The 113129-nt window shown below is 67.1% G+C and carries 104 protein-coding genes and 1 pseudogene (2 of these 105 only partly in view); 43 read left to right on the forward strand and 62 right to left on the reverse strand.

Annotation, left to right across the window (positions count from 1 at the left end):
- Nucleotides 1–1010, forward strand: partial view of an ATP-binding protein gene (locus tag WAF18_RS01035; protein ID WP_337243466.1) — the 3' portion only. 343 nt of this gene lie to the left of the window's left edge; 1010 of the gene's 1353 nt are visible here — the last part of the coding sequence; its start codon lies beyond the left edge, outside the window; the stop codon is at nt 1008–1010.
- Here WAF18_RS01035 and WAF18_RS01040 read toward each other — a convergent pair.
- From WAF18_RS01040 to WAF18_RS01075, 8 genes are all read right to left on the reverse strand, one after another.
- Nucleotides 994–1698: a response regulator transcription factor gene (locus WAF18_RS01040; RefSeq protein ID WP_337243467.1), complete on the reverse strand. Its 705-nt coding sequence runs from the start codon at nt 1696–1698 to the stop codon at nt 994–996. The two genes, WAF18_RS01035 and WAF18_RS01040, sit on opposite strands and share 17 nt — an antisense overlap.
- A gap of 129 nt (nt 1699–1827) precedes the next feature.
- Nucleotides 1828–3171 (reverse strand): ammonium transporter, encoded by a 1344-nt coding sequence (gene amt / locus WAF18_RS01045; RefSeq protein ID WP_337243468.1) that lies wholly within the window; start codon nt 3169–3171, stop codon nt 1828–1830.
- Nucleotides 3172–3190: 19 nt separating this feature from the next.
- A complete protein-coding gene (locus WAF18_RS01050) occupies nt 3191–3529 on the reverse strand; it encodes a P-II family nitrogen regulator (protein ID WP_337243469.1) in 339 nt (112 codons plus the stop codon).
- Between the two features lie 28 nt (nt 3530–3557).
- Nucleotides 3558–4262 (reverse strand): TorF family putative porin, encoded by a 705-nt coding sequence (locus WAF18_RS01055; protein WP_337243470.1) that lies wholly within the window; start codon nt 4260–4262, stop codon nt 3558–3560.
- Nucleotides 4263–4491: 229 nt separating this feature from the next.
- Nucleotides 4492–4758 (reverse strand): hypothetical protein, encoded by a 267-nt coding sequence (locus WAF18_RS01060; RefSeq protein ID WP_337243471.1) that lies wholly within the window; start codon nt 4756–4758, stop codon nt 4492–4494.
- Nucleotides 4758–4907, reverse strand: a complete 150-nt coding sequence (locus tag WAF18_RS01065; protein WP_337243472.1) for a hypothetical protein — start codon at nt 4905–4907, stop codon at nt 4758–4760. Before WAF18_RS01065 ends, WAF18_RS01060 begins: the two co-directional genes overlap by 1 nt.
- Nucleotides 4907–6316, reverse strand: coding sequence for a type I glutamate--ammonia ligase (gene glnA, locus WAF18_RS01070; RefSeq protein ID WP_337243473.1), 1410 nt, complete (start codon nt 6314–6316; stop codon nt 4907–4909). Before glnA ends, WAF18_RS01065 begins: the two co-directional genes overlap by 1 nt.
- A gap of 169 nt (nt 6317–6485) precedes the next feature.
- Nucleotides 6486–6959 carry an Lrp/AsnC family transcriptional regulator gene (locus WAF18_RS01075; protein ID WP_337243931.1) on the reverse strand — a complete coding sequence of 158 codons (474 nt, stop codon included), beginning with the start codon at nt 6957–6959 and terminating at the stop codon, nt 6486–6488.
- 129 nt (nt 6960–7088) lie between these two features.
- Here WAF18_RS01075 and phhA point away from each other — a divergent pair, with 129 nt between their 5' ends.
- Nucleotides 7089–7991: a phenylalanine 4-monooxygenase gene (gene phhA, locus WAF18_RS01080; RefSeq protein ID WP_337243474.1), complete on the forward strand. Its 903-nt coding sequence runs from the start codon at nt 7089–7091 to the stop codon at nt 7989–7991.
- A 34-nt stretch (nt 7992–8025) separates the two neighbouring features.
- Here phhA and WAF18_RS01085 read toward each other — a convergent pair whose 3' ends face one another.
- The 4 genes from WAF18_RS01085 to WAF18_RS01100 form a co-directional block, all read right to left on the reverse strand.
- On the reverse strand, nt 8026–10173 hold the full coding sequence (locus WAF18_RS01085; RefSeq protein WP_337243475.1) for a TonB-dependent receptor: 2148 nt from the start codon (nt 10171–10173) through the stop codon (nt 8026–8028).
- Between the two features lie 96 nt (nt 10174–10269).
- The gene (gene adhP / locus WAF18_RS01090) at nt 10270–11298 is read right to left on the reverse strand and encodes an alcohol dehydrogenase AdhP (protein WP_337243476.1); all 1029 of its coding nucleotides are present in this window, start codon (nt 11296–11298) and stop codon (nt 10270–10272) included.
- 99 nt (nt 11299–11397) lie between these two features.
- Entirely contained in the window at nt 11398–12036 is a 639-nt protein-coding gene (locus WAF18_RS01095; protein ID WP_337243477.1) for a response regulator transcription factor, read from the reverse strand.
- The gene (locus WAF18_RS01100; RefSeq protein WP_337243478.1) at nt 12033–13235 is read right to left on the reverse strand and encodes a histidine kinase; all 1203 of its coding nucleotides are present in this window, start codon (nt 13233–13235) and stop codon (nt 12033–12035) included. The genes WAF18_RS01095 and WAF18_RS01100 overlap by 4 nt, the downstream gene beginning before the upstream one ends.
- A 49-nt stretch (nt 13236–13284) precedes the next feature.
- Between WAF18_RS01100 and WAF18_RS01105 the strand changes: the two genes are divergently transcribed.
- Complete coding sequence (locus WAF18_RS01105; RefSeq protein ID WP_337243479.1) at nt 13285–13716, forward strand: DUF2141 domain-containing protein; 432 nt, start codon at nt 13285–13287, stop codon at nt 13714–13716.
- 22 nt (nt 13717–13738) lie between these two features.
- A complete protein-coding gene (locus WAF18_RS01110) occupies nt 13739–15256 on the forward strand; it encodes a carotenoid oxygenase family protein (protein WP_337243480.1) in 1518 nt (505 codons plus the stop codon).
- 76 nt (nt 15257–15332) lie between these two features.
- Here the strand turns inward: WAF18_RS01110 and WAF18_RS01115 are convergent, their stop codons facing one another.
- Nucleotides 15333–16379, reverse strand: a complete 1047-nt coding sequence (locus tag WAF18_RS01115) for a hypothetical protein (RefSeq protein WP_337243481.1) — start codon at nt 16377–16379, stop codon at nt 15333–15335.
- Nucleotides 16380–16386: 7 nt separating this feature from the next.
- Nucleotides 16387–17589: an amino acid aminotransferase gene (locus WAF18_RS01120; protein ID WP_337243482.1), complete on the reverse strand. Its 1203-nt coding sequence runs from the start codon at nt 17587–17589 to the stop codon at nt 16387–16389.
- Nucleotides 17590–17746: 157 nt separating this feature from the next.
- Here WAF18_RS01120 and WAF18_RS01125 point away from each other — a divergent pair, with 157 nt between their 5' ends.
- Together WAF18_RS01125 and WAF18_RS01130 are read left to right on the forward strand one after the other, a co-directional pair.
- Nucleotides 17747–18775: a class 1 fructose-bisphosphatase gene (locus WAF18_RS01125; protein WP_337243483.1), complete on the forward strand. Its 1029-nt coding sequence runs from the start codon at nt 17747–17749 to the stop codon at nt 18773–18775.
- Entirely contained in the window at nt 18772–19473 is a 702-nt protein-coding gene (locus WAF18_RS01130) for a 2OG-Fe(II) oxygenase (RefSeq protein ID WP_337243484.1), read from the forward strand. The genes WAF18_RS01125 and WAF18_RS01130 overlap by 4 nt, the downstream gene beginning before the upstream one ends.
- A 94-nt stretch (nt 19474–19567) precedes the next feature.
- On the opposite strand, the gene WAF18_RS01135 is transcribed toward WAF18_RS01130, so the two are convergent.
- The 3 genes from WAF18_RS01135 to WAF18_RS01145 form a co-directional block, all read right to left on the reverse strand.
- A complete protein-coding gene (locus WAF18_RS01135) occupies nt 19568–20002 on the reverse strand; it encodes a response regulator (protein ID WP_183425123.1) in 435 nt (144 codons plus the stop codon).
- A complete protein-coding gene (locus WAF18_RS01140) occupies nt 19999–21075 on the reverse strand; it encodes an ATP-binding protein (RefSeq protein WP_337243485.1) in 1077 nt (358 codons plus the stop codon). The genes WAF18_RS01135 and WAF18_RS01140 overlap by 4 nt, the downstream gene beginning before the upstream one ends.
- A gap of 80 nt (nt 21076–21155) precedes the next feature.
- Nucleotides 21156–22253 (reverse strand): PA0069 family radical SAM protein, encoded by a 1098-nt coding sequence (locus WAF18_RS01145; RefSeq protein WP_337243486.1) that lies wholly within the window; start codon nt 22251–22253, stop codon nt 21156–21158.
- Between the two features lie 117 nt (nt 22254–22370).
- Here WAF18_RS01145 and cls point away from each other — a divergent pair, with 117 nt between their 5' ends.
- The 4 genes from cls to WAF18_RS01165 all read left to right on the forward strand — a co-directional run bounded on the left by cls (nt 22371) and on the right by WAF18_RS01165 (nt 25417).
- Nucleotides 22371–23801 (forward strand): cardiolipin synthase, encoded by a 1431-nt coding sequence (gene cls, locus WAF18_RS01150; RefSeq protein WP_337243487.1) that lies wholly within the window; start codon nt 22371–22373, stop codon nt 23799–23801.
- Between the two features lie 58 nt (nt 23802–23859).
- A complete protein-coding gene (locus tag WAF18_RS01155) occupies nt 23860–24237 on the forward strand; it encodes a hypothetical protein (RefSeq protein ID WP_337243488.1) in 378 nt (125 codons plus the stop codon).
- 125 nt (nt 24238–24362) lie between these two features.
- A complete protein-coding gene (locus WAF18_RS01160; RefSeq protein WP_337243489.1) occupies nt 24363–24635 on the forward strand; it encodes a hypothetical protein in 273 nt (90 codons plus the stop codon).
- Nucleotides 24632–25417, forward strand: a complete 786-nt coding sequence (locus tag WAF18_RS01165) for a pyridoxine 5'-phosphate synthase (protein ID WP_337243490.1) — start codon at nt 24632–24634, stop codon at nt 25415–25417. The genes WAF18_RS01160 and WAF18_RS01165 overlap by 4 nt, the downstream gene beginning before the upstream one ends.
- A 625-nt stretch (nt 25418–26042) precedes the next feature.
- Here the strand turns inward: WAF18_RS01165 and WAF18_RS01170 are convergent.
- The 10 genes from WAF18_RS01170 to dnaA form a co-directional block, all read right to left on the reverse strand.
- Complete coding sequence (locus WAF18_RS01170; RefSeq protein ID WP_183425117.1) at nt 26043–26453, reverse strand: biopolymer transporter ExbD; 411 nt, start codon at nt 26451–26453, stop codon at nt 26043–26045.
- Nucleotides 26454–26468: 15 nt separating this feature from the next.
- Nucleotides 26469–26894, reverse strand: coding sequence for a biopolymer transporter ExbD (locus tag WAF18_RS01175; protein WP_241944749.1), 426 nt, complete (start codon nt 26892–26894; stop codon nt 26469–26471).
- 34 nt (nt 26895–26928) lie between these two features.
- Nucleotides 26929–27684 (reverse strand): MotA/TolQ/ExbB proton channel family protein, encoded by a 756-nt coding sequence (locus tag WAF18_RS01180; protein ID WP_337243491.1) that lies wholly within the window; start codon nt 27682–27684, stop codon nt 26929–26931.
- A gap of 108 nt (nt 27685–27792) precedes the next feature.
- Nucleotides 27793–28452, reverse strand: a complete 660-nt coding sequence (locus WAF18_RS01185) for an energy transducer TonB (protein ID WP_241944751.1) — start codon at nt 28450–28452, stop codon at nt 27793–27795.
- A 135-nt stretch (nt 28453–28587) separates the two neighbouring features.
- Nucleotides 28588–29787 (reverse strand): tetratricopeptide repeat protein, encoded by a 1200-nt coding sequence (locus WAF18_RS01190; RefSeq protein WP_337243932.1) that lies wholly within the window; start codon nt 29785–29787, stop codon nt 28588–28590.
- Between the two features lie 137 nt (nt 29788–29924).
- Complete coding sequence (locus WAF18_RS01195) at nt 29925–30731, reverse strand: M48 family metallopeptidase (RefSeq protein ID WP_183425113.1); 807 nt, start codon at nt 30729–30731, stop codon at nt 29925–29927.
- A 120-nt stretch (nt 30732–30851) separates the two neighbouring features.
- The gene (gyrB, locus tag WAF18_RS01200; RefSeq protein ID WP_183425112.1) at nt 30852–33287 is read right to left on the reverse strand and encodes a DNA topoisomerase (ATP-hydrolyzing) subunit B; all 2436 of its coding nucleotides are present in this window, start codon (nt 33285–33287) and stop codon (nt 30852–30854) included.
- An 893-nt stretch (nt 33288–34180) separates the two neighbouring features.
- A complete protein-coding gene (gene recF / locus WAF18_RS01205) occupies nt 34181–35281 on the reverse strand; it encodes a DNA replication/repair protein RecF (RefSeq protein ID WP_337243492.1) in 1101 nt (366 codons plus the stop codon).
- Nucleotides 35282–35383: 102 nt separating this feature from the next.
- Complete coding sequence (gene dnaN / locus WAF18_RS01210; protein ID WP_337243493.1) at nt 35384–36484, reverse strand: DNA polymerase III subunit beta; 1101 nt, start codon at nt 36482–36484, stop codon at nt 35384–35386.
- A gap of 253 nt (nt 36485–36737) precedes the next feature.
- The gene (gene dnaA, locus WAF18_RS01215) at nt 36738–38084 is read right to left on the reverse strand and encodes a chromosomal replication initiator protein DnaA (protein WP_183425109.1); all 1347 of its coding nucleotides are present in this window, start codon (nt 38082–38084) and stop codon (nt 36738–36740) included.
- 221 nt (nt 38085–38305) lie between these two features.
- Between dnaA and rpmH the strand changes: the two genes are divergently transcribed.
- The 5 genes from rpmH to WAF18_RS01240 all read left to right on the forward strand — a co-directional run bounded on the left by rpmH (nt 38306) and on the right by WAF18_RS01240 (nt 43449).
- Nucleotides 38306–38446: a 50S ribosomal protein L34 gene (gene rpmH / locus WAF18_RS01220; protein WP_047138036.1), complete on the forward strand. Its 141-nt coding sequence runs from the start codon at nt 38306–38308 to the stop codon at nt 38444–38446.
- Nucleotides 38447–38522: 76 nt separating this feature from the next.
- Nucleotides 38523–38939 (forward strand): ribonuclease P protein component, encoded by a 417-nt coding sequence (rnpA, locus tag WAF18_RS01225; RefSeq protein WP_337243494.1) that lies wholly within the window; start codon nt 38523–38525, stop codon nt 38937–38939.
- 13 nt (nt 38940–38952) lie between these two features.
- On the forward strand, nt 38953–40662 hold the full coding sequence (gene yidC, locus WAF18_RS01230; protein WP_337243495.1) for a membrane protein insertase YidC: 1710 nt from the start codon (nt 38953–38955) through the stop codon (nt 40660–40662).
- Nucleotides 40663–40728: 66 nt separating this feature from the next.
- Nucleotides 40729–42060 (forward strand): tRNA uridine-5-carboxymethylaminomethyl(34) synthesis GTPase MnmE, encoded by a 1332-nt coding sequence (mnmE, locus tag WAF18_RS01235; RefSeq protein ID WP_337243496.1) that lies wholly within the window; start codon nt 40729–40731, stop codon nt 42058–42060.
- A 183-nt stretch (nt 42061–42243) separates the two neighbouring features.
- On the forward strand, nt 42244–43449 hold the full coding sequence (locus tag WAF18_RS01240; RefSeq protein WP_337243497.1) for an integrase arm-type DNA-binding domain-containing protein: 1206 nt from the start codon (nt 42244–42246) through the stop codon (nt 43447–43449).
- A gap of 179 nt (nt 43450–43628) precedes the next feature.
- Here WAF18_RS01240 and brxL read toward each other — a convergent pair whose 3' ends face one another.
- The 15 genes from brxL to WAF18_RS01315 all read right to left on the reverse strand — a co-directional run bounded on the left by brxL (nt 43629) and on the right by WAF18_RS01315 (nt 62535).
- Nucleotides 43629–45707, reverse strand: coding sequence for a BREX system Lon protease-like protein BrxL (brxL, locus tag WAF18_RS01245; protein WP_337243498.1), 2079 nt, complete (start codon nt 45705–45707; stop codon nt 43629–43631).
- A 12-nt stretch (nt 45708–45719) separates the two neighbouring features.
- On the reverse strand, nt 45720–48227 hold the full coding sequence (pglZ, locus tag WAF18_RS01250) for a BREX-1 system phosphatase PglZ type A (protein ID WP_337243499.1): 2508 nt from the start codon (nt 48225–48227) through the stop codon (nt 45720–45722).
- A 1-nt stretch (nt 48228) separates the two neighbouring features.
- Nucleotides 48229–50010 carry a BREX-1 system adenine-specific DNA-methyltransferase PglX gene (gene pglX, locus WAF18_RS01255; protein WP_337243500.1) on the reverse strand — a complete coding sequence of 594 codons (1782 nt, stop codon included), beginning with the start codon at nt 50008–50010 and terminating at the stop codon, nt 48229–48231.
- Nucleotides 50010–50231 carry a hypothetical protein gene (locus WAF18_RS01260; protein ID WP_337243501.1) on the reverse strand — a complete coding sequence of 74 codons (222 nt, stop codon included), beginning with the start codon at nt 50229–50231 and terminating at the stop codon, nt 50010–50012. The genes pglX (WAF18_RS01255) and WAF18_RS01260 overlap by 1 nt, the downstream gene beginning before the upstream one ends.
- Nucleotides 50228–50770 (reverse strand): hypothetical protein, encoded by a 543-nt coding sequence (locus WAF18_RS01265; RefSeq protein ID WP_279993487.1) that lies wholly within the window; start codon nt 50768–50770, stop codon nt 50228–50230. The genes WAF18_RS01260 and WAF18_RS01265 overlap by 4 nt, the downstream gene beginning before the upstream one ends.
- Nucleotides 50767–51912, reverse strand: coding sequence for an AAA family ATPase (locus tag WAF18_RS01270; RefSeq protein ID WP_337243502.1), 1146 nt, complete (start codon nt 51910–51912; stop codon nt 50767–50769). Before WAF18_RS01270 ends, WAF18_RS01265 begins: the two co-directional genes overlap by 4 nt.
- A complete protein-coding gene (gene pglX / locus WAF18_RS01275; RefSeq protein ID WP_337243503.1) occupies nt 51909–53573 on the reverse strand; it encodes a BREX-1 system adenine-specific DNA-methyltransferase PglX in 1665 nt (554 codons plus the stop codon). Before pglX (WAF18_RS01275) ends, WAF18_RS01270 begins: the two co-directional genes overlap by 4 nt.
- Nucleotides 53574–53720: 147 nt before the next feature.
- Nucleotides 53721–54581, reverse strand: coding sequence for a DNA damage-inducible protein D (dinD, locus tag WAF18_RS01280; RefSeq protein WP_279993483.1), 861 nt, complete (start codon nt 54579–54581; stop codon nt 53721–53723).
- A gap of 19 nt (nt 54582–54600) precedes the next feature.
- Nucleotides 54601–58152 (reverse strand): BREX system P-loop protein BrxC, encoded by a 3552-nt coding sequence (gene brxC / locus WAF18_RS01285; protein WP_337243504.1) that lies wholly within the window; start codon nt 58150–58152, stop codon nt 54601–54603.
- An 11-nt stretch (nt 58153–58163) separates the two neighbouring features.
- A complete protein-coding gene (locus tag WAF18_RS01290) occupies nt 58164–58820 on the reverse strand; it encodes a DUF1788 domain-containing protein (RefSeq protein WP_337243505.1) in 657 nt (218 codons plus the stop codon).
- The gene (locus WAF18_RS01295) at nt 58817–59428 is read right to left on the reverse strand and encodes a DUF1819 family protein (protein ID WP_337243506.1); all 612 of its coding nucleotides are present in this window, start codon (nt 59426–59428) and stop codon (nt 58817–58819) included. Before WAF18_RS01295 ends, WAF18_RS01290 begins: the two co-directional genes overlap by 4 nt.
- Complete coding sequence (locus tag WAF18_RS01300; RefSeq protein ID WP_279993479.1) at nt 59421–59630, reverse strand: helix-turn-helix domain-containing protein; 210 nt, start codon at nt 59628–59630, stop codon at nt 59421–59423. Before WAF18_RS01300 ends, WAF18_RS01295 begins: the two co-directional genes overlap by 8 nt.
- Before the next feature lie 80 nt (nt 59631–59710).
- On the reverse strand, nt 59711–60571 hold the full coding sequence (locus WAF18_RS01305) for a phage integrase N-terminal domain-containing protein (protein WP_337243507.1): 861 nt from the start codon (nt 60569–60571) through the stop codon (nt 59711–59713).
- Between the two features lie 587 nt (nt 60572–61158).
- Nucleotides 61159–62328, reverse strand: coding sequence for an STY4528 family pathogenicity island replication protein (locus WAF18_RS01310; protein WP_337243508.1), 1170 nt, complete (start codon nt 62326–62328; stop codon nt 61159–61161).
- Nucleotides 62329–62376: 48 nt separating this feature from the next.
- Entirely contained in the window at nt 62377–62535 is a 159-nt protein-coding gene (locus tag WAF18_RS01315; RefSeq protein ID WP_337243509.1) for a hypothetical protein, read from the reverse strand.
- A 396-nt stretch (nt 62536–62931) separates the two neighbouring features.
- Between WAF18_RS01315 and WAF18_RS01320 the strand changes: the two genes are divergently transcribed.
- Nucleotides 62932–63972 carry an energy transducer TonB gene (locus tag WAF18_RS01320; RefSeq protein ID WP_337243510.1) on the forward strand — a complete coding sequence of 347 codons (1041 nt, stop codon included), beginning with the start codon at nt 62932–62934 and terminating at the stop codon, nt 63970–63972.
- Nucleotides 63973–64052: 80 nt separating this feature from the next.
- Here the strand turns inward: WAF18_RS01320 and WAF18_RS01325 are convergent, their stop codons facing one another.
- The 7 genes from WAF18_RS01325 to WAF18_RS01355 form a co-directional block, all read right to left on the reverse strand.
- Nucleotides 64053–65234: an ABC transporter permease gene (locus WAF18_RS01325; RefSeq protein WP_337243511.1), complete on the reverse strand. Its 1182-nt coding sequence runs from the start codon at nt 65232–65234 to the stop codon at nt 64053–64055.
- On the reverse strand, nt 65231–65977 hold the full coding sequence (locus WAF18_RS01330; protein WP_337243512.1) for an ATP-binding cassette domain-containing protein: 747 nt from the start codon (nt 65975–65977) through the stop codon (nt 65231–65233). Before WAF18_RS01330 ends, WAF18_RS01325 begins: the two co-directional genes overlap by 4 nt.
- A 46-nt stretch (nt 65978–66023) precedes the next feature.
- Nucleotides 66024–67550 (reverse strand): alpha/beta hydrolase, encoded by a 1527-nt coding sequence (locus tag WAF18_RS01335; RefSeq protein ID WP_337243513.1) that lies wholly within the window; start codon nt 67548–67550, stop codon nt 66024–66026.
- On the reverse strand, nt 67547–67747 hold the full coding sequence (locus WAF18_RS01340) for a helix-turn-helix transcriptional regulator (protein ID WP_055250723.1): 201 nt from the start codon (nt 67745–67747) through the stop codon (nt 67547–67549). The genes WAF18_RS01335 and WAF18_RS01340 overlap by 4 nt, the downstream gene beginning before the upstream one ends.
- A 9-nt stretch (nt 67748–67756) precedes the next feature.
- Nucleotides 67757–68332 carry a hypothetical protein gene (locus tag WAF18_RS01345; RefSeq protein WP_337243514.1) on the reverse strand — a complete coding sequence of 192 codons (576 nt, stop codon included), beginning with the start codon at nt 68330–68332 and terminating at the stop codon, nt 67757–67759.
- 70 nt (nt 68333–68402) lie between these two features.
- The gene (locus WAF18_RS01350; protein ID WP_337243515.1) at nt 68403–69491 is read right to left on the reverse strand and encodes a site-2 protease family protein; all 1089 of its coding nucleotides are present in this window, start codon (nt 69489–69491) and stop codon (nt 68403–68405) included.
- 120 nt (nt 69492–69611) lie between these two features.
- Entirely contained in the window at nt 69612–70373 is a 762-nt protein-coding gene (locus WAF18_RS01355) for a ferredoxin--NADP reductase (protein WP_337243516.1), read from the reverse strand.
- 137 nt (nt 70374–70510) lie between these two features.
- On the opposite strand from WAF18_RS01355, the gene WAF18_RS01360 reads away from it, so the two are divergent.
- From WAF18_RS01360 to WAF18_RS01380, 5 genes and pseudogenes are all read left to right on the forward strand, one after another.
- Complete coding sequence (locus WAF18_RS01360) at nt 70511–71479, forward strand: ABC transporter ATP-binding protein (protein ID WP_183425098.1); 969 nt, start codon at nt 70511–70513, stop codon at nt 71477–71479.
- Between the two features lie 54 nt (nt 71480–71533).
- Entirely contained in the window at nt 71534–72322 is a 789-nt protein-coding gene (locus WAF18_RS01365; protein WP_337243517.1) for an ABC transporter permease, read from the forward strand.
- The gene (locus WAF18_RS01370; protein ID WP_337243518.1) at nt 72322–73074 is read left to right on the forward strand and encodes a DUF3800 domain-containing protein; all 753 of its coding nucleotides are present in this window, start codon (nt 72322–72324) and stop codon (nt 73072–73074) included. The genes WAF18_RS01365 and WAF18_RS01370 overlap by 1 nt, the downstream gene beginning before the upstream one ends.
- A 123-nt stretch (nt 73075–73197) precedes the next feature.
- Nucleotides 73198–74154: pseudogene (gene panE, locus WAF18_RS01375) on the forward strand (2-dehydropantoate 2-reductase).
- An 81-nt stretch (nt 74155–74235) separates the two neighbouring features.
- Nucleotides 74236–74730 carry a hypothetical protein gene (locus tag WAF18_RS01380; RefSeq protein WP_337243519.1) on the forward strand — a complete coding sequence of 165 codons (495 nt, stop codon included), beginning with the start codon at nt 74236–74238 and terminating at the stop codon, nt 74728–74730.
- A gap of 21 nt (nt 74731–74751) precedes the next feature.
- Here WAF18_RS01380 and WAF18_RS01385 read toward each other — a convergent pair whose 3' ends face one another.
- Nucleotides 74752–77487 carry a pitrilysin family protein gene (locus WAF18_RS01385; RefSeq protein ID WP_337243520.1) on the reverse strand — a complete coding sequence of 912 codons (2736 nt, stop codon included), beginning with the start codon at nt 77485–77487 and terminating at the stop codon, nt 74752–74754.
- A gap of 87 nt (nt 77488–77574) precedes the next feature.
- On the opposite strand from WAF18_RS01385, the gene WAF18_RS01390 reads away from it, so the two are divergent.
- The 8 genes from WAF18_RS01390 to WAF18_RS01425 all read left to right on the forward strand — a co-directional run bounded on the left by WAF18_RS01390 (nt 77575) and on the right by WAF18_RS01425 (nt 85226).
- The gene (locus WAF18_RS01390) at nt 77575–78267 is read left to right on the forward strand and encodes a pseudouridine synthase (protein ID WP_337243521.1); all 693 of its coding nucleotides are present in this window, start codon (nt 77575–77577) and stop codon (nt 78265–78267) included.
- Between the two features lie 117 nt (nt 78268–78384).
- On the forward strand, nt 78385–78795 hold the full coding sequence (gene arfB, locus WAF18_RS01395; protein ID WP_337243522.1) for an alternative ribosome rescue aminoacyl-tRNA hydrolase ArfB: 411 nt from the start codon (nt 78385–78387) through the stop codon (nt 78793–78795).
- 34 nt (nt 78796–78829) lie between these two features.
- Entirely contained in the window at nt 78830–79438 is a 609-nt protein-coding gene (locus WAF18_RS01400) for a lysophospholipid acyltransferase family protein (RefSeq protein WP_183425090.1), read from the forward strand.
- 355 nt (nt 79439–79793) lie between these two features.
- Nucleotides 79794–81947 carry a peptidyl-dipeptidase Dcp gene (gene dcp / locus WAF18_RS01405; RefSeq protein ID WP_337243523.1) on the forward strand — a complete coding sequence of 718 codons (2154 nt, stop codon included), beginning with the start codon at nt 79794–79796 and terminating at the stop codon, nt 81945–81947.
- A gap of 374 nt (nt 81948–82321) precedes the next feature.
- A complete protein-coding gene (locus WAF18_RS01410) occupies nt 82322–82735 on the forward strand; it encodes a nuclear transport factor 2 family protein (RefSeq protein ID WP_337243524.1) in 414 nt (137 codons plus the stop codon).
- Nucleotides 82736–82841: 106 nt separating this feature from the next.
- Nucleotides 82842–83294, forward strand: coding sequence for a putative quinol monooxygenase (locus tag WAF18_RS01415; protein ID WP_337243525.1), 453 nt, complete (start codon nt 82842–82844; stop codon nt 83292–83294).
- Between the two features lie 1101 nt (nt 83295–84395).
- The gene (locus tag WAF18_RS01420) at nt 84396–84656 is read left to right on the forward strand and encodes a hypothetical protein (protein WP_337243526.1); all 261 of its coding nucleotides are present in this window, start codon (nt 84396–84398) and stop codon (nt 84654–84656) included.
- A 69-nt stretch (nt 84657–84725) separates the two neighbouring features.
- Nucleotides 84726–85226 carry a hypothetical protein gene (locus tag WAF18_RS01425; RefSeq protein ID WP_337243527.1) on the forward strand — a complete coding sequence of 167 codons (501 nt, stop codon included), beginning with the start codon at nt 84726–84728 and terminating at the stop codon, nt 85224–85226.
- A 175-nt stretch (nt 85227–85401) separates the two neighbouring features.
- Here WAF18_RS01425 and WAF18_RS01430 read toward each other — a convergent pair whose 3' ends face one another.
- Nucleotides 85402–85851, reverse strand: coding sequence for a hypothetical protein (locus tag WAF18_RS01430; protein WP_337243528.1), 450 nt, complete (start codon nt 85849–85851; stop codon nt 85402–85404).
- A gap of 485 nt (nt 85852–86336) precedes the next feature.
- Between WAF18_RS01430 and WAF18_RS01435 the strand changes: the two genes are divergently transcribed.
- Together WAF18_RS01435 and WAF18_RS01440 are read left to right on the forward strand one after the other, a co-directional pair.
- Nucleotides 86337–87101, forward strand: a complete 765-nt coding sequence (locus WAF18_RS01435; protein ID WP_337243529.1) for an SDR family oxidoreductase — start codon at nt 86337–86339, stop codon at nt 87099–87101.
- A 167-nt stretch (nt 87102–87268) separates the two neighbouring features.
- On the forward strand, nt 87269–87655 hold the full coding sequence (locus WAF18_RS01440; RefSeq protein ID WP_337243530.1) for an ester cyclase: 387 nt from the start codon (nt 87269–87271) through the stop codon (nt 87653–87655).
- A gap of 58 nt (nt 87656–87713) precedes the next feature.
- On the opposite strand, the gene WAF18_RS01445 is transcribed toward WAF18_RS01440, so the two are convergent.
- Nucleotides 87714–88640: a LysR family transcriptional regulator gene (locus WAF18_RS01445; RefSeq protein ID WP_337243531.1), complete on the reverse strand. Its 927-nt coding sequence runs from the start codon at nt 88638–88640 to the stop codon at nt 87714–87716.
- A 90-nt stretch (nt 88641–88730) separates the two neighbouring features.
- Between WAF18_RS01445 and WAF18_RS01450 the strand changes: the two genes are divergently transcribed.
- The 3 genes from WAF18_RS01450 (at nt 88731) to WAF18_RS01460 (ending at nt 90481) form a co-directional block, all read left to right on the forward strand.
- Entirely contained in the window at nt 88731–89207 is a 477-nt protein-coding gene (locus WAF18_RS01450) for a DMT family transporter (protein ID WP_337243532.1), read from the forward strand.
- A gap of 91 nt (nt 89208–89298) precedes the next feature.
- Nucleotides 89299–90033, forward strand: a complete 735-nt coding sequence (locus tag WAF18_RS01455) for an AraC family transcriptional regulator (protein ID WP_337243533.1) — start codon at nt 89299–89301, stop codon at nt 90031–90033.
- Nucleotides 90034–90130: 97 nt separating this feature from the next.
- The gene (locus WAF18_RS01460; RefSeq protein WP_337243534.1) at nt 90131–90481 is read left to right on the forward strand and encodes a VOC family protein; all 351 of its coding nucleotides are present in this window, start codon (nt 90131–90133) and stop codon (nt 90479–90481) included.
- Between the two features lie 146 nt (nt 90482–90627).
- Here the strand turns inward: WAF18_RS01460 and WAF18_RS01465 are convergent, their stop codons facing one another.
- Nucleotides 90628–91302: a hypothetical protein gene (locus WAF18_RS01465; protein WP_337243535.1), complete on the reverse strand. Its 675-nt coding sequence runs from the start codon at nt 91300–91302 to the stop codon at nt 90628–90630.
- Nucleotides 91303–91637: 335 nt separating this feature from the next.
- Here WAF18_RS01465 and WAF18_RS01470 point away from each other — a divergent pair, with 335 nt between their 5' ends.
- Complete coding sequence (locus tag WAF18_RS01470; protein ID WP_337243536.1) at nt 91638–92033, forward strand: GFA family protein; 396 nt, start codon at nt 91638–91640, stop codon at nt 92031–92033.
- Nucleotides 92030–92854: a trypsin-like serine protease gene (locus WAF18_RS01475; protein WP_337243537.1), complete on the forward strand. Its 825-nt coding sequence runs from the start codon at nt 92030–92032 to the stop codon at nt 92852–92854. Before WAF18_RS01470 ends, WAF18_RS01475 begins: the two co-directional genes overlap by 4 nt.
- A gap of 34 nt (nt 92855–92888) precedes the next feature.
- On the opposite strand, the gene WAF18_RS01480 is transcribed toward WAF18_RS01475, so the two are convergent.
- The 3 genes from WAF18_RS01480 to mgtE form a co-directional block, all read right to left on the reverse strand.
- Nucleotides 92889–93614: an ankyrin repeat domain-containing protein gene (locus WAF18_RS01480; RefSeq protein ID WP_337243538.1), complete on the reverse strand. Its 726-nt coding sequence runs from the start codon at nt 93612–93614 to the stop codon at nt 92889–92891.
- Nucleotides 93615–93717: 103 nt separating this feature from the next.
- Nucleotides 93718–95466, reverse strand: a complete 1749-nt coding sequence (locus tag WAF18_RS01485) for a hypothetical protein (protein ID WP_337243539.1) — start codon at nt 95464–95466, stop codon at nt 93718–93720.
- Nucleotides 95467–95626: 160 nt separating this feature from the next.
- Complete coding sequence (mgtE, locus tag WAF18_RS01490) at nt 95627–96973, reverse strand: magnesium transporter (protein ID WP_337243540.1); 1347 nt, start codon at nt 96971–96973, stop codon at nt 95627–95629.
- A 286-nt stretch (nt 96974–97259) separates the two neighbouring features.
- Between mgtE and WAF18_RS01495 the strand changes: the two genes are divergently transcribed.
- The 4 genes from WAF18_RS01495 (at nt 97260) to WAF18_RS01510 (ending at nt 100062) form a co-directional block, all read left to right on the forward strand.
- On the forward strand, nt 97260–98363 hold the full coding sequence (locus WAF18_RS01495; protein WP_337243541.1) for a catalase family peroxidase: 1104 nt from the start codon (nt 97260–97262) through the stop codon (nt 98361–98363).
- Nucleotides 98360–98917, forward strand: coding sequence for a cytochrome b (locus WAF18_RS01500; protein WP_337243542.1), 558 nt, complete (start codon nt 98360–98362; stop codon nt 98915–98917). The genes WAF18_RS01495 and WAF18_RS01500 overlap by 4 nt, the downstream gene beginning before the upstream one ends.
- Nucleotides 98918–98990: 73 nt before the next feature.
- Complete coding sequence (locus WAF18_RS01505; RefSeq protein WP_337243543.1) at nt 98991–99572, forward strand: hypothetical protein; 582 nt, start codon at nt 98991–98993, stop codon at nt 99570–99572.
- Between the two features lie 82 nt (nt 99573–99654).
- Nucleotides 99655–100062, forward strand: coding sequence for a hypothetical protein (locus tag WAF18_RS01510; protein ID WP_337243544.1), 408 nt, complete (start codon nt 99655–99657; stop codon nt 100060–100062).
- Nucleotides 100063–100133: 71 nt separating this feature from the next.
- Here WAF18_RS01510 and WAF18_RS01515 read toward each other — a convergent pair whose 3' ends face one another.
- On the reverse strand, nt 100134–100292 hold the full coding sequence (locus WAF18_RS01515) for a hypothetical protein (RefSeq protein ID WP_337243545.1): 159 nt from the start codon (nt 100290–100292) through the stop codon (nt 100134–100136).
- A gap of 259 nt (nt 100293–100551) precedes the next feature.
- On the opposite strand from WAF18_RS01515, the gene WAF18_RS01520 reads away from it, so the two are divergent.
- Both WAF18_RS01520 and WAF18_RS01525 read left to right on the forward strand, forming a co-directional pair.
- Nucleotides 100552–100737, forward strand: a complete 186-nt coding sequence (locus WAF18_RS01520) for a type II toxin-antitoxin system RelE/ParE family toxin (RefSeq protein WP_337243546.1) — start codon at nt 100552–100554, stop codon at nt 100735–100737.
- A 5-nt stretch (nt 100738–100742) separates the two neighbouring features.
- The gene (locus tag WAF18_RS01525; protein WP_337243547.1) at nt 100743–101030 is read left to right on the forward strand and encodes a HigA family addiction module antitoxin; all 288 of its coding nucleotides are present in this window, start codon (nt 100743–100745) and stop codon (nt 101028–101030) included.
- A 110-nt stretch (nt 101031–101140) separates the two neighbouring features.
- On the opposite strand, the gene WAF18_RS01530 is transcribed toward WAF18_RS01525, so the two are convergent.
- Nucleotides 101141–103918 carry a TonB-dependent receptor gene (locus WAF18_RS01530; RefSeq protein WP_337243548.1) on the reverse strand — a complete coding sequence of 926 codons (2778 nt, stop codon included), beginning with the start codon at nt 103916–103918 and terminating at the stop codon, nt 101141–101143.
- A gap of 287 nt (nt 103919–104205) precedes the next feature.
- On the opposite strand from WAF18_RS01530, the gene htpG reads away from it, so the two are divergent.
- A complete protein-coding gene (gene htpG, locus WAF18_RS01535; RefSeq protein WP_337243549.1) occupies nt 104206–106113 on the forward strand; it encodes a molecular chaperone HtpG in 1908 nt (635 codons plus the stop codon).
- 583 nt (nt 106114–106696) lie between these two features.
- Here htpG and WAF18_RS01540 read toward each other — a convergent pair.
- From WAF18_RS01540 to WAF18_RS01555, 4 genes are all read right to left on the reverse strand, one after another.
- A complete protein-coding gene (locus WAF18_RS01540; protein ID WP_337243550.1) occupies nt 106697–108160 on the reverse strand; it encodes an efflux transporter outer membrane subunit in 1464 nt (487 codons plus the stop codon).
- Nucleotides 108157–108909, reverse strand: a complete 753-nt coding sequence (locus WAF18_RS01545; protein WP_337243551.1) for an SDR family oxidoreductase — start codon at nt 108907–108909, stop codon at nt 108157–108159. Before WAF18_RS01545 ends, WAF18_RS01540 begins: the two co-directional genes overlap by 4 nt.
- 21 nt (nt 108910–108930) lie before the next feature.
- On the reverse strand, nt 108931–112101 hold the full coding sequence (locus WAF18_RS01550; RefSeq protein ID WP_337243552.1) for a multidrug efflux RND transporter permease subunit: 3171 nt from the start codon (nt 112099–112101) through the stop codon (nt 108931–108933).
- A 185-nt stretch (nt 112102–112286) separates the two neighbouring features.
- Nucleotides 112287–113129, reverse strand: the 3' portion of a protein-coding gene (locus WAF18_RS01555; RefSeq protein ID WP_337243553.1) for an efflux RND transporter periplasmic adaptor subunit. It continues 327 nt past the right edge of the window; 843 of the gene's 1170 nt are visible here — the last part of the coding sequence; its start codon lies beyond the right edge, outside the window; it ends in the stop codon at nt 112287–112289.

The following is a 113129-nucleotide window of genomic DNA, read 5'->3' on the forward strand; positions in this document are numbered from 1 at the left end:
TTCCCGACCAGCTCGCACAGTTGCTGGTGATGCTGCTCAGCGGCCTGGTACTGGGTCGACGTGCGCTGTGGACGAGCTTCGCACTGCTCGCATCGAGCGTTGTGCTGGGCGCGGTGCACGATGCGCACGTGCTGTTCGCGCAGACGCCGGCGCGTGCGTTCTACAACCTGCCGTCGGTGCTGTTCACCTACCTGCTCGTCGCCATCCTCATCGACCGCACGACCGAGGCGCTGCGCGAGAGCCTGCGCGAGTCCAATGCACGCGGCGCGGCACTCGAGCAGGAGATCCGCGAACGCGAGCGCACGCATGCCCAGCTCATCCACGCGCAGAAGAAGGAAATCACCGAGCGCATGGCCAGCGGCATGGCGCACGATTTCAACAACATCTTCTCGGTCATCGCGGGGTTTTCGGCCGAGCGCCACGAGGACGACGGCGGCAGCGATGCCCAGCGCGCCGCGCAGCTGGAAAGCAGCCTGGCCTCGGTCGAAGCCTCGGCGCGACGCGGCATGGCGATCAGCCGCAGGCTGCTGCGCTTCAGCCGCCGCGACGAGACGCAGGTCGAGGTCTTCGATGCCGGCGAAGCGATCGATGCACTGCAACCGATGCTGCGGCAACTGCTCGACGCGCGCATCGTGCTGCGCTTCGATCGCGACAGCGCGCCGCTGCCGATCCTGTTCGACCGCAGCCAGTTCGAGTTGATGCTGCTCAACCTGGCCTCCAATGCGCGCGATGCGATCAATGGCACGGGCGTATTCGACATCCAGGCACGACGCGCACCGGACCATGTCGCGATCACTCTGCACGACGATGGTGCGGGCATGCCACCCGAGGTGGCCGCACGCGTGTTCGAGCCCTTCTTCAGCACCAAGCCGGCCGACAGTGGCACCGGTCTGGGCCTGGCGGTGGTGCACGAGTTGGTGACCACCGCCGGCGGCACGATCGCCGTGACCAGCGCGCCGGGCGTCGGCACCACGTTTCGGATCGCGTTGCCGCTCAGCCCTGCGGCGTGAGCATGTAGCCGCGGCCGTGTACGGCTGTCAGCGGCAGCGTTTCACCGCAGCGCGTGCGGGCCTTGCTGCGCAGGCGATGGATCATCGAATCGATGCGGTGGGCATCGAAGTCATGCACCTGGTCAGTCAACGCCTCGATCAGCGCTTCGCGCGCCACCAGTTCGCCGGGCGTGTCGAACAGCCGCCGGCACAGCCGCCGCTCGCTCTGGGTCAGCGCCGCCGAGCCGCCCGACGGCGACAGCAGGCACCAGCCATCCGCACTCAAGCGCCATCGGCCGGGCGTGTCGCGTCCCTCGGTGGGCGCCGCGACGGTGTCCAGGCGCCGCGCAAGGCTGTGCAGCGTGGCGGCGAGCAGGTCGATCTCGATCGGCTTGGTCAGATAGGCATCGGCGCCTTCGGTCAGGCCGCGGACGCGGTCGCCGGTCTCGGCGCGACTGGTCAGCATCACCACCCCAAGCTGCGGCCGTGTCTCACGCAGCGCGCGTGCCAGGCTGAAGCCGTCCCCGTCGGGCAGACCGACATCGAGCACGACCAGCTCGACCGGGTGCGCATCGAGGTGGGCGCGCAACGCTGCGATGGTCGCAAACCCCACCGCGGCGAAGCCGAAACGCTGCAGGCCGGGCAGCAGGATCCGCTCGCGCAACATGGCCTCGTCCTCGAGCACGGCGACGTGCAGCGCGGCGGTCATCGACAGTGGCCAGGTCCGGTCATGTGGGCCGCATCCTAGCCCCGCCGCCGCGCAGCGGACAAATCGCGTCTGCTTGCCTGCAGGCGCGGGCGGCAGTCCCCACTGCCGCCCGCGCGGTCCCTTCCCCGATCAGCTCTCGTAGGCCGATTCACCGTGCGAGACGATGTCCAGGCCTTGGCGCTCGTCCTCCTCGCTCACGCGCAGCCCGACGACCGCGCGCGTGACCAGAAGCGCGAGCGTCGTGACGACGGCACACCAGAGAATCGTGAACAGCACGCTGAAGGTCTGCGCCCAGACCTGGGCGCCGATCGAGCCCTCGATCCCGGTACCGCCGAGCGAGGCATCGCTGAAGACACCGGTCAGGATCGCGCCAACGATGCCGCCCACCGCGTGCACGCCGAACACGTCGGCGGTGTCGTCGGCGCGCAGCAGGCGCTTGAGGCCATTGACGCCCCACACGCAGATCGCGCCAGCGGCCAAGCCGATCACCAGCGCGCCGATCGGGCCGACGGTGCCGGCGGCCGGGGTCACACCGACCAGACCGGCCACTGCACCCGATGCCGCGCCCAGGGCCGACGGCCGCCCCTTGCTGATCGCTTCGACCAGACTCCAGGCGACCACGCCGGCGGCCGTGGCCACCATCGTGTTGATCATCGCCAACGCCGCACTGGCGTCGGCGGCCAACGCCGAACCGGCATTGAAGCCGAACCAGCCGACCCACAACAGCGAGGCGCCGATGAAGGTGAACGGCACGCTGTGCGGCTTGAGCGCCTCACGGCCGTAGCCCAGTCGGCGGCCGACGAAGTACGCGCCGACCAGCCCGGCGATGCCGGCGTTGATGTGCACCACGGTACCGCCGGCGAAGTCGATCACGCCCTTGTGCGCGAGGAATCCGTCCTCGCCGCTCCACACCATGTGGACCATCGGCAGGTAGGCGAACGTGACCCACAGCACCGAGAACAGCAGCACCGCGCAGAACTTGATGCGCTCGGCGAAGGCGCCGATCACCAGCGCGGCGGTGATCCCGGCGAAGGTCGACTGGAACACCACGAACAGGAACTCGGGCAAGCCACCGGCATCGCTCTGCGGGGTGATCCCGCGCAGGAAGGCCTTGTCGGTGAACGAGCCGAAGAATGCGTTGCCGCTGGTGAACGCCGCGCTGTAGCCATAGGCGATCCACAGCAGGATCACCACCGAGAACACCACCAGCACCTGCACCAGCACCGACAGCACGTTCTTGGCGCGGACCATGCCGCCGTAGAACAGCGCCAGTCCCGGCACCACCATCAACAGCACCAGCAGCGTGGAGGTCAGCATCCAGGCGACGTTGCCGCTGTCGAAGACCGGGGGCGGGGCCTCCGGGGCCTGGGCCATCGCGCCGGTCGAGACGCCGAGCAGTGCAAGTGCACACAGCAGCGACAGGCCCGCCGCCTGCATCCGGGGGGGCCACCCGGGGGTTTGGATCGAGTTCATGGCATGTCTCCGGATGGGGTTAGAGCGCATCGGCGCCGATCTCGCCGGTACGGATACGCAGGACCTGCTCGAGCGCGACGACGAAAACCTTGCCGTCGCCGACCTTGCCGGTCGCCGCGGCCGCGGTGATCGCTTCGAGCGCGGCCTCATAGGCCGCGTCGGTGACCGCGCATTCGATCTTGAGCTTGGGCAGGAAGTCGACGACGTACTCGGCGCCGCGGTAGAGCTCGGTGTGGCCCTTCTGACGGCCGAACCCCTTGACCTCGGTGACCGTCAGGCCGGTCACGCCGGCCTCGCCGAGCGCCTCGCGGACCTCGTCGAGCTTGAAGGGGCGGATGATCGCGGTGATCAGTTTCATGGATGTCTCCGGTTGCACGATCGCCGTGTCAGAACGACTTGGTGATCGCGAAGGTGAGGGTGTCGTCGGGACCGACGAGGTCGTTGTCGTGCCACGTCAGGGCGAGGTCGAAGCCGTTGTCGAAGGCCTTGCCCACGCCCGCCGACCAGAACGCGTAGGTCGCCGTGCCCGCGCTGCCGGCGACCCACTGCTTGCCGACCGCGCCGTTGAGCGACCAGCCCGGGGCGAACTCCCAGCCCAGGCCGAGGTCGAGGTTGCTGCTGCCGTCCGAGTCGGGAATGCCGAACAGGTCGGTCACGGCATAGGAATACTTCGCACGCAAGATGCCCCAGCTCAGCCCGGCATAGAGCTCGGTGGTGTCGGCCTTGTCGAAGCCGGCCGGATAGCGGCCCGGATACCAGTAGTGCACGGCGCCGACATCCCAGCCGACGCCCGAATCACCGAAGTCGCCGCGAATACCCAGGTAGCCGTCGAGTTCGAGTTGGCTCGACACCTCCGGGTCGCTGTCGGCAAGCCAACTGATGCTGCTGCCCCAGGTGCCGGCATAGAAGCCGCTCGCGTGCGCCCACTCCACGCCGCCTTGCAGGGCAGGCTTCTCGTCGGTCTGGGTGATGCCGCGGAACAGGTAGTCGCTGGTCAACGTGATCGTGCCGGACACCTCTGCGTGCGCGGCGCCCCCCAACAGCAACCCTGCACACAACAGGGCCTTGCGTACGTGCTTGCATGACGACATGACAGGCTCCTCATCTGAAAGGAAAGCCCTCCCCGGTCATTGCTGGCTGCATCGGCGATGCCGAGCAGATGCTGCTTCGGCGTGGCGACCTGCCCCCTGGCGGTCGTCCGCCGCGACCGGCGCTCTATGGCGTCTGTTGGCCGCTTTCGATCCCTCGTCGACTGCGTACGGCGCCGCTTGCGCGGTGAAACGAAGAAGGGCCTGCCGTGCGGCAGGCCCTTCGGGTGCATCAGATCGCGTCGTGCATCTGATATTCGAGCGGGTGAGCCGGGCACGCTTGCGCGGCACTGCCGCGCGTGCCCGGCGAACGCCCGTCGCGCTGCGACGGGCCGGACAGCCGCCCCGTCGAAGCCATGGCGATGACGTACGCGATGTCCATCAGATCGCGTCGTACATCTGATATTCGAGCGGGTGAGCCGGGCACGCTTGCGCGGCACTGCGACGGGCCGGACAGCCGCCCCATCGAAGCCATGGCGATGACGTACGCGATGTCCATCAGATCGCGTAGTACATCTGATATTCGAGCGGGTGAGCCGGGCACGCTTGCGCGGCACTGCCGCGCGTGCCTGGCGAACGCCCGTCGCGCTGCGACGGGCCGGACAGCCGCCCCATCGAAGCCATGGCGATGACGTACGCGATGTCCATCAGATCGCGTAGTACATCTGATACTCGAGCGGATGGGTCGCGCCGCGGAACGCGGTGACCTCCTTCATCTTCAACGCGATGTAGGCGTCGATGAAGTCGTCGGTGAACACGCCGCCGGCCTTGAGGAACTCGCGATCCTTGTCGAGCGCCTCGAGTGCCTGGTCGAGCGAGTGGCACACGGTCGGGAAGTTCTTCTCTTCCTCCGGCGGCAGGTCATAGAGGTCCTTGTCGCTGGGGCCGCCCGGGTCGATCTGGTTCTTGATGCCATCCAGGCCCGCCATCATCAGCGCGGCGAAGGTCAGGTAGCCCGACTGCATCGGATCGGGGAAGCGCATCTCGATGCGGCGCGCCTTCGGATTGGCGACGTAGGGAATGCGGCACGACGCCGAGCGGTTGGACGCCGAGTAGGCCAGCATCACCGGCGCCTCGAAGCCCGGCACCAGGCGCTTGTAGGAGTTGGTCGAGGCATTGGCGAAGGCGTTGATCGCACGCGCGTGCTTGAACACGCCGCCGATGTACCACAGCGCGGTCTGGCTCAGGCCGCCGTAGCCGTCACCGGTGAACAGGTTGGTGCCGCCCTTGGCCAGCGACTGGTGCACGTGCATGCCGCTGCCGTTGTCGCCGACGATCGGCTTGGGCATGAAGGTCGCGGTCTTGCCGTTGCGGAAGGCGACGTTCTTGACGATGTACTTGAGCGTCTGCAGTTCGTCGGACTTGGCGACCAGCGAGTTGAAGCGGGTGCCGATCTCGCACTGGCCGGCGTTGGCGACCTCGTGGTGATGGACCTCGACCTCGATGCCGACCTGCGAGAGCGTCTTGCACATCTCGGCACGGATGTCGTGCAGCGAGTCGAGCGGGGCCACCGGGAAGTAGCCGCCCTTGATGCCCGGACGATAGCCGCTGTTGCCGCCCTCGTATTCCTTGGCCGAGTTCCAGTGCGCCTCTTCCGAATCGATGTGGAAGAAGGTGTGGCCCATCTCGTTGCCGTAGCGCACCGAGTCGAAGATGAAGAACTCGGGCTCGGGGCCGAAGAAGGCCTGGTCGGCGATGCCGCTCGACTTGAGGAAAGCCTCAGCCTTCTTGGCGATGCCGCGCGGGTCGCGCTCGTAGGACTGCATCGTCGTCGGATCGAGGATGTCGCAGGTGATCACCAGCGTCGGATCGGCGGTGAACGGATCGACGAACGCAGTGGAGGCGTCGGGCATCAGCACCATGTCCGAATTCTGGATGCCGCGCCAGCCGCTGATCGACGAGCCGTCGAACATCTTGCCGTCCTCGAACAGCCCGGGCTCGACGATCGACTGCGGGAACGTGACGTGGTGCTGCACGCCGCGCATGTCGGTGAAGCGCAGGTCGATGAACTCGATCTTGTGGTCCTTGATCAGCTTTTCGACGTTGTCGATGGACATCGGAAACAACCGCCTTGGTGTTGGGTGTAGCCGTGATCAAGCAACCCTCGTGCCAACCGGTGGATGCTATTTAGATCAACGACTTACATCCACGCGATGTCTTCAGGCGTCGGGGCGGTGCACCACGTTGGTGCCTTCTATTCGCGTTTGCACAAACCCGGTGCGCTGCTCAGACCGGCAGCGGCAGCCCGCGCCAGGCCTTGACGGTGCGCAGCACGAAACTGGAATTGACGTCGTCGACCGCCGGCTGGTTGAGCAGCCGATCGAGCAGGAATCGCGAGAAGTGTTCGAGGTCACGCACCGCGACCTGCAGCAGGTAGTCCATGTCCCCGGTCAGCGCATGACAGGCGACCACCTCGTCCCAGTCGTCGACCAATTGCGCGAAGCCGGCGACCGCGGCGCTGTCGTGATGCTTAAGTTGCACGCGGACGAAGGCCTGCAGCCCCAGCCCCAGGCGCTCGGCATCGACCTCGGCGCGATAGCTGGCGATGACGCCGTCGCGCTCGAGCCGCTGGACCCGGCGCAGGCAGGCCGAGGCCGACAGGTGCACGCGCTCGGCCAGGTCGGCATTGCTCTGGCGGCCATTGCGCTGCAGCTCGGCGAGCAGCAGCAGATCGGTGCGGTCCAGCGTCGCGGCGACCATGGATTGCTCCATTTCGTATTCAGACGCACGGATCTTGCGCGCATACCCGCTTTACGCGCAACGAACGCAAGCCCGTTGCGGGCTTGCGGCGCTATCGTCGAAGGCTCGTGTTCTTCCTAGGAGCGTGCGATGTCCGCCCAGCCTTCGAGCACCCCGCGCCGGGTCGAGAACCTGCAGACCGACAAGGGCAGGGTCCCGGTCTACGCCACCGGCATCGTCGAGCAGCCGTGGAACGACTACAGCGCCGACGACCACGCCACCTGGGCCACGCTCTATGCGCGCCAGCGCGCGCTCCTGGTTGGGCGCGCCTGCGACGAGTTCCTGGAGGCGCAGGACGCGATGGGCATGACGCCCGACGCGATTCCGAAGTTCTCCGAGCTCAATACCGTGCTCGAGGCCGCGACCGGCTGGACGCTGATGGGGGTCGAGGGCCTGCTGCCCGAGCTCGATTTCTTCGACCACCTCGCCAATCGCCGCTTCCCGGTGACCTGGTGGATCCGCCGTCCGGACCAGATCGACTACATCGAGGAACCGGATCTGTTCCACGACCTGTTCGGCCACGTGCCGCTGCTGATGAACCCGATCTTCGCCGACTACATGCAGGCCTACGGCCGCGGCGGGGTCAAGGCGCACGGCATCGGGCCCGACGCGCTGCAGCACCTCACGCGGCTGTACTGGTACACGGTGGAGTTCGGGCTGATCCAACAGGCGCAGGGCCTGCGCATCTTCGGCGCCGGCATCGTGTCGTCGAAGGGCGAGTCGATCCATTCGCTCGAATCCGACGCGCCCAACCGCATCGGGTTCGATCTGGAGCGGATCATGCGCACGCGCTACCGCATCGACACCTTCCAGAAGACCTACTTCGTCATCAACAGCTTCGAGCAGTTGATGGAGGCCACGCGCCCGGACTTCGCGCCGATCTATGCACGCTTGGCGCCGTTGGACGCAATCGATGCCGGCACGGTGCAAGGCAGCGACCGGGTGTTCCACCGCGGCACCGGCGAAGGCTGGGCCAGCGGCGGCGACGTGTGAGGCGTCGCCTGGGCACGCTGCGCTGATCCGCGACTCAGCGGTGCCAGGTCCACTGCGCGCCGAACAGCACGCCACGGCCGGGGCCGGGCTCGTAGAACCGGCCGTTGCCTTCGTTGACGATCACCGAGCCGATGTAGGCCTGATCGAGCAGATTGTCGACGCGCAGGAACGCGCGTAATTGCCCAGCCTCGAAGCGCCAGCGGCGCGCGCCTTCCAGATGCAGCAGGGCATAGCCTGCGGCGCGCCCGGTCGAAAGATCGTCGACCACGACATCGCCCACGCCGACGCCTTCGATCGCCGCACTCCAGGGGCCGCCGGCCCAGTCCAGCCGCGCGAACAGCTGGCGCGCCGGCACGCCGGGGATGCGCGCGCCGGCCGCGACCGGCGTCGTCGGCACGGTGCAGCCCGCGCCGGTGCAGACGCGATACGCGCCGCGGAACGTCGCATCGAGCCAGGTCGCCGCGACATTGAGCTCGAAGGCCTCGCCCAACGGCTGGCGGAGCGACAGTTCGGCGCCCTGGCGACGCGCACGTCCGACGTTCTGAAAACTGCTGCGGCCGCCGACATTGCGCGCGACCGCGAGCTCGTCGTCGGTGTCGGCGCGGAACAGCGCAGCGTTCCACGTGGCGCCGGCGGGCGCGCGCCCCTTGGCGCCAAGCTCGAGGTTGTCGCTGATCGCCGGTGCGAGATCGAAGGCCAGCCCGGCGCCGCCGTCGGCGCGATAGCCCAGCTCGTTGAAGGTCGGCGTTTCGAAGCCGCGGCCGGCCGACAGGTAGGCACGCAGGTCGTCGCGCGGCGCGAACACCAGCCCGGCAACCGGCGAGGTCTGACGGTAGGCGATGCGACCGCTGTCATCGGGATTGCCCGCGGTGACGTAGGCATCGCGCGAGACGAACTCGACCTCGCTGTGGCGCACGCCGGCCAGCAGCGACCAGCGCGGCGCGAACGCCCAGTACGCCTGCGCGAACTGGTCACGATTCTCGACCGTGTTGCGCTCGTCGCGGCGCCGCGCACCGCGCACGCCGAGCGCATCGCCGACGAAATTCTCGAAGCCCTGGCGATGCTGGCGCTGGCGGTCGGCGTTCATGCCGACGGTCAGTTCCAGCGGCCGGCCGGCGAGCGCGCCTTCCCAGCTCCAGCGCAGATCGAGACCGCCGTAGGCGTTGTCCAGGTCGATCACGCCGCCCGAGTTCAACGGGTTGGCCTGCGCGGCCGCGGGGATCGGCAGGACCTGCATCACCGCACGCTCGCCGCCATAGGCCATCGCGCGCAGGGTGTGTGCCTCGCCCACGCCATGCTCGTAGACCACGCCGGCCTGCTGCTGACGCACCGTCTTGCGGGTGTCGAACTGCCGCGCGACCGCTGCGACCTGGCGCGAGTTCTCACGAACCTGGTCGGCGGTCAGCCCCAGCGGGTCCTGGGCGTCGATGTCGACCCAGTTGGCGACCAGGTCCAGGCGCCGCCGCTGGCCAAGGTCGAAGCGCAGCTTCGCGTTCGCCGAGTCGCGGCGCGCGGCACTGTGATCGCGCCAGCCGTCGGTGTCGAAGCGCGACAGCGCGAGGTTGTAACCCACCGTCTCGCTGCCGCCGCGCAACTGCGCGGCCAGGCTCGTGGTGGCGTCGCGGCCGTGGCTGGCCTTGAACCGCCAATCGTCGCCCGGCGCCCCATCGGCGCTCCAGATCTGCAGCACGCCACCCGAGGAATTGCCGTACAGCGACGAGAACGGGCCGCGCATGATCTCGATGCGGTCGCCGCCGACGAGGCTGAAATGCGAGAGCTGGCCCTGGCCATCGGGCATCGAGGCCGGGATGCCATCGGCGTAGAGCCGCACACCACGCACGCCAAAGGTCGAACGCGCGCCGAAACCGCGGATCGACAGTTGGGTGTCCTGCGCATGGTTCTGGCGATCGCGCGCCAGTAGGCCCGGCACGCCGGCCAAGGGCTCGGAGGCGACGGTACCGCTGCGGTTGCTGTCGGCATCGTCGAGCCGTAATGCATCGACCGAGGCCGGGGTGTCGAAGTCCGATACGCCGCGCAGCCGGGTGGCGTCGACCCGCACCCGGTCGAGGGTGCGCGGCGCGTCGAATGCGCTGGCCGGCGCGGCGGCGCAGCAGGCAGCGATCGCCAGCGGCAGGGACGCGAGGAACGGAGCGGAGCGGGACGCGACGAACGGCAGGGACATCGGCAGGCGGGCGCAACGGGGGGGCGTGCACCGTAACAGACGCCCCGCGACGCGCCCGTGCCGCCGGCCGCATGCGGGCCGGCGGCGCAGCGCAAATCAGGCCGCGAAGTCGAGCACCACGCGCCCTTCGATCTTGCCCGCGTGCATGCGCGCGAACACGTCGTTGATGTTCTCCAGGCGATCGGTCGAGACCGTCGCGGCGACCTTGCCCTGCGCGGCGAAGTCCAACGACTCCTGCAGGTCGAGGCGGGTACCGACGATCGAACCGCGCACGGTCACGCCATTGAGCACCATGCCGAAGATATCCAGCGGGAACTCGCCCGGCGGCAGGCCGTTGAGCGAGACCGTGCCACCGCGGCGGACCATGCCGATCGCCTGCTCGAAGGCCTTGGGCGAGACCGCAGTGACCAGTGCCCCGTGCGCACCGCCGATCTCCTTCTTCAGATAGGCGACCGGATCGGTGGTGCGGGCATTGACGGTGACCGTCGCGCCCAGCCGCTTGGCCAGGTCGAGCTTGCTGTCGTCGACATCGACCGCAGCCACGTTCAGCCCCATGGCGCGGGCGTACTGCACCGCCATGTGGCCCAGGCCGCCGATGCCCGAGATCACCACCCAGTCGCCGGGCTTGGTGTCGGTGACCTTCAGGCCCTTGTAGACGGTGACGCCGGCGCACAGCACCGGGGCGATCTCGACAAAGCCGACGTTCTTCGGCAGATGACCGACGTAGCCGGCATTGGCCAGCGCGTACTCGGCAAAACCGCCGTTGACCGAGTAGCCGCTGTTCTGCTGCGCCTCGCACAGCGTTTCCCAGCCGCCCAGGCAGTGTTCGCAATGGCCGCAGGCCGAGTACAGCCACGGAATGCCGACCCGGTCGCCTTCCTTGATGTGGGTCACGCCCTGGCCGACCGCGACCACGTGGCCCACGCCCTCGTGGCCCGGGATGAACGGCGGATTGGGCTTGACCGGCCAGTCGCCCTCGACCGCATGCAGGTCGGTATGGCAGACGCCGCAGGCCTCGATCTTGACGAGGATATCGCCGGCCGCCGGCCGCGGCACCGCGACTTCCTCGATGACCAGCGGTTTGCCGAACTCGCGGACCACCGCGGCCTTCATCGTCTTGTCCATCGTCCAGGCTCCAGCGCAGTCAAGGGAGGATCAGGCTAGCGCGGCGCGGGCGCGGCCGCCTTGATCCGCATCAATCCCGTCTTCGCGGCGATGGCCGGGTCAGATGACGCGCAGCGTGATCGCCTTGAGCACCGCGCGCGTGCGGTCGCGGGTGCCGAGCTTGTCGAGGATCGCCGAGACGTAGTTCTTCACCGTGCCCTCGGCCAGGAACAGGCTGCGCGCGATCTCCTTGTTGGAGTAGCCGCCGGCGAGCAGGCGCAGGATCGCGACCTCGCGTTCGTTGAAGGTCTCGCGCGGGGCCTGGTCGTCGTGGAACCGGTAGCGCGCCCGCACCGGTTCGGTGCTGACCGGCTGCAACAGAGTCTCGCCCGCGGCGACGCGCGCGATCGCATCGCGCAGATCCTCGGGCGCGGCGTCCTTGAGCAGGAAACCCTGCGCGCCGGCGTCGGTTGCGCGCAGCAGCAGGTCGCTGTCGTCGAAGGTGGTCAGCAGCAGCACCGGCGTCGCGTCGCCGCGCGCACGCAGCGCGGTCAGCGCATCGATGCCGTCCAGGCCGGGCATGCGGATATCGCTGAGCACCACATCGACCGGCTGCGCAGCGATCCGCTCGAGCAGGCTCGTGCCCGAGTCGGCCTCGAACACGATGGCGATGCCCTGGCGTTCCAGCAGCGCGCGCAAGCCGGCGCGGACCAGGGCCTGGTCGTCGGCGAGCGCAACGCGCACGGGGGCCGCGCTCACGCCGGCAACTCCGCCTCGATCCGCATCGCACCGCGGGCATTGCGCGCCAGGCGCACCCGGCCCCGCAACGCTGCCAGGCGCTCGCGCATGCCGGCGATGCCATTGCCTTCGCGCCAGTCCTCGCGCACCAGGCCGTCGTCCTCGATGGTCACATGCAGCACATCGCCTGCGCGGTGCAGGGTGACATCGAGCGTGTCCGCGTCGGCGTGCTTGGCGGCATTCGTCAGCGCTTCCTGCACCAGCCGCAGCACCGCATCGGCGAGCGCGGGGTCGGTCACCTGCACATCGTCGGCGATCGACAGCCGCAGCAGCGGGCGCGGCATCGGCGCGGCCAGCGCGCGCAACGCGGTCGCCAGATCCAGCCCACCGGGCTCGCGCATCGCCTGGACCACGTCGCGGATGTCGGCCAGCAGTTCGCCCGACAGCTGCTCGGCCACGCGCAGCTGCGGGTTATCGGCCAAGGCCGGTTCGTCGACCAGCGCACGCAGGTTCAGACGCATCGCGGTGAGCTTGTGGCCGGCGACGTCATGGAGCTCGCGCGCCACGCGCAGGCGCTCGGCATCGCGTGCGCTGTCGGCGAGCAGGGCGCGCGTGGCCAGCAGATCGGCATTGACGCGCGAAAGCGCATCGCGGGTGCGTTCGGCGCTGCGCGCGTAGTGCATGCACAACGCCGCGAAGGCCTGGAAGCCGGCGAAGATCAGCACCACCATCAGCGGCGCGCCGAAGCCGGCGATGTGCTTGAGGATCAGGTAATAGACCACGTCGGCGAGCACCAGCGCGATCGTCGCCACGCGCGGCGGCCAGTGCGAGAACGCCGCCGCGATCCACACCACCAGCAGGATCGGCGCAGTGCCGGGCTTGGGATCGAGCGCGATCAGGGCCAACGCGATCACCGGCAGCAGCGCGACCACCGTGTGCTCGACCCGTCGCAGCCGGGGCGGCCACAGCGACAGCGACAGGAAGCCGACGGCGAACAGGCCGAGCAGCAGCCAGGCCGTCGCCTGGCGCCCCGGCTCGTAGTACCGCATCGAGAACGCGACCGCGCCGAGCGTCAGCAACGCGGCGAGATTGAGCGGTTCGAACAGGCGGCGGGGCTGGGTCATGGCGCCATGCTGCAAGCCAGTGGCGGCGACGGCAATGGGCGGGGTGCAGAAAGTGACTTTCGGCACTGCGGATCGGTGACCAGTGGCAGCAGGCATCGGGGACGGCGCACGGAAGACTGTGGCCACACCCAATGAGGACCTCGCCATGCGCCGCACCCCCGCCTCCATCGCCGCACCGTTCGCCCTGCTGGCCGCTGCCGCCCTCGCCGCGCCGGCGCATGCCGCCACCCTCGAGGTGTCCATTCGCGATGCCCGCAACCAGGACGGGCAGTTCCAGGTCGCCCTGGTCGATGCGGCGGGCTATGCCGGCGAGGCGCCGCCGATCGCCGGCCGCCTGCTGGCCCCCGAAGGCGCTGTCACCCACCTGCGCTTCGACGACGTGCCGGCCGGGCGCTACGCGTTGCTGGTGATCCACGACGAGAACGGCAACGGCAAGCTCGACACCAACCTCACCGGCATGCCGGTCGAAGGCTACGGCTTCAGCAACAACCCGCGGGTGATGCGCAAGCCGACGTTCGACGAGGCAGCGTTCGAAGTCGGTCGCGACACCACGGCGCTCGACATCGCGATCCGCTGATCCGGCCGACTCAGGAGCCCCCATGGACCGCCGCCACTTCCTCCGCAATCTGCTCTCGGGCGCCACCATCGCCGCACTCGGGCCCGCGCTGTTGCACGGCGCGGACGCATTCGCCGGCGATCCGGCCGAGTTTGCCGCCGGCCTACGCGAACACCCGTATCTGGCCGGCTGGCGCCAGGTGTCGGCCGAGGCCTTCGGCCCGACGACGGTGCAGATCGAAGGCCGCCTGCCAGCGGACTTCGCCGGCACGCTGTATCGCAACGGACCGGCCTGGTTCGAGCGCGACGGCTTCCGCTACGAGCACTGGTTCGACGGCGACGGCATGGTCCACGGCTGGCGTTTCGGCAACGGCACGGTGACCCACCGCGGGCGCATGGTGCAGACGCCGAAGTTCAAGCGCGAACGCAGCGCCGGACGCTTCAACACGCTGGCCGCGGGCACCACGGTCGCCGACCCGGTCGCGCTGCGCAACAACGACGATGCCAGCACCGCCAACACCTCGGTGGTGGTCATCGGCGGGCGCCTGTTCGCGTTGAGCGAGGCCGGCTCGGCCTTCGAGCTCGACCCCGATGCGCTCGATACGATCGGTCCCAAGACCTGGCGGCCCGACCTGCAGGCACTGCCGTTCTCGGCCCACCCGCTGCAGGACCGCGACGGCAGCTGGTGGAACTTCGGAGCATTGTCGATGCTCGGCGGCGCCGGCCTGCTGGTGTGGCACATCGGCCGCGATGGGCAGCTGATCGACGCGCAGGTGCACGACATGGGCGCACCCGGCTACCTGCATGCCTTCGTGCAGACCGACCGGTACCTGGTCTTCCTGCTGACGCCGTTCGACTACACGCCGGCCGGGTCGTTCTTCGAAAGCCTGACCTTCGCACCGCAACGCGCCTCCACGGTCCTGATCGTCGACAAGACCGCACCCGACCGCGTTGCGCGCCGCTTCGAGGTCGATTTCACGATGGCCTACCACTTCGGCGATGCCTTCGAGCGCGATGGCGAGATCACCGTGCGCACGATGCGGCTGGCCGATGTCGCACGGGCGCGTTCGCCGCATCGCGAGGCGATGTTCGGTCATCACGGCCCGGCCGCGCCCGCGGAGCTCGTCGAGTTGCGGCTGGACATGCGCACCGGCCGCGGCCGCTGGGAGACCACGGGCCTGGGCGGCATGGAGTTTCCGATGTTCGACGCGCGCACGCCGAGCGACCGCGGCGCACGGCTCTACACGCCGACCAATGCCGGCGATGCGACCGCGCCGTACTTCAACGCGGTGCAGATGATCGACCCGGTCGCCGGCCGACGTGAGCTGCACCGCTACGGGCGCGACATCCTCGCCGAGGAACACGTCTTCATCCCGCGTCCGGGCAGCACGCGCCCCGACGACGGCTGGCTGGTGGGCACGCTGCTCGATCCCACGCGCGATCGCAGCGGCATCGCGGTGCTCGACGCCCAGCACATCGCCGACGGCCCGATCGCGACCGCCTGGCTGCCGTACGCATTCCCACTCGGCTTCCACGGCCACTTTGCGCAGGCCGCGGCCTGAAGCCGCGGCGTCGTGCCAGGCGTCGCTTGCGCCATCGCCCGCGAGCGCGGGGCGCAGCGAAGCCGGGTCCGATGCCTCAGTCGCGCGCGAACGTCCGCGGCCGCGCCGCGACCCGGACCGGCCGTTCGCGCAGGCCCGCCTCGGTCAGCCACTGCACCAGCGGCCGCGGAAGCGCGGGCAGTTCGGCGCTCGTGCCTTTGGGCACGCGCGCCACACCCGCCAGCAGGCTCACCGCCTCGACACCGGGCGCGGCAAGTTCAAGCCGCGCTTGGTCCGACGCGCTCTGCCAGCGGAACAGCGTGAGATCGCGCAAGGCGAAAACGCGCGGCGGCTGGCCGGGCCGTCCCAGGGTCAAACGCTCGGCATCGATGCGCAGCGTCACGGTCTCGGTACCGCGGCGCAGCAGGACCGTCAGCCCCAGGTAGCCGGGCAGGCCGACGACCAATGCGAAGATCAGGATTGCGCCGTAAGCACCGATGCGCAGCGTCGCGTCGTAGAACGTGATCAGGCCGGCGACCGCCAATCCCCCGGCGATCACCGTCACCGACGCGATCAGTGCGACGAGCGTGCGCGTGCGCATGGGCACGGCTGGAAAGCACAGCGTCCAGGCCGCGCCATCGCGCTGCCAATCGGTCCGCGTTATCGCCGCTGCGCGCGTGTGGGCGTCGCGCTGGAAATGGCCGCTCACCCGCCCAAGCAACGCCAGCCAGATCCAGCCGAACATCGGCGCGACGCCGAGTTGCATCCAGAGCACGGCATGGCGCAGCGGCTCGGGGAGCGCGGACAGATCGGGCAGCTCGCCGTGGATCAACCACAGCACCACGCCCGCGCCCACTGCGGCGCCGGCAATATGCAGCCATACGCCCAGACGTGGCGAGACCCGCAAGGTCAACGCCACGAAGGACACGCCGCACAGCACCCCGGCCAGCAGCACCGCCAGGTACGGCGGGAACGCCATGCCGTGGCGCCCGGCAAGAATCGCGAACCCCGTGCAGGCCGCGGCCCAGGCCAGCGGCGAGCGACGCGCGCGCCGCCACCACGGTAGCCGCGCCGGGACCGGCGGCGGGCCCTGGCGCGCGCGGACGGCGGCGTTGCGGGATCGCGAACGCCGCCGGGCGCTCATGCCTGACTCAGCGCGCCACCGTCGCCACCGCCTCGGCGACGTAGTCGAGGGTCTTCAGGCTCAGCGCCGCGACACAGATGCGCCCGGTGCCGACGGCGTAGATGCCGAACTCGTCGCGCAGCCGATCGACCTGCGCACGGCTCAGGCCCGAGTACGAGAACATGCCCGCCTGGTCCTGGATGAAGGCGAACTGCGGGGCGCCGTGCGCGGCGAGCTTCTCGACCAGCCCGGCGCGCAGTGCGTGGATGCGCTCGCGCATCTGGCCGAGCTCGGCTTCCCAGCGCGCGCGCAGCTCGTCGCTGCCGAGCACGCCGGCGACCAACGCCGCGCCGTGCGTCGACGGGCTCGAGTAGTTCGCGCGCACGATGCGCTTGATCTGCGACTGCACCGCGCGGCTCTGCTCGGCAGTGGCCGAGACCACCGACAGTGCGCCGACGCGCTCGCCATAGAGCGAGAACGACTTGGAGTAGGAGCTGGCGACGACGAACTCGGCAATCCCCGAGGCGGCGAGCAGGCGCACGGCCGCGGCGTCCTGGGCGATGCCCTGGTCGAAGCCCTGGTAGGCCATGTCGATGAAGGGGAACAGCCCGCGCTCGGCCAGCACCTCGATGACCTGGCGCCACTGGTCGGCGGTGAGGTCGGCGCCGGTCGGGTTGTGGCAGCAGGCGTGCAGCAGTACGACGGTGCCGGGCTGGAGCTTGCGCAGATCGGCCAGCATGCCCTCGAAATCGATGCCGTGGCGGGCGGCGTCGAAGTAGGTGTAGTCGACGACCTCGAAGCCGACCGCGCCGAACACCGCGCGGTGGTTCTCCCAGCTGGGGGTGCTGATCGCGATCGTCGCGTGCGGCAGCACCTTCTTCAGCAGGTCGGCGCCGGTGCGCAGCGCGCCACTGCCACCGATCGTCTGAGTGGTCGCGACGCGGCCATCGGCCAGCAGCGGCGAATCGACGCCGAACAGCAGCTCGCGGGTGGCCCGGGTGTAGTCGGGCATGCCGTCGATCGGCAGGTAGCCGCGCGGCTTGGCCTCGGCGGCCAGCCGCTGCTCGACCTCGCGCACCGCATCCAGCACCGGGATGCGACCGGCCTCGTCGTAGTAGATGCCCACACCGAGATTGACCTTGGTGGTACGCGGATCGGCGTTGTAGGCGTCGGTCAAACCGAGGATGGGGTCACCGGGGACGAGTTCGACAGCAGCGAAGAAGGAGGACACGGCACGGCCTGCGACGGTTGAGGGGAGGAGATGCGGCGCGCCGAGCGCGCGGCAAACCCATGCAGGATAGCCGGCCGGCGCCGCGCGCGCGATGTCGCCGGGACAGCGCGACGCTTCCGGGCGACAATGCCGCCACCCTGTCCGCCGTGGAGCCGCCATGCCCGCCATCTCCCTGACCCGCCACCTGATCGAGGAGCAGCGCCTGGGGCACGTGACCCCCGACCTGCGGCTGCTGCTGGAAGTGGTCGCGCGCGCGTGCAAGCGCATCTCGGTCGCGGTCGGCAAGGGCGCGCTGGGCGATGTGCTCGGCGAGGCCGGCGGCGAGGCGGGCAGCATCAACGTCCAGGGCGAGGCGCAGAAGAAGCTCGACGTGATCAGCAACGAGATCCTGCTCGAGGCCAACGCCTGGGGTGGGCATCTGGCCGCGTGCGCCTCCGAAGAGATGGCCCATTGCGAGCCCATCCCCGACGCCTTCCCGCGCGGCAACTACCTGCTGGTGTTCGACCCGCTCGACGGCAGCTCTAACATCGATATCAACGCCAGCGTCGGCACGATCTTCTCGGTGCTGCGCTGCCCCGAGGGCGCGGCCGCAGTCGAGGACGCGCACTTCCTGCAGGCCGGCCGCACCCAGGTCGCCGCCGGCTACTGCCTGTACGGGCCGAGCACGATGCTGGTGCTCACGATCGGCCACGGCACCCACGCCTTCACGCTCGACCGCGAGCAGGGCTCGTTCGTACTGACCCGCGCCAACCTGCGCATTCCCGAGACGACGCGCGAGTTCGCGATCAACATGTCCAACCAGCGCCACTGGGAAGGGCCGACCCAAGCCTACGTCGCCGACCTGCTGGCCGGCACCGACGGCCCCCGCGGCAAGGACTTCAACATGCGCTGGGTCGCGGCGATGGTCGCCGACGTGCATCGCATCCTGACCCGCGGCGGGATCTTCATCTATCCCTGGGACCGCAAGGACCCGTCCAAGCCCGGCAAGCTGCGGCTGATGTACGAGGCCAACCCGATGGCGATGCTGGTCGAACAGGCCGGCGGCGCGGCGACCAACGGACGCACGCGCATTCTCGACATCGAGCCCGACTCGCTGCACCAGCGCGTGCCGGTGTTCCTGGGCTCACGCGACGAAGTCGAGACCGCGACCGGCTACCACCTGCGGCACGACGGCGACGCGGCGTGAGCACGGCCGACTTCATCGAAGTCGTCCCCGGCGCCCTGGCGCCGCAGGCCTGCGCGGCGATCGTCGCGCGGCTGCGCGCCAGCCCCGACCTGCAGCCCGGCCAGGTCGGCGGCGGGCTGCACCCCGAGCTCAAGCGCAGCCGCGATCTGTCGCTGGGCGATCGCAGCGACTGGGCCGACGTGGTCCGGCAGCTCAACGTCGCGGTCTACGGCGGCCTCTTGCGCTACCTGCGCCGCTACCCGCAGGCGCTGATCGCGCCGCTGATGCTGCAGCAGCCCGATGCGGCCGGCACGCCCCGGCGGCTGGTCGCCGAGGACTTCGCCGACATGGACGACGCCCGGCTCGGCGGCCTGCTGCAGACCTGCCTGCGCCCCGGCCAGATCAACCTGCAGTGGTACGCGGCGGGCGAGGGCGGCTACCCGTACTGGCATTGCGAGCTGTTTCCGCGCGACGCCGGCTGCGAGACCCTGCACCGCCACCTGCTGTGGACGATCTACCTCAACGACGGCTTTACGGCCGGCGAGACTGAGTTCCTGTTCCAGCAGCGCCGGATCGCGCCACGCACCGGCGACCTGTTGATCGCGCCGACCGCGTTCACCCATACCCATCGCGGCAACAAGCCGCAGGGCGGAGACAAGTTCATCGCCACCAGCTGGATTCTGTTCCAGCGCGCCGAAGCGCTGTACGGCAAGGGCTGAGGCCTTCCGGCCATTGCGGCCCTGGACCAGGCGCATCGGCATCCGGCGTGCGTGCCCTGCACTCTGCCGCGACGTCGCCGGTCGGGGGGCCGCGTCAGCCGCGCGGGTGGTTGAGCACCAGCCAGTACAGGCCGATCTGCTTGACGACCTCGACGAACTTGCCGAAATCCACGGGCTTACGGATGTAGCTGTTGACGCCCAGCGCGTAGCTCGCCTCGACGTCGAACGGCTCGGTGCTGGTCGTGAGCACGACCACCGGCAGGCCGCGCGTCGCCGGGCTGGCGCGCAGCGCCTGCAGCACCTCGCGACCGTCGAGCTTGGGCAGGTTGAGGTCGAGCAACACGATCGACGGCAGCTCGCTCGCATCGCGTCCGGCGTGGCGGCCGCGTGCGAACAGGTAATCGAGCGCCTCGGCGCCGTCGCCGACCACCACCAGTCGGCCATCGATCCGGGCCTCCGCGAATGCGATGCGGGTGAGCTCAGCGTCGTCGGGATTGTCCTCGATCAACAGGATCGTGTGTTCGCTCATTGGGGCGATGCGTCCTCGGCCGGCGGTGCCGGCAGGTCGATGTGGAAAGTGGTGCCGACGTCCTCCGCCGATTCCACCCGAATGCGGCCGCCATGCGCATGCGCGAGCCGCTGGGCGATCGCCAGCCCCAATCCATGGCCGGCGCCGTCGTCGGCGCCGTGCAAGCGCCGGAACGGCACGAACAATCGATCAGCATAGCGCATGTCGAAGCCGCGACCGGCATCGCGGACGCGCAAACGCAGGCGGTCGCCGACCCGCTCGCCATCGAGATCGATCCGCACGGTGTCGCGACCGGCGGAGAACTTCCAGGCGTTGTGCAGCAGCTTGCTGAGCATCTGCTTGAGGGCATGCTCGTCGCCCCAGGCCCACAGGTCGGGCGCGACATGGATCTGCGCCGCGCGTCCGGGATCGGCATCCTGCAGCTCGGCGCAGATCCAATCGCCGAGCAGGCTGATGTCGACGGGCCCGGGCTGACGCGGCGGACGCGCGGCGCGCATGGTCTCGAGTAGCGCATCGATCAGGCCGCCGGCCTGGGTCGCCGCACCGCGGATCCGCTGCACATGGTCGCGCGCCACAGCGGCGTCGGTGTCCTCGCCCTGCGCGGCCAGGCGCCGGGAGAACTGCTCGATCGTGCGCACCGGCGCCCGCAGCTCGTGCGAGATGCCGAACGCCAGCGTGTCCTGCAGCAGCTCCATGGCCCGCAGCGCGGTGACATCGTGGGCCTGCAGCAGCGCGTCGCCGCCCGGCAACGGCGTCAGCGTCAACTGCAACGAGCGCGCCCCATCCTCGCCCGGGTCGATCGTGACCGGGACCTCGTGCAGGCCGTCGCCCCCCCCGACGAACCCGGCCAGCGCCTGGTCGAGTTGCGCGGCGACCGGTGTCAGCGCCTCGCGATGCGCGGCGGTGCCGACCAGCGCGTCCGGACTCTGGTCGAGCCACGCCGCCAACACGGCATTGACGCGCCGCCACGTGCCGTCGGGCGCGAGCTGCGCCAGACCGGTGGCGAGATGGTCGAACACATCGATCGCCGTAGCGGGTGCAGTGGACGAGGGCGGGGAGACAACATCGGGCATGCGCGGCGCTAGGCGGCGGGAAGCCCGGCAGTGTAGAAAATCCAGGCGTGGACGTATCGTGCACGCGCCGTGAATGGGCCCTAGAACAGCGTTCCCTGCGGCGAGGGTGGGCGCGGCGCGACGAACAGGTCGGTCCGCAGCGGCGGCAGCCGGCCAAAACCCAGCGCGCGGCGCGCCCTGGCGAAGCGGTGGGCGAGCAGGTCGGCGAACGGTCCCTGCCCGCGCATGCGATGGCCGAAGCGGCTGTCGTAGTCGCGCCCGCCATGGAGTTGCTGCAGCAGGCTCATCACGTGCTGGGCGCGATCGGGATAGTGCAGGTCCAGCCACTCGCGCCACAGCGTCTTGAGCTCGTGCGGCAGGCGCAGCAGCACATAGCCCGCCGAGTCCGCCCCGGCCTCGCGCGCGGCGCCCAGGATCGCCTCCAGTTCGTGGTCGGTGATCGCCGGCACCACCGGCGCGACCATCACCCCGACCGGGATGCCGGCCGCCGCCAGCGCGCGCATCGCGCGCAGGCGCGCATGGGGTGCAGCCGCCCGGGGCTCCATGCGGGCCGACAGGCGGTTGTCGAGCGTGGTCACCGAGACATGCACGGTCACCAGCCCCTGGGCCGCCAGCGGCGCGAGCAGGTCCAGGTCGCGCACGATGCCCGCGCTCTTGGTGATCAGGCTGAAAGGGTGCCGGGTCTCACCCAGCAGCGCGATGAGTTCGCGGGTGACCTGGTAGCGGCGCTCGATGGGTTGGTAGGCGTCGGTGTTGATGCCCAGCGCCAGCGGTGCACAGACGTAGCCCGGCTTGGCGAGCTCGACGCGCAGCCGTTCGGCGGCATTGGTCTTGGCGAACAGCCGGGTCTCGAAGTCCAGGCCGGGCGACAGGTCGAGGTAGGCGTGCGAGGGCCGCGCGAAGCAGTAGATGCAGCCATGCTCGCAGCCGCGGTAGGGGTTGACCGAGCGGTCGAAGCCGACATCGGGCGAGCGGTTGCGGCTGAGCACGCTGCGCGCACGTTCCTCGACGACCACGGTCTCCGGTGCCGAGGCCTCGTCCTGCAGCATCTGCAGCGCGTCCCAGCCATCGTCCTCAGCCACCGCGACCTGTTTCTCGTAGCGTCCGGCGACCCAGGACGCGCTACCGCGCCCCTTGCGGGCCGCGGGCACGGGCGGGCGGAGGCGGTCGGCGCTCATCGGGCCACAATGCCGGGCTGGCGTCTCAACCGGTGCGACGCGCCCGTCATCGCAGCGGCCGCGCGCGCATTTATCCTGTGCGCGGCGCAACCGGCGCCGCCATGGCTGGAACCGACCGTGCAGCGCGCCTGGGATTCGTTCGTCACCGCCCCGCACCTGCTCACGCTTCTGGTCGCCGGCTGGCTGCTGTATCTGGTCCTGCTCGGCGGCTGGATCGTGCTGCAGAAGCGCGAGCCGGTCGCGACCTTGAGCTGGCTGCTCGGCCTGGCGCTGCTGCCCTACGTGGGGTTTCTGATCTACCACGTGTTCGGGCCGCAGAAGATCCACCGCAACCGCCTGCGTCGCAGCCGCAGCCGGGCCTCGATGCAGAGCGCCCAGGTCGACGCCGAGGAGGGCGAGGCCGCCGAGCTGGTGCGCCTGGCGCAGAACACCACCGGCCTGCCGGCGACGTCGTCGGCCGAGGTCGACCTGCTGGTCGACGGCGCGGCCAAGTACACCGCGCTGCTTGCCGACATCGCCCAGGCGCGCCACCACGTGCACCTGGAGTACTACATCTTCGAGCCCGACGCGACTGGCTCCGCGCTGCGCGATGCCCTGGTCGAACGCGCGCGCGCCGGGGTCCATGTGCGGCTGCTGCTCGATTTCGTCGGCACCCGGGCGCGGCGCAGCTTCTTCGCGCCCTTGGTCGAGGCCGGCGGCGAGCTCGCCTGGTTCCACCCAATGCGCTTCGGGCGGATCTGGCAACGCCCGTGGACCAACCTGCGCACCCATCGCAAGCTGGTCGTGATCGACGGCCGGATCGGCTACACGGGCGGCATGAACATCACCGACGAGCAGGACGAGCGCCTGCGCGCCGACGCCTACCGCGATCTGCATATGCGACTGATCGGCAAGTCCGTGCGCGTGCTGCAGCTGGTGTTCGCCGAAGACTGGGCCTACGCGACCGGCCGCCGCGACTTTCTCGCCGACGTCGAGGCGCAGACCCCAGTCGCCGATCCCGGCCCGATCCGCACCCAGGTGCTGACCTCGGGTCCGGACTCGAATTGGGAGGCCATCCACCGCCTCCATGTCGGCGCGATCCATGCCGCGCGGCATCGCGTGTGGCTGACCACGCCCTACTTCGTGCCGGGCGAGGCGGCGATGATGGCGCTGACCTCGGCCGCGCTCGCCGGGCTCGACGTCCGCCTGCTGGTGCCGCGCACCAGCGACTCGCAGCTGGTGACACTCGCCGCGCGGTCGTACTTCGGCCAGTTGCTGGTCGCCGGGGTCAAGATCTACGAGTACCGCTCGCGGATGTTGCACAGCAAATCGCTGCTGATCGACGACAGCCTGGCGATCATCGGCAGCGCGAATTTCGACCATCGCAGCTTCCGGCTCAACTTCGAGCTGTCGGTGCTATTCGACGATCCAGGCGTCGCCGCTGCGCTCGCGCAGATCATCGAACGGGAATTCGCGCATGCCCCGCGCGTGCAGCGCGGCAGACACCGCCCGCTGCTGACTGCGCGATTGCCCGAGGCATTGGCGCGGCTGTGCTCGCCGCTGCTGTAGTCGACACGCATGAACGCACCCGCCCGCCCGTCGCGCGTGCGCACGAGGACACGTTTCGATGATCCCCACCAACCGGGCGCCGCCCGTCCAGACGCCCGTCGAGCCGAAGCGGCTGCAGCTGTGGCAGGCGCTGTCGGACCTGTTTCTCGACACCGAGATCGACGACACCATGATCGTCGCGATCGCCCGCGTGGTGCGCGACACCGGCTACCCCGCCGCCGAGGTGCACCGCGCGCTCTGGGGCGAGGTCTTCCCGGTCCTGGCGCCCAACCTGCGCAGCGTGGCCGGCACCTGGTCGGGCTGGTCGGATGCCTGGCTGCTGGACCATCTTCGGGTCCATGCCGGCCCGGTGCAGCGGCCGCGCGGCCGGGTCGCCGATGCGATCGCCCACGACTGGGCCCGGGTTGCCGCCCAGCTTCCGGCCGAGTTCGCCTGAGCCCAGGCGCTCGTCGATGGGCAACGGCACCTCGCGACCACGGCCCGACAGCAGGTCGCGATCGGCCTCTGGCGCTGCGCCGGCGAGCGGTTAGACTGCACCCAAGTCAGGCGGAGGCCCTGCCCATGTCGTGGTTGTTGCTGCTGCTCGCGCTCGGCGCGATCGTTGTTGCGTTCACCACCACATCGGTGCCGGTGGCGGTGGTCGCCCTGCTGTTGTCGTTGGCGCTGGTCGTCGTCGGCGTGCTTGGCCTGCTGGCCCAGCGCGTGGGCGAACGCAGCCGCAGCGAAGCGATGATGGTCGATCCGGTGGAGCTGCGCCGTCTGCGCGAGCAGGCGCAAGCCCGCCGCGACGCCGCGGCCGCGACGCCGGACGTGCCGCCCCCGCCCAGCGCATGAGCGATGCGCGTAACGCCCCTGCACGGCGCACGACCCGGCTGAGCGTCAACCTCAACAAGATCGCCGTGCTGCGCAATTCGCGCGGCGGACGCGATCCCGACGTGCTGCACGCCGCCCGGGTCTGCCTGGATGCCGGCGCGCACGGCATCACCGTGCACCCGCGCCCCGATGCCCGGCACATCCGCACCGATGATGTCCTTGCGCTGGGCGCACTGACGGCCGCGCGCGGCGTCGAATTCAACATCGAAGGCAACCCCTTCGCGCCTGCGCGCGGCGCGTATCCCGGTCTGCTCGCCCTGTGTGCGCAGGTGCGGCCCGCGCAAGTCACGCTGGTGCCCGATGGCGATGCACAGCTGACCTCCGATCACGGCTTCGACTTCGCCGCGGACAGCGCCACGCTGCGCCCGCTTGTCGCCCAGCTGCACGCCTTGGACTGTCGCGTCAGCCTGTTCGCCGACGCCGGCGCCGACATCGAGGCGGCGGTGTCCACGGGGGCCGACCGCATCGAGCTCTACACCGGCCCCTGGGCCGAGGCCTTCGCCACCGGCACGCCCGAAGCCGCACTGCCCGGCCTCGTCGAGACGGCGCGCCGCGCACGCGCCGCGGGCCTGGGCGTCAATGCCGGCCACGACCTGAGCCAGGCCAACCTCGGCGCCCTGCTCGATGCGCTCGCACCAGTGGACGAGGTCTCCATCGGCCATGCCCTGATCGGCGAGGCCCTCTACGACGGCCTCACCGCCACAGTGCGGCGTTATCTCGCGATCTGCGACGCACAGGGCTGACATCAGGTTGGTTTCGCGGCGTCTGGTACCTCGCTACTGCTGCGGGTCGCAAGTCCGCAAAGCGCCCCCCGCCCGGCGCGCCAAGCGCGCCGACCTCCCCCGCACGCGGGGGAGGTGATCGCGACGTCTTCTTCTGTGTCCCACGCACACGGAAGCACGTCGTCGCGCAGGCCGCTCTGCTCCTTCCCCCGCATCGCGGGGCATTGCGCCCTTTACGGGTGGAAGGTTGGGATGGGGGGCGCTTTGCCGTTTTTGACCTGACGCTTTGCGTACAACTCGCGATGACGTCGATGTCTGCTGCGTACCCTGAAACTGAGCAATCGCAACAGCATCTTTATCCCGTACCCCATCGCAGCGCATTGCGCCCTTCGTGGAAGAAAGCTGGGAATGAGGACGCTTCGAACAGATTGACGCCGCGTCATCCGCGCACGGAAGACGAGCGATTCCGTGGCACTCACTCATCGACGTGCGTCGCGCGCGGACCCTGTCCGCACCGCACATGCGCGCAGCGACATCGCCCACGCGGCTGCGTCGCACCCCGCAAAAAAAACGCCGCCCGAAGGCGGCGTCAAATGAAGCGGGGTAAGCGCCGAGCGTGCTGCAGGCGCGTCGGCGGTACTGCGGATTACTTGCGGACGAATCCGATCTTGAGCATCTGCGCGTTCTTGGCCTCGGCCAACACCTTCGCCAGCACGCCGTAATCGGCGTCCTCGTTAGTGTCGATCTCCAGCGTCGGCTGGTTGGTCGGATCGCGCTGGACTTCCGATTCCATCATGTTGCGCAGCGCCGAGACCGGCGTCGGGCTGTCGTTCCAGAAGATCTGGCCCGAGCCGTCGATGCGCAGCTTGATCGGCTCCGGCGGTTCCACCGGATTGTCAGGCGGCGTCGAGGAACGCTGCGGCAGGTCGATGTCGATCGGATAGGACAACTGCGGCGCCGTCACCATGAAGATGATCAGTAGCACCAGCATCACGTCGCAGAGCGGAATGATGTTGATGTCGGCCATTGGGCCTTCGCCACCGGATGAAAATGCCATGGGTGATGCTCCGGTTTAGTTGCTTTCGGTCGTCGCCACGAAGCCGACCTTGCGCATGCCCTGGGCCTGCGCAACGTTGACCACTTGGTTGACGACCCGGTACTTCGCGGTCGAGTCGGCCCGGATGTTGACCGGCGGCTGAGGCGTCTTCTGCGCCTCGACCGACAGCGTGCTCTCGAGCAACTCGATCGACACCGGCTCGTCGTTGACGTAGATCTCGCCGCTGTCGGTGATCGCGACCGTGATCGGCGGCGCCGGGGGCGCCGTATCCGGACGCTCGTCCAGATTGGCCTGCGGCAACTCGACCTTGACCTTGTGCGCCATCATCGGTGCCGTGACCATGAAGATGATCAGCAGCACCAGCATGACGTCGACAAGCGGGACGATGTTGATCGTGGCGTTGACCTTGTCGTTACCGCCACCACCTGAGCTGAAAGCCATATCGGGACTCCGTTGTCGCTACTGACGTACGTTCTTAGACCTTGGCCGGCGGGACGGCATCGCCGACGCGCGAACCGGTGGCGAAGAAGTCGTGCAGGTCGTGCGCGAACGTGTCGAGCTTGTTGTTCGTGCCGCGGTTGAGGCGGACGAAGAAGTTGTAGCCCAGCACCGCCGGGATCGCGACGCCCAGACCGATCGCGGTCATGATCAGCGCCTCACCCACGGGACCCGCCACTGCGCCGATGTCGGCCTGGCCGCTGGCACCGATACGGATCAGGGCGCGGTAGATGCCCCACACCGTACCGAGCAGACCGACGAACGGTGCGGTCGCACCGACGGTCGCGAGCACGGTCAGACCGTTCTCGAGCTTCAGCGACTCACGAGTGACGGCCTGACGCAGCGCGCGGTCGACGAACTCCGAACGGTTCAGCGACTCGACCAGGCGCGAGCCTTCGTGACGCTGGTGGTGCGCGGCAGCCTGGGCGGCGTCCAGGGCGACCTTCGAGAAGGGCTCGCTCTTGGGCTGCTCTTCCATATGACGGATCGCGTCCTGGGCGTTCGGGGTTTCCCAGAACGTGTTGATCACGCGGTCCGAGCTGCCACGCAGGCGGGCATTCTTGATCGCGTTGTAGATGATCCAGTAGATCGACATGGCCGACATCGAGACGAGCACGATGAGGACGACCCAGCCGACCGCGTCCATGTGCTGAATCATGTCCGCGAAGCCCATCTGCTGCAGGGCTGCAGCGTTGCCGGCTCCGGTCGGGGCGGTGGTGGTTTCCTGCAGCATAACGCTTACCTTCTAGATGTAGTGGTTTGAAGAAGTGGAACGTGACGCGGGGACTAACAGGCCCCCGCGAACGGGCGCCGAATCTGCGCGGCCATCAGGCCGCCATGATCAACTGAGGCTGAAGTCGACTGGGACGCGGACGCGGCCGGCAGCCGGCTGGCCATCCTTCATTGCCGGTGCGAACGACCACTTGCGCGCGGCTTCGATCGCGGCGCGGTCGAGATCGCGGTTGCGGCTGGACTTCTCGACCGAGACATTGGTGACGTTGCCCTGCGCATCGACGTCGATGACGAGGATGACGGTGCCCTCGATCTGGGCGCGGGCTGCGGCCGGCGGGTAGCGCGGCGGATTCATGTTCTTCGACGAGATGTCGACGCTGGCGCCGATGTCGGCAACCTGGGCAGGCGGCGCGGGCGGCGCCGGCGGCGGGGCCGGAGCATCCATCGGCGACGGGTCGTCGAACACGACCGGCGGCGCTTCCGGCGGCGGTGGCACCGGTGTCGGTCGCGGCGGCGACAGCTCCTTGATGGGCTGCGGCTTCGGCGGTTCCGGCGGCGGCGGCGGCGGCGGCGGGGGCGGCGGCGGCGGCTCGATGATGACCACGCGGGTGGCCATCTCTTCCTCGGGTGCCGCGTTCGGCGGATTCACCGGTGCCAGCAGCAGCATGACCGCGGCGGCGTGGAAGGCGACCACCATCGTGAATCCGGCGATGCGGGCCCAGTTCAGGCCTTCGTCTTCGTCGTTGGTCGTCGTCGAGCGTTGCGTCATGCGGAGAACTCACGTGAGGCCAGAGCGAAACGCTCCGGTGGAAAGGTCAACCTGCCGCCCTGTCTGGCGGCAGGAATCCCGAAGCTTATACCAATCCGAGCAACGTGCACCATCCGTGACGCGCAGAACTTTTCCTTAACGGGCGGAGATGATTCGCTCCGCGTCGGCGTTGGACTTGAGCCCCTTGGCGATGGCCTGACGCGCAGCTTCCTTGGCTTCCGCGCTGCGGCCTTCCTGATGCAGTGCACGCGCCAGATTGAGGTAGGTCTCGCCGTTCTCGGCCAGCGGCGCCGCCTTGCGCCAGGTCTCGATCGCCGGCTCGATCTGATCGGAGAAGTAGTAGGCCTGAGCGAGCGCGGACAGCGTGCGGTAGTCGGACTGCAGGATGTTCTTCTGCAGGCCTTCGTTGATCACCGCGATCGCCTCGCGCTCCTTGCCCTCGCTGTTGAGGTAGAGCGCGTAGAGGTTGCGGTACTCGGTGTCCTCGGTCAGCTGGCCGCTGCTGCGCAGACGCTCGAACACCTCGATCGCCTTGTCGTTCTGATCGGTCTGCAGGTACGACACCGCGAGGTTGATCTGCGAGCGCTTGTCGTCGGGCGTTGCCTGCGCGACCTGCTCGGCCAGACGCGTGGCCTCAGCGCTGTTGCCCGACTCGGCGTAGGCGCCCATCAGCACCTGGGTCCACTGCGGGTCGACCTCGCCACCGCCTTCGACCAGCGGCTTGAGCGTGGCGATCGCCTCGGGGTAACGCTCCAGACGATAGAGCAGATTGCCCTTGAGCGCCTGGTCCTTGGGATCGGTGGATGCGGATTCGGCGAGGTAGCGATCCAGCGACACCAGCGCGGCGGCGTAGTCCTGCTCCTGTGCCTGCAGCTGGGCGACGATCAGCATCGCCTGGAAGTGGTTGTTGTTGTCCAGGCCGCCGCTGGCGATCGCCTGTTCGAGATAGGTGATCGCGCGGGCGTTGTCGTCGTTGAGCAGCAGCTGGCCGGCGAGCAATGCGGCCATCGACTTGTCGTACTCGTTCGCGCGTTCGTTGGCGATGATCTGATCGGCCAACGGCAGTCCCTTCTCCGCGTCCTGCGCGTTGTACGCCTCGGACAGCGCGTTGAGGTCCTTGACCAGACGCTGGCTGGCCTGCACGCCCGGCTCCTTGCGCGTGGCGTTGGGATAACGCGCTTCTTCCTTCTGCTGCGCCTGGCGACCGCCGCGACGCTCGCTGCGGTCGGCCGAGCGTGAGCTGCGATCGGCGCGGCTGCTGCGCTCGCTGCGGTCGCTACCGCCGTCGTCCTGCGCCATCGCCGGCGCGCCGAAGGCCAGCAGCGCGGTGGTCATCGCGGCGACCAGCGCCTTGTGGGAAAAACGGGACTTGGACATCGGGTCACCTCGATTGGGGTGGATGCGCCGCGAGCGCGAGCGCAGGAGTCTGGACGGCGATTATGGCCGACGCTTCGCCGTCGTGGGCAACCTGATCAGCCGCAGTTGGGACGGCGACCGGCCGCACGGGCCTGTTCGTAGACCGGCACCAGCGAGGTCGCACGCGCCTGCAGTTCGGCGATGCGGTTCTGCGGATTGGGGTGCGTCGACAACCATTGCGGCGGCTGGTTGCCGCCGCTGGCAGTGATCATGTTCTGCCACAGCGCGACGGCCGCACGCGGGTCGAACCCGGCCTTGGCCATCAACTCCTGCCCGACCACGTCCGCCTCGGTTTCCTGGGTGCGGGTACCGGGCAGCAGGAACGTCGCCTGCAGCGCCGCGCCGCCGAGCTGGCTGGTCGTCTGCTGCGCACCTTCGCCGTAGCGCGAGCCGAGCAACGCACCGGCCACGCCGAGCGCGCCCTGCGCGCCGAGCTGGCGAGTGATGCGCTCGTCGTGGTGGTTGGCGTAGACGTGGCCGATCTCGTGCGCGATGACGGCCGCCAGCTGATCCTGGTTCTTGGCGACGGTCAGGATGCCGGTATGCACGCCGACCTTGCCGCCGGGCAACGCGAAGGCGTTGGGGTTGTCGTCCACGAACACCACCGACTCCCACTTGAGCTGCTGCCAGTTGGCGGGCAGCTCGCGCACGATATCGGTCACGATGCAGCGCACATAGGCCTGCTGCCGGGCATCGGTGGACTGACGGGTCTTGGCCTTGGTCTCGGCGAACGCCTGCTCGCCCATCTGGTTGAGCTGCGCCTGCGAGACGCCGCCCACGTACTGGGTGCGCCCGGTCGGCGACGTGGTGGTGGCGCAGGCGGTCAGCAGCAACGCAACGGCGGCTGCGATGGGCGCTTTCATGGTCCGGCTTCCCCTTGCTCGATACGGATGGTCAGGGCATCCGTTGTAGTGCGGCCCGGATTAACGTTCCGTCAATCCGGGCGCACGGCCTGCACGGCGCAGGCCGCGTGGTCACGGCCCTCAGACGTCGAGGTTGGCGACCTTGAGCGCGTTGTCGTCGATGAAGGCACGGCGCGGCTCGACGACATCGCCCATCAGCGTGCTGAAGATCTCATCGGCCGCCACGGCGTCCTCGATCCGCACCTGCAGCAGGCGTCGCGTTTCGGGATTGACGGTGGTGTCCCACAGCTGCTCGGGGTTCATTTCGCCCAGGCCCTTGAAGCGCTGGATCTGGCGGCCCTTCTTGGCTTCCTCGAGCAGCCACGCCTGGGCGCCGGCGAAGGTCTTCACCGGCTGGGCGCGATTGCCGCGGACGATCTGCGCACCCTCGCGGATCAGGCCGTGCAGCTGGCGCGCGACCTCGCCGACCGCGCGCAGGTCGCCACTTTCGAGCGCGGCCAGCGGCACCATCTGGATCAGGTCGACGCCCATGTGCTGGCGTTCGATCGTCAGCACGGCGCCGCGCGATTCGTTGGCCGGCTGCACCGAGAACCGATAACGCGGACGACCGAGCCCGGACTGGTTGAGGCGCCCTTCCAGCGCACGCAATGCATCCTGCGCGGCCTCGGCATCGCCGGACAGCGGCGCGGCGTCGAGCAGCAGTTCCAGCACGGCCGGATCGTAGCGGTGCGCGTTGCGCGCGATCGCATCCTTGGCCGCGGCGAAATCGAGCAGCAACCGCTCCAGGGCGAGGCCTTCGATCGCCGGTTCGCCGGCGGCCGGAATCAGCTGCGCCCCTTCGACCGCATTGCCGGCCAGATAGGCATCGAGCGCAGCGTCGTCCTTGAGGTAGAGCTCGTTCTTGCCCTGCTTGATCTTGTACAGCGGCGGCAGGCCGATGTAGACATGGCCGCGCTCGATCAGCTCGGGCATCTGCCGGTAGAAGAACGTCAGCAGCAGCGTGCGGATATGCGAGCCGTCGACGTCGGCGTCGGTCATGATGATGATGCGGTGGTAGCGCAGCTTGTCGGGGTTGTACTCGTCCTTGCCGATGCCAGTGCCGAGCGCGGTGATCAGCGTGCCGACCTCGGCCGATGCGAGCATGCGGTCGAACCGCGCGCGCTCGACGTTGAGGATCTTGCCGCGCAGCGGCAGCACCGCCTGGTTGCGGCGATTGCGCCCCTGCTTGGCCGAACCGCCGGCCGAATCGCCCTCGACGATGAACAGTTCCGACAGCGCCGGGTCCTTCTCCTGGCAGTCGGCAAGCTTGCCCGGCAGGCCGGCGATGTCCAGCGCGCCCTTGCGGCGGGTCAGGTCGCGGGCCTTGCGCGCGGCCTCGCGCGCGCGCGCGGCATCGACGATCTTGCCTGCGATCGCACGCGCCTCGTTCGGGTTCTCCTCGAGGAACTCCTGCAGCCGCTGGCCGAACGCGCTTTCGACGACCGGGCGCACTTCGGACGAGACCAGCTTTTCCTTGGTCTGCGACGAGAAGCTCGGGTCGGGCACCTTCACCGACAGCACCGCGATCATGCCCTCGCGCATGTCGTCGCCCGACAGCGCGACCTTGGCCTGCTTGGCGATGCCGTTGTGCTCGATGTACTGCGTCAGCGTGCGCGTGAGCGCGGCGCGGAAACCCTGCAGATGCGTGCCGCCGTCCTTCTGCGGGATGTTGTTGGTGAAGCAGAACATCGTTTCCTGGTACGCGTCGGTCCACTGCAGCGCGACATCGACCGTGATACCGCTCTGCTCGCCCGTGACGGAGATCACATTGGGGTGCAGTGGCGTCTTGAGCTGGGCGAGGTGCTCGACGAACGAGCGGATGCCGCCCTCGTACTGGTAGGTATCGCGCCGCCCTTCTCCGCGCAGGTCGACAAGCGTGACCTTGACACCGGAATTGAGGAACGAGAGCTCCCGCAGGCGGCGGGCCAGGATGTCGTAATGGAACGTGACGTCGGTGAACGTCGCGACCGCCGGCCAGAAGCGCAGGGTGGTACCGCGCTTGGTCGAGGGCTCGCGGCGCTCGAGCGGCGCGACCGGCTCGCCGGTCGCGTACTCCTGATGGTGGTGGTAACCGTCGCGCCAGATGTCGAGCGTGAGCTTCTCGCTCAGCGCGTTGACGACCGAGACACCCACGCCATGCAGGCCGCCGGAGACCTTGTAGCTGTTGTCGTCGAACTTACCGCCAGCGTGCAGTTGGGTCATGATGACCTGCGCGGCCGACACGCCCTCTTCCTTGTGGATGTCGACCGGGATGCCACGGCCGTTGTCCGACACCGAGACCGAGCCATCCTCGTGGATCGTCACGACGACCTCGTCGGCATGGCCGGCGAGCGCTTCGTCGATCGCGTTGTCCACGACCTCGAACACCATGTGGTGCAGGCCGGTGCCATCGTGCACGTCGCCGATGTACATGCCTGGCCGCTTGCGAACGGCCTCGAGGCCACGCAGCACGGTGATCCGGCTGGAGTCGTAATCGGTATTGGCGGGGGCGCCGCCGGGGATGGTCTCGTCGCTCATTCGATTCGCTGTCTGGCAGGCGCGCGGTCCGCGACGCGCAAGCGCCGCGAGGCGACATGCGGCGGTCGAACAGGCCGGCATAGAGGGCCATCATACCACCCCACCCCGGCACGCCCCGGGGGTGGTTCCACGTGGAACCTTTGCGTTCAACGGCGTCGAATCGCGTTGTTGGTGGTCGGCGTCTTGCCGCAATCGCGGCAGGACGGATGGGACGGGAGGCAGCCGGGCGACGGGCGCGGGCGCGCACGCAGGGTCGAATGCGAGTCTTGGTCCCTAAGCCTCAGATCGCCCGCCCCGGCGCAGAATGCGCCCGCCCGCACATCAGATCCTCGGGGAGTGCTCAAACAAGCACCGCAGTGGGACCGCAGGGCGGTATCGACCGGGCTGCAATGGCGGTCTATGGCGCCAGATACCGTGCGCGGCCTGCGGTAAGGCCTGCATCCGCTGCGCCACCGTCAAAGCTTCGCTGCTCTGCTTTGCGTCGCGCCCACCGTCGCTGGCGGCCGGCCCCGAACAAGTCGGGCGCGGGCGGCGCCATTCGCTCGCGCGCTCCGCGCTCGCCGTCCTTACACGGGCCCGGACGCAGCATGCAGTGGCGGTGGCCAAGGCGATCGCCCCGCCCCGCAGCTTCAGCAGGGCGAAATGCGAGGAAACGAGGCCACCGGTGTTCCGAGTCGAGCACGGGGCGCAGCGGCGCTGTTCACCGCGGCCGAGTGTGTCGCACCCGACCGAGAAGAAGCTCGGCATCCCGCTTTGACAGCCGTGCGCACCGCGAAGCGAAGCGCTGGATAAGGTTCCACGTGAAACACAGCTCACGCTTGGCCTACAGAAGGTGGTTCCACGTGGAACACCACCTGTGCGCCAGGCAACCGACGTAGCCGGGCAACTTCGATTCAGCTGACGCTTTCGACCTTCCCGTGTTCCACGTGGAACACATGCGCCTCGGCCACCAGCGCCGCCGGCCAGTGCGAAGGCTGCTCCGTGCCTGTCAGCAGGACCTGCGCATCCGCGGCCTGCAGGAACTCGAGCACCTGACGCTGGTGATCGCGATCGAGTTCCGAAGCGAGATCGTCGAGTGCCACGACCGGCCAGCGTCCAGCCGCCGCGTCTGCGCAATCCGCGGCTTGGGCCAGCAGGCAGCACAGGGCAGCCTGCTTCGCCTGGCCACGCGACAGCAAGCCCTGCTCCGGCCGCGCCTCAAATCCGATCCGCCAGTCCGCGCGGTGTGGGCCGACGGACGTGTGGCCAAGCGCACGATCGCGGTCGCGCGCGACCAGCAGCGCGTCCGCCAGCGACAAGTCGTTCCTGCGCCACCCGGGCAGAAACGAGAGCGTCGCCTCACCCAGCGCCGGCGCCAGCACCGCCGCAATCCGCTGCAATGCCGCCTGCAGCCGGACCAGATAGGCTTCGCGGCGCAGATCGAGCGGTTGACCCGCCTCCGCAAGCTCGTGGTCCCAAGCGTCCAGCTGTGCCCCCCCGACGCCGGCCTTCAACAGCGCGTTGCGCTGGCGCAGCGCCCGCGCGTACCGCCGCCACTGCCCCAGAAAGTCATGTTCCACGTGGAACAGCCCCCAATCGAGGTAACGCCTGCGAATCTCGCTCCCCCCGGAAATCAGCGCGTGGCTGCCGGGTTCGAAGGTCACGACCATCAGCGCCGCGCATAACTCGCCGAGTTGGCTCACGGACGCGCCATCCAGGCGGCCCGTCCACGCCTGCCCGCTATGCCGCAGACCCGCACGCCGCCGATGCTCGGGGTGCACAGGATCCGGCTGCCACTCCGCAAAGACCTCCAACGCATCGGCACCGCGCTGGATCAGGCCGTCACGGACCCGGCCGCGGAAGCTGCGGCCATAGGCCAGCAAATGCAGGCCTTCGAGCACACTGCTTTTGCCGGCCCCATTCGCGCCGAGCAGCAGGTTCAAGCGCGGCCCCGGCGCAAGAGAGACCGCGTCCAGGTTCCTTACGCGGCCAAGATCGAGACGGGTGAGCTGCACACAGGTCCTGTGAGGTCGGAAACGGAAAACGCCCGGCATGGCCGGGCGCTTGTTCCACGTGAAACATTGCGTCGGGCGGGCCCGCGCATGATAGACCGGGCGTCAGAGACGCAGCGGCATCACAACATGGCGGCTGCGCTCGTCCGCCGCCTCGCGCACCAGTGCCGAGGAGTTGGCATCACGCAACTTCAGAATCACCTGTTCGCCGCGCAGCGCCGTCAGCGCATCGAGCAGATAGTTGACGTTGAACCCGACCGCAAGCTCGTCGACCTTGGTGTCCGCCTCGACCTCTTCGTGCGCCTCTTCCTGCTCGGGGTTGTGCGCGTTGATCCGCAGCATCCCCGGCGACACCTCGACGCGCACGCCGCGGTACTTCTCGTTGGACAGGATAGCCACGCGCTGCAGCGCGGCGCGCAGCAGTTCGCGATCCACCGCGACTTCGCGATCGGCGCCGATCGGAATCACCGCCTCGTAGTCGGGGAAGCGGCCATCGATGAGCTTGCTGGTGAAGGTCACATCGTCGCGCTTGACCCGCAGGTGGTTACGGCCGAGTTCCAGTTCCAGAATCTTGTCGCCCCCCTCGAGCAGGCGCTGCAACTCGGTCACGCCCTTGCGCGGCAGGATGATCTGGCGCTTGGTCTGCACCGCCGTTTCGAGCTCGGTCTCGCACAGCGCCAGGCGGTGACCGTCGGTTGCCACGCAACGCAGCCGGGTCTCGCCCAGGTCGAACAGCAGGCCGTTGAGGTAATAGCGCACGTCCTGCTGGGCCATCGCGAACGCGGTCCGTTCGATCAACTCCTTGAGCGCGGCTTCCGGCACCGCGATGCGCTCGGTCGCTTCGACCTCGTCCACCGACGGGAAATCACCCGCCGGCAGGCTTGCCAGCGTGAAACGGCTGCGGCCGGCCTGCACCGTGATCTTGTCGCCCGACTGCGAGATCGCGACCTTGCTGCCATCGGGCAGCGCACGAACGATGTCGAACAGCTTGCGCGCCGGAATCGTGGTCTCGCCGTCCTGCGCGTCGTCGACGGCGCGGCGCGAGACCATCTCGACCTCGAGGTCGGTACCGGTCAACGACAGCTGGCCGTCCTGGACCTGGACCAGCAGGTTCGCCAGCACGGGCAGGGTCTGACGCCGCTCGACGACGTTGACGACCTGGGCCAGCGGCTTGAGCAGGGTTTCGCGTTGCAGACTGAAGCGCATGTCGGTGTTATCCCCTTGAGCCGTGCTTTCTTAAGATGGTTATAAATCTAAAAAAGGTGGAGCTGGAAGCAGCGAAAACCGGGTGATATCTCATTTAAGCTGCTGATTTCTAACAGAATTTCCGACCTTCAAACCCGGTGGACAGCGCCTGTGGAGAAGTGGATCAAGCTGTGGACAAGTTTGCAGGTCCGAAATTGTCCACATGCTGTCCACTGCGCGTCCCGGTGTTGTGCAGTCCCCGGATTTGCGCAGCTTACTCGCTGAGCTTGCGGATCAGCTTGTCCCAATCCTCGCGTAATTTGCCGTCGCTTTCGATCAGGGTGCGGATCTGACGGCAGGCGTGCAGCACCGTCGTGTGGTCGCGCCCGGCAAAGGCCTCGCCGATCTCCGGCAGGCTGTGCTCGGTCAGCTCCTTGGACAGCGCCATCGCCACCTGCCGGGGCCGCGCCAGCGAGCGCGTACGGCGCTTGGACAGCAGGTCCTTGATCTGCAGGCCGTAATAGTCGGCGACGACCTTCTGGATGTTGGCGATGCTGATCGCCTGCTGCTGGGCGCGCAGCAGATCGCGCAGCGTCTCGGTCGCGAACTCGACGGTGATCGCCCGGCCCATGAAGTTCGCGCGCGCAGCCAGCGTATTGAGTGCGCCCTCGAGGTCGCGCACGTTCGAATGCATCTTCTTGGCCAGCAGGAACGCCACGTCGTCGGGCACCTGGGTGCCGCGCTCAGCGGCCTTGGCCAGCACGATCGCAGCGCGCGTCTCGAAGTCCGGCGGATCGATCGCCACCGACAGGCCCCAGGCCAGCCGCGACTTGAGCCGCGGCTCCAGGCCGTCGACCTCACGCGGGTAACGGTCGCAGGTCATGATGATCTGCTGCTTGCTGTCGAACAGCGTGTTGAAGGTATGGAAGAACTCTTCCTGGGTCCGGTCCTTGCCGGCGAAGAACTGGATGTCGTCGATCAGCAGCGCGTCGATCTGGCGGAACTGGCGTTTGAACTGGTCCGACGTCTTTTCCTGGATCGAGCGGAAGAACGCGCTGTAGAACTCCTCCGAACGCAGATACAGCACGCGCGCGCGCGGGTTCTGCCGGCGCATCTCGTTGCCGGCGGCGAACATCAGGTGGGTCTTGCCCAGGCCGGTGCCGCCGTACAGCAGCAGCGGGTTGTGCGCGCGGTCGCCGGGCTTGAGTGCGGCCTGCCAGGCCGCGGCCCGGCCCATCTGGTTGCTGCGGCCTTCGACGAAGTTGTCGAAGGTGTAATGGCTGTCCATGTTGCCGGCAAACGCCTCGATCGGCGCGGCGGGCGTGCTGGCACGGGCCTCGCCGAACGGCGTGGGGGCGGCTTGCGGCGGCGGCGGCGCGGCGGCGCGCGGCAGCGACCCGACCTGCAGGCTCACCTCGTCATGGCCGGCGAAATGGGCCAGCAGTTCGCGGATGCGCGGCATGTAGCGCGCCTGCACCTCGTCGCGGACGAACGCATTCGGGGCGTAGAGCACCGTGGCCTGCGCATCGGCCCGGGCCTGCAGCGGCTTGAGCCAGGTGTGGACTTCCTCGGCCGGATACTCGGCTTCGAGGCGTTGGAGGCAGCGGGGCCAGACATCCATAGGGCGCGCAATCGACCAAAAAGTACGGTGCGGCCGTCGCGCAGCCGCGCGACTTCCGGCACCGGGAAAGAGGGCTGGCAGACTACCATGTCGCTGTCGGCGCTCGCCCTGCGACGCTATGGCACGTCCGCCGTCTGCCGGAAGGCCGACTTGACCGTCCCGGCACGGCGCCGCTAGAATTTCCGGTTCCTTTTCGTCGCGTTGCCCCAGAAGGCGTCACCATGGCTACCAAGCGCACCTACCAACCCAGCAACCTCAAGCGCAAGCGCGACCACGGCTTCCGTGCCCGCATGGCGACTGCCGACGGCCGCAAGATCCTGGCCCGTCGCCGCGCCAAGGGCCGCAAGGTCCTCTCGGCCTAATCGCCGCCAGGATGCTTCCTGCCGGAACGGTGCGCCGCGACCCGCCGCGCGCCGTTCCGTCCGCCGCGCCATCCCGATGAACGCAGGTGCCCGATACCCGCGGCACATGCGCGTGCGCGCGCGTGCCGATTTCGATCGTATCTTCGCCAGCGCAACGCGAACCGCGTCGCCGTTGCTGGCCGTGCACCTGTTGCCCGAGCCCGGCCCGGCCCGCCTGGGGCTGGCGGTCTCGCGCAAGGTCGACAAACGTGCGGTCGGCCGCAACCGCATTAAGCGCGTGCTGCGCGACCAGTTCCGCCTGCTGCAGGCCGAGCTCAAGCCCGGCAGCTACGTCGTCGTCGCCCGCCCGCCCGCGGCCGGCGCCGACAACGCAGCGCTGCGCACTGCTTTCGTTTCCGCGCTGCGGCGTGCCCGCGCGTTGCCGCTGGCCGCCCCGGTCGGCACAATGCCCGCTTCCCCGATTCCATCCACGCCGGCCACGCCCGGCGCATGAGCCTGCCCGCCTGATGAACCAGATCCGTACTTTCCTGATCCTCGCCTGGCTGATGGTCGCCGTGCTGCTCTGGATGGAGTGGGGCAAGGAGAAGGCGGCTGCCGCCCAGCCGGCCCAGACCAGCGCCGCCACCGCCGGCTCGCCGACGGTGCCGACGCCGCAGGCGCCGGGCGCCGCAGTGCCCGAAGCGCCGGCCGCGACTGCGGCGCCCACCGTCCCCGGTGCGAGCTCGGCGCCGGCGACCAGCGTCGCCGCCGCTGCGCGCCGCGTGGTGGTGCAGACCGATGTGCTGCGCGTCGTGCTCGACGGCGGCAACGTCGTCGAGGCCGACCTGCTGGCCTATCCGCAGACCCGTGACGCCGGCAGCCCGCCGGTGCGCATGCTCGACACCGATCCGCTGCATTACTACGCCGCGCAGGCCGGTTGGGTCAGCGGCAACAATGCCGCGCCCAGCCACGAGGGTGCGTTCGTGCCCGAAGGCCAGGCCACGTCCTACACGCTGGCCGATGGCGAAGGCACGCTGGTGGTGCCGTTCGTGTGGACTGGTGCCGATGGCGTCACCATCCGCCGCAACTTCGTGTTCTCGCGCGCCGACTACGCGATCGAAGTGCGCGACGAGATCGTCAACGCCGGCAGCGCGCCGTGGCAGGGCTTCGCCTATCGCCAGCTGATCCGGACCGCACCTGCGGTCAAGCGCGGCATGACCAATCCCGAGTCCTACAGCCTGGTCGGTGCGACCTGGTTCGGCAGCGAGATCGGCTACAGCCGCCGCCAGCTCGGCGACTTCGAAAGCGACGGCCCGCTCAACGCGAAGGACACCCAGGTGTGGATCGCGATGGCGCAGCACCACTTCTTCAGCGCCTGGATTCCGCGCGCCGACGATGCGAGCACGATCTCGATGCAGGTCGATCGCAGCACGGGCGCACCGCGCTACCTGATCCGCGAACTTGGCCCGCCGATTTCGGTCGCCGCCGGTCAGCAGGCTGCCACCAGCGCCCGGCTGTGGATCGGACCCAAGCAGGTCGACCTGATCAAGGCGCAGGGCGTGCGTGGTCTCGACCGCGTCGTCGACTACAGCCGTTTCACCCTGTTCGCAATGCTCGGCGAAGGCCTGTTCTGGGTGCTGGCCAAGCTGCACGGGCTGATCGGCAACTGGGGCTGGTCGATCATCGGCCTGGTGCTGCTGGTGAAGCTCGCGCTCTATCCGCTGTCGGTCGCCCAGTACAAGTCGATGGCGAAGATGCGCAAGTTCCAGCCGCGCATTGCCCAGCTCAAGGAACGCTACGGGGACGACAAGCAGAAGTTCCAGATGGCGATGATGGAGCTGTACAAGAAGGAGAAGATCAACCCGATCGGCGGCTGCCTGCCGGTGCTGCTGCAGATGCCGGTGTTCTTCGCGCTGTACTGGGTGCTGCTCGAATCGGTGGAACTGCGCCACACGCCGTGGATGCTGTGGATCCAGGACCTGACCGCGCGCGACCCCTACTTCATCCTGCCGGTGCTCAACATCGCGATCATGTGGGCGACGCAGAAGCTCACGCCGATGGTCGGCGTCGACCCGATGCAGCAGAAGATCATGCAGCTGATGCCGCTGATCTTCGGCGTGATCATGATCTTCTTCCCCTCGGGCCTGGTGCTGTACTGGGTCACCAACGGCGGCCTGGGCCTGCTGCAGCAGTGGTGGATGATCAAGCGCTACAGCGAGGCGCCGGCCAAGGCCTGACGGCCGCGCCGACGCGATCTCCACGAGCCCGCCGCATGGCGGGCTCGTGCGTTGAGGAGCAAGGACATGACCCCAGCCACCGACACCATCGCTGCGATCGCCACTGCGCCTGGCGCTGGTGGCGTCGGCATCGTGCGGCTCTCGGGGCCGCGTGCGTCCGAGATCGCGCAGGCGCTGTGCGGCCGGATATTGCGGCCGCGCCACGCCCACCATGTGCGGTTCGAGAATGATGATGGCGAGACACTCGACGACGGCATCGCGATTGCGTTTGCTGGCCCGGCCAGCTACACCGGCGAAGACGTGGTCGAGCTGCAGGGCCATGGCAGTCCAGTCGTGCTGCAGCAGGTGCTGGCCCGGTGCCGCGCGCTCGGCGCTCGGCTCGCGCGGCCCGGTGAGTTCAGTGAACGCGCGTTCCTCAATGGCCGCCTCGACCTGACCCAGGCCGAAGCCGTTGCCGACCTGATCGCCGCCGGCGACGTGCGCGCCGCACGGGCCGCGCGCCGCACGCTCGACGGCGCGTTCTCGACCCGCTGCGACGCACTGGCCGCCGAGTTGCTGCACCTGCGCGTGCACGTCGAGGCGATGATCGATTTTTCCGACGAGCCGATCGATGCGCTCGGCGGCGATGTCGTGGCCGAGCGGCTCGATGCGCTGGCCACCTCGCTGGCTGTGCTGCTTGCCGAAGCCGAGCAGGGACGCCGGCTGCGCGACGGCTTGCATGCGGTGATCGTCGGTCCGCCCAACGCGGGCAAGAGTTCGCTGCTCAATGCGCTGGCCGGCAGCGAGCGCGCGATTGTCACCGAGATCGCCGGCACCACGCGCGACCTGCTGCACGAAACCGTGCGCATCGCCGGCGCCGAATTGACCTTGGTCGACACCGCTGGCTTGCGCGAGGCCGGAGACGCGATCGAGCGCGAGGGCATCCGCCGCGCCCGCGCCGAATTGCGTCGCGCGGACCTGGCAATCATTGTGCTCGATGCGCGCGATCCGCAGGTGGGCCTGCGCGCCGTGGCCAGCGACATCCAAGATGTGCCAGCGCGATTGGTCGTGCACAACAAGGTCGACTTGCTCGAGGGCGCGGCCCCGGACGATGACGTGGTGCGTGTTTCCGCGCGCACAGGGGCGGGCCTGGACGCGCTGCGCGACGCACTGGCGACGCAGGTTGCCGGGCCCGCGGCCGGCGAAGGCGCGTTCACTGCCCGGCAGCGCCACGTCGATGCCCTGCGCATTGCCGCCGATGCGGTGGACGAGGCGCGCGCGACGCTGCAGGCGCAGACCCTGGAACTGACGGCCGAGGCCTTGCGCGTGGCCCACGACGCGGTCGGTGAGATCACCGGCCGTGTCCTGCCTGACGATCTGCTGGGGCATATCTTCTCGAGCTTCTGCATCGGGAAGTGAGGTAGGGTCCAAGGACATCCATTGACGTCTTCTGATGTGGTGATAATCCTTGTAAATAAAGGGATTTTTGTCTAATGACGGATTCGGTGATACAGTCAAAGCCACTCACTTTTATGTCCAAGTTTAGTTCCAAGTAGCTGGATGATTGCTTTCTTCCTCCTACTTGGACATACGGAGGATGAGATGGCGCTGACCGACACCGCACTCAAGGCGCTCAAGCCCAGGGACAAGACCTACACGGTCACCGACGACCGGGGGCTTCATGTGGAAGTGTTCCCGACCGGGGGCATCGTCTGGCGTTACCGCTACCGCCTGAATGGCAAGTACGAGAAGCTGACGCTGGGCAAGTACCCCGCGCTGACGCTGAAGAACGCTCGCCTGAAGCGGGATGAGGCAGCCCAGCAAGTGGCGATGGGAGAGTCGCCGGCAAAGAAGAAGCAGCAGGAGAAGGTGGCCGGTCCCGAAGACGCCACCGTGGCCGACTTCGCCGAACGCTTCTTCAAGGACATCCAGTCACGCGATCGCAAGGACGTGACCATGCCTCGCCGCTACCTGGAGAAGGACATCCTGCCGCACATCGGCAGCAAGCCGGTTCGGGACATCACCGCCGAGGACGTGCGTAGCGTCATCTGGCGCAAGAAGGAACAAGGCTTCGATGCCGCCGCAGGCCAGGTGCGCGGTCTTCTCAAGCGCATGTTTGACTACGCGCTGACATGCGGCCTGATCCAGGCCAACCCGGCCATGGCCCTGCCGATGCGGCACGTCTACCGCGCTGCCGCCCGCGACCGTGCGCTGACGCCGGACGAAATCCGGCAGTTCCTGCGCGCCATGCAGACCTCCAATATCCGCCGCCAGTTCAAGATCGCCTTCCAGTTGATCCTGATGACTCTGGTGCGTAAGTCGGAACTGATGCTGGCGCAGTGGAAGGACGTACATCTGGACGAAGGCGAATGGCACATCCCGGTCGAGAACTCCAAGACCGGCAAGCCGCACATCGTCTACCTGTCCACCCAGGCGCAGACGCTGTTCAAGGAACTCAAGCCGCTGGCCGGCAGCAGTGTCTGGGTGCTGCCGGGGCGTGGCACGTTGGCCAAGCCCTTCGCCAACAATGCGCTGAATCAGGCGCTGAAGGTGTCATTGCAGGGGCAGGAGATTCCCGCCTTCACCATCCACGACTTGCGGCGAACGGCTTCGACTCTGCTGCACGAGCAGGGCTGGCCTTCGGACGTGGTGGAGAAGGCGCTGAACCACACCATCGGCGGCGTGCGCGGTGTCTACAACCGGGCGGAATACGCCGAGCAGCGGCGGGAGATGCTACAGGCGTGGTCGGACTACATCGACGGGCTGGCGCCGTCGGGAAATCTGGTGATCGGCGCTGCTTTGGCTTGAGGGTGGCCTTTTCCTTTTCTGGGTAGGGCCATTGGCCCTTGTGCGCCGTTCCCTTGCCTTTTACTTTGCGTTTTGAAGCTTTTCCGTCGGAGCAGTTGTCAACCATTGGTTGACAACTGCTTCAGGTTCCTAGGTTTGCAGGGGGAAAACGGCTAACCGAGAGAGTCCTACCTGAGGCCCTATAGCCGAACGTAGGTGACGTTGAATTCCTTGCATTGCCGCTGCTGCTGCAAACGGTTGGCGAAGTTGAACGCATCATTGAGCTCGAAGCGTTGGAATACATCCAGGCCACGGCTGAGCACGATTTTCCACCCATGGTCCGTGGTGATGTCCCGGTCATGTTTGGTGCCGCTGGTATCGTAGGCCCAGGTGAACTGAATGCCGACAGTCGTGCAGGCATCTGCGATTTTCCGCATATTTTCCGTCTGGCGATCCCCGTTGAATTCGTCTTCGACGGTGACGACATGCACAGCGAATTCATCCTCTGGACCATGGAGTTTGCTGATGGTTTCCATCAACTCCATCAGGTTGCGGAGCTGGTGAAACATGCGCAAGTAGGGGTCGGTCACGACGATCCGCTTGGCTCCAGCCAGATACGGGCCGAACAAGCTGTCAAAGCTCACACCACGCTGGTTCTCCTGAAAAACCAGATGTTGCTCTTTCAGGGGGTTGTCAGTGGTCTTTGAGCGAGTTAGCTGCTCGACTGCCGGTACGCCTTGAGAAGGCTCGACCGCTGCTGAAGCGCCCTGCACACCTGCTGTTGTCTCGGTCGAATCGTCGGCAGCCACACGGCGGTGATATTGGTTCGGGTACTCGTCTTCCTCCAGCGTATGCACCAGGCGCTCCTGCCCAGCCGCATCCGAATAGGCAAAGCACACTTTTGGATAGGTCGCATCGATGCGAAGCAATTGGTCTTTGACCCGCTTTCGCCCTTCGATGGAACAACGCAGGACCTCTTCGATCTCGGAATCGCTCGCCTGTCCGTCAGGGAACAAGAGCTTCATCAGCCCGGAGAAGGTCTTGTTGATGCCGTCGCGATCTCGCGTGGAGATATCGTCGCCCAGTGTGAACAACGCCTTGTAGCGGTCCGAATGATCGTGGCTGCGCAGCGAGCGCAGGATCTCGGCCAGATAGTCGACCACGAACCCATAGCCCGCAGAGAACATCTCTGCACGAATCACGTCTACCTCCCAGCCCGGGATGTAGCTGTGGATGCGATCGAGGAAGGCGGAATCGTGGAATTTCTCAGGCAACGGATCGAACAGATCGCTGTGCTTGAGCATGTAGGGCACGGTGTGGTCGGTGTTGCCGACGAACACCATGCTCGCTTCAGCCCCGAGCGTTTCCACACCACGCGAAAACGACTTGTTGGCCATGTAGTTCTTCATGATGTCCACCAGCGCCTTGTCCACGCGCTTTTGCTTGCCGGCGAACTCGTCGAAGGCCACCACATCCCAGTACCCCACCAGCCCAAGCTTGCCGGTGCCGTTGTGAACGAACAGCTTGGGAACCGTGACTTCACCGCCAGAGATCAAGATGCCGTGCGGCGAAAATTCCGAGTACACATGCGACTTGCCCGTGCCTTTGGGCCCCAGTTCGATCAGGTTGTAGTTGCGTTCGCAGAACGGAATCAGGCGAATCAGTTGCAGCAGCTTGTTGCGCTTGCCGAACATCTGCGGGTTGAAGCCGATGCTCTGGATCAGCAGATCGATCCACTCATCGGTGCTGAACTGCCGGCGGGCTTCCAGGTAGCCTTCCAGGTCGAAACGGGAGATCTGGATCGGCTTGAGCGAGGCCAGTATCCAGGGCGATGCCGACTTGTCCTCGGTGTATTCGTATTCCAGATCGGCAATGCACCAGACGCCACCCACCAATAGTTTCTGGTGCGATTTCACCGTGCCGGAGTCGATCAATACCTTTTTGATGCCAAGGTTGGCGAACTCGGCTTCATAGACGTCATCTTTGTCGTTGAGCGACACGCTGATGCGGTCGATCACCTTGTGCCGGCCCTTTTCCTTGATCGTCGAGCGCACCAGGCCCGCTTCGTTGCGGTGCACATAGTGCTTGCGCAGGATCTCCCGGACCGTATCAATGCCGGTCTGGATGGTCGCCGCGTCATTGGTCGCGCAGTACTGCCCCAGCAGGTACTCCAGCACATAGGTGGGCACGATGGCGTTGCCCTTGACGGCCTTCACCAAATCTTTGCGCACCACCAGGCCGGCGAAATGCTGGTTGATCTTGTCATCAAGCTGGGTCATGGCTGGTCTCGCCTAGAAATCGAATTCGCTGGTGAAGGATCGGCGGATGGTGTAACGCACTGCCTTGTACTTGGTGTGATGCGAAGTGCCCTCGACGGGCTCTTCGAGCCGCAGCTCGACCTGTTGGTTGTTCGCTGCATCCGCCTTGCGGCTGAGCAGAAGACGTATCGGCAACTCCCGCTCGCGCGGATTGTCCGAGGCGAAATCGAACAACAGCTCATGCTGATCAGAGATCAACTCACCCGCGAGCGTGTACAGGCCTGCACGCAGACGCCGGGGCTGGCGTTTCTCCGTAATGGCTTCACGCTGGTACAGCACCACGGCCAATTGCCCCGTGGTGATGGTCTTGCCCCCATCACCAATGAAATCCACCTCCACGCGGCCTACGTCGCTTTGGCGCTTCTTGTTGATATGCAGAAGCGGGATCACCACCTCCTGCAAGGTGGCACCGCCATGCACGAACCGGCTGCCGGAACCCTTGAGCCGCAGGCGGTTGATGGATTTCGGGATCTGTACTTCCAACGAGCCGTCCAGTCCCAGTTGCGCGGGCTGGAAGGTCTTGAAGCCCGCCCCTTCGCGCAGGCCCTTGCCCAACACGAAACGCCGGTCGCGATAGAGAATCTGCTCGCCCTCTGGTTCGCTGCTGAGAAAGTCGCTTTCCTGCAGCGGGTGATGCTGATAGATAAAGCCATGGTCTGCCGTCAGCAGCAGATTGCTGGCATTGGCGTTGAACAGCTTCTTGATCACCCGAATCAGCTCTTCCAGCGTCTCCTGTGCGGCGGCGAACACGCGCTCTTCGGTATCCCGAGTGTCACCGGTCTTGTCGATCAGGTTGTGATAGATGTAAACCACATCATGGTCACGTACCAAGGCGCGGGAATCTTCCTTGCCCATGGCCAGCACGTCCTTGGCCAGCACCACCGTTGAGGTCGATACCGCAGCGGCCAGTATTTTGCGCCGGTTGGCCGAACCCTGTGCGCTCTGGCCATCGACCAGCACATCACCACTGTCGCCGTCGGCCAATGCGAGGCGCGTGTTCGGCAGCAGCGCCGCCATGCCCAATTGCGTGTAGCTGGGCAACATCGACAGCATCGGCTCCAGGCTGGCCTCGTACTTGTCTTCCTGCCGGATCAGGCTCTGCAGCTCTTCACCCACTTCGTAACGGAAGGCATCGGAAATCAGCACGCACACCTTGGCCTTGCGCTCCAGAAAAGGCTGGACATAGCGTTTGGCAAAGTCACGCTGCAGCGCTGCCGACTCCACCTTCCAATGCTGCGCGGCGTCCACATGCTGTTGCCACTGATTGTTGAGGCGAGCCAGGTAGTTGGTGCTGTACAGATTCTCGATGCTGGTTGCCAGTTGCCCAAGCAGCGATGCCTGCCCGGATTCGCGCAAGTGATGGATGAACTTGCGATAGCGCTGATCCAGCCGGAACCAGTGGGCCGCGTACTTGCGCACACCGTCATCCAGCGAACTCATCTCCAGCGGCGTCGTGTCCAGCAGATGCATGAACTGGGCGGCGTGTTCCAGTGCCAGATACACATGTTCGAAGTTCTCGAACCAATGGCCCTGCCGGCGCTGGCGCACCCATTGCTCCACCTCGGCGGCCGTGATGGTGCGCGCCACCAACGCATGCACCAACTCGCTGAGAACCTTGCGGTCGATCAGCTCGAAGTAATCCAGATCTGCCAACTGGCGATAGTCCAGCGCCTGCAGTTTCTCGTCGATTTGCAGGATCTCGGCACACCGCCCGGACAGCTCCTCGAAACTGGCCTTGTGCATGCGGCTGTCTTTCCAGCGGCGCAGGAACACCAGCGACTCGGCGGACAAGGTGCTGACGCAGGCAGGGTCGATGCTGGTCAGGAAGCTGTTCTTGAACAGCTCGATCACAAAGTCCTGCAGGCCCGGCTGCGGCGAGTCGTAGCCATAGGCACGCTTGATCTGCTGCCACAGATATTCCTTCAACTGACTGCGCTCGATCAGCTTGATGCAGGTATCGCGCGCCTGGGCCAGCTCGGCCAGCAGGGTTTCCAGAATGGCATCCAGGCGAGGCTCGCCGCCCGTGCATACGGCCAGCATCTTGCGCTGCAACTGTGCTTGCGAATCGCCCGGTTGCAGCAGTTTCATCAGGGCGTCGCGGCGCTTGGCAGACTCAAAGAAGACCTGGTGCGTTTCCACCAGCGTGTAGTCGTTGGGCCCCAGGCCCAATTCTGCCAGCCACAATGCCACCTGATCGGTCTGGAAGACCCGCCCGCTGGCCAACTGCACGTCCAGCAGCCAGTTGTGTAGATGGGCAGGCTCGGCCCCCTCCCGGTACAGCAGGAACTTCTGCTGCGCCTGCTCACGCAGCACGCGGTACTTCACGCCGAACTCGTTGTTGGCCAGTTCGATCTTTTCCACCTCGGGCAGCGTCAGCGTTTCGAACGCGCCCCGGAATTCCCGGCGCGTGTCGTACCAGAACACGATGCGCTGCTTGTCGAACAGGTTGGTCAGCGCCTCGTGGATTCGGCTGTTACTCATGTCAGTCCTCGTCCTTTGCAGCCAGGCCCGGAATCTTCTTCAGCGCTCTCTCGAATTTGAGGTAGTTCACCTTCACCCCGTCATCCAGGTCGATCTGCACCTGCTGGGTGGCCAACGGGTAGAGGACGTCGCGCTCGTAGTCTTCCAGCTCGGCCAACACCTTGGCTAAACGATCGGTCTCCTTCAAAGCACGGGTCTTGTCGCCCTGGCTACTGGCCGGGTTGATGCTGATGGCGGCCTGGCGCTCTTTCTCGGTGGCGAGCTTTTCGCGGTAGTCGCGCAGGTAGCGCAGCACCACGCTCACCGTGTCCGGGCGGTAGCGGTGCATGTAGATCAGCGCATTGAAGCTGCCCTTGGGGCTGGAGAACAGCCAGTAGATCGGCCGCTTCTTGTAGCGCTTCACATGGTCGGCGTAGAACTCGCCCAGCAGGTAATCGCGCAGGTCGTAGTTGCGCTTGCACTTGATGTTGAGCGCCAGCTCGATGAAGGCCAGGTTGTCCTCGTAATGCGCATCGCCAAACGCCACGCGCAGGAACTGGCGCAAGCGCAGCGTGATGTCGTCCGCGAACCAGTCGCCATCCAGCAGCGGGATCACGTTGTCGTCATCGGCGGGAAAGCGCGGCTGCGGCACCTGGACCAGGTAATCGGCCAGCGTGTCGCCCTGATTGGCCAGGATCAGCCCCGGCTTGTCCAGGCTGTAGCGGCCGAACATGCAGCCCACGGCATAGCTCACCAGCTCGCGCATGGTGTCGGCCTGCAGCAGGGCTTCCAGCTCGTCTTCGCTCTTGTCGCCGCCATAGCGGTAGTGCGGGTTGCAGGTGAGGGTGATCTCGTTCAGCGGCACCTCAGGCGTCAGCTCGCCCTGCAGGCCGTAGGCGTTGATGAAGATGCGGTTGTTTTCTTCTTCCAAGCGCTGCATTTCCAACGCCATCTCTCGCCAGTGGGTGCGAAGGTTTTGATAGCTGGCCTTGAGTGTGGTTTGGCGGTAATCGACGCTAAGCAATGGGAAATCAGCGAAATCCCAGGATGTTTCAAAAGAATTCCAATCGCCTCGAGCAAGATCAATAGCAGTAGTTACGCATTTGCTCACTGCCGCCTTTTGATGCGGGCTGAACTGATAAGGCAATTTATCTGCGTCACCTGAGTTGTTATTGATGGTTGGATTAATGGCTGATAAAAGATACGCTGTAACGGAAGAGTTGTAGTAACCACAAATTACAGGCAATTCAGCGGCGCTTTCTGAAAATAACGAAGGCGCTCCTGAACTGAAGAGAAATCCGGCTGGCAGGACTCGTATCGCGTTGTAAGTGGAGTTGATGAGAGACCAAGTCAGTCCGGGTTTGAATATTTTGTCTAAATTGAAGTTGTGCGCCCTTACTCGCCCTGACTCATGTAGATCCGTCTGCAGAATCGCGCCATCGTTTTCCCAATTGACGACATGGGAGTAGTTGGCGTACCACTTTCTGGCCTCCCCACCGTTTGCATAGGGGAACCACTTCTTTTCTGACTTCGATGCCTGTTCCCGATTTAAATTGATTCCAATTTTTTGGCTGGAAACTTCATGCCAGTATCGTACGAATCGTTCGTTGTCACCCGTAGCCATCCCGACGCGGGTCGTTGCTACGTCGCGTAGAAAAGAGCCGCCTTCGAAAGCAGCAAAAGCTGGCTCGCTCAGCCAATAAGCAATGGGGCTTGACGCAATCTTCTTGAAGTCAGCTGAAGGTACGCGAAAGAAAACCTTCTCCATAGGCTTTTCGTGCCTGTCGCTCTGGTTCTCAGTCATTATTTCTCTCCCGCCGGAAATACTTTGCGATCAAAATCAATTTCAAATCTATCCGGCACAGGCTTGAACGGCTTGCTCGGTGAACGGTGGCTGCTCTGGAGCTGGCGCAAGGCCTGCACGTCGATTTCGCCGATCACGCAGTAATCGGTGACGCCACCCTTGGCGCACAACACATCGCGTTCCCTGTTTTCATGAGTGTTGCCGCAGGTGAAGCAGGTCATACGTCAGCCCCCTGCGGAGCCGTAGGTGCTGGCATAAGTCGGCTTGCTGGCCATTTCGGAAAGCTCGCGTTCCACAGTTCAATGTTGAACACCTGACAGTTCTCGAACAACTGACGTCTCCAGCGCGGGACGGACATACCCATGGGTGGTAACTTCCTGGCAATCTCATCCGAGAAATTAGGCAGGAGTTCACTGTCTTCCAGTGTGACGAGGTTGACGTAGTGCACAGGCTTCTCAAGGCTTGCCTCAGCCCAGCGGTACAGAAACGTGTCAATGAACTTGGCAGCAAAGGTATCGCTCAGCGTGCCGTTCTGAAGCTCTCCATGGAACTTCTCCAGTCCCTTCGACTGGGCTTTGGGGTTTCCCGGATCTTTCACTTCAACGAAGAGAATTGCCGCTTCAAGCTCCACCACAAAATCGACGCGGTGCATTTGACCGATGCCATGGAAGTTGGGCTGGTCAGCCTTCATCTGATCGAAAACGATGGCGTCGATCGCATCTGTGAAGTCGATTTCCAAGTCGCGTTCGCGAAGCTTCATCTTCCCAAGCCCTCCATCTTGCGCGCGACCTGCGCCTTCATCAGTTCGTTGAAGGTGTCGGCAATGGCATTGGGTTCGATGGCCAGGTAGTCGTCCATGCTGTCTCGGCGTACTTGGCCAGTGGCGGTATCGCGGGACAGTACGTGAAAGCGAACCTGATCTCCCTTGCCCTTCTCCATCAACAGGTCAAACCACTTGAGCAGGACATAGTCATGGGTGGCAAGGATGATCTGCTGGCCGTTGCGGGCCAGCTCCAGCAGAGCCAGCACCAGATCCTTCATCAGCTTGGGATTGAGGTTGGATTCGGGCTCATCCCAAAGCAGCGGGCCGGTGGCGCCGGGGTTAAGGCTGCCATTGCTGAGCAGGCGTTGCAGCACGCCAATCTTGCGGAAGCCCTCAGCCGTCATGCCGCAGGACAGGCGTTGTTTGCTGTCGGGCACGAATTTCCATTCAGTGCTGTCCTGGTACATCTGCGCGTGCTGGGCCTTGCTGCGCGTGGCGGCGTCCTTCTCCACGTAGCGGCCAGCCTCGAAGACGAAGCGGCCGTTCTCCAGCAGGTATTGCCCGTCAATCAGATTGGTCAGGCGAGGCACGATGCTGGCAAAGCGTGGATCGAGTTGAACTTTAGCGTCCAGGTCGGATGTGCCTTCTTTGGCCAACTGGTTGGCCAGATCCAGATAGCCGTCGTCAAAGATGCGTTCGATGGTGGGCAGGTCTGGCTGCTCAGCCGTAAGGCCGCGCACCAGTGACAACACCTCTTTGGTCGGAATGAAGATGGCGGGAGAAGCTTCACCTTGTGCGTTGGTGCTGACTTTGACCACCGTGGCGCTGCCGCTGAACTGGGCGGTGATTTCTTGGCCGGATGCAAAGGTGGCGCTCAGCATGGCCTCGCCGCGTTCGCCCGCGCGGCGCAGTTCGCCAACTTGATCACTCAGCGGGTGATAGAGCCGGCACAGCTTGTGGGCGAGTTGCTCATCAGCATGTTCCCCACGGGCCTCCGGCCCACTTAGCGTCAGAATGGCCTTGAGCAGTTGGGTTTTGCCAGTACCGTTCTCGCCGATGACGATGTTGATGCCTGGCGAGAAGTCAATGCCCAGGTCGGTGAAGGCGATGAAATTTTTGAGGTGCAGCTTGCTGATCATTTCGCCGTCCCTTGTTCGATAGCCTTGACCAGAATTTCCATCTTCTCCGCTTCCGAGTTGCCATCCACCAGTCGCAGATACGCGCCCCGATAGTCCGGCTTGTGTGCGTTCTCCAGCACAAAGGCCGTGGTGGAAACGACTTCGCCGCCAATGCTGTCGAAGGCCCGCGCCCCCAGGTGTGCCATGGAAAGAATGGTGTTCTGGTTGAGGATGCGGCTGCGCAAAGCTTCGAACGACGACAGGAACATCCAGCTTTGCATGGTGATCATCGCCACTGCGCCCCCCGGCAATGCCATGTCCAGGTTGCGCTCGATGAACATCGCAAACAGGTCGGACTTGCTGCTGGGGTAGTTCTCCTTGGCCCACGCGCTCAACCGCCCATTCATGCCCTTGCCGCCCATGTACGGCGGGTTGGCAACGACCACGTGATAGCGCGGGCCCAGGTATTCGGCCATGCGCAGTACGGTCAGCACCTTGCGGTGGGTTTCCGCCAGGAACAGGTTGCCACCCATGTCCTTGGCTTCCAGCGTGGCCAGCGCATCGGCCGCGCTGGCCAACTGGGGCCGGATCAGCGAGCCAAAGTTGTCGGCCTCGCCGAACTGTTGCAGGGTTTCGCGCAGTTCGTGGGTGAAGAGGTCGCGGCCTGTGGCGCTCATGTACTCGCCCAGCTCGTCGCGCTCGAAGCCGACCTTTTCCAGCACGCAGATGTTGGGCTTGATGCGCTTGTTGAAAAAGCGCCGCTGGCGGGCGCGTGCCTTCATGCTGAGCGCGAAAGCAGCCAGTTCGCCCGCGCGTTCGTCCAGCTCGATGCCGTACAGGTTGTGGGTAAGGATCAGCTCCGGGATCTGCGCCGGGTCGACGCCGTCCTCTTCGTACATGGCGTAGAGCAGGTCGAAGGCGTAGGTGAGCATGTGGCCGGAGCCGCAGGCCGGGTCGCAGACCTTGATGTCTTGCGGGCTGCTGATTTTGAGGAAAGCGGCTTCGGGCTTTTCCGGCGGAATGTAGTACGCCATCTGTTCGGCGAGCTTCGAGGTGGGACGGTTGAGCAGCCACAGGCGGCCCAGCGAGTTGTCCACCAGATAGCGCACGATCCAGTGCGGGGTGAAGAGCTGGGTGGCGGCCGGGATGTTGTCCGGTGTGATCTTCTGGTTCTTCTTCAGCCCTTCGAAGACGGCATCCTTCTTTTCCGAGATGTAGAACTGGTACAGCCAGCCGATGACTTCCACGCTTTTGCAGGCATCAGGCGTCATGGCCTCGCGAGTGTAGGCCAGGATGGCGCTGCCCGAGAGCAGGTCGTCGGGCATCAGCAGCTCGGTGTAATCGTCGATGCGCTGGAACAGGAAGGGCATGGCCTGATGCCAGGCATTGCAGGCGGCGACCACCAGCAGGCGATAAGCCTCGCCCTGGCCGTCATGGCTGGGCGCGCGGCCTGCCAGCAGATCGGCGATTTTCTGCTGCACCTGGGGCGGCACCATGTCTTCGTCGAAGTGGCCCATCTTGGCTTCGAGCAGGATCTCCGGCTGGAACTGGCCTTCGGCGGGCGACACCACGCCAATGCGCGTGTAGCGGTTCACATCCATGAAACGCAGGGCGCAGAAGCGGTTGAACCAGGTGTAGGCCACGCGCTCGATGACCGGATCCTGGCCACCGCTTTGCCGCAATGGTTTCTTCCAATTTCTTCACAGCTTGCGGGCTTTCCCGCCGGGCCGCGCTATTGGGCGACAGCACCAGGGCCAGCTTGGCGCTGACCTGCTCACGCAGCGTGCGGCGGGCAAACTGGGCGAATTTCTTGAGTTTGCTGGTGTCCATCAATCGGCCTTCTTGCCCGGCAGCTTGCCCGAGCGTTTTTCGAGTTTCTTTTCGTCGGACTTCACCCGTCGCTCCAGCTTCTTGATGTCCTCTTCCGCCGGCAGGTGCTCCGGTTGGATGCCGCGCTGGCCAAGCATGCCGCGCACGCTGAGGTTGTTCTGCACGTGTTCGTCGGTGATGCGGGTTTCGCCGTGCAGATTCGCCTGTTGCACGTTGTGGTTGGTCATCTCCGTGGCCAGGTTCTTGGCCGCGATGGTGAGGGTTGGCAGGAAGTCCGCCAGCGGCCGGGCCGGGGCAACCCCCAGGCGGTCTTTCATCTTCTGGGTGCTGTTGCCGCCGAACAGGGCGGTATCGCCCCTGGAGCGAATGCGACCGAAGCCGGCGTCGTCCACGCCCCGTTCGTAGATGTTCTGGGACAGGGCTTTTTCCGATTCGCGCAGGCGGTCGCGTGCATCCAGGCGAGCCTGCAGACGCATGCGCTCCTCGATCAGCTCCTGCTTGCGGGTCTGGGTGGCGAAGTAACTCTGGGCGAAAGCGATGGCTTCCTTGCGGGGGTCGCCGTTCATCGCCACGAGGTAGCAGGCGTAGCGGGTGAGCATGAAATCGTCGACGGGGCGCTCGGCACCGCTGCCAAGAGGGACCATTTTCGTGACGCCACGAAAATGGTCGTCCACGCTGTAACCCGTTGATTCACAAGCCTCCATAGCCCGCCGGATGGCGGTCATGAAGTTCTCCCAGCGGGCATAGCCGAGGGGTTCCTGCAGGTCGCGGGCGTACCAGAACTCGATGTTTTCACCGGGAACACCCTGCGTCATTGCATCGAGGTGGTGTTGCATGCGCTGGATGACTTCGTTGGCCATGTCGCTGTCTCCCTTTGCCTCAGATCTGTACCCGATTGCCGGCCTGGATTTCCTTCAGCCAGGCTTCGCGCTGCTTTCGCAGGTAGTCGTCCAGCTCGGCCTCCGACGCCAGCCACGGCTTGGCATAGCTGACCTTGATGGTGCGTGCGGCCACCAGCTTGGGCTCAGGGGCTGGCGTGGATGGGGGCGTCGCACCGCCGGGGCCAGGTGATGCGGGGTGTGGCGCAGGATCGGGCGGTGCAGGCCGGGCCAGTTGTTCCAGTTGCAGCAGCAGCCGGGGGTAGTCCTCGTCTTCAAACCGGCGCAGCTGATCGCGGATCATGGCGATGCGCTTGTGGGCCTGGACGCTTTGCCGAGCGTCGCCGAAGGGCTGGGTGAGCCGCTTGCGATCCGTCGGGTTCAGCTGGCCGAATTCCGCCGCGTCTTGCAGGCGCTGTTCCAGTTCCAGGAGGCGATCATTGGCCTGTTCCTTCTCCTGCGCGAGCTGCTGCGCAATGGCGTGCTGCAGGGCGTCCAGCTGTGGCTTGAGCTGTTGCAGGCGGTTGCCTTGCCAGGGGCTTTTGTCATCCAGCAAACCGCGCACCGCATCGACTTCGGCTGCGCCAACGTAGGCGAAGTTGTCTTCCTGCTCGGTAACCAGCTGGCGTGCCTGATCGTAGATGGCTTTTTGCGGGCTGCGCATGAAGCGCCGCAGCGGGTCGATGGTGTTCTCCTTGGTGTCCAGTAGTGCATCTTCGGCCCGGGCCAGATCCGTCAGGAACCAGTTCGGGTTTTTGCCGGCCATGTCCTTCAAGGTGGTCAGCACCGGTGCCAATGCGCTCAGGAAGGGGTATTGCGCTTTTTGCCCGTGCAGGGCGCTCAATTCGGTTTCCAGCGTTTTCAGTGCATCGACCGTTTCACGGGCCAGTGCCCGGGCTTCGTTGCTGGCGGCGGGCTGGTCGAAGAACTCGGCGTAGAACTCCTTGAGCGTGCGCACCTGCGAGGCGCTGAACTCGATCTGCGGCTCCAGCACCAGCGAGGGATGGGCATGCGTATTGAGCAAGCCGCGTTCCAGCGCATCGTCTTCAAGCGGATTGCTGTCCTGCCGGATCTCGATCTTGCCGCGAGCGCACAACAGGGCCAGGTTGCACAGGATGGCGGCGTGGTACCAGCCGTAGTTCTTGCGCTCGAAGCGCTCAAGCAAGCTCTTGACCGTGGTGCGCACGCCGCCACGGGCATTGCCCTGAATGAAGGCCAACAGCTCCTGCTCCGGCTCGGTCAGGCTGGCGGCGTCGTTGGCCAGCAAGCCGTCCTTAGCCATGCGCAGGTGTTTGCCGATGTCGGCTTCGGCAAACACCACGTCGTCGCGCAACATGCGCAGGTTGGGGTAGGCGGTCTGCACCAGTTGCTCGAAGCCCTTGAGCACGCGGGTTTGGCCGTCTTCGCCGCCAACGTCCACGTCTGACGCGTTGATGATGAGCCTGGCTTTGCCCAGCAGCGCACGCGCGCGAACCTGTAGATCGTTCAGGCGCTCGGTGTTCTGGGAACCCTTGGCGTCGAGAATGCGTTTGACGGTTTCTTGCTGGGTATTGCTGTTCTGGCGGATGTATTTCTCGGTGCGCTTGTGCATGGCCAGGTCTTGCATGAAGCGCGCATCGGCCGGCAGGACCACCCGCAGCTCATCGCGCCCCATGCTTTGCATGCGCTGCTGCGTGAGGAATCCTTCGGAATCGTCAAAGCCATCGGTCAGCGGCGTGACCAGATGGATGGCCAATTCATGCTCGCGGCTGAGCACGCGATCATCGAGCTTGCGGGTATAGGGATAGTCCTGTCCGTGGCTGTGGCTGTGGCGGATCTTGCGCTGCTTGATGACGCCATCGAACAGCAGCTTTTCAAGCTCCTTGGCCAGGTCGGCGTTCTCGATGTCGGTGTTCTTGATTTCCTGTTCGACGTCCTTTTCTTCGTCGGTCAGGTATTCATAGGCATCACCATTGCGCTGAATGTAGGTCTGCTGCTCCAGCAGATTGAGCGCCGCTTCGAGCTTCTTGTGCTGGGCGGGAATGTCCTCGCCAAAGCGCTCCAGCATCAGCACGCTCAGGTTGCGTGGTGTGGCCTTGAACTCCTTGACGTACTTGACCAGGAACAGCGCCTTGAGCACGCGCACGGCGTATGCATCGTTGAGGTTGCGTTCGGCCACGTTGATGGCACTCTGGATGCCGCCTTTCAGCGCACTGCGGATGCCCTCGAACATGCGGTCGAAAGTGGCCAACTGACCGACCGATTCGCTCTCGATCGCCATGGCGACATCGCGAAACACCCCAAGCATGGAGCGCTCGCCGACTGAGTTGGCCTTGCCTTCGAAGCCGTTGTGCAGCGACAGCCCACGAATGGCGGCCTGGAACAGCGGGAACTGGTAGGGAACGAAGGGATAGGCGTAGATGAAATGTTCTTCGTCGCGGAAGTTCTGATAGCGTTGGCCGCCATCGGCAAACTCGAACAGGGTCTTGAAGTTGTTGGCCTGCTGCGCATACACGCCCTGCAGCAGTTGGCGACCGTCATCGTTTTTGGCCAGCAGGCGCTTCTGGATCACCTCGGCCACATCGGCACTGGTGAGTTTGAGCCGGTTGGCAAAGCGGGCCTGGATCTTGGAAAAGTCGTTGCTTTGCTGCTTGCTCATGTCGCCCAGCACGTCGGTCATGTCCTCCTGGGCGGTGACGATGATCCAGGCGCGGCCCTGGCATTTGGTGGCCAGGCTTTCGGCCACTGTCTGCAGGTTTGTCATGAGCTTGGTGTTGTCGGCGATGTACTGCCCGACTTCGTCAACGAAGAAGTTCAGGCGGAAGTCGGCCGGTTGCTGGTCCAGCCAGGCCTTGACCTGATTGCCGAAATCCTCGATGGACACGCTGTACTGGCTGCGGTACTTGTCCAGGATGCCCTTGGCATGCGCGGCGTCTTCGCCCGTGACTTCGGCATAGGCTTTGGCGATGTTGCCGGATTCGAGCAAGGCCTGTTCCCGGCCCCGTTCCCACGGTTTGCTGGCCAGGGCCTGGTAGGCCGCCTTGAACGCTTGGAACTGGCTACGCTCGTCCAGGTCGCGCTCGAATTGCGCGATGTAGCCCTGCTTGCCGTAGTAGCCGCAGGTTTCGTTGAACACCTTGACGAATACCGACAGCAGCGCATCGACTTGGGTCTTGCTGATGATGTCGGCCTTCTGGTCGATGTTGAACAGAATGCTTTTGGATGGAATGGCGACGGCCTGCTTCAGCTTGGCGCGCAGCAGTTCATCGTCCTGATGGATCTTGGGCAGAAACAGATCCAGTGCAGTGCTGCCGCCGACCTCACGGTTTTCCAGCAGCAAGGCCAGCATTTTCAGCAGATGCGACTTGCCCGAGCCGAAGAAGCCTGACACCCACACGCCGTTGGCGACCTGATAGTCGGTATAGGCCTCCAGGAAGTGCTCAAGGCGCTTGGCGACTTCGTCGGTCAGCACGTACTCGCTGAGCTCGGTGTACAGGCTGGCCTCATCGTCTGCCTTGATGACGCCTTCGATCGGGCGGCTGACCGGGCGCTTGAAAATGCCTTTGAGTTCCATCGGGTGCTTCCTCACGCCTGGATGTCGAAAATATTGAATGCGCGGTAGTACTTGTCGTCGTGCAGCAGCCCGAACAACTCCAGGGACGCCCCTTGTTCCAGCGAGTGGCGGTACTCCCCCGGGAAGAACATCACGGTGGGCTTGTCCTTGGCGGTGCTCTGCAGGTTGTTCAGCACGTTGTGCGAGCGGATATAGGGGAAGACTTCACCGACCCCGCTGAGGAACAGCACGTCGTAGTCACTTTGCGCCAGCCGCTCGCCGATCTCCGGGATCAGATGCCCCTTGATGTCCAGGACGTTCTGCAACAGCTCTTGCAAGGCTTCTTTCTCGACCTCCGGCTCGGCAGCGAGAATCTCATCCCACAGATTGCTGCCCTCACTGCTGCCTTCGCGCGCCTTGAGCATGTCGATGGTCAGGTCGTAGAGGTTGATCTCCAGCACCTTGACGCCCCGGCCCTGCAGGCATTCCACTTGCAGGCCTGCCAATGTGTTGACCAACTGGCGGCGCATGCGCTGGATCTCGAAGGCCTCCGATGCCTTGAACTCGCAGATGTAAAAGGGCAGGTCGTTGTTCAACCCCCGCATCTGCAGGAATCGAGGACTGGCAATGACCTCGCGCAAATGGTCGAAGCGTTTTGCCAGCGGCTGCTGGCTGATCTTCTGGCTCATTTCAGCCACCTCTTGATCTCTTGGTCACTTGCTGGGAACACCAGAAGCTCATCGACACCCCGCCGAGCCAGCAGCCGGGCGAGCTGTGGGGTCAGTACCGTTGGCTGGATCAGCAATTGCTCGGAGACCAATTCAGCCTCGCGCAACATGCGGAACAGGTTCTGCCGAAGCTTGCGTTGGGTGGACGGTGCCAATTCGTCCAGTTCGTCATGCCAGAGTGCTTTGGCGCTGACGAAAGCCTCGTAGTCGGCTGCGCTCAACTGCCGTCGCAGAACGAGAAAATTCTCCCGTAGCACTTCCCTGGCAAAGTCACGGACAAAGGCGTAGCGCCGGCAGGCAGCGACCCAGAGCAGATAGGCACGGTCGCGCAAGTTGGAGTCGATCAGGACTTCCAACTCTTCAAAGTCGAGTAGTTCAAGACGCGCGATCAACTCTTTGCTGATACGGGTGGACGCGGCAGCCGTCCTGACCTGCAGCACGTTCCCGCTGCGCACATGCGAACGTGTTTTCTCCCAGTCCCGTGTGGTCACGTAGTGCTCGGCAATCGCCGGGGCTTCGAGTAGAAACAGGCCGCCTGTGGTGAAAGATAGGCGGTAGCGCTCAACCATCATCGCGCTCCTGCCGGGCATCGTCACTGTCGCTGGCTCCGCCGGCCTTGACCCAGGCGTCGACTTCCGCTTTCTGGAATTTCCAGAGCCTCCCCACTTTATGGGCGGGCATGTTGCGCTTGGCGATCCAGGCGTAGACGGTGTCCTTGCTGACCCCGAGGTGTTCGGTGATTTCTTCGACGCTCAGCCAGCGATCGGTCATGGCAATGGGTTCGCGGAAAATTTGTATAAGGGGCCAATTTTACCAGGTTTAACCCGGTTTGACAGGATTTTCCATGATCTTCAGCCGAGGTAAACGGCCACGATTGCCAGTCGATCATGGCCCAGCTCTTGGCTAATCATGAGACGCACATATTTGTCTTGATTGCGCTCCGTTGGGGCCAGCTGGCCTGCAGCTGGCCCACCCGCCGAGGGCGACCTCCACCCCGTCAACGCCTCATACCGCATCTGTGCGTATCGATGCCGCAGTCCATGCATGTTGCTCAGACCTGCCGCCTTGCACTGCCCGTCGTACAGGTGCCGTTGCTGGATGTAGGTCTTGTTCGCCGGGATTAGCGAGCCTAGGCCGGCCAGCCGATGCGCCTCGTCTAACACTATGCGCTGCTCCGGCGTCGTGATCGGCACCTTCCGGTCACGCCCGCCCTTCGCCCATGACCCCTTGATGGCGATGTGGTCGGTGCGGTCGGCATAGCGGGGTTGGAACTTGATGGACTCCTCCCGCCGCAGGCCAAAGGCCGCTTGCAGGCACAGGCTCATGCGGACGTGTGGATCGGTGATCCTGCCCAGCCTGTCACCCAATTCCCTGGCCTTGTTTTCGTTGGTCACATAGCGTCGTTCAGGGATACCCAGCTTGGTGTTGTCCGTCGGCAGGATGCCTGCCTTGCCGACTTTCTCGGCCCACCAACGCAGGTGCGCCATGCGGTTTTTGATCGTACCGGCCGATAGGCCTTCGGCTTGCCAGCGCTGCAACAAGGCTTCGACATGCTTGCCATTGAGCGAGGTGGCCCGCATCTGGCGAAAGCCCGCCTCGCGTAGTTGGCGAGCAGCCAGGGTCAGCGACCGCTGCCGGTCCGCCTGGGTGGCGTGGCTGCCGTCGCGGTTGCGCAGGCAAAGCTGGCGCAGGGTATAGGTCAGGTCGTCCATCGCGGTGTCGTTCCATCGGTTGTCGGGGCTGAGAGGCAAACGGTCAGTGTTTTTGCCAACTCGCCAAGGCGAGATCCCCGAAGGGCAAGGGCCAGGTGCTCAGTTCACCTGTGGCCTCGAATGAGGCGTCCGCCTCGCTTCCTGTGGAAAGGCCGGGCGGAGGAATGGCAAGGGATGACAACGCGATGTGCTGGGATTGGATACCTCCTGTTATGCAGTGGTGGAAAAGGAGCCGGCAGGCCGTGTGAGGTCGGGCGAGCAGCGACGAAGCCTGGAAAGGCGAGCGTGTGTCGCGACGATGGGGGGACGAACCACGCCGAAGATGAGGAAGGCTCTGCCCGTGGGTAGGGCGGCACACCGAACGAGCCTGGGTGTGCCTGGGATGGTTCCGCCCGGTGAACCGGGGCGGCGCTTGCAGGAACCTGCGCCAGGGTTCCGGTGTTCATACCCACCGGCAGGTTGTTGCTGGGCCAGTGTGCCGGGGCATCGTCATGTGCGCCGCCATCAATGCGATGCTGCACCAACCCGCATTCCTGCTGCAGTTCGCCGGGCCGTCACTGCGGCGGGCAGTGACGGCCCCATCTGTCTCACGCCGAGCCCAGGGATCCCAGCCTTGCAGCAGCAGGCGTGTTTCCCGGGGCTGTTGGCAGCATTCCGCTGTCAGCCATGCACCCGATGATCTGCCCGATGGGCAGCGATGGCGTCTTCAACATGCGCCTGATCTGATCCAGATGCCGTTGCGCCACCTCGCGCGACGCAGGCTTTGCGGCTTGGCTGCTGGACGATGGAGAAGAGGCAGGCAGCGAGCCATGCTGGCTGTTGCTGACGGCCTGCACGGGTGTCTGCTGCGGGGCGGATTTGCGCGCCGCCCAGAGCTTGAACACGCCTTCCACGGCCTTCTTGATCAACCCGTAGAGGTAGGCGATAGCGTTGTGCACACCACTGGATTCGCAGCGCGCGTCCCACTCGGCCAGCACCGCCAGGCGTTGCTCCGGAGGCAAGCCCCTGAGACGCGCGGTGAGAACTCGTTGCTGATCCTGTGGCAAGTGCCGGAAGCGGGCTGACACATCCGGCCCCAATCCCTGCACTTCGGGTGGTGAGCGGTACGTACGTACTTCTTTTAATACTTCTTTCTCTACAGTACGTACTGTTGCGGCAGATGCCGGAACGGGTTTCGGAATGTCGCCGCTGGCTTCGGGCACAAGGGCATCGCGCGGAGTTGAACCACCAGGACTGCCCGGATCATGGTCATCGCCCCGGTGTTGCAAGCGCCTGATCTGCTCTTGCATTGTTGCGGGCAGCTTTCCCAACCTGTCTGGATGGCGCATGGCCTCGTCGAGAATGGACTGCGCCAGTTGGCGGATCATTGCGCTGGCATGGCCGAGCGCCCGTTCCAACAGGGGCAGGTAGTCTTCGTCTTCCATGCATGCGTCATCGAACGCGAGGGGCTGATTCCGCACCGCGTAACGGCTGGCCATTGAGAAGCCGGTCATCGGGTTGCGACGGTACTCGACCAGCGCAATCCACGTGGACAGCCGCAGGCACAGCACGGCCCTGGACACGGTCTCAAGGGCCGCCCGCTTGCTGCCCGGTGCGCTGGGCAGGTACTTGCGTAGCGCGTCGTAGCTGAGGACCACGGTGCCGTCGCTGCTGGCCAGCGCACGGAAAGTCAGCCAGGCGTTGCGCTCCAGTGGCGTCAGCCGCTCATCGAGCAACAGGGCTTTCGGGGTGATGATGTCTGAAGTTTGGTGTGACATGGTGAGGCTCCTGTCGGTATCGGCCAACTGGCCAAAGGAGCTGTCATCTCACCCCGGCATCACCGCTGCCGCAGCCATCAATCCGAACTGCGCGCCTCCCGTTTTTTCGAGCTGAAGCAGGGCGCAACATCCTTGGTGTTCCGGATCAGGAGGTGGGAAAATGAGCACGCTGCAGCGCATTGGACGTTGCTGAGCGTCGATGGCCATGTTCGCCGTCCTTGATCAGACCGCTTGCTGGCGTACTGCACCGGCGACGAGAGCGCGGGGAGCGTCCAAGATGGGCCATTCGCCGCTACCAAGGGACACGCTTGATTTTGAGTCCAAGAATAAGTCCAAGCGCGTTGCCAGACCGCCATGACTACATTGAAAATCAACGACATGCGGCAGAAATGCCGCTTCTGCATCGGCAAGTAGGCCGTTCCAGTGCCGGGCACTCGCGCGAAAACGCACATGTTCGGTGAACGCGCTGCCAACGCGCTTACAATCGGAGCCCGCACGCCGACCTGCGCGGTTGACAAATCGTCTGCGCTGCCGCGTGCTACGCACTTTGAAGAACAGGCACCCTGGGGAACGATGATGGTCTCGAATCGATCGACGCCCGCAGTGTCGTCGCGGACCGGGCTGGCCGCGGCGTTGTGCGTGGCGCTGGGACTGGCCGCCTGCGGGGGCCGGGACGAGGCACCCGAGCCCGACGCGGCACCGGCCGAGACCGCGGACGTGAGCCGCCAAGCGGCCGATCAGGCCGCGCGTCAGCAACGCGCGGCCGACGATGCGCTGGCCGCACTCTCGGCGGACGATCTGCGCAAGGCGGCCGGCCAGGCGTATCAGGACAGCCGGCTGTACTTTCCGCCCGGCGAGAACGCGATGGAGTACTACCTCGCGCTGCGCGACAAGACGCGCGGTGATGCCGCGGCGACCAGTGCGCTGATCGATCTGCTGCCGCTGACCGTGATTGCCACCGAGCAGAACCGCGACCGCGGCGATTTCGCCGAGGCGCGCCGACTGCTGGGACTGATCGAACGTACCGACGCCACCCACCCGGCGCTCGGCCGGTTGCGCACCAGCATCGCGACCGCCGAAGAAGCGGCCGTGCATCAGCAGCGCGGCGCCGCGCAGGAGGCCGAGCGCCAACAGCAGATCGCGCGCGAGCGCGCACAGCAGCAGCGCGAGCAGCAGGTCTCGGCGGCGCAGCAGCTGCCGGGGCCGCCACCGGCCGAGACCACCGGCGCGCGCAGCGCACCGGCGTCTGCGCCGACGCCAACGCCGGCGCCTGCGCAGCCGGCCCCGCGCCCAGCGCAGGACACGCCGCGCCCCGCACCCGCACGCCCGGCGCCCACCCCGGCCACCGAAGCGCCGCCGCCCGAAGCGGCGCCGGCCCCGGCGCCGGTCCAGCTGCATCCATTGAGCACCCCGGCGCCGCGTTATCCCCCGGATGCGTTGCGGGCCGGCATCAGCGGTGAGGTGCAGGTCGAGTTCACCGTCGCGGTCGATGGCTCGGTGAGCAGCGCGCGCATCGTGCGCGCCGATCCGCCGCGCACCTTTGATCGCGAGGCGTTGTCCGCAGTGCGACGCTGGCGCTTCGAGCCGGTGCCGGCACCGGTCACCACGCGCCGCACGATCGGCTTCTCTCCGACTGCCAACTGACGCAAGCGCCCACCGGCGCGTGGCCGGTGGGCACGCTGGGGGCGTGTGCAACGCACGCGCCCCATGCCGTCCGCGCGATCTCAGCCCGAGATCGCGAGCCGCTCCTGGCGGTAGCGCCACACCGCCAGGCCCCAGAACACCGCCACCAACGCGAGGCTGGCGAGCAGGTACACCGCCCAGACCTGCGGCGCGATCGGCTCGGCGCGGATGATCTTGAGCAGCAGCTGGTTCTGCGACAGGAACGGCACCGCGAACTGCCACAACTCGGTCTTGATCGGATTGATGATCAGCACGAACGTGGGAACCATCGGCAGCAGCATCAGCCAGACGATGTGGCTCTGCGCTTCCTTCATGCTCTTGGCCGCGGCTGCGAGGAACGTCAGCAGCGACGTGCCGATGAACAACATCGGCAGCAGCACCAGCAGCATCTTGCCGATCGCCGCCAGCCGGACGTCGAGCATGCGGGTCATGCCGGTGCCGATCTGGGCGCTGAGCTTGAATGCCAGCAATGTGAGCAGCAACGACAACAGGCCGATCACGCAGGCGGCGAGCATCTTGCCGCTGACGATCGCACCGCGTGCAGCCGGCGTGGCCAGCAGCGGCTCGATCGACTGCCGCTCGCGTTCGCCGGCGGTCGCATCGATGATCAGGTACGAGCCGCCGATGAAGCTCGACAGGATCAGCAGATACGGCAACAGCGCCGCGAGCAGCATGCCGCGCTTGGCCTCTTCGCTCGCCATGTCGCGCGTGCCCACCGCGATCGGCTGCACCACCGATGGGTCGATACCGCGTGCGAGCAGACGCAACGCACCGACCTGCTGCCCATAGCTGGCGATCGCCGCGCGCACCCGCGTGGCCGGTGTCTGCGCGTTGCGCTGGGTGCTGTCGCTGATGACCTCGACCGTGGCCGGCCGCCCGGCCTGCCAGTCCTCGGCGAACGAAGCCGGGATCTCGATCGCGACGTCGACGTCCTGTCGGGCGATGGCCGCATCGAGGTCGTCAGGCGCATCGACCGCGACGATGCCCAGCGTCGCCAGGTGCGCGACCAGGTTCGGCGCATGCGCCGCGCCCAGCACCGGGACTTCGAGAACGCGGTCCTGTTCGGTCTTGGCACGCTTTTCCATCATCACGTTCATGCCGGTCATCAGCACCGGATACAGCAGCGGGCCGAGCAGCAGCGCCATGAACAGCGTGCGCCGGTCGCGCCCGATGTCGAGCAGCTCCTTGCGCATCACACACCACACCCATCGCAGTGCGCTCATGCCAGAAGCCCCTCTTCCGAGCCGATCGCACGTACGAAGGCGTCCTCGAGGTTCTGCGTGCCGTAGCGCGCCCGCAGTTCGTCGGCGGTGCCGGCGGCCACCACGCGCCCCTTGGCGATGATGACGATGCGGTCGCACAGCGCGGCGACCTCTTGCATGATGTGGCTGGAGAAGATCACGCAGCGGCCCTCGTCGCGCAGCTTGAACAGGAATTCGCGCATCGCGCGGGTAGTCATCACATCCAGGCCATTGGTCGGCTCGTCGAGGATGACGTTGCGGGGGTCGTGCACCAGGGCGCGTGCGATCGCGGTCTTGGTGCGCTGGCCCTGGCTGAAGCCATCGGTCTTGCGGTCGAGGATCTCGCCCATGTCCAGCTGGTCGCTCAGCGCCTGGGTGCGTGTGGCGATCTGAGCCTGGCTCATGCCGTGCAACTGGCCGAAGTAGTGGATGTTCTCGCGTGCGGTCAGCCGCTTGTAGACGCCGCGTGCGTCGGGCAGCACGCCCAGCACGCGACGCACGGCAGCCGGGTCGCGGCTCGCGTCGATGCCGTCCACCAGCACCTGGCCGCGGTCGGGCTTCATCAACGTGTAGAGCATGCGCAGCGTCGTGGTCTTGCCGGCGCCGTTGGGACCGAGCAGGCCGGTGATGCGGCCGTCCTCGGCGACGAAGTCCACGCCGTCGACCGCCTGGACCAGGCCGGCCTTGGTCTTGAACGCCTTGTACAATTGCTGGGCGGTGATCATCGATGAAGCTCCGAAAGGAAGAGGGGCACCGCAAAGCGCGGCACGGTCATGGCGACCACCCGTTGAAGCTGGTGAATGGCGGCACCGGGCGCATCGCGTCCAGGCACTTGGCGTCGAGCGCCTTGGCATCGGTGGATTCGATGAACTGCGCGAGCAGCTTGGGCGCGCAGCCGAGTGCGAACGTGCCGTGCCCCTGGCCCTTGAACACCAGATGGCGTCCGTTCGGCAGGCCGGCGAGCACGCGCTCGGCGTAGGCAGGCGGCGTCACCGGATCGAGTTCGCCCGACATCAGCAGGGCCGGCACATCGGACTGCAGGGCCGCGGTGTGGTTGGCCGGCGGCGCGCCGGTCGGCCAGGTGCGGCACGCGCCGAAGAACATGCGCGCGACATCGGGGCCGAGGATCGTGTCGGCGACGCGACCGTCCTCGCGGTAGCGGCCTGCGTCTTCGGCGCAGATCACCGACCACTGCATGCCGCGCGTCATCTGGCCGTCGACGTTGCTGTACATCAGTTGCGACAGCGACATCAGTGGGCCGTAGCGGCCCTGCGCCGCTTCGTCGAGGATCAACGGCAGCAGCGACGCGGTCTGTGGCGCATACGAGAACAGGAACGCGAGGCCGGTCACCGTGTCCGGCGTGACCACGCCGTCGCGCTGCGCGCCGGTGGTCGGGTCGCGATAGGTCACCGGTGCGGGCGTCGTGTGCAGCGTCGACAGCACGCCGCGCAGCTGGGCCTGCAGATCGGTGGGAAAGCGAGCGCGGCATCCGGCGTCCTGGGCGCATTGCTTGGATTGCAGCGCCAGCGCGTCCTCGAAGGTGTGCGCGAACTCGCCGCCGACGACCAGGTCGTTCGGGGCCACGCCGTCGAGCACGATGCTGCGGGTGTGCTGCGGATACGCCATCGCATACTGCTGGGCGACGCGGGTGCCGTAGGACCCACCGACCAGGTTGATCCGATCGGCGCCGAGCGCGGCGCGCACGGTGTCCAGGTCGGCGATCGCATTGGCCGTCGTGTAGAAACGCGGATCGGCGCGGCCGTCGAGGCCGGCCAGGCATCGGCCGACGTAGGCGTCGAGCGCGGCGTCGTCGGGTGCGGTCAGCGCGTCGAGTTCCAGCGCCTGGCCATCGGCATCGGTGCAGGTCAGCGGGTTCGAACCGCCGGTCCCGCGCTGGTCGACCAGCACGATGTCGCGCTGACGGCGCACTTCGCGCAGGCCGGCATTGATCTGCGCGGCGAGTTCGGTCGCGGCCTGGCCCGGGCCGCCAGCGAGGAAGAACACTGGATCGGCGGTGCCGCCGTCCTTCGCATCGGCCGGCAGCCAGGCGATGTTGAGCGCGATGCGCCGGGCGTCGGGCGCATCGGGATTCTCGGGCACCTCGTAGGTGGCGCATTGCGCCTCGACCCGGGTTGCCGCATTGCCCCCGTCCAGCGTGCAGGCGTGGAAGGGGATCTGCCCGAACATTCGCGTCGGCCGGACGGCCTCGCCCTCTGCCGGTACCGGCGCGCCCCCGCTGCAGCCGGCAAGCGCGATGCCCGCGGCCAGCGTCAGCACGGAAAACCTCGATGTCCTCATGGAACGTCCTCGAACAGGAAAATGGATTCGATGGGCTCGGCGAACTCGCGTGCGATCCGGAACGCCAGCGGCAGGCTGGGGTCGTACTTTTCCGTCTCGATCGCGTTGATCGTCTGTCTCGACACTTCCAGACGTTCGCCCAGCTGTGCTTGTGACCAACCCCGTGCCTCGCGCAGCGCCCGCACCCGACTCTTCATGCCGACCCCTTACCGGTACCGCCGCGCGACGACCGATTTTGCGATGCCGTAGAGGCCGCACACCAGGGGGAACACCCACAGCATTGCGGCGCTTGCCGGCACGTCGATGACCTGTGCCGCCTGCAGGAAGCCGCCGGTCATGTAGCCGAAGGACACCAGCGCGGCGGCGATGCAGATCGCTTCGAGCTCGATACGCTGCTGCAGCTCATCCACGCCGCGGATGAAGCGCAGCATCGCGCGCATCAGCAGCGCGATCGGCGCGACCGGCAGCAGTGCGATCAGTGCCCGCAGCGCCGGCGCCTCCACCGTGCGCAGCAGCAGCAGCGATGCGAACACCAGCGCCATGTAGCTGACCATGCCGACCGTCATGTCGCGGGTGTAGCGGCGCCGCAGGGCGGGCGGCGCATCCATGCAGCCGGACGCACCGCGGCGCATCGCGACCGCGCCGATCACCACCGCCGACAGCAGGACCAGCACCGGTGCCCAGGCGGGGACTGTGGGCAGCAGCAGACGCAGCGCGATCGCAGCGGCCATCAACATCGCGGCGACGGCCAGCAGCGGCTGGGTGTGCAAGGAACGGGTCATGGCGATCTGTTCTGTCAAGTGTGCTTGACAGCGAGCATGCGGTTGCACCGAACCCTGTGTCAAGCGTGCTTTACACCGATGGCGCAAGCGACTGGGCGAGTGTCTCGAGTCGCTCGTCGAAGACCGTCCGGCTGGCCGCGTCTGGAATCCGGTCGGCCAGCGCGCGCGCATGGGCCAGGTGCGTCGCCAGCGCGGTCGCATCGCCATCGAGCTGCGCGAGCTCGGCATCCAGCCACGCCCGGTAGGGCGAAAGATCCAGCAGCCCGCCTTCGCAGCGCGGACGCCAGGCTGCCAGCAAGGCCCGGTCGCCGACCAGCAACGCCGCATGGCTGGCCAGCGTGACGGCGATCGGGCCTTGCGACACCGTGGGCGCGGCGGCGAACGCCGCTGTCAACGCGACGGCGTCGGGCCAGGCGGTCGCGGCATCGCGTCGGTCGATCGCGCGCGACAGGCGCAGCATCCGTCCGCTCAGCGCCAGGCCGTCGCTGGCGATCGTGGCCGGCAGTCCAGGGATGGACGCCTCGGGCCAGTCGCGCGGCCGCACCCCGGCCAGGCTCAACGCCATCAGCTGGTTGATCTGCAGGTGCAGCGCGGCATCGGGCGTGCGGCGCAGCAGGTCCAGCAACACGCGGCCATCCAGGCGCCAGCCGGAGAACTGCAGCGGCAGCAGATTGCCCAGGCCCATCAGCGCGGCGGCGATCGCGCTGCCCAGGCCGGCGGCCGCGAGCTGCACCGGCATCGGCAGCCACATCGCACAGGCGAACAGCACCGCCGCGGTGACAAGATTGGCCATCGGCCCGCCGAGCAGGAAGATGGCCTGGTCGAGGCGCGACAGCCCGCGCTCGCCGCTGGGCAGCAGTGCGGCAAACCCACCGATGCCGCGGATCCCGCCGCCCCGGCGCCAGTGCCAGCGCGCGCCGCGTCGCTCGAATCGGAACGGGCCCACGCCGAAGGCGATCGCGTGCATGCCGCGCGACAGACCCGCCACGGCGTGGCCGGCTTCGTGCAGCACGATGTGCGGCCACACCGACAGCACAACGCCGAGCAGCAACGCCGTCATCGACCCAGGCGGCAGGGCGTCCAGCAGCGGGACGCCGATCATCGCCGCGCCCAGGCCGACCACGACACCGCCGACCATCCCGCCCAACGTCGGCAGCATGCGGCGCCACCCGGGACGCCTGGGCGCGGGTGCATCGGGCGGAGGCGGCATCAGCGCCGCGATGTCCGCCTCGGCTGGCATCGGCGATCGGGCGTCCGGTGCTGACACGGCGCCCCCGGCCTACTTGCTGCTGACGTACTTCTCGCGCCGGATCCGCGGCACCGGCAGGCCGAAGCCCTTCAGCGCCTCGAACGCCGCGTCGACCATGTCCGGGTTCCCGCACAGGTAGGCGATATCGTCGGCGTTGGGCGCGAACTCGCCGACGAACTGCTGCACATAGCCGTGACGCACGTCGGCATGCGCATGCGGGTCCCCGGGCGCCGGCAGCTCGCGCGAGAAGCACGGCACGAAGCGGAACTGCGGGTGCGCCTGCGCGAAGGCGCGGAAATCGTCGCCGTAGAGCAACTCGGCCGGCGTGCGTGCGCCCAGCAGCAGCACGACCTCCACGCCGCGCTCGGCGATCGCCCGTTCCAGCAGCGGCAGCATCGACCGGTACGGCGTCACGCCGGTGCCGGTCCCGATCAGCAGGTAGCGGCGGTTGCTGTCCTGCGGCAGCAGGCAGAACCGGCCGAACGGACCGCTGGCCCGGACGTGGTCACCGAGCGCCAGGCCCTCGAACAGCGCCGTCGCCGCACCGCCGGGCACATAGCTGACCGCGATCTCGACCGCATCGCCCGGCCCCATCGCGTGATCGTGGATCGTCGCCAGCGAATACGAGCGCTTGGTCGGCGTGCCGTCGGCGTAGGCGAAATGCACCTGAATGAACTGGCCGGGCACGAAATCCAGCGGCTGGCCGTCGTCACGAATGAACGACAGATGGGCGACGGTGGGCGCGATCATGCGCCGGCCGGTGAGCTTGAGCGGGAAATGCTGGATGGCCACGGGTCAACCGGATCGTAAGCGGAACGGACGCGCGTCCGCGCAACGGTGTATCGCGGGGCCGGGTGCGACCGGGCGCCTATACTAGCGTCTTCCGCCGAGGCCTCCCCCGGGCCGCCGGCTCCGGACCCCTCGCACCCATGACTCCAAGCCGCCCCCTGCCGGCCGATGTGCCGGCGCTGTCCGTCCGTGAACTGCGCAAGACCTACGCCGGTGGCGTGGAGGCGCTCAAGGGCATCTCGCTCGATGTCGCGCCGGGCGACTTCCATGCCCTGCTCGGCCCCAACGGTGCGGGCAAGAGCACGCTGATCGGTATCGTCTCCTCGCTGGTCAACATGAGCGCGGGCAGCGTGGAGGTGTTCGGCGTGGACATCGTCCGCCAGCGCGACCAGGCCATGCGCCTGCTCGGCCTGGTGCCGCAGGAAATCAACTTCAACCTGTTCGAAAAGCCCTTCGACATCCTGGTCAACTACGCCGGCTTCTACGGCGTGCCGCGCCGCGAGGCCGCCGAGCGCGCCGAGGCCGAGCTGCGCGCCGCGCAGCTGTGGGACAAGGCGCACGTGATGAGTCGCACGCTGTCGGGCGGCATGAAGCGGCGGCTGATGATCGCCCGCGCGATGATGACCCGGCCCCGGCTGCTGATCCTCGACGAGCCGACGGCCGGCGTGGACATCGAGATCCGCCGCGGCATGTGGCGCGCACTGCGCGAGATCAACGCCGCGGGCACGACGATCATCCTGACCACGCATTACCTCGAGGAAGCCGAGTCGCTGTGCCGCAACCTGGCGATCATCGACCACGGTCGCATCGTCGAGCAGGGCCCGATCCGCGCGCTGCTCGCCCAGCTCGACGTCGAGGGCTTCATGCTCGACATCGACGGGACGCTGCCCGACGCATTGCCGGCGATCGACGGCGTGACGATCGCAGCGCCCGATGCGCACACGCTCGACATCGACATGCCGCGCGCGATGGATCTCAACCGCGTGTTCGCCGCACTCGATGCGGCCGGCCTGCGCGTGCGCTCGATGCGGACCAAGTCGAACCGACTGGAAGAACTGTTCGTGCGGCTGACCGCACGCGATGCGGGATCGGGGCAGCGGGCGTCGTAGACGCCAGTCGCGCGCAGCCGCCCTTCCCCTTCCCCTCTTCGACAGACGCCGAGCATGAACACAGAACCCACCACCACCGCCCGCAATTTCGTCGCCCTGGGCACGATCGCCCGGCGCGAGGTCGTGCGCATCCTGCGCATCTGGGCCCAGACGCTGGTGCCGCCGGCGATCACGATGACGCTGTACTTCCTGATCTTCGGCGGCCTGATCGGCGCGCGCATCGGCGACATGGGCGGCGTGTCCTACATGGACTTCATCGTGCCCGGCCTGGTGATGATGAGCGTCATCCAGAACAGCTACGGCAACATCTCCTCGAGCTTCTTCGGCGCGAAGTTCGGCCGCCATGTCGAGGAACTGCTGGTCAGCCCGATGCCCGGCTGGGTCGTGCTCGGCGGCTATGTGCTCGGCGCGGTCGCGCGCGGCGTTGCGGTCGGCGTGATCGTGCTCGGCATCGCGATGCTGTTCACCCATGTGCGCATCCCGCATCCGCTGGTCACATTGAGCACGGTGCTGCTGGGTGCCACGATCTTCTCGCTGGCCGGCTTCATCAACGCGGTCTACGCCAAGAAGTTCGACGACGTGGCGATCGTGCCGACCTTCATCCTGACCCCGCTGACCTACCTGGGCGGTGTGTTCTACTCGGTCAAGCTGCTGCCCGACTGGGCCGAGGCCGCGACCCACGCCAACCCGATCTTCTACATGGTCAACGCGTTCCGCTACGGCCTGCTCGGCACTTCGGACATTCCGCTGACCATCGCCTATGCACTGATGCTGGGCTTCGTGGTCGTGCTGACCGTGGTCGCACTGACTCTGCTCAAGCGCGGGGTCGGCCTGCGCAGCTGATGTCGAGCTTCAGCGACTACCTCGTGTTCGTCGACGAAAGCGGCGACCATGGCATGGCCAGCATTGATCCGGCCTATCCGCTGTTCGTGCTCTCGTGTTGTCTGATCAGTAAGCACGACTACATGGCGACTGTGGTGCCCGCGATTCAGAGGATCAAGTTCGCGGTCTTTGGTCATGATGCAGTGGTCCTGCACGAGCGCGAGATCCGGCGCGATATCGGACCATTCGCGATCCTGCGCGATCCCGATCGCAAGCGCGCGTTTCTGGAGGCGTTGACAGACGCATTGGCGGCGACGCCGATGGCCGTTTTCGCAGCCGTCATCGATAAACGGCGCTTGCAGGATCGCGAACGCGATGAGAATCCCTACGAGGTGTCCTTGCGGTTCTGCCTGGAGCGGATCTACTACCGACTCCGTCGTCAGGGGCAGACAGGGGATACCCATCAAACGCTGACCACGCATGTACTCTGCGAGTCGCGCGGAAACAACGAAGACAGAGATCTGGAACTGTCCTTCAGGCGCATCTGCTCAGGTGACAACTACGGCGGGCAATCCATTCCTTTCGAGCCTGTCATCTGCCACAAACGAAGCAACTCGATTGGCCTGCAACTGGCTGACCTTGTGGCCAGGCCCATCGGAATGCACCAGCTCAAGCCGGAACAACCCAACCGAGCGTGGGATGTCATCCGTGAAAAGCTCGATTGCGATTCGCAAGGGCGTTACATGGGATACGGGCTGAAATGCTTTCCTTGAAAAACAAAAGGCCCCGGCGTTTCCGCCAGAGCCCAATGCCGACCGAGAATCCCCGATCCGGGGCAAATCGTATCGTTTCCGTTCGATCCCGTCCACCTCAGGCCTGAATCGGAGAAGACTTCTATGCGCATTCTTGTCCTCGGTGCCGGCGGCACCGGCGGCTACTTCGGCGGTCGGTTGGCCCAGGCCGGCGTCGACGTCACTTTCCTGGTGCGCCCGACGCGCGCCACGCAACTCGCACGAGAAGGCCTGCGCCTGCGCAGTCCGCTTGGCGATGTCGACCTTGCGGTCGCGCACGTCACCGCCGACGCGCTGCCGGCGCTCGCCGCGGCGCAGCCGTTCGATCTGGTCGTGCTCAGCTGCAAGGCCTACGACCTGGAGACCGCGATCGACGCCATTGCGCCGGCGGTCGGTGCTGGCACGTCAGTGATGCCGATCCTCAACGGCTTGCAGCACTACGCCGCGCTCGATGCACGCTTTGGCGCGGACCGGGTGCTCGGTGGCTTGTGCTTCATCAGCGCGGTCAAGGGCCCGGAAGGCGAGGTCGTGCACCTGCCCTCGCCGCCGTCGTTGACGTTCGGCGAACGCGATCCGGCCCGCAACGGCAGCGCACGCACCCAGGCATTGGCGCAGGCCTGTGCACGCGCCGAGGGGTTCGAGGCCGTGCGCAGCGACGACTTCCTGCAGGCGGCCTGGAACAAGTTCAGTTTCCTCACCGCGATGGCCGCGGCGACCTGCCTGATGCGCGCCAGCATCGGCCGGATCGTCGCCAGCGACGAGGGCGCCGCGTTCATGGCCGCGCTGCACGACGAATGCCTCGCAGTCGCCGCCGCGCAGGGCCAGGCCATTCCGGCGTAGGCCGCCGAGCAGGCCCGGTCGCTGCTGACCCGCGCCGGCTCACCGGCCACCGCGTCGATGCTGCGCGATCTCGAATCGGGCCAGGATGTCGAGGCGGCGCAGATCGTCGGCGACATGCTGGCGCGTGCGCGCCAGCTCGGCATCGCGGCGCCACGGCTGCAGGCCGCCTGGGTGCATCTGCAGTGCTACCGCAGCCGCCGTGAGCGCCCCGCCACGCCGTAAATCGACCCCGCGGCCGTGCAGCCGGGCCACCACACCGGCTCTGCTAGGCTCGAGACCTACCCGATCATGGAGATCCCCCGGATGCGGCCATTGCGTGTACGACTTCCCCTGGGCCTGGCGATCGCCGGCGCGCTCGCACTCGCCGCCTGCGGCGACCGACCAGCCGACAGCGCGCCCGCTGCGCAGACCGAGCCGGTCGAAGACACCCGCACGGTGCCCTCGGAGGCTGCGGCCGCGCAACTCGAGGACGGCAGCGCGCCGGTCGAGGCGCCGCTGACCGGCGACGCCGCAACGACGATGCTGACCCAGCTCGCCGGCCTCGGCGGCGCGATGCACGCAGCGGTCGAGTTGTGCGACCCGACTATCCCGGCCGACCAGTTGGCGCAGGCCAAGACCCGCCAGCAGCAGGAGTTCGTGAAGATGGGGGGCGACGCGGCGATGTTCGACCGCGAGTTCGCGTCGGCGCACGACAAGGTGCGCGCGCAGTACGACAGCGCGACGCCGGCGCAGCAACAGCAGATGTGCGCCGAGCTCGAATCGATGGCGTCCTCGGCGCCGGCGCCGGCCACCGAGTAACGAACAACGCGCCGCGCGGGGCTATGGTCCCCCGGCAGGCGGGTCCAGATCGCCGGCGACGACGGTCGTGATCGCGTCGGGGTCGAGATGCCGCGCCATCGCCGCGCGCACGGCTTGGGCGTCGAGCGCGCGCAGCGCGTCCTCGAACGCGGCCGAATAGGCCATGTCGCGGTCCAGATAGAGATTGTCGTTGAGCGTGCCGGCCAGTTGCGCATCGCTCGCCCGCGCCGTGCGGCGCGACAGCAGCAAGCCCTCGCGCGTCTGCGCCAGCTCGGTCTCGTCGATGCCGTCGGCCAGCAACCGGCGCAGTTCCTCGTCGAAGGCCAGCGCCAGCTTGGCGATGTTCTCTGGCGCAGCGATGCCTTGGGCCGAGAACGTGCCCACGGTGTCGAATGCGCTGGCGCCGAAACTCGAACTGACCCCGTAGCTCAGGCCGTCGCGCTGGCGGATGCGGTCGGCCAACCGCGACTTCATGCCGCCACCGCCGAACAGGTGGTTGCCCAGATACAACGCCGGATAGTCCGGGTGATCCTGCCCCAGCGGCAGCGCCTGCTGCGCCAGGAACACCGCGTTCGGCCGATCGGGCGTGATCACACGCAGTTGCGCCGCCGGCTGCGTCGCATACGGCGTGGGAATGCGCACGAACGGCGTGGCCGGGCGCCAGTCGCCAAACAGCGCTTCGAGCTGTGTACGCACCGCTTCGGCATCGACATCGCCGACGATGGCGATTGTCGTGCCCGGGCCCATGCCGTAGAACGCGCGGTGGAAGGCCGCCGCCTCGTCGCGCGTCGTCGCCTTGAGCCCGGCAATGCGTTGCTCGAACGTGCGTGCGTGGAATGGATGGCCGGGCGGGAAGATATCGAAGTGCTGTGCCATCGCCTGGTTGGCCACCGCGCCCGGCTCGCTCATGCTGCCCTGGATACCGGTGATCCACTGCGTGCGCAGCTGCTCGAACTCGTCGTTCGGAAACGTTGGTCGACGCAGCACGGTCGCGGTCAGATCGAGCAGCTCGGCCAGGTGCGCACGGTCGGTCGAGGCCGCGACGCTGACCGTGGTCGTGCCGCCACTGGCGCCCAGCGTCGAGCGCAACGCGGTGAGCCGCCGCGAGATCGCCGCACGGTCCAGATCGCCGGCGCCGCGCATCAGCAAGCCGCCGGCCAGCATCGCCGCATCGGTGCGCCCGGTCAGCGTGTCCTCGCTGCCCAGGCGCAGGGTCATGCGCAGTTGTACTGCCTGGCCGCGGGTCGCCTTGTCGAGTACGGCCAGCCTGGCGCCATTGGACAGCGTCCAGGTCCGTGTGCGCGCGTCGATCGCCTCGGGTGTCGGATCGAAGGCCTCGCCGGCCGCGAGCGCGGGCCGGCCGACGAAATCGGCCAGCAGCGTCGCCGCGTCCGGCGCCTCGGGAATCTCGATGCGCTCGGGCGTGTCGGTCGGCACGAAGTGGCCGGTCGTGCGGTTGTCGCGGCGCAGGTAGGCGCGCGCCACGCGCTGCACGTCGGCCGCGGTCACCGTCTCCAGCCGGTCGCGCGCATGCAGCAGCAAGCGCCAGTCGCCCTGCGCGATCGCGTCCGACAACGCCACGCCGACGGCGTTGGGGTCGCGCAGCGCGCGCTCGAAGCCGGCCAACAGACGCGCCCGCGCCTCGTCCACCTCGTCGTCGGTGAACGGCGCCGGGTCCTGTTCGAGGACGTCGAGCAGCCGCGCCTGCAGCGCCTCCAGGTCGCTGTCCGCCGGGGCCTCGACCACCACGCTGAGGTAGCCCGGCTCATCCAGGCTGTAGCCCGTAGCCGAGACCGAGGTCGCCAGGCCCGATTCGACCAGGGTCCGGTGCAGCCGGCCGCTGGGCGCATGCCCGAGGACCTGCGCCAGCACCGCCAGCGCGCCGGCATCGGGATGCCGGCCGGCGGGAATGTGATAGCCCGCGGCCAGGTAGGGCGTGCGGCCGACGCGGCGCACCACGATGTGGCGCTCGCCGTCCTGCGCCGGCTCGCGGGTGTAGGTGCGCGGCAGCGCGCTTGCCGGCTGCGGCAGTGTGCCGAAGTGCGCGGCCACCCGCTCGAGTGCGTGCGCGGGATCGAAATCGCCGGCGATCACCACCACCGCGTTGTCCGGCCGGTACCAGGTGCGATAGAACGCCTGCAGCCGCGTGATCGGCATGCCCTCGATGTCGCTGCGCGCACCGATCGTGGGATTGCCGTAGTTGTGCCAGTCGTAGGCCGCTGACATCAGCCGCTGCACCAGCACCCGCACCGGATTGTTCTCGCCGGCCTCCAGCTCGTTGCGGACCACGGTCATCTCGCTGTCGAGATCCTCGCGCGCGATTCGCGAGGCGACCATGCGATCGGCCTCCATGCCCAGCAGCCAGTCGAGCGTGGCCGGATCGCTGGAAAAGCTGGCGAAGTAGTTGGTGCGGTCGAACCAGGTCGTGCCGTTGAAGCGGATGCCGCGCCGCTTCATCTCGCCGGGGATGTCGGGATGCGTCGGCGTGCCCTTGAACAGCAGGTGCTCGAGCAGATGCGCCATGCCGGTCTCGCCGTAACCCTCGTGGCGCGAGCCCGCGCGGTAGGTCACGTTGACCGTGGTCACCGGCTTGCCGGGGTCGGGGAACAGCACCAGTTGCAGGCCGTTGTCGAAGCGGTACTCGCTGATGCCCTCGGCGCTGTGCACCGGCGCGTCGAGCTGCGGGGCCGCGGCGGCCGGCGCGATGCCCACGCACAGCAGCAGCGCGACCAGGCAGACACGGAGGCGGCGACGCATGCGGTTTCCCTTCGGGCGAGACGATCGCCGAAAATAGCAGATCGCATCCGCGCGCCCGGATGCCCCACGACGCCCGGAGCGCAACTGATGACGATCGATGTGCGGTATGTGGACGACTGGCTGGCGGTGGTCGACAAGCCCGCCGGCCTGATGGTCCACGACAGCGCGCTCGCGCGTGGCGAGCATGATTTTCTTGCCGATCGCCTTCGCCTGCAGTTCGGCCGACCGCTGTTCCTGGTCCACCGGCTCGACCGCGCCACCAGTGGCTGCCTGCTGCTGGCCTTCGACCGCGACACCGCCTCGGCGCTGGGCACGCAGTGGATGGCGCGCAGCGTCGACAAGCACTACCTGGCGGTGTGCCGCGGCTGGCCGGACGCCGAGCTCGAGGTCGACCACCCGCTCGACGGCGGCCCCGGCAAGCCGCTGAAGAAGCCTGCGGTCACACGCTTCACGCGGTTGGCGACCACCGAGCTGGCGCTGCCGTCGGCCGGCTTTGCGACCTCGCGCTACGCATTGCTGCGCGCCGAACCGATGACCGGCCGCTTCCGGCAGATCCGCCGCCACCTCAAGCACCTCTCGCACCACCTGATCGGCGACACCAGCCACGGCGACGGCCGCCACAACCGCCATTTCCGCAGGCTCGGCATCCACCGCATGCTGCTGCACGCCGAGCGCCTGCGTTTCACCCATCCGCAGACCGGCGAGCGCATGGACATTGCCGCCCCACCGGGCGATGCGTTCGCCAAGGCGCTGCTGCTGTTCCCCGGCCAACTGGCATAGAAGCGGATGCGGCGCGCCCCCGCCATGCGGAGGAGGGTTGGGTGGGGCAAGCGGCCTTGGACCTGCTTCCGCGCGCCGCGAACGCGCGTTGACAGCCACCCTCTACAATCGCCGTCGATGTTCACGCCGCCCGCCATTCCCGAGTCCGAACTCGTCGAACGCTTCGTGCGCGCGAGCGGCCCTGGCGGGCAGAACGTCAACAAGGTGTCGACCGCGGTCGAGTTGCGCTTCGACATCGCCGGTTCACCGTCGCTGCCCGACGCGGTACGCGCCCGCCTGCTGGCGCGTCGCGACCGCCGGGTGACCGATGCCGGCGTGCTGGTCATCAGCGCCCAGCGCTTCCGCACCCAGGAGCGCAACCGCGAGGATGCCCGCGAACGTCTGGCCGCGTTCGTGGCGACCGGTTACGAAGTGCCCAAGCCACGCGTCGCCACCCGCCCCACGCGGGGTGCCAAGGAACGTCGACTGGGCGCCAAACGCGAACGCAGTACCATCAAGCGCGGTCGCGCCGGGCGCGACTGGGATTGACGCCCGTCAGAGCGGGCCTTCGCGCCGAGGACGCATGAGCACATCGAAGTACCCGTTTCTGATCCCCGTCCCGCCGCTCGCGCCGCGGGTCAAACCCAGCCGGCTCGCGCGCTGGATCGGGCGCAGCATCCTGCGCCTGGGCGGCTGGCGCATGGTCGGCGAGCTGCCGAACATCCCGCGGCTGGTGCTCATCGGCGCCCCGCATTCGTCCAACTGGGACGGCGTGTGGGGCTTCGCGGCGAAGGCCGCGCTGGGTCTGGACATCCGCGTGCTCGGCAAGGACTCGCTGTTCCGCGTGCCGGTGCTCGGCTGGGCGCTGCGCGGCCTGGGTGTGATCCCGGTCGACCGCAGCCGCGCCTCGCGCGTGGTCGAACAGGCGGCCGCGGCGATCCACGGCGAGACCCCGTTCTGGTACGGCCTGGCGCCCGAAGGCACGCGCAAGCGCGTGGAGCGCTGGAAGACCGGCTTCTGGAAGATCGCCAAGGCCGCCAACGTCCCGATCCAGACCCTGTACTTCCACTACCCCGACAAGGTCATCGGCTTCGGCCCGCTGATCGAGCCGGGCGACGACCTCGATGCCGACATGGCCAGGATCCGCGCCTGGTACGCCCCGTGGATGGGCAAGAACCGCGGCACCGTCTGAGCGGTTCGCACTGCCCCCACCCAACCCTCCCCCGCACGCGGGGGAGGGCTTCGATCATCGCCCGCTCCAGCTCACGTCGAGGCCGCCTCCCATCACCTCCCCCGCACGCGGGGGAGGTCGGCGCCGCAGGCGCCGGGTGGGGGGGAAGGCCACCCAGATCAGGCAATGGCGCGCCATCGCGGATGCGCTACAGGAAGGCAACCGCTCGGGGCACCCCACCGAGCCGCCATCCACCTGAACCGGCAAACCAACGGCACATTTCCAAGCTCTACCATTGGGCGCACCCTGCGCGGTTGGCGGGCCGCGTGCCGCGACCGACGCCTTCACTGCGCTGTCCCCTAACGGAGTTCCCTCCATGTTGCATAAGCTGCTTCTGTCTTCCGCGATCGCGCTGGCGCTCACCGCCTGCGGCGACCGCCCTGCTGCCGAGTCCACGATGCCCGCTACCGATGCCTCCGCCGCGGCCGCGCCGGCCGACAACCCGCTGTTCGTCGCCAGCTCGCTGCCGTTCCAGGCCCCGCCCTTCGACAAGCTCAAGGACGCCGATTACCAGCCGGCGATCGAAGAGGGCATGAAGCAGCACCTGGCCGAGATCCGCAAGATCGCCGACAACACCGAGGCGCCCACCTTCGAGAACACCATCGAAGCGATGGAACGCAGTGGCGAACTGCTGACCCGCGCCGCCAACGTGTTCTTCATGCTCACCGGCGCCAACACCAACGATACCCTGCAGGCGGCCGAAGAGGCGCTGGCGCCCAAGCTCGCCGAGCACAGCGACGCGATCTACCTCGACCCCGCGCTGTTCGCCCGGGTCAAGACCCTGTACGACCAGCGCGACACGCTGGGCCTCACGCCCGAGCAGGCCACCGTGCTCGCCCACACGCACGACAACTTCGTGCGCGCCGGCGCGTTGCTCAATGACGCCGACAAGGCCGAACTGCGCAAGCTCAACGCCGAGTCCTCCACGCTGTCGACCGCGTTCGGCAACAAGCTGCTGGCCGCCAGCAACGCCGGCGGCGTGTTCGTCACCGACGTGGCCGAACTCGACGGCCTGGACGCCGGCGCGATCGCCGCCGCGGCCGATGCCGCCAAGGCCGCCGGCAAGGACGGCCAGTGGCTGCTGAGCCTGCAGAACACCACCCAGCAGCCGGTGCTGGCCTCGCTGAAGAACCGGAGCTTGCGCGAGCGCGTGCTCGCCGCCTCCACCGGACGCGCCGAGAAGGGCGACGCCAACGACACCCGCGCGACCATCCAGCGCCTGGCCGAACTGCGCGCGCGCCAGGCCCAGCTGCTCGGCTACCCCAACTACGCCGCCTACAGCATCGCCGACCAAATGGCGAAAACCCCTGAAGCCGCGCTCAAGCTGCTGACCGACACCGTGCCGGCCGCTACCGCACGCGCGCGCGCCGAGCTGGCGAAGATCCAGGGCGTGGTCGACGCACAGAACGGCGGCTTCACCGCCGGCGCGGCCGACTGGGACTTCTATGCCGAACAGGTCCGCAAGGCCGAATTCGACCTCGACGAAGCGCAGATCAAGCCCTACTTCGAGCTCGACCGCGTGCTCAACGACGGCGTGTTCTTCGCCGCCAACCAGCTCTACGGCATCACCGCCAAGGAGCGCAAGGACATCCCGGTCTATCACCCCGATGTGCGCGTGTTCGACATCATGGACGCCGACGGCAAGCAGCTCGCGCTGTTCTACCTCGACCCGTTCAAGCGCGACAGCAAGCAGGGCGGCGCGTGGATGGGCAACTTCGTCGAGCAGAACGGCCTGACCGGCACCATCCCGGTGGTCTACAACGTCGAGAACTTCACCAAGCCCGCCGCCGGCCAGCCTGCGCTGCTGAGCTTCGACGACGTGACCACGCTGTTCCACGAGTTCGGCCACGCGCTGCACGGCTTCTTCTCCAACACCAAGTACCCGTCGGTCGCCGGCACCAACACCCCGCGCGATTTCGTCGAGTTCCCCTCGCAGTTCAATGAACACTGGGCGCTGGATCCCAAGGTATTCGCCAACTACGCCAAGCACCACGAGACCGGCGAGGCGATGCCGCAGGACCTGGTCGACCGGATCGTCAAGGCGCGCACCTTCAACCAGGGCTACGCGACCACCGAGTACCTCTCGGCCGCGCTGCTCGACCTCGCGTGGCACACGCTGCCGGCCGGCGAGGCCAAGCAGGACGTCGACGCGTTCGAAAAGCAGGCGCTCGAGAAGTACAAGGTCGACCTGGCCGCCGTGCCGCCGCGCTACCGCACCAGCTACTTCAGCCACATCTGGGGCGGTGGCTACGCTGCCGGCTACTACGCCTACTTCGGCGCCGAAGTGCTCGACCATGACGCCTTCCAGTGGTTCCGCGAGAACGGCGGCCTGACCCGCGAGAACGGCCAGACCTTCCGCGACAAGATCCTGTCGATCGGCCACTCGCGCGACCTCGCCACCGCCTACCGCGAGTTCCGTGGCAAGGACCCGAGCGTCGAGCCGCTGCTGGAGCATCGTGGGTTGAAGTGAGGCCCGTCGCGCGCTGCGGCGCATGACATGCAGCACCGAGCGGGGCGGCTTTCGGGCCGCCCCGTTCTCGTCTGCGCGGATGCGCGATGCGCTGGGGGCCACATGCCCAGGCATCGCCCCGCCCGTCTTCAAACGTATCGAAGCGCCCTGCTCCGCGCCGAGCGCGACGGATAGCACGAGGCCGTATGACGCCCCATACTCGATGCAAGGCCCCACCGCAGGGCGAATGTCGCCCGGATCCCCGGCGCCGCAAGGGACCACCACCGATGCGTTGGATTGTAGTCTTCATTGTCGTTGTGGGCCTGGTGCTGGTGGCGAGGGTGTCGCAGGCCCAGCCGTCTCCCGAATCAGGAACGCGGGTCGAGGATGGGGATGTGGCGTTGCCGCCCGAGCTGGCGCGCGTGCTACGCGATTACGAACGGGCATGGCGCGCCGGAGACGCCGCGGCGCTCGCTGCGCTGTTCGCCGAAGACGGCTTCGTACTGCAAAGCAATCGCCCGCCGGTCCGCGGCCGCGCGGCCATCCAAGCGGCGTACGCAGGCCAGGGCGGCGGGCCGTTACGGCTACGCGCGCTCACGTTCGCCGCTGAAGACACCATCGCCTACATCATCGGTGCCTACGGCTACGGCGATGCGCCCGGCGACACAGGCAAGTTCACGCTCACGCTGAGACGCGAAAAAGCCGACGCACCGTGGCAGATCGCCTCGGACATGGACAATTCGAATGCTTTGCCGCAACGGGCGCAAGGCTCGAATGCGTCCGCGCAACCGCAGACCGCTGAGCCTTGAGCCTGCGCGCGCAACCATCCGACTCCACGTCGCGCCGTTAGGCGGACCACCTCATTGTCGGAACCGGCAAGATGCAACCCACGCGCGCTGTTGTATCTCGCCAGCGATGCGCCTAGAACTGGCCCCAGTGGGTAGCATGCAATGCGTCCGACGCCGCCAATCAACGCCGCGTGTCGGCCTCCAGATCGCGGCGGAGGAACTGAGCGCGTTCTTCCTGCTCAGGCCAGCGTGCGCGGCGGCGCGCACACACGATGACACCAGGAACAACGACATGCTGAAAGTGATTGCGCAAGACTTCATCAAGGTCGAATATCTCGATGCCGTGGCCCCGTTCTATCGAGAGCTTGTCGAGAGAACCAGACAGGAGCCGCTGTGCATTTCGTACGATCTGTACGTCGATCAGAAAGATCCGGGGCATTTCGTCTTCATCGAGCAGTGGCCGGACCGGGCGGCCCTGGATGCACACTGCAACACCGAGCATTTCCGGCGATTGGTGCCGCTGATCGACAAGCACCAGCGGGCGCCGGGAACCTATCTGCTCATGGACGCTTTCGAGTGAGCCGCGGATGGATGCCTGACTTGTCAGAACAGGCGGGCTCATTGGCAATGAGCGTCTACCAATTAGCCGCTCATGGCCGTAGCCGATTGATCGTTCTGCAATTGCCATGCCTACTTCAACGCCTTGCCTACTAATCTGGCGGCGCGAACGATAATGCGTTGGTTGCCTTAGAGTAAGATTATCCAACTACGCGAAATTGGCAGATCGACTCTCTAAGTCGAGGTCGCTTGGCACATCTAATTCATCTTGTACAGATCGGGAGAAATCGATGGCCGGTAATAGCAAGAACGACAAGGTGGATCGCGATTTGGCGTATTATGCAGCCAATGTCAGCGCAAAGCGCAGCAACGATCCGAATGACTGTCGCCATGGTCATAAGCTGGAGGCCCGAATCAAGCGATTCCCCTGGAAGAGTTGAGCGATCCTTGTCTGGGGAAGGTCGCGACGATGAGTAAAGCAACGATATCTAAGAATATTTCAATCCAACGCTCCTTCACGGTGTAGCTCAACGCGAGGATTAGGTTGTATGCCCAGATCATCAGTGACAGTTAGAGCAATCTCGGATGCAGAGGCGGCTGTTGTCGAGCGTGCACTCGCGGTTGCAGCCACGGACGCGTCTGCTGAAGGCCTGGTCGAGCAGGTTCGTGCGCTCCAAGTGATTGGTCACTGCGATTGTGGTTGTGCATCGGTGGACTTCTGCAGGCTCGCTCCTGGGCAGATGCCTCGGATCGTTGCCGATGCGGTGGCCGAATCTCCAGATGGTGAGGGCGTCGGTTTGATTGTTTGGGCGCTGGATAATCAACTATCGGGATTGGAGGTCTATAGCTATTCCGACCGCCCGGCGCCTCTTCCAGTAGTGGGATCCATATCGTGTTGCAAGCCGGACAGCGACACGAGGGGCGGTTAACAACCTATCTAAGCCAACGCCGCTTCGGAATCCTTAATGCTAATGTCACGCCGTACATTAAGACCACTGATATCGGACGAATCCAAGATATCTGCCGGCGTTCGGCCTAAAGAAGCCTCACCGCTTCGGGTCGGCGCAAGCAGGCCGTCAGTCGTTGTTGACCGCACCGATCCTCAGTTCAAACTGGGTTTTAGATGATCCACTTCATCACCTCCCGGCAATCCTATGAGCGACTGGTCGCATCATCAGCATGGCCACCCGGGGCACTGTGGCTTACGGTCGACGTGCTTGATTCGTTCGAGCTCGCGGCCCTGCGCAGGCACGGGTTGACGGTTACGGACTTTACTAGTCGCTTCGACGTGAGCAACGCCGTTGCGATGGCAGATGCGCTTGATACCATTCGTGAGCATCACCCGGGTCATACCCTGTATATGGACGGTTCGGCTGTCACCTGACACATGTTCAAGCGTTGTCGTTTGCGACGCGTCCAGATCAAACCACAGCTGCGCATGGAGAGTGCCGTCATGTCCTGGAAACACCTCGCTTTTGTTGCTGCGGTTTGTCTGCCGATCGCATTGTCGACAACGGGCTGTAGCCCCGCCACGCCCGAGGCGCAGACTGCGATCCCAACGTCCGGGGGCGATCCCGCGGCGGCCCTTGTTGAGCGCTTCAAGATGGGGACGGGCCTTGAAAGCCTGGCCAACCAGGCAGCGGGCGCGACAACGACGTTTGCAACACTGGCGCAGCAGCATGGTGCTGCGGAGGCCAAGCACTTGGTGGCCGGCGAGATTGCGAGGCTGGTGCCTGCCTACCAGGCACGGTGGGATCGGAATCTGGCGACGATCTATGCGAAGCACTTCACGCCAGACGAGCTTCGTTCTCTTGCGACACAAGGGACGGGTTCGCCCGACGCCGCCAAGTTTCGCTCGACACAGGCAACCGTCGCGGCCGACATGCAGGCGGTTTCAAGCCCACTTCTGCAGCAGCTGGTGACGGAAGCATTACACAATGCGCTTCAGCGATAGGCGTTGCGTGCCCGTCTGTTCGTTCAACTCATTCCGATAAAGGTCAGAGTGCAGTGTCCCGCGTTGCGCTCTGCGGTGCGGTCCGCGCGGGAGGCGCGCGCGGTCGGGCTGCACGCCGCACTGATTCGATGACTCGACCTTGCCTGGTGCCCGACCGGCGCCGCCGCGGTGCGTCTCATCGTGTTGGCACGATGAGCGTATTGGCCGAGATGTAGGGGCCGCCGCATCGCTCGGCGTGCGCGCGGTCTTCGATGTTGTCGCCGATTGCGTCGACGCCCCCACCGCCGAGACGGATGCGATCCCCGGCGCGTGCCGAGGTCCCCGTAAGGCCATCGACAACGCCGGGCGTCCCGTTGTGATCGACACCTCGGAAGTGGCTGTGCCAGATGATCGTCCGGGGCGGTTGGCCGTGGACCTTGAGCTTGAAGCATTGGTCTTCGTAGACCAGTCTGCCTTCCGCAGCGGCGGTGAGGTAGACGACCTCTGCATCATCGGCAGGCGGCATGAATCGCAGCAGGTGTGGCATGCCCGCTTGGGGGTCGCGCTGATGGGCGCAACTCGCCAGCATGATCGATGCCAACGCAAGTATCGATCGCACCGAGGTGGGCGGCGGACGACGATGCATGGCGCTCCTCTTCTAGCCCTGGCGTGTTGAAGGAGATGGTGGGCGTACGCACCGCCATCGTGCTGTCTGAGCGAGTGTGCGCTCGGCGAGCGTTTTAGCATGCCCGCCTCTCTGCCAGCAGACGGCTGCATTCTGCGAGCACATCACCGGTGACATCGCCCATGCGCAAGCGCAAGAGTGAAGTGGTCTGTCGCGATTGAATCGCCTGCTTCAATGCGCGGGATTGGCCTCGCTATGGACAGTTCGTCCATGACGATGCCCGGCATGGCTATCGGTCGCTCGGCTCGGATGGGGATCGCGCGATGCTCGAGGCCGAATCACGCGCAGATCCCGGACCTGCACGTGGGAATCGGGGCCAGAGCGCAATTTCGTGTACCGCGTCGTCAGGCGCGTGTGTGGTCATCCAATGTCGTGTCCGAACGTGGCGAGCGCTGACTCCATTCGACGCCCATGCTCCGCGCTCCTTCGAGACAGTGGAGTTTCGTATGCAACGCTTATACGGCAAGGTCGCGCTGATCACCGGCGCCAGTTCCGGCATCGGCCAGGCCGCGGCGCACTTGTTCGCACGCGAAGGTGCCTGCGTGGTGCTGGCGGCACGTCGCGACGCACGGTTGCGGGCCATCGCGACGCAGATCATCGACGCCGGCGGTCAGGCTGCATGGCTGGCCGGCGACGTGCGTGAAGAAGCCTATGCCCAGGCGCTAGTCGCGCTGGCGACCTCGCGCTTCGGCGGTCTGGACATCGCATTCAACAACGCCGGTACGCTGGGGGCGCTGGTCCCGACCCCACAGCTTGAGGCGCGGGCTTGGCACGAGGCCCTCGACATCAATCTCAGTGGCGCCTTCTTCGGTGCCAAGCACCAGATTCCGGCCATGTTGGCGCGCGGGGGCGGGTCGCTGATCTTCACCTCGACATTTGTCGGTCACACCGTCGGCTTCCCCGGTACCGCCGCGTATGCCGCCAGCAAGGCCGGCCTGATCGGTCTGACCCAGGCGCTGGCCGCCGAGTTCGGTCCCCAGGCGATCCGGGTCAACGCGTTGCTGCCCGGTGGTACGCACACGCCGATGGCGGAGGAGATGAACGGCACACCGGAGGCATTGGCGCAGGTCGCGCAACTGCATGCGCTCAAACGGTTGGCGGAGCCGGAGGAGCTTGCGCGCGCCGCGCTGTTTCTGGCTTCCGACGACGCCGCGTTCATGACAGGCAGCGCGATGCTGGTCGATGGCGGCGTGTCGATCAATCGCAGTTGAGCCGAGGACATGGACACACATCGGCCACGGCAATGCCAATGCGTTTCCGAGGCCGAGCTCGACATCGTGCTGTGTCGCGAGTGCGCGCCCAGAGGTCATTGAACCAGGCGCTCTTGATCAGGCCCAAGATGGGCGCAGCGGTCTGCACATCGAAAGTGACACCGCGCATGCGCACGCTCGAGAGCGAAGCGATCCACCGCGATTCCATCGCCTGCCTCGATGCGCGGGATTGGGCTCGCCTTGGCAAGTTTGTCCATGCCGATGTCCGTTACAACGGCAGGCCGCTCGGGCTGGAAGGCTATCGCGCGATGCTCGAAAACGATCATGCGCAGATCCCGGATCTGCACTTCGAGATCAAGAAGCTGATCGCCGATCCGCAGCAGGTGGCATGCAGGCATCGCTTCGATGTCACCCCGCGTGGCGAGCTCCTGGGCCTGCCGGTGAATGGGCGCCGTGTCACGTTCTGCGAACACGCCCTGTATGCATTTCGGGACCAGAAGATCCACGAGGTCTGGTCGATCATCGACAAGGCCGCGATCGAGGCCCAGCTCTAAACCGGGGCCAGCGTGCAATTGTCGGCGGCGCCCGCGTTCGTGCGCGCGGGCGACCACCTCAATCCGTCGTGGCGGGGTGTCCCGCCTGGGCCACACGCACGACCGTGTCGCGTAACCAGGTATGCGCGGGATCGCGCTCCCGGCGTTGATGCCAGATCAGGTCGAAGTCGAACGGGGCGATCGCCAGCGGTGGCGCGAAGATGCGCAGGCGCGGGTCGGTGGCGATCGAATCGAGATTGCGGCGAGCGACGGTCAGGATCAGATCGGTGCCGGCGATCAGGTCGTTGGCCACGCCCCAGTGCGGCAGGGTCATCGCGACTCGCCTGCGCAGGCCGTCGCGTGCGAGGGCACGGTCGATCTCGTTGTCGCTCTCCGCGCGCAGGGCGACCAGCACATGCGGCCGCGCCAGCCAGGCCTCGCGATCGAGCGTGCCGCTTGCCTGTAATGTCGATGCGTCGGCCAGGCAGGCGAAGTCCTCGACGAAAAGCGTGTGCGCGCGCACCGCGTCCGGGTGACGACCGGGAAACACCCCCAGTGCCATCTCGATCTCGCCGTCGATGACGTCCGCCAACATCGATTCGCGGCTGGCCTGGTTGACGACAAGGTCGATCCCCGGTGCCTGGCTGCGCAGCGTGCGCGCCAGCCCCGGTAGCAGCACGCGCGCGCCGTAGTCCGACATCGCGAGCCGGAAGGTCCGCTGCGCGGAGGCCGGGTCGAACGTCGGCGGGTCGAGCAGCGCGCCCAGTTGCTCGAGTGCCTCGGTCAGCGGCTGCATCAGAGCACTCGCCCGCGCGGTCAGTTCGAGCTTGCCGGCGCGCCGGACCAGTAGCGGGTCGTCGAACAGCCGGCGCAGGTGCGCCAAGGCGTGGCTCACCGCCGGCTGGCTTCTGTGCAGGCGCAACGCCGCGCGGGAGATGTGCCGCTCCGACAGCAGCGCATGCAGGGTGACCAGCAGGTTGAGATCCATCCGTCTCAAGTTATTCATGACGCGAATAATGAGCGGTCGAAGTTCGAATTTCCATTCGTGATTCTGATTCGTAGAGTGGCTAGCACCCTCACGACGTGGAGCGAACACATGTCTTCTCCGATTTCCTACGCCGGCGCTGGCCTGGCGCTGGCTGCCGTGGTCGCCGGGGCGCTGGTGCCGTTCCAGGCCGGCAGCAATGCGGCGCTGGGGCGCGCGCTCGGCCATCCGCTATGGGCGACCGTGGCCTCGCTGCTGGTCAGCCTGCTGGTCGTGCTGCCGGTCATCGTGGCCATGCGGGCGCCGTCGCCATCGCTCGGCCAAGCGGGCGCCCTGCCGATTTGGGCCTGGTTTGGCGGTGTCGCCGGCGTGATCTACATCACCTCGGCGCTGATGCTGACCCCGCGCCTGGGGGCGACCAGCTTCATTGTCTGCGTCGTCGCCGGGCAGATGCTCACATCCCTGCTGATCGATCACTTCGGGCTGATGGGCTTGCCGGTGAAAGAAGCGAACCCGGGACGTATCGGCGGCGTGCTGACGATCCTCGCCGGCATGGTGATGGTGCAGTGGTCGTCCACGGTGCGTTAGAGCGGCACGCAGGGCGCCCCATCGGATGCCGTCCTGTCCCAACAGCATGCGGAGATGGTCGGCGCCGCTTGCCCGATGCCATCATCGCGGCATGTCGCGTGACCCCGAGCCGCCAGCGTCGGCCTATGCAGAAGTGCCGCCGCCGGCGGACGTGCGCGATCGCGTCAGGCGCGTGTGGCGCTACCAGTCCAACGCCGCGCCGGCCGCACCGCTGATCCTGCCGGATGGGTGTGTCGACCTGATCTGGGATGGCGCACGGCTGTTCATCGCCGGTCCCGACCAGCAGGCCACGCCTGCCCAACTCGCGCCGGGCGCCACGCTCACCGGCCTGCGCCTGGCGCCAGGCGTGGCGCACCGCTTGCTCGGCACGCCGATGCACGCGCTTGCCGACCAGCGCATCGCCGCCGACGCCGTGATCGGCCCGCGCGCAGGCGCGCTGGAACGTCGCCTGCTCGACGGCGCCGATCCGGCCCGGGCCTTGCTCGCGGCGGTGGCTGAGCGCGGGGTGCAGCCTGATCCGCGCATGGCCTGGCTGTTCGCGCAACTGAGCGGGCCGGATGCGCCGCGTCTCCCCGAGCTGGCACGGCAACTGGGCCTCAGCGAGCGGAGCCTGCACCGCCACTGCCTGCAGGGTTTCGGCTATGGCCCCAAGGTACTGGACCGCGTGTTGCGCCTGCAGCGGTGGCTGCGTCTGGCATCAGGTACGAACACGTTGACGTGGGCGGCGTTCGATGCCGGCTACGCCGATGCCAGTCATCTGTCGCACGACGTGCGGCGCCTGACCGGGCTGACGCCGACGGCCTTGCTGCGCGATCAGGGCCATTGAGTCTGCGCGGCCGCCGCGCGGCCGGCTGTCCGATTCTTGCAAGCCGTTCGGGCCGCAGCGCTCGACAATGTTCGCTTCCCGACTGCCAGGATTCGTCATGACCCGCTCCGACGCGCATCACCGCATCGACTATCTCGAATACGCCGTGGCCTCCATTGAGGCGTCGCGGCGCTTCTACGGCGAGGCCTTCGGCTGGACGTTCCAGGACTATGGCCCGGACTACTGCGAGTTCCGCGATGGCCGCCTGACCGGTGGCTTCTTCCACGGCACCCCGACGCCCGGCGGCGCGCTCGTGGTGCTGGGGTCCGATGACCTCGTTGCCAGCGAGGCCGCGGTGCTGCGGGCGGGTGGGCGAATTGTCCGGGCGGCCTTCGATTTTCCGGGCGGCCGGCGCTTCCATTTCGCCGATCCCGACGGCTACGAGCTCGCGGTCTGGTCGCAGGCGTGAAGCTGCCGCCACGTCGTTGCAACGACGCGGCGGGGGGCATCCACCGCGCGTGCTGACGCACGCGCCGATCGGGCCGATACCTCTCGGTGGCCTGCGCGGCCTGCCGATAGCTGGTCGCGCGTACCGGCGACTGCGCGACGGGCTGCTCAGAGAAACGCGAGGATCATGTGGCCGGCCAGGAACGCCAGGAAGCCGATGAGCACGTAGGCAGCCATGAACGAGAAGATCCAGTCCTGACGCAGCTGCAGGCGCAGTGTTTCGTCCGGCGGCAGCGTGCCCGCCTCCAGGCGCTTGTGATCGCCGCGCAGTAACAGCATCGCCAGCACTAGGCTGACCGCCATCGGCACGTACACCACCACCAGCGCGGCGAGGCTGGAGAACGAACTGCGCCCGGCGCTGAAGCGGACGAGGAACGCGTTCAGGGCTTCGTGATGTCCCAAGGGTGCATAGGCAGCGAGCAACGAGGCGATGCCGACCGCGTAGAGCGCGCTATACCCCGCACGCTGCCGACCGGTCGTGCGGACGCGTGGCACGGGCGGGCTCGCGACGCCGATCACCGGCACTGGCGCACCGGGTTGCAGCTCGCCCGCTGCGGTCTTGCGGCTGACGGCCCAGAACCGCCGGTACAGCGCGCGGTGCACGATCGGCAGCCCGACAACACTCAGCAGGCCGGTCAACATCAGGTTGAGCATGGCGTCGGCCGAGACCTTGACGGTGGTGTAGACGTTGACGGCGTAGACCAGGCCGATCCATGCCAGTAGCAGCGCGGCCACCAGCGCGCCGCACAAGAGGTAGATGCCGAGCTGACGTGCGAGCTTCATGGGCGAGGTCTGGCAATGGCGAAGGTGCCCCGGTGGGCATCGGATCGTAACGGGCGACGGGGGCACCAGGCACCGGCGGAGCACGCGACGGGCGGCAGATCACCATGGCCGTGCCGTGTGCAGCGATGTGGCGCACAATGCCGTTCTCGACCTGTCGGGCGATGTCTCATGGCGCTGCCGTCCCTGTCTTCCTCGACCCTGCGCAACGTCGGCGATGTTCCATCCGCCGGCGCGACCGCCCTGCGGTGGAATGGCCACGACCCCGCGCGCGCGTCCGACCGCTGCATGCGCGCATCCGGCCACAACGCCACCGGCTGCTGTGCGGGGCTGCGGCCATGACCGGCCTGCCTGGCGGCAAGCGCACGGTCGTGGGCACCTGCCACTGCAAGGCCGTGGCGTTCGAAGTCGATCTGATCGACGGCTTCGAGAACATCCGCCGCTGCAACTGCTCCTTGTGTAGCCGCAAGGGCGCGATCATGGCCGGTGCGACGCTGGACCGCCTTCGCGTGATCCGCGGCGCCGATGTGCTGACGCTGTACCAGTGGAACACGAAGATCGCCAAGCATTGGTTCTGCAGTGTGTGCGGCATCTATACCCATCACCAGCGCCGCAGCGTGCCGACCGAGTACGGCTTCAACCTCGCATGCATCGAGGGGATCGATCTCGACGCGATCGGCGAGATCGGCCGCAGCAACGGCGCGGCGCAGAGCCTCGTGGGTGACACCGCATGATTCGGTCTCTCGGGCTCGCGGTCCTGCTCGCGGCGTGCGCGACCGCCGGCGCGGTCGTCGTGCGCGACGATGTCGACGATGGCCAGTACCGGGTGCCGGACTCCGAGCTCCCCGCGCTGGTCGACATGCCGGGCGAAGGGCATGGCGTGCTGATCGCGCCGAGCTGGGTCGTGACCGCCGCACATACGCTGCCCATGCGGGGCAGGCTCGAGTCGGTCGTGCTGGGCGGGCGATCGCGCGAGGTCGCCGATGTCGTGGTCCATCCCGGCTACAGGACGCTGCCGCAATCGTTGATCGATCAGGCGATGGCCAGTGGCGAGGCGATGCTGATCTTGGTGGCCCTGGCCGGCTCGGACGACATCGCGCTGATCCGGTTGAAGCAGCCGGTCGAGGACATCGTGCCCGTCGGGCTCTATCACGGCGATGACGAGGCCGGGCACGTGGTCAAGCTGCTGGGCAAAGGCGCGACCGGGACCGGGGCGACGGGGCACGACCCGGGCGGCCCGAACCGCACCGCACTTCGTCGCGCGTTCAACCGGGTCACCAGCGCGCACGAGCGTTGGCTGTGTTACGTCTTCGATGCACCGCCGGCGGCGATCCCACTGGAAGGGGCGCTCGGCAATGGCGACAGCGGCGGTCCCTTGCTCATCGAGACCGATGGGCAGTGGCGGCTGGCCGGCCTGGGGGCCTGGAAGGTCGTGGCAGGCGACGTGAGAACAGCGCGGCCCGGGCGCTACGGCCAGACGACCTGCAACGTGCGCCTGAGTCACTATGCTGATTGGGTCGAGGACGTGATGTCCGGGCAGGCGTCGGTCCCCTGATCGACCGCGACGCTATGGCGTGCGGCTGCAGCCCTCAGCGCGTTGGCGCGGGCTCCAGATGCGCCCGGATCCACAGATAGTCGCGGCGCACGGGTGCGGCCAGGACCGATGGATCGCCGTCGTAGAGGTAATTGCCGACTGTGGCGCCAGTGTCGTCGGTGGCCTGCGGGTCGGCGCCGGCTTCCATGAAACGCTTCACCGACGGGATATCGTTGACCAACGCGGCCTGATGCAGCGGGGTGAGGCCCGCGCGGTCGCGGACATCGAGCCTGGCGCCGGCGGCGAGCAAGCGCTCGATGTTGTCGGGCTCCCGGGCGCGCAGCGCCTCGAACAATGCCGTCTGGCCGTTGCGCGGATTGGGGACATCCACGGCGACGCCATGTTCGAGCAGCAGGCCGATCCAGTCGTCGTCCTTGGACAGCGCGGCTTCGTGCAATGCGGTGCGGCCCTTGGCATCGCCCCGGGTGGGGTCGGCGCCGAGCGTGAGCAGCAAGCGCACGGCCTCACGGTCGCCCTGGCGGATCAGCCAGTTGAGCGCGGGCGTGCCGTCCTCGTCGGTGGCGTTGGGGTTGGCGCCTGCCGTGAGCAGTTGCCGTGCGAGCACAGCGTCGCCGCTGCGAACGGCGGCGATGAACTGGGCCTGGTCGGGATTGGCGAACGTGGGCGCGTCCGGGGTCATCGGCGAGTGTCCTTGGGTGCAACCGGAGGTCGCCAGCAGCAGCGCGGCGAACAGCAGGTGCGGAAGCGGGCGACGGTTCATGGTGCGCAGCATGCCGCAAGAGGCGTCAAGCCGCGTGTGATCTTCCCCCACAGACCGCGCAGCGCAGCGCTGTGCGCAGGGCGCGCACGCACCGCGTCGCGGCTCACTTGAACGGATTGAGGAAGTCGACCACCTTGCCGGCGCCTTCGGTCACGCCGCGACCGAAGTCGCGCGCGCCGTCGGCGACGGTCTGCGCCACATCGCCGGCGGTGTCGCTGACGGTCTGGCTCAGGTCGCCAGCGTAGTCCGCCAATGCTTCGAAGCCGTCGCCCAGCTGATCGGTGGCCGTGTCGATGGCCTCGCCTACGCCGTCGGCGGCATTGCTGATCGTGCTGCCGGCGCTCTCGACGAAGCCGGCCACGGTATCGGCCGGCGTCTCCAGCCCGGTGATGCGACCCAGATCGCGGACGAAGCCGCCAGCTGCCTGGGTGGTGTTCTGGGCGGAATCGCCGACCAGGCGGACGGCGCCATCGAGCACATCGCCGGCGGTATCGACGCTGGCGTCGGCCAGGTCGCCGAGCAATCCGCCAGTCGCGGCCACGCCCCGGCCCTGGGCGAAGTCGGTGACGAAGTCGCCGACGCCGGTCCTCAGTGCGGACGCCGTGCCAGCCAGGTCGCCGCCGAGGTCGACGACCTCGCGGATGCCGGAGGCGAGATTATTGAACTGCAGGTCGCCGACCGCCTCGACACCGGCCACGAGGGTATCGGTACCGAAGGCGGTGGCCGCGCCGGCCACATCGCCCAGGGCATCGCTGCCGGGCCCGAGCACGGCGCCTGCGCCGTTGAGCAGACTGCCCACGATCCAGCTCTCCGGGGTCGCGCCGGGGCCGTTGCGCAGCACCTCGCCGACCGTGCCCAGGCCGGTCGCGAGACCGGCGCCGAGTGCGTCGATACCGGCATCGACCCGCCCGCCGAGGGTATCGCCGGTGCTGGGACCGAGCGCGGGATCGGTGGGCGTGCCGTGTTCGAACGCCTCGACATAGACCGCGTTCGGACCGCCGCCGCCATGCAGGTCGCCAAAGCCCGTGCCAGGTGGCGGGTCGATGCGCAGCGCATGGCCCACCGCCTCGGGCGGCGAGCCGACCACTGGCAGTGCCGGGAGATCCTCCTGCGCGGCCGTCAGCTGGTCGCCGTTGACGGCGTAGCGGCGGACCTGGCCGGTCTCGGCAACGCTGTCGCGGATGGCATTGGGGTTGAAGCCCAGGCTTTCGAGGGTCTCGTTGCTGAGGCCCGAACTATTGAAAGTGACCGCCGATGCGCCGGTGGCGAGCGACGCGGCCGAGGCCAGGCCGCCGCCGAGCGAATGCCCGGTCAGCGCGACGTTGCCGTCGCCGAAGACGCGCTCGGCATGCTTGGCCAGTTCGATCGCGCTGCTGTACTGGGACGACGCCATGCCCAGGCCCTGCTGGCCGTTGTTCACCCAGTCCATGTACTCGCTCGGCTTGCCGCCGAGCTCCGAGCCGCGATAGGCGACGACGTAGCCGCCGTCTTCGTGTTGGTAGATCTCGGCGTGGAAGCCGGTGCGATCGTCGTTGAGCAAGGTCGGATCGAGCGGGATGCGGTTGCCATGCGCGTCGATCATGCTCATGCCGTCGGCGCTGGGCTGCAGCGGGGTCCAGCCGGCCTCGGCGAGGGCGTCGGCGTACTCGGGGCTCTCGGGCGCGTAGGCGCCATTGGCCATCATCGCGAACAACGGGTCGCGGGCGTCCGGTGCGGTGCCCTGGATGCTGTCGCTCAGGCGGTGATCGCCGGCCCGGATGTTGTCGGCGACCGGTGCGCGTGGCGGCGGGGGGGCCTGTTGCGGCAGCGCGTGGATCCGACCGGAATCAGCAAGAGCGATGGCGGGGGCCATGGGACATCCATCCGCAGGGTTGATGGCATGACAGTAGTCGCCGCGCAGGCGGCGGACCACTCGGGCAGACCCTAGTGGAACGGCCGGGGCGGAACTTACCCCGATGCCTGGGGCGCGGACCGCACACGCCGTCCGCGACCAGGCATGACGCGCTCCGGCGCTACAACAACGTGCCGCCGAGGATCGCGGCGGCGATGCTGAAATAGATCACCAGGCCGCTGACGTCGACCAGCGTGGCGACGAACGGCGCCGAGGCGCTGGCCGGGTCGAAGCCCAGGCGCTGCAGAATGAAGGGCAGCATCGCGCCGGCCAGCGAGCCGAAGGTGACGATGCCCAGCAATGCGGCGCCGATGGTCAACGCGATCAGCATCCAGTGCGGGCCGTAGTCGTAGAAGCCGGCCAACTGCCAGATCGTGATGCGCGCGATGCCGAGCAGGCCGAGGATCGCGCCGAGGGTCATGCCGGTGGGTAGCTCGCGCAGCGCGACGCGCCACCAGTCGCGCAGACGGATCTCCTGCAGGGCGAGGCTGCGGATCAACAGCGACGTGGCCTGGCCGCCGGAGTTGCCGCCCGAACTCATGATCAACGGGATGAACAGCGTCAGCACCAGCGCCTTCGACAGCGCGTCTTCGTAGTGCTGCATCGCGCTGGCGGTGAGCATCTCGCCGAGGAACAGCACGCTCAGCCAGCCGGCGCGCTTGCGGATCATCGCGGGCAGGCCGATCTGCATGTACGGCCGGTCCAGCGCCTCGACGCCGCCGAAGCGATGCACGTCCTCGTTGGATTCGGCGATCAGCGCATCAAGTACGTCGTCGACGGTGACGATGCCCACGAGCTGCCGCTGTGGGTCGAGGACCGGGATTGCGAGCAGGTCATGGCGGCGGATCAGCCGGGCGACTTCCTCCTGGTCGGTGGTGGGCGTCACGAACACCGGCGGGTTGGTCTGCGCGGCGTCGAGGATCGGTGCGTCGGGATCGGCGGTGATCAGCCGGCGCAGCGTCACCACCTGCTGCAGCGCGCGGGTCTGCGGGTCGAGCACGTAGATCGCGTAGATCGTTTCGCGCTCGCGTTCCACCTCGCGGACATGCTGCAGCACGTCGCCGACGCGCTGGTCGGTGGTGACGCTGACGAACTCGGTCGTCATCAGGCTGCCGGCGCTGCCGGGCAGGTAGTGCATGAGGTCTCGCAGCGCCTGCTGGGTGGCCGGTGGCAGCGCGGCGATGAGGCGTTCGCGGTCGTTTGCGTCCAACGCCAGCAGCAGGTCGGCGGCGCGGTCGTCGGCCATGGCGTCGAGCAAGGTGCTGGCCTGTGCAGGCGGCAGCCGTTGCAGGATCTGCGCGGCGTGGGCCAGCTCGGGCTGTTCGAGCAGGCGCACGCCGCGTGCGGGGGGCGCTTGCGCGACCAGGCGCGCGGCCCCGACGACGTCCAGTTGGTTGAGATGCTCGACGGCATCGGCGGTGTTGAACGCCGCCAGCGGACCGGTGGCGGTGGGGTGTTGCTTGAACATGGGCTGCCTCGCAGTGCCGCAACAGCGGCGCGGGCAGCCGGTCCTTGCGGACGTCAGGCCGTCGTTGCCGTGGGCGGCGTCAAAGATCGACTGGGACTGTCGCTGGACATCGGCGTGTTTTCGCGCATGGGCGACGCGGTTGCGTCGCGGTGCGCGCAGTCTGGTGGCGCGCTGCGCGGGGGTCAACACATCCAGGCCCGCGGGTCGGACGCGGTTGTGGATGTCGCTGGCGGTACGCAGCGGCGCGCAGGGTATGCTCGGCCGCAGCCACCTTCCGGACGCCACGATGCCCTCCGCCGAGCCGCCGTCTTCCGGCCCCGCGCGTCGCCGCGCGCTGCGGGCGTATGCCGCCATCACCGCGATCGTCGGCGCCCTGTTGCTGCTGTTCGCATGGACCGCCGGTTGGTTGAGTCCCGGACGGCTGACGCCCGCGCGCATGACCGATGCGATCGAGGCGACCTCGACCACACCGTTCCCCGGTTTCCGACGCGCGCATGCGAAGGGCGTGTGCGTGGCCGGCCACTTCGAGGGCCTTCCGGCAGGGGCGGCGTTGAGCCGGGCCGCCATGTTCGCCAGCCCGCGTACGCCGGTGCTCGGCCGGCTGTCGATCGGCGGCGGCTCGCCCTACGGGCTGGACGCGCAGGCGCGTGTGCGCAGCATGGCGCTGGTGCTCGCCAGCCCGGACGGCAGCCAGTGGCGCATGGCGATGAACAGTTTTCCGTTCTTCGGTGCGGCGTCGATCGAGACCTTCTTCGAGCAGACCCGCGCGTCCGCGCCGGATCCGGCCACCGGCAAGCCCGATCCTGCGCGCATGGCGGCGTTCGCCGCGCGCCATCCCGAGGCGCAACGCTTCGCCGCCTGGGCCAAGGCGGCGCCGTGGTCGGACAGCTTCGCCAACACGCAGTACAACGGTATCCATGCCTACCATTTCGTCGACGCCGCAGGCATGTCGCGGCTGGTGCGCTGGTCGATGCGACCGCAGGCGCCGTTTGTGGAGATGGATGCGGCGCAGCGCGAGGCTGCCGAGCGCGATTATCTGCAGGACGAACTGCGCGCGCGGCTGGCGCGCGGTCCGCTGCGTTGGGACATGGTCGTCACCCTCGCCGGTCCCGACGACGATGCCCGCGACCCGAGTACGCCGTGGCCCGAGGCGCGCGAGCAGGTGGTGGTCGGCACGCTGGTGCTGACCCAGGCGCAGGACCAGGCGACCGGTCCGTGCCGCGATCTCAACTTCGATCCAACCCTCGTACCGTCCGGCGTGGCGTTATCCGACGACCCGATCCTGGCCGCGCGTGCATCGGTGTACGCGCAGTCCTTCGATCGCCGCGAGCGCGAGATCGCGCACGGTGACGATGTCGATGGCGTGCCGCCGCAGGAGACCGCGCGATGAGCGCCCGGCCCGCTCAGCATGATGCGTTCGCCCGCCTGCTGCACTGGAGCATGGCGGTGCTGATCCTGGCGATGCTGTTCATTGGTGTGACGATGGTCGCCTCGATGACCCTGCGCCCGTCGCTGCTCGCGCTGCACCGGCCGATCGGTGCGTCGCTGCTGGTACTTGCGGTCGTGCGCCTGGCGCATCGCCTGATGCGCCGCACGCCGGCCCTGCCGTCGGACCTGCCACGTTGGCAGCGTGCCGCCGCGCACGCCTCTCATGTCGCCCTGTACGCGCTGATGTTGGCGATGCCGCTGATCGGCTGGGCGATGGTGTCGGCCGCCGGCAATCCGGTGGTGTTGTGGGGCGATGTGCGATTGCCGGCGATCGCGCCGCACGACCCCGCGCTCTACAGCGTGTTGCGCGCCGCACATGCCTGGCTCGCCCGCGCGCTGCTGGCGGTGATCGCGTTGCATCTGGCCGCCGCGCTCCGGCATGCGTGGGTGCGCCGGGACGGGGTGTTCCGGTCGATGGCGCCGTGGCCGCTTGAGCGCCGCGTGCGGCCTCGGTGAACGCGCCGGTCATCGCGGTACATCTGGCCTCGCTTCATCGACAATACGCGGATCGACCTCACGGAGCCTGGGCATGTTCGGACGTTTCAAGCGCAAGCCGCAGCCGGCGATGGTCACGGTCAGCCTCAATGCGCGGCTGGCGCCGGCCGATCGCGCGGCGCTCGAGGATGCGTTCGGGGATCTGTGCCGGCATCGTGAGATCGACGCCGAAGTCGTGGGCGGCGGCACGCTGCTGGCCGAGAGCGGAGAGGTCAAGGCCTGCGACATCGAGATCCAGCTGTCCGATGCCTCGCCGGCCCAGATCGAGTTCGTCCGCGAGGCCTTCACCGCGATGCTCGCACCGGTCGGCTCGCGCCTGCATGTGCCCGATCGTGACACGCCGATCGTGTTTGGTGCCCATCAAGGCCTGGCGCTCTACCTCAATGGCACCGATCTGCCGCAAACGGTGTACGACACCTGCGACATCCACCACGTCGTCGAGGAATGCGAGCGCCTGCTGGGCGAGCGCGGCATGGTCAACAGCCATTGGCAGGGGCCGAGCGAGACGGCGTTGTACATGTACGGCGCCGACTTCGAGCAGATGCATGCGGCGATTCGCCCGTTCCTCGACGCCTATCCGCTGTGCCGCGAATGCCGGGTGGAACGGATCGCCTGATCGGCGCTGTCGAGCGCCGACCGGCCTGCTAGCATCGCCCGGCCGTCGCCATCGGGGCGACGCACGACACGAGGGGATCGCGATGCGCAATGGGGGAATCGGCGCTGCACTGGCGCTGGGGATGATGGCGGCTTCGGCAACGGCGGGTGCCAATGAGGGGCAACGGCGTGAGGTGCCCTCGCAGGATGGCGCCTTCACCGGCGAGATCGTCGGCACGCCGGCCGAAGGCAGCAAGTTCGCACAGCTGCAGATCGGCATGAGCATGCAGGATGTCCAGGAGCTCATGGACCGCGCGCCGGACCGGTTCCATACCTACGAATCGGGCAAGCGCTGGATTCCGTTCTACTTCGGCAACGACGCGACGCGCCTGCAGGCATTGTTCCGCGGCGAGGGCTGCCTGATCTTCACCGGCGGCAATGTCTGGGGTGGCGGCGGCAGCGAGCTGATCGAGATCGAGGTCGATCCCTCGGGCGATTGCTACCAGCCCTGAGTGCGACAACGCCTCGGGCGGCTCGGTGTCCTTGCCTTGCAGGCAGACGCCGGGCCGTCCGGCGGACCGGGTCAGGCGGCGTGGCGGAAGTCGGGATAGACCGGTTCGGCCGGTGCAGGTGTGGGCGTATCGGCGGCGGGCGGCGGCACGGCCAGGGCCGGCGGCGGCACATGCGTGCCCTCCATGACCATGGCCAGCACCTCGAACGCGGAATAGGGCAGGACGTTCATAACGGCTCCAGGTGACGGCGACTGGCGGTGCGTCGCCGGTGGGTGTGGTGCCAAGTTAGAGCCCCCCGGGACGCCCGGCATTGATGCAGATCAACCGTAGGCCGCGCCGAGATCGTCCGCCCGGCAGCACGTTGTTGCGTAATGCGCCACATGCTGCGCTGGCGGCATGATCAAGTCATTCCGGCACAAGGAATTCCGCCGGTTCTACGAGACAGGCAGCACGGCCGGGATCCAGGCCGGACACGCGAAGCGGCTGTAGATGCAGCTCGCTGCGCTGGACACGGCCTCGATCGTGGAGGACATGGAGATTCCTGACTTTCGCCTCCATTCGCTCAAAGGTCGGATGCAGGGGCGCTGGGCGATTTCCGTCAACGGCAACTGGCGGCTGACATTCGAGTTCCGGGACGGTAATGCATACGTGCTGGACTACGAGGATTATCACTGATGGCCATGTACAACCCGCCGCATCCCGGCGCATTCATCGTCGCGGTCTACCTGGAGCCCAACGGCATCAGTGGGCGGATGTTGGCTGAAAAGCTGGATGTGTCCGCCTCCACGCTGAGCAGAATCCTCAACGGCACGAGTCGTGTCACGCCGGAAATGGCGCTGCGGCTCGCCAAGGCGATCGGGAGAACACCCGAGAGTTGGCTCGCGATGCAGGATGCCTTCGATCTGTGGGTGGCGCGTCGCGAAGTCGACCTGCGGCGCGTCGGCAAACTCGAGCTCGAAGCCGCCTGACCCGGGGGACTGCTCGTTGCGACGCGCAGACGCACGTCTTCGATTGGTGATTGCAGACATGCGGACGCCCCGACAGGCGGGGCGTCCGGGTCCTACCGATTGCGGGAAGGTCAGTTGAACTTGAACTTCGCGCCGACCGTGAAGTAGCGGCCGATCGCGCCGCTGAAGTCCATCGGGTTGTAGTTGATGGCGCCGTAGGTCAGCGGGTCGAGCGGTGCGACGCGGTCGGTCAGGTTGGCGACCGAGCCGAACACTTCCCAGTGCTCGGTCGGCATCCAGCGCGCCGACAGGTCGATCGTGTAGAACGAGGCGAGCTTGCAGCCGCCGGGGGCATCGTCGCCGTTCGCAAAAGTATTCGCGCAACCACTGTCTTCGTACGCGAAGTTGCTGATGCTGTCGCGCCAGTTGACGACGCTGCTGATCGCGAACTGGTCCATCTCCCAGGTGGCGCCGAAGTTGGCCTTGTTCTTCGGGGTGCCGATGCAGTTGGTCACATCGCAGTTGCCGTGGGTGCCGGCAAACTCGTACACCGAGCCATCGACGTCGACGCGTTCGAACTTGCTGATGTGGGTGAGCTGCAGGTCCAGACGCAGGCGGCCCGCATCGCCGAGCTCGATCCGCTGCTCGAGATCGACGTCGAAGCCTTCGACGGTCGTCGACGAGGCGTTCTCGTAGCCCACCAGCACTGCGAGGATCGAGCCGCTGCCCGGGGTGCCCGGGATCACGTTGGTGCCGCGGATCACATTGGCACCGCCGGCGGCGATCGCCGCGTCGGCACTGCCGCCGAAGATCTCGTCGGTGCGCTTGATGCGGAAGGCGTCGAGTGCGAGCGAGCCGCCGGTCCAGGGCGAGAGCACAAGGCCGAGCGTCGTGCTCTTGGATTCCTCGGGCCGCAGGTCCGGGTTGGGCGAGGTGATCAGCGCGATCGACTGGGATTGGCAGTCCTGTTCCTCGTGGCCCGGTGCGGCGCAGCGCACCGGGTCGACCGCAGTACTGAAGGCCGCCAGGCCGCCGGTGCCGGCCTCGGCCGGGTTCGGGGCGCGGAAGCCCTCGGCATAGGTGCCGCGCAGCGCGATCCAGTCGGCGGGCGACCACTTCACGCCGACCTTGGGCGTGGTCGAGGTCTCGCCGCCGTCGTACTTGTCCACGCGCAGCGCACCGGTCAGTTCCAGGGTCTCGTGCACCGGCGCCTGCAACTCGACATAGGCGCTGGAGACCTTTTCCACGCCGCCATAGGCCGAGTAACCCAGGCCGATGATGTCGCCGATGTCGGTGTAGGTCTGCGGGGTGAGCAGCACTGATTGGCGGCGGTACTCGGCGCCGACTGCCAGGCCCAGCGGGCCACCGGCCAGATCGGCCAGCGAACGCGTGGCCTTGGCATCGATGATGTCCAGGCGGGTGCGGCCGGTGGCGCGGATGCGTGGCGAGATGTAGTCGTACAGCGCCTTGGTGTTGCGGCCGGCATCGTCGCCGATGCGCCACCAGCCGACCGGGCTATTGGGGTCCTCGAGCACGGTCTTGACGTGGCTGTAACGCAGGAAGCCGGTGCGCTCGTTGGTCAGGTCGGTGCCCGAGTGAAGGTAACCGACGTCGTAGTCCCAGGCCCCGGCGGTGCCCTTGAAGCCGAGCAGCAGGCGCATGAAGCGGCTATCGTTGTAGGTCGTGCGCGGGCCGACGTCGAACGCGGCGTAGCGCAAGCGGTTTGCGGTGCCGGGGTACGGGTTGTCCGGATGGTCCGGGCCGAGCACGACCGCACCGGGGCCCGGGTCGGTTGCATTGACCGGGCCGCCCGGATAGCCCCAGGCGCCAGACGCGCTCGACGGCGTGTTCTGGAACACCGTCTGCTTGTTGGCGATGCCCAGTTCCATGTACAGCTCGCTGCTGTCGCCGACTGCGAAGGCGGCGCGCGAGAAGAAGTTCACGTACTTCTCCTCGGGCGACAGGTCGCGGAAGCGGGCGACGTCCCACAGGCAGCCGCCCGCCGGATCCTGCGGGGTCACGTCCGACAGGCCGGCGCAGCCGGGCAGCGACTCGAAGCGGCCGGTGATCGGGTTCTGGATCGCGCCGCTCGGGCTGGCGCCGGCGTTGCTGCCGCCCCCCGTAATGCGGCCAGGCAGATTGCCACCGATACCGTAGCCCCAACGGCGTATGTCGCCGGTCCCGATCCAGTCGCGGTCGCGGCGGTCGTAGAGCCGGATGGCATCGGTCTTGGCGGCCTCGATGCTGAAGAAGGCGTTGTAGCCGTCCTCGGTCAGGCTGCCGGTGCCCGCGGTCAGCGAGGCCTTGGGCTGGTCGCCGCCGCCATCGCCCGACCAGCCGTAGGACACGGTCGCCACCGCGCCGGTGAAATCGGTGCGCAGGATCACGTTGACGACGCCGGCGATCGCATCCGAGCCGTAGACCGACGACGCACCGTCCTTGAGCACTTCGATGCGCTCGACCGCGTCGAGCGGGATCGTGCTCAGGTCGGTGAACACCTTCTGGCCGTCGTCGGCCAAGCCGAACGGCGCCATGCGACGGCCGTTGAGCAGCACCAGCGTCGAGCCGGCACCCAGACCGCGCAGCGAGATCGCCGCGCCGCCACCGGCAAAGCCGTTGCCGAAGCTCTTGGGCACCGAGCCCGCGCCATCGATCGCCAGGCTTTGCAGGTACTCACCGACCGTGGTCTTGCCGGTGCGATCGATCTGCTCGCGCGAGATCACCTGCACCGGCGAGGCGGTCTCGGTATCGGTGCGCGGGATGTTGGAGCCGGTCACAGTGATGCGGTCGAGCGTGGTGGTGCTCTGCTGGGCAGCGGCCTGCAGCGGCAGCGCGATGGCCGCCAGCGCGAGAGGAATCGAGATGGCGAGCGCATGGCGGCGTGGCGCGCGGCGAGTGAACGGAGTCATGGCAACGGGCGTCCTGTATGCAAAGGGGCAAAAAAGGGGGAATGCGCCGACCCGCAGCGCTGCCGGGGACGGTTGGCGCAGTTAAGATCTCGTTAATGTGAAGAATTCGTGAGGATGACGAATTCAGGTTCTGACCGTTCTGGGTCGTTCAACGTCGGTTTAGCGAGTCGACACAGCCGACTGGGCGCAAGTGCGGTCCAGCGAGGGCGCGCGCGATGCCCGGGCGGCTTGATTCCGCCGCGAGCAGACCAATATCGGCGCTCTCGCAACACGCCACACGGACTGTCATGACCGCCACCACCGAGACCCGCAAGTTCGAAGCCGAAGTCGCCCAGGTGCTGCACCTGGTGACGCACTCGCTGTACTCGCACAAGGAGATTTTCCTGCGCGAGCTGATCTCCAATGCCTCCGACGCCTGCGACAAGCTGCGCTTCGAGTCGATCGCCAAGCCCGAGCTGCTGGCCGGGACCGGCGAACTGCATATCGATGTGAGCTGGGACAAGGCCGCGCGCACGGTGACCATCCGCGACAACGGCATCGGCATGACCCGCGACGACGTGGTCGCCAATATCGGCACCATCGCCAGCTCCGGTACGCGCCGGTTCCTGGAAGCGATGAGCGGCGAGCAGAAGGCCGATGCCCGGTTGATCGGTCAGTTCGGCGTGGGCTTCTACTCGGCCTTCGTCGTCGCCGATCGGGTGACCGTGCTCACCCGCCATGCCGGCGTCGCGCCCGAGGCCGGCGTGAAGTGGGAGAGCGACGGCCGCGGCGAGTACGCGCTCGAAGACGTCACGCTGCCCGAGCGCGGCACCACCGTGATCCTGCACCTGAAGGCGGACGAGGACGAGTTCCTTGACGGCTGGAAGCTGCGCTCGCTGGTGCGCAAGTACTCCGATCACGTTGCGTTCCCGATCCGCATGCCCAAGGACGCGCCGACCCCTGCCAACGACACATCGGACGAGGACGCGGCCAAGGCCGACGCTGCGCCGGAATGGGAAACCGCCAACGACGCCTCGGCGTTGTGGACCAAGCCCAAGTCCGAGATCTCCGACGCCGACTACCAGAACTTCTACAAGGCGCTCGGTCACGACTTCAACGACGCGGCCGCGTGGACCCACAACCGCGTCGAGGGCAGCCAGAGCTTCACGACGCTGCTGTACCTGCCGTCGCAGCCGCCGTTCGACCTGATGATGGGCGGCCGCGACGAGCGCAAGGGCCTGAAGCTCTACATCAAGCGCGTGTTCGTCATGGACGCGGCCGAGGAGCTGCTGCCGAACTATCTGCGCTTCGTGCGCGGCGTCGTCGACGCCGACGATCTGCCGCTCAACGTCAGCCGCGAGCTGCTGCAGCACAACCGTCAGCTCGAACGCATCAAGGGCGCGTGCGTGAAGCGCGTGCTCGACCTGATCGAGAAGCTCGCACGCGACGATGCCGACAAGTTCGCCGCGTTCTACAAGGCTTTTGGCAATACGCTCAAGGAAGGCATCGTCGAGGACCCCGCCAACCGCGAACGCATCGCCAAGCTCCTGCGCTTCGCCTCGACCAAGGGCGAGGGCGCTTCGCAGACCGTGTCGCTGGACGACTATGTCGGCCGCATGGCCGTGGGCCAGGACACGATCTGGTACATCACCGCCGACGGCTACGCCGCCGCGGCCGGCAGCCCGCAACTCGAGGCCTTCCGCGCGAAGGACATCGAGGTGCTGCTGATGTTCGACCGCATTGACGAGTGGATGCTCGGCCACCTGCACGAGTACGCCGGCAAGTCGCTGAAGAACGTCGCCAAGGGCGAACTGCCGCTCGACGCTGCCGACAAGGCCAAGCAGGAGGAAGCGGCGAAGGCGGCGGCGCCCTTGATCGAGCGGCTTAAGGGCCTGCTCGGCGAGCGCGTGGGCGACGTGCGGGTCTCTGCGCGCCTGACCGATTCGCCCTCGTGCCTGGCGCTGGCCGACTACGAGATGGCGCCGCACCTGGCGCGTCTGTTGCGTGAAGCCGGCCAGGCGATCCCCGACAGCAAGCCGACGCTGGAGATCAATCCGCAGCACGCCCTGCTGCAGCGGATCGAAGCCGAAGCCGACGAGGCGAAGGCCACCGACCTGGCCACGCTGCTCCTCGAACAGGCCGAGATCGCCGCCGGCGCGCCGCTGCCCGACCCGGCTGCCTTCGTGCAGCGCCTCAACCGCGTCCTGCTGGGCTGAGTGCCGTGTGCCTCCCCCGCGTCACCGGGGAGGTGCCCTTTGCTCGAGCGTGTCTTACACGGTTACGCCCGTGCTGCCGACTTCATGTCACCGGCGCGGCGACCCTAAGCCCTCCCCGCATGCGGGGAGGGTTGGGTGGGGCGGGAGCAGGTCGAGGTGTGCATGCGGAAAGCGCCTGCGCAAAAGCCCGTGCCCCCACCCGGCGCCGGTGGCGCCGACCTCCCCCGCGGGCGGGGGAGGTGTGCCGCGCTCAAGCGGGTCGTCCACGGCTATGCACGCGTGCGGTGCTGACTTCATGTCGCTGGCGCGGCGACCCTAAGCCCCTCCCCCGCATTGCGGGGGAGGGTTGGGTGGGGGCCGAGCAGATCGCGGTGTGCATGCAGAGCGCGACTGCGTGAAATCCCGTGTCCCCACCCGGCGCCCATGGCGCCGACCTCCCCCGCGAGCGGGGGAGGTGTGCCGCGCTCAAGCGGGTCGTCCACGGCTATGCACGCGTGCGCTGCTGACGCATGTCACCGGCGCAGTGACCTTAAGCCCTCCCCCGCAATGCGGGGGAGGGGTGGGTGGGGGGCACCGGTGTCGGTCAGCGTTGCGAGACCTGCGTGTCGAGCGGTTCGCGTTGCGGGAGCGACTGCGGCCAGCCGCCGGCGAGGGCGCGGTAGAGCGCGACGGCGCCGGTCGCGGTGCGGGTGCGGCCCGCGGCGAAGGCGTCTTCCGCCTGCAACTGCGTGCGCTCGGCGTCGAGCACGTCGAGCAACCCGGTCGCGCCGGCTTCGAAGCGCATGCGGGCCAGCCGGGCGGCGCGGGCGCTGTCGCGGGCGGCGCGTTCGAGTTCGACATCCTCGTCGTGCGCGCGATCGAAGCGTGCGAGCGCGTTGCCCGTGTCTTCGAGTGCGCGCAGCACAGTCTGCTGGTAGCGCGCCAGTTCCAGCTCGGCGTCGGCATCGGCCGCAGCGATGCGGGCGCGCACGCGGCCGATGTCGAGGAACGACCAGTCGATACCGAGTGCGACCAGCCGGGTCTCGCTGTCGCGCTTGAACAGCGCGTCGACGTCGCCGGCCTGGCTGCCGATCAGGCCACCCAGGGTGAGCCGCGGAAACAGGTCGGCGGTTGCGACGCCCACGCGTGCGGTCGCGGCGTGCAGCCGGTGTTCGGCGGCTGAGACATCCGGGCGCAGCCGCAGGACGTCGGCCGGTGTGCCGGGATCGATCGCGCGCGGCACGGCAGGCAGATCGCGTGCGGCGCTGAGGGCATCGCGCAGGGCGTCGGGCGTGCGGCCGGTGAGGACCGCGATGCGATGGATGGCGACCGCGATCTCGGCCTCCAGCGCCGGGATCCGCGATGCGGTCGAGGCCGCCTGCGCCGAGGCGCGCGCGCTGTCGAAGTCGCTGTCCTGGCCGGCGTTGCGGCGGGCCTCGACCAGCGCCAGCGTGTGCTGCTGGTTGCCGGCGTTCTCGGTCGCCACGCGCAGCCGCTCCTGCAGACCGCGCAGGTCGAGGTAGGCGGTCGCGACCTCGCCGACGATCGCGACCTGCAAGGCGCGCAGGTCGTCGGCGCTCGCGGCGGCTTCGGCGCGGCCGGCCTCGACGCCGCGGCGCACGCGGCCGAACAGGTCGAGTTCCCAGCTTGCGCCGATGCCGGCCTCGAAGGCGTCGCTGTCGCGTGCGGCACGCGGGACGCCCGGTGCCTGGTCGGCACTGGCCCGGCTGCTGGTCGCCCGGCCGCTGGCGTCGATCGTCGGCCACTGGTCGAAGCGCGTGTTGCGCAGCAAGGCGTTGGCGCGATCGAAGCGGGCGAGTGCGATGCGCAGGTCGTGGTTGGCCGTCAGCGCATCGTCGACCAGCGCAGTGAGTTGCGGGTCGCCGAAGGCCTGCCAGAAGGCGCCGTCGGCCGGCGCGGCGACGGGCGCCGCCGCCGCCGGATCGGTCACAGGCGCCTGCACGCCGAAGGTCTCTGGCACCGCCATCGTCGGACGCACGTGGTCCGGGCCGACGGCGCAGGCGGCGAGCAGCGCCGCGGCCAGGGTGGCGATGAGCGGGCGCGTCACCATGGCAGTGCCTGGTCGAAGTAGAAGTAGCCACCGGTCGGGCCGTCGTCGTCGATCAGCGCGAGCCGCACACTGGTGCGCGCGCCGTCGACGACCTCGAGCTCGCCGTTCTGCGCGTCGCCCGCCTTGTTCATGTCGGTGCGCACGTAGCCCGGATGGATGGTGTTGACCTTGATGCCGGCATCCTTGAGCACGTGCGCCAGGTGCACGGTCCACGCATTCACCGCGGTCTTGGACACGTTGTAGGCCGGTATGCCTTTCATGTCGTAGATGAACGAGGTCGGGTCCTGATGCTGGCTGATCGAGCCGAGCAGGCTCGAGACATTGACGATCCGGCCCGCCTTGGACGTGTGCAGCAGCGGCAGCAGCGCCTGCGTGGTCGCGATCAGGCCGAACACGTTGGTCTCGAACGTCGTGCGCCAGGTGTCGAGCGACTGGCCGATGGTGCCCTGGGTCGGGTCGTCGGCGACGATGCCGGCGTTGTTGACCAGGATGTCGAGACGGCCATGGCGCGCCGCGATGGTTTTCGCAGCCTCGGCGATGCTGGCCGCGTCGGTGACGTCGAGCGCGATCGCCTCGACCGGCAGACCTTCGGCCTGCAGCTTGAGCGCAGCTTCGACCGCGCGGTCGCGATCGCGACCGGCCAGCAGTGTATGCACGCCGGCGGCACTGAGTTGGCGCACGGTCTCCAGGCCGATGCCACGGGTGGCGCCGGTGACCAGTGCGATGCGGGAATCGGAAACGGACATGGAGCAACTCCTAGCGGGGGATCAGGAATGGGCCGGTGCGACGGGCGCGACCGGTGCGTGCGAGACGAGCGGGCGGTTCGCGAGTTTGCGCATCGCGACGTAGAACACCGGCGTGAGGAACAGGCCGAAGAGCGTGACGCCCAACATGCCGGCGAACACGGTGATGCCGGTGATCGAACGGACTTCTGCGCCCGCGCCGGTGGACAGCACCAGCGGCACGGTGCCGGCGATGAACGCGACCGAGGTCATGACGATCGGCCGCAGGCGCAGGCGGCTGGCTTCCAGCGCGGACGTGATGATGTCCTTGCCCTGCATCTCCAGCTCGCGGGCGAACTCGACGATCAGGATCGCGTTCTTGCAGGCCAGACCCATCAGCACCACCAGGCCCACCTGCACGAACACGTTGTTGTCGCCGCCGGCCAGCCATACGCCGAACAGGGCGGACAGCAACGTCATCGGCACGATCAGAATCACCGCCAGCGGCAGCGACCAGCTTTCGTACAGCGCGGCCAGCACCAGGAAGGCGAGCATCACCGCCAGCGGGAACACCACCAGCGCCGCACCGCTCTGGTTGGACTGCTGGTAGCTCAGGTCGCTCCAGCCGATGCCCATGCCATTCGGGAGCACCTGGCCGGCCAGCTCGGTGACCTTGGCCATTGCCTCGCCCGACGACAGCACGCGCGGGTCGGCATCTCCCAGCAGATCGGCGGCGGGATACCCGTTGAAGCGGATCACCGGGTCCGGGCCATAGGTCTGGCGAACATTCACCATCGAGCCCACCGGCACCATTTCGCCGGCCGCATTGCGCGTGCGCAGGGCGGCGATGTCCGACACGTCTTCGCGGAACGGGCCGTCGGCCTGGGCGATGACCTGCCAGGTGCGCCCGAACATGTTGAAATCGTTGACGTAGGCCGAGCCCAGATAGGTCTGCAGCGTGTCGAACAGTTCGGTCAGCGGCACGCCCTGGGCCTTGGCCTTGACGCGATCGACCTCGGCATCGAGCTGCGGCACATTGGCCTGGTAGCTGCTGATCGGATAGCCCAGCCCCGGCGTCTGCATCGCGGCCGCCTGGAAGGCCTGCACCGCGGCCTGCAACTCGCCGTAGCCCAGACGCGTGCGGTCCTCGACGAACAACGACCACCCCGACCCGTTGCCCAGCCCCTGGATCGGTGGCGGCATGAAGGCGAAGGTGAAGCCTTCCTGGATGGTCGAGAACTTCTGGTTGAGCTCGGCGGTGATCTCCTCGGCGCTGCGGCTGCGTTCGGAGAACGGATCGAGGGTGAAGAACACCACGCCGTTGTTGGGCGTATTGGTGAACTGCAGCGGGTTCAGGCCCGGGAATGCGATCTCGCTGGCGACGCCGTCGACCTCGCTGGCGAGTGCCGCCATCCGCTTGAGCACCGCGTCGGTACGTTCGATCGACGCGCCTTCGGGCATTTTGACGCCTGCGATCACGTACATCTTGTCCTGCACCGGGATGAAGCCCGCCGGCACGATCTTGAACATCAGGGCGGCGCCCGCCAGCAGTACGGCATAGACCACGAAGACGGCGCCGCGACGGCCCAACGAACCCGAAACCGCGCTTTCGTAGCGCTCGGAGCTGCGATGGAAGAAGCGGTTGAACGGACGGAACACCCAGCCGAACGTCCGATCGATGAGTTGGGTCAGCCGGTCCTTCGGTGCGCCGTGCGGTTGCAGAAGCTTGGCTGCCAGGGCCGGCGACAGGGTCAACGAGTTGATCGCCGAGATCACGGTGGAGATGGCAATGGTCACCGCGAACTGCTTGTAGAACTGGCCGGTGACGCCGGTCAGGAACGCCATCGGCACGAACACCGCGCACAGCACCAGCGCGATCGCGATGATCGGCCCGGACACCTCGCGCATCGCCAGATGGGCCGCTTCCAGTGGGGAGGCGCCCAGCTCGATGTGGCGCTCGACGTTCTCCACCACCACGATGGCGTCGTCGACGACGATGCCGATCGCCAATACCAGTCCGAACAGTGTGAGCGTGTTGATCGAGTAGCCGAGCAGGTACAGCACCGCGAACGTGCCGACGATCGACACCGGGACTGCGAGCAGCGGAATGATCGATGCGCGCCAGGTCTGCAGGAACAGGATCACCACCAGCACCACCAGCAGGGTGGCCTCGATCAACGTCGTGACCACCGACTTGATGGAATCGCGCACGAAGATCGTGGTGTCGTAGATCGACTGGATCTCCACGCCAGGCGGAAGCGAAGGCCGCAGCCGTTCCATCGTCGCGACCACGCCGTCGCGGATCTCAAGCGCGTTCGCGCCCGGGGCCTGGAAGACACCAATGGCCGCAGCGTTCTTGCCGTCCAGGCGTGCCCGCAGCGTGTAGTCGCCGGCAGCCAGCTCGATCCGGGCCACGTCGGCCAGACGCACCAGCTCGCCGTCGCTGCCGGCCTTGAGCACGATGTCGCCGAACTCCTCGACGGTCTCCAAGCGGCCCTTGGCATTGATCGGCAGCAGGAAGTCGCTGCCGTTGGGCATCGGTTCGGCGCCGAGCTGGCCTGCCGACACCTGCACGTTCTGTTCGCGCACCGAGCGCACCACATCGCCCGCGGTCAGGCCGCGCGCGGCGATCTTGTCCGGGTCCAGCCACAGGCGCATCGCGTAGTCGCCACCGCCGAAGACCTGGGCATCGCCCACGCCTGCGATCTTGGCGATCTCGTCCTTGACGTGCAGGCGCATGTAGTTGCGCAGGTACAGCGAATCGTAGCGGCCGTCCTGGGAGGTCAGGTGTACGACCATCAGGAACACCGGCGACTGCTTCTGCGTGGTCACGCCCTGCCGTCGGACGTCCTCGGGCAATCGCGCCTGCGCCTGCGCCACGCGGTTCTGGACGCGAACGGCCGCGTCGTCGGCGTCGGTGCCGGGCTTGAAGGTCACGGTGAGCTGCAGCACGCCGTCGGAGCCGGCCACGGACTTGATGTACATCATGTCCTCGACGCCGTTGATGGCTTCCTCGAGCGGGGTCGCCACCGTTTCGGCGATCACCTTCGGGTTGGCACCGGGGTACACGGTGCGTACGACCACCGAGGGCGGCACGACCTCCGGGTACTCGCCAATCGGCAGCAGGGGAAGCGCGATCAGGCCGCCGGCGAAGATCAGGATCGACAGCACCGCGGCAAAGATCGGCCGGTCGATGAAGAAGCGGGAGAAGTCCACGGGAGAATCCTTGTGGGCGGCGCGAAGGCCGCAGCGAAAGAAAACGCGGGTACAGCGAGGCTTTCTCCGTAACGGAGAAGATGCCCCGAGGTTGCGGATGCGCACCGGGCTTGCTCGGCAAGTCCCGATCCGCACCCGATGCGCTGCACGCGTCTCCCCAGAGGGAGGCCGCGGTCATGCGACCCTTAGTGTTGTGCGACCGCCTTGACCGGCTGGCCATCGCGCATCGCAACCGTCTGCGGTGCGACCGGCATGCCAGGCATGAAGACCTTCTGCACGCCGTTGACGATGACGCGGTCGCCGGCGGCCAGGCCCGACTCGACCACGCGCAGGCCATCGACCATGCGCCCGGGCACGATGTCGCGGCGTTGCGCGGTGTTGCCCTCGCCCAGCACGTAGACGTACTTGCGGTCCTGGTCGGTCAACACGGCCTTGTCGTCGATCAGCACCGCCTCGCGTGCGGTCGCGCCTTCGAGCTGCACGCGGGCGAACAGCCCCGGCGTGAACCGGCGGTCGGGGTTGGGCAGCACGGCGCGGGCGCGCACGGTGCCGGTGGCCGGATCGACCTGGTTGTCGAGGAAATCGACCGTGCCGGCATGCGGGTAGCCGGTCTCATCCGACAGACCCACGCGCACCGCGTTGCGACCGGCGGTGCGCGCGCCCTCGCGGGCCAGCGCCTGGTGCCGCAGGAAGGTGCGTTCGTCGGTCTCGAAGTAGACGTGCACCGGATCCTGCGAGACCACCGTGGTCAGCAGCGAGGCATCGGCCTGGGCGAGATTGCCGGCGGTCAGCAACGCGCGCCCGGCGCGGCCATCGACCGGTGCGCGGACCTGGGTGAAGGCCAGATCCAGCTTCGCGGTTTCGACCGCGGCCTGCGCGGCGCGCACCGCGGCCTCAGCTTCGGCGCGTCCGGCGCTGCGGGCCTCGAAGTCGTCGCGCGAGATCGCGCTGGCCTCGATCAACGACTGCGCGCGGTCGTGCCGCGTTGCCGCCAATTGCGCCTCGGCGCGGGCCCGGGCCAGTTCGGC

It is taken from the genome of Luteimonas sp. gir (genome assembly GCF_037198055.1).
Classification (GTDB): Bacteria; Pseudomonadota; Gammaproteobacteria; order Xanthomonadales; family Xanthomonadaceae; genus Luteimonas; species Luteimonas citri_A.

Coding starts and splice junctions, on each gene's coding strand:
- WAF18_RS01415 (WP_337243525.1), top strand. CDS start 82,842: ATGCGCCTAGAACTGGCCCCAGTGGGTAGCATGCAATGCGTCCGACGC.
- WAF18_RS01180 (WP_337243491.1), bottom strand. CDS start 27,684: ATGCTGCAGGAAACCACCACCGCCCCGACCGGAGCCGGCAACGCTGCA.
- WAF18_RS01305 (WP_337243507.1), bottom strand. CDS start 60,571: ATGGACGACCTGACCTATACCCTGCGCCAGCTTTGCCTGCGCAACCGC.
- dinD (WP_279993483.1), bottom strand. CDS start 54,581: ATGGCCAACGAAGTCATCCAGCGCATGCAACACCACCTCGATGCAATG.
- WAF18_RS01310 (WP_337243508.1), bottom strand. CDS start 62,328: ATGTCACACCAAACTTCAGACATCATCACCCCGAAAGCCCTGTTGCTC.
- yidC (WP_337243495.1), top strand. CDS start 38,953: ATGAACCAGATCCGTACTTTCCTGATCCTCGCCTGGCTGATGGTCGCC.
- WAF18_RS01065 (WP_337243472.1), bottom strand. CDS start 4,907: ATGGACATCGCGTACGTCATCGCCATGGCTTCGATGGGGCGGCTGTCC.
- dcp (WP_337243523.1), top strand. CDS start 79,794: ATGTTGCATAAGCTGCTTCTGTCTTCCGCGATCGCGCTGGCGCTCACC.
- WAF18_RS01475 (WP_337243537.1), top strand. CDS start 92,030: ATGATTCGGTCTCTCGGGCTCGCGGTCCTGCTCGCGGCGTGCGCGACC.
- WAF18_RS01170 (WP_183425117.1), bottom strand. CDS start 26,453: ATGGCATTTTCATCCGGTGGCGAAGGCCCAATGGCCGACATCAACATC.
- WAF18_RS01505 (WP_337243543.1), top strand. CDS start 98,991: ATGTTCGGACGTTTCAAGCGCAAGCCGCAGCCGGCGATGGTCACGGTC.
- WAF18_RS01500 (WP_337243542.1), top strand. CDS start 98,360: ATGAGCGCCCGGCCCGCTCAGCATGATGCGTTCGCCCGCCTGCTGCAC.
- WAF18_RS01040 (WP_337243467.1), bottom strand. CDS start 1,698: ATGACCGCCGCGCTGCACGTCGCCGTGCTCGAGGACGAGGCCATGTTG.
- WAF18_RS01270 (WP_337243502.1), bottom strand. CDS start 51,912: ATGATCAGCAAGCTGCACCTCAAAAATTTCATCGCCTTCACCGACCTG.
- WAF18_RS01460 (WP_337243534.1), top strand. CDS start 90,131: ATGACCCGCTCCGACGCGCATCACCGCATCGACTATCTCGAATACGCC.
- WAF18_RS01370 (WP_337243518.1), top strand. CDS start 72,322: ATGTCGAGCTTCAGCGACTACCTCGTGTTCGTCGACGAAAGCGGCGAC.
- WAF18_RS01175 (WP_241944749.1), bottom strand. CDS start 26,894: ATGGCTTTCAGCTCAGGTGGTGGCGGTAACGACAAGGTCAACGCCACG.
- WAF18_RS01155 (WP_337243488.1), top strand. CDS start 23,860: ATGATCCCCACCAACCGGGCGCCGCCCGTCCAGACGCCCGTCGAGCCG.
- WAF18_RS01335 (WP_337243513.1), bottom strand. CDS start 67,550: ATGAGGACATCGAGGTTTTCCGTGCTGACGCTGGCCGCGGGCATCGCG.
- WAF18_RS01300 (WP_279993479.1), bottom strand. CDS start 59,630: ATGACCGATCGCTGGCTGAGCGTCGAAGAAATCACCGAACACCTCGGG.
- WAF18_RS01290 (WP_337243505.1), bottom strand. CDS start 58,820: ATGAGCCAGAAGATCAGCCAGCAGCCGCTGGCAAAACGCTTCGACCAT.
- WAF18_RS01100 (WP_337243478.1), bottom strand. CDS start 13,235: ATGCCTGCTGCCACTGGTCACCGATCCGCAGTGCCGAAAGTCACTTTC.
- dnaN (WP_337243493.1), bottom strand. CDS start 36,484: ATGCGCTTCAGTCTGCAACGCGAAACCCTGCTCAAGCCGCTGGCCCAG.
- WAF18_RS01145 (WP_337243486.1), bottom strand. CDS start 22,253: ATGAGCGCCGACCGCCTCCGCCCGCCCGTGCCCGCGGCCCGCAAGGGG.
- WAF18_RS01465 (WP_337243535.1), bottom strand. CDS start 91,302: ATGAAGCTCGCACGTCAGCTCGGCATCTACCTCTTGTGCGGCGCGCTG.
- WAF18_RS01525 (WP_337243547.1), top strand. CDS start 100,743: ATGTACAACCCGCCGCATCCCGGCGCATTCATCGTCGCGGTCTACCTG.
- WAF18_RS01530 (WP_337243548.1), bottom strand. CDS start 103,918: ATGACTCCGTTCACTCGCCGCGCGCCACGCCGCCATGCGCTCGCCATC.
- WAF18_RS01425 (WP_337243527.1), top strand. CDS start 84,726: ATGTCCTGGAAACACCTCGCTTTTGTTGCTGCGGTTTGTCTGCCGATC.
- brxL (WP_337243498.1), bottom strand. CDS start 45,707: ATGACCCAGCTTGATGACAAGATCAACCAGCATTTCGCCGGCCTGGTG.
- WAF18_RS01195 (WP_183425113.1), bottom strand. CDS start 30,731: ATGAAAGCGCCCATCGCAGCCGCCGTTGCGTTGCTGCTGACCGCCTGC.
- WAF18_RS01445 (WP_337243531.1), bottom strand. CDS start 88,640: ATGAATAACTTGAGACGGATGGATCTCAACCTGCTGGTCACCCTGCAT.
- amt (WP_337243468.1), bottom strand. CDS start 3,171: ATGAACTCGATCCAAACCCCCGGGTGGCCCCCCCGGATGCAGGCGGCG.
- WAF18_RS01185 (WP_241944751.1), bottom strand. CDS start 28,452: ATGACGCAACGCTCGACGACGACCAACGACGAAGACGAAGGCCTGAAC.
- WAF18_RS01265 (WP_279993487.1), bottom strand. CDS start 50,770: ATGAAGCTTCGCGAACGCGACTTGGAAATCGACTTCACAGATGCGATC.
- WAF18_RS01390 (WP_337243521.1), top strand. CDS start 77,575: ATGACGATCGATGTGCGGTATGTGGACGACTGGCTGGCGGTGGTCGAC.
- brxC (WP_337243504.1), bottom strand. CDS start 58,152: ATGGAACTCAAAGGCATTTTCAAGCGCCCGGTCAGCCGCCCGATCGAA.
- WAF18_RS01470 (WP_337243536.1), top strand. CDS start 91,638: ATGACCGGCCTGCCTGGCGGCAAGCGCACGGTCGTGGGCACCTGCCAC.
- WAF18_RS01420 (WP_337243526.1), top strand. CDS start 84,396: ATGATCCACTTCATCACCTCCCGGCAATCCTATGAGCGACTGGTCGCA.
- glnA (WP_337243473.1), bottom strand. CDS start 6,316: ATGTCCATCGACAACGTCGAAAAGCTGATCAAGGACCACAAGATCGAG.
- WAF18_RS01115 (WP_337243481.1), bottom strand. CDS start 16,379: ATGAGCGCCCGGCGGCGTTCGCGATCCCGCAACGCCGCCGTCCGCGCG.
- gyrB (WP_183425112.1), bottom strand. CDS start 33,287: ATGAGCGACGAGACCATCCCCGGCGGCGCCCCCGCCAATACCGATTAC.
- WAF18_RS01365 (WP_337243517.1), top strand. CDS start 71,534: ATGAACACAGAACCCACCACCACCGCCCGCAATTTCGTCGCCCTGGGC.
- WAF18_RS01140 (WP_337243485.1), bottom strand. CDS start 21,075: ATGCCCGATGTTGTCTCCCCGCCCTCGTCCACTGCACCCGCTACGGCG.
- phhA (WP_337243474.1), top strand. CDS start 7,089: ATGTCCGCCCAGCCTTCGAGCACCCCGCGCCGGGTCGAGAACCTGCAG.
- WAF18_RS01085 (WP_337243475.1), bottom strand. CDS start 10,173: ATGTCCCTGCCGTTCGTCGCGTCCCGCTCCGCTCCGTTCCTCGCGTCC.
- WAF18_RS01295 (WP_337243506.1), bottom strand. CDS start 59,428: ATGGTTGAGCGCTACCGCCTATCTTTCACCACAGGCGGCCTGTTTCTA.
- WAF18_RS01125 (WP_337243483.1), top strand. CDS start 17,747: ATGCCCGCCATCTCCCTGACCCGCCACCTGATCGAGGAGCAGCGCCTG.
- pglZ (WP_337243499.1), bottom strand. CDS start 48,227: ATGAGTAACAGCCGAATCCACGAGGCGCTGACCAACCTGTTCGACAAG.
- WAF18_RS01330 (WP_337243512.1), bottom strand. CDS start 65,977: ATGATCACCGCCCAGCAATTGTACAAGGCGTTCAAGACCAAGGCCGGC.
- WAF18_RS01440 (WP_337243530.1), top strand. CDS start 87,269: ATGCGCACGCTCGAGAGCGAAGCGATCCACCGCGATTCCATCGCCTGC.
- adhP (WP_337243476.1), bottom strand. CDS start 11,298: ATGGACAAGACGATGAAGGCCGCGGTGGTCCGCGAGTTCGGCAAACCG.
- pglX (WP_337243500.1), bottom strand. CDS start 50,010: ATGACTGAGAACCAGAGCGACAGGCACGAAAAGCCTATGGAGAAGGTT.
- WAF18_RS01515 (WP_337243545.1), bottom strand. CDS start 100,292: ATGAACGTCCTGCCCTATTCCGCGTTCGAGGTGCTGGCCATGGTCATG.
- WAF18_RS01450 (WP_337243532.1), top strand. CDS start 88,731: ATGTCTTCTCCGATTTCCTACGCCGGCGCTGGCCTGGCGCTGGCTGCC.
- WAF18_RS01495 (WP_337243541.1), top strand. CDS start 97,260: ATGCCCTCCGCCGAGCCGCCGTCTTCCGGCCCCGCGCGTCGCCGCGCG.
- WAF18_RS01340 (WP_055250723.1), bottom strand. CDS start 67,747: ATGAAGAGTCGGGTGCGGGCGCTGCGCGAGGCACGGGGTTGGTCACAA.
- WAF18_RS01110 (WP_337243480.1), top strand. CDS start 13,739: ATGGACCGCCGCCACTTCCTCCGCAATCTGCTCTCGGGCGCCACCATC.
- WAF18_RS01435 (WP_337243529.1), top strand. CDS start 86,337: ATGCAACGCTTATACGGCAAGGTCGCGCTGATCACCGGCGCCAGTTCC.
- dnaA (WP_183425109.1), bottom strand. CDS start 38,084: ATGGATGTCTGGCCCCGCTGCCTCCAACGCCTCGAAGCCGAGTATCCG.
- WAF18_RS01345 (WP_337243514.1), bottom strand. CDS start 68,332: ATGACCCGTTCCTTGCACACCCAGCCGCTGCTGGCCGTCGCCGCGATG.
- WAF18_RS01075 (WP_337243931.1), bottom strand. CDS start 6,959: ATGGTCGCCGCGACGCTGGACCGCACCGATCTGCTGCTGCTCGCCGAG.
- WAF18_RS01455 (WP_337243533.1), top strand. CDS start 89,299: ATGTCGCGTGACCCCGAGCCGCCAGCGTCGGCCTATGCAGAAGTGCCG.
- WAF18_RS01430 (WP_337243528.1), bottom strand. CDS start 85,851: ATGCATCGTCGTCCGCCGCCCACCTCGGTGCGATCGATACTTGCGTTG.
- WAF18_RS01060 (WP_337243471.1), bottom strand. CDS start 4,758: ATGGACATCGCGTACGTCATCGCCATGGCTTCGATGGGGCGGCTGTCC.
- WAF18_RS01485 (WP_337243539.1), bottom strand. CDS start 95,466: ATGGCCCCCGCCATCGCTCTTGCTGATTCCGGTCGGATCCACGCGCTG.
- WAF18_RS01315 (WP_337243509.1), bottom strand. CDS start 62,535: ATGGCCATCGACGCTCAGCAACGTCCAATGCGCTGCAGCGTGCTCATT.
- WAF18_RS01165 (WP_337243490.1), top strand. CDS start 24,632: ATGAGCGATGCGCGTAACGCCCCTGCACGGCGCACGACCCGGCTGAGC.
- WAF18_RS01260 (WP_337243501.1), bottom strand. CDS start 50,231: ATGACCTGCTTCACCTGCGGCAACACTCATGAAAACAGGGAACGCGAT.
- WAF18_RS01380 (WP_337243519.1), top strand. CDS start 74,236: ATGCGGCCATTGCGTGTACGACTTCCCCTGGGCCTGGCGATCGCCGGC.
- WAF18_RS01360 (WP_183425098.1), top strand. CDS start 70,511: ATGACTCCAAGCCGCCCCCTGCCGGCCGATGTGCCGGCGCTGTCCGTC.
- WAF18_RS01385 (WP_337243520.1), bottom strand. CDS start 77,487: ATGCGTCGCCGCCTCCGTGTCTGCCTGGTCGCGCTGCTGCTGTGCGTG.
- mgtE (WP_337243540.1), bottom strand. CDS start 96,973: ATGTTCAAGCAACACCCCACCGCCACCGGTCCGCTGGCGGCGTTCAAC.
- WAF18_RS01105 (WP_337243479.1), top strand. CDS start 13,285: ATGCGCCGCACCCCCGCCTCCATCGCCGCACCGTTCGCCCTGCTGGCC.
- WAF18_RS01050 (WP_337243469.1), bottom strand. CDS start 3,529: ATGAAACTGATCACCGCGATCATCCGCCCCTTCAAGCTCGACGAGGTC.
- WAF18_RS01190 (WP_337243932.1), bottom strand. CDS start 29,787: ATGACCACCGCGCTGCTGGCCTTCGGCGCGCCGGCGATGGCGCAGGAC.
- WAF18_RS01325 (WP_337243511.1), bottom strand. CDS start 65,234: ATGAGCGCACTGCGATGGGTGTGGTGTGTGATGCGCAAGGAGCTGCTC.
- htpG (WP_337243549.1), top strand. CDS start 104,206: ATGACCGCCACCACCGAGACCCGCAAGTTCGAAGCCGAAGTCGCCCAG.
- WAF18_RS01480 (WP_337243538.1), bottom strand. CDS start 93,614: ATGAACCGTCGCCCGCTTCCGCACCTGCTGTTCGCCGCGCTGCTGCTG.
- WAF18_RS01350 (WP_337243515.1), bottom strand. CDS start 69,491: ATGCTGCCGACGTTGGGCGGGATGGTCGGCGGTGTCGTGGTCGGCCTG.
- WAF18_RS01510 (WP_337243544.1), top strand. CDS start 99,655: ATGCGCAATGGGGGAATCGGCGCTGCACTGGCGCTGGGGATGATGGCG.
- WAF18_RS01240 (WP_337243497.1), top strand. CDS start 42,244: ATGGCGCTGACCGACACCGCACTCAAGGCGCTCAAGCCCAGGGACAAG.
- WAF18_RS01545 (WP_337243551.1), bottom strand. CDS start 108,909: ATGTCCGTTTCCGATTCCCGCATCGCACTGGTCACCGGCGCCACCCGT.
- WAF18_RS01520 (WP_337243546.1), top strand. CDS start 100,552: ATGCAGCTCGCTGCGCTGGACACGGCCTCGATCGTGGAGGACATGGAG.
- rnpA (WP_337243494.1), top strand. CDS start 38,523: ATGAACGCAGGTGCCCGATACCCGCGGCACATGCGCGTGCGCGCGCGT.
- WAF18_RS01135 (WP_183425123.1), bottom strand. CDS start 20,002: ATGAGCGAACACACGATCCTGTTGATCGAGGACAATCCCGACGACGCT.
- WAF18_RS01055 (WP_337243470.1), bottom strand. CDS start 4,262: ATGTCGTCATGCAAGCACGTACGCAAGGCCCTGTTGTGTGCAGGGTTG.
- mnmE (WP_337243496.1), top strand. CDS start 40,729: ATGACCCCAGCCACCGACACCATCGCTGCGATCGCCACTGCGCCTGGC.
- arfB (WP_337243522.1), top strand. CDS start 78,385: ATGTTCACGCCGCCCGCCATTCCCGAGTCCGAACTCGTCGAACGCTTC.
- WAF18_RS01160 (WP_337243489.1), top strand. CDS start 24,363: ATGTCGTGGTTGTTGCTGCTGCTCGCGCTCGGCGCGATCGTTGTTGCG.
- WAF18_RS01400 (WP_183425090.1), top strand. CDS start 78,830: ATGAGCACATCGAAGTACCCGTTTCTGATCCCCGTCCCGCCGCTCGCG.
- rpmH (WP_047138036.1), top strand. CDS start 38,306: ATGGCTACCAAGCGCACCTACCAACCCAGCAACCTCAAGCGCAAGCGC.